Source organism: Chitinophaga barathri (assembly GCF_003807585.1).
Classification (GTDB): Bacteria; Bacteroidota; Bacteroidia; order Chitinophagales; family Chitinophagaceae; genus Chitinophaga; species Chitinophaga barathri.
Genome location: NZ_RMBX01000001.1, coordinates 57,672 through 173,014 on the forward strand (window position 1 = coordinate 57,672; position 115,343 = coordinate 173,014).

The 115,343-nt window shown below is 52.0% G+C and carries 74 protein-coding genes and 1 tRNA gene (2 of these 75 cut by a window edge); 34 read left to right on the forward strand and 41 right to left on the reverse strand.

Going from position 1 to position 115,343, the window contains the following annotated elements; genetic code table 11:
* From nagA to EG028_RS00255, 4 genes are all read right to left on the reverse strand, one after another.
* Positions 1–984, reverse strand: partial view of an N-acetylglucosamine-6-phosphate deacetylase gene (nagA, locus tag EG028_RS00240; protein WP_120514046.1) — the 5' portion only. It extends 234 nt beyond the left edge of the window; the window shows 984 of its 1,218 coding nt (coding positions 1–984); it begins with the start codon at positions 982–984; its stop codon lies beyond the left edge, outside the window.
* Complete coding sequence (locus EG028_RS00245) at positions 956–2,353, reverse strand: sugar MFS transporter (protein WP_120514047.1); 1,398 nt, start codon at positions 2,351–2,353, stop codon at positions 956–958. The genes nagA and EG028_RS00245 overlap by 29 nt, the downstream gene beginning before the upstream one ends.
* 19 nt (positions 2,354–2,372) lie before the next feature.
* Entirely contained in the window at positions 2,373–3,713 is a 1,341-nt protein-coding gene (locus tag EG028_RS00250) for a Gfo/Idh/MocA family protein (RefSeq protein ID WP_120514048.1), read from the reverse strand.
* Between the two features lie 92 nt (positions 3,714–3,805).
* Positions 3,806–4,834, reverse strand: coding sequence for a Gfo/Idh/MocA family protein (locus tag EG028_RS00255; RefSeq protein ID WP_120514049.1), 1,029 nt, complete (start codon positions 4,832–4,834; stop codon positions 3,806–3,808).
* Positions 4,835–5,321: 487 nt separating this feature from the next.
* On the opposite strand from EG028_RS00255, the gene EG028_RS00260 reads away from it, so the two are divergent.
* The 4 genes from EG028_RS00260 (at position 5,322) to EG028_RS00275 (ending at position 9,982) form a co-directional block, all read left to right on the forward strand.
* A complete protein-coding gene (locus tag EG028_RS00260) occupies positions 5,322–6,572 on the forward strand; it encodes an Nramp family divalent metal transporter (RefSeq protein ID WP_241559028.1) in 1,251 nt (416 codons plus the stop codon).
* 14 nt (positions 6,573–6,586) lie between these two features.
* The gene (locus EG028_RS00265; protein ID WP_120514051.1) at positions 6,587–7,603 is read left to right on the forward strand and encodes an NAD-dependent epimerase/dehydratase family protein; all 1,017 of its coding nucleotides are present in this window, start codon (positions 6,587–6,589) and stop codon (positions 7,601–7,603) included.
* Between the two features lie 154 nt (positions 7,604–7,757).
* Positions 7,758–8,792: a dihydrodipicolinate synthase family protein gene (locus tag EG028_RS00270; RefSeq protein ID WP_120514052.1), complete on the forward strand. Its 1,035-nt coding sequence runs from the start codon at positions 7,758–7,760 to the stop codon at positions 8,790–8,792.
* Positions 8,793–8,800: 8 nt separating this feature from the next.
* The gene (locus tag EG028_RS00275; RefSeq protein ID WP_120514053.1) at positions 8,801–9,982 is read left to right on the forward strand and encodes a M20 metallopeptidase family protein; all 1,182 of its coding nucleotides are present in this window, start codon (positions 8,801–8,803) and stop codon (positions 9,980–9,982) included.
* Positions 9,983–10,078: 96 nt separating this feature from the next.
* Here EG028_RS00275 and EG028_RS00280 read toward each other — a convergent pair whose 3' ends face one another.
* From EG028_RS00280 to EG028_RS00310, 7 genes are all read right to left on the reverse strand, one after another.
* On the reverse strand, positions 10,079–11,362 hold the full coding sequence (locus EG028_RS00280; protein ID WP_120514054.1) for an acetylxylan esterase: 1,284 nt from the start codon (positions 11,360–11,362) through the stop codon (positions 10,079–10,081).
* A gap of 4 nt (positions 11,363–11,366) precedes the next feature.
* Positions 11,367–11,510 (reverse strand): hypothetical protein, encoded by a 144-nt coding sequence (locus tag EG028_RS00285; RefSeq protein WP_206614321.1) that lies wholly within the window; start codon positions 11,508–11,510, stop codon positions 11,367–11,369.
* On the reverse strand, positions 11,501–11,734 hold the full coding sequence (locus EG028_RS00290; RefSeq protein WP_123864479.1) for a hypothetical protein: 234 nt from the start codon (positions 11,732–11,734) through the stop codon (positions 11,501–11,503). Before EG028_RS00290 ends, EG028_RS00285 begins: the two co-directional genes overlap by 10 nt.
* Before the next feature lie 787 nt (positions 11,735–12,521).
* Complete coding sequence (locus tag EG028_RS00295; protein WP_120514055.1) at positions 12,522–13,163, reverse strand: response regulator transcription factor; 642 nt, start codon at positions 13,161–13,163, stop codon at positions 12,522–12,524.
* Positions 13,160–13,954: a sensor histidine kinase gene (locus EG028_RS00300; RefSeq protein WP_120514056.1), complete on the reverse strand. Its 795-nt coding sequence runs from the start codon at positions 13,952–13,954 to the stop codon at positions 13,160–13,162. Before EG028_RS00300 ends, EG028_RS00295 begins: the two co-directional genes overlap by 4 nt.
* Positions 13,933–14,547, reverse strand: a complete 615-nt coding sequence (locus EG028_RS00305; protein ID WP_120514057.1) for a hypothetical protein — start codon at positions 14,545–14,547, stop codon at positions 13,933–13,935. Before EG028_RS00305 ends, EG028_RS00300 begins: the two co-directional genes overlap by 22 nt.
* Positions 14,548–14,614: 67 nt before the next feature.
* Complete coding sequence (locus EG028_RS00310) at positions 14,615–15,037, reverse strand: hypothetical protein (protein WP_120514058.1); 423 nt, start codon at positions 15,035–15,037, stop codon at positions 14,615–14,617.
* A 194-nt stretch (positions 15,038–15,231) separates the two neighbouring features.
* Here EG028_RS00310 and EG028_RS00315 point away from each other — a divergent pair, with 194 nt between their 5' ends.
* The 5 genes from EG028_RS00315 to EG028_RS00335 all read left to right on the forward strand — a co-directional run bounded on the left by EG028_RS00315 (position 15,232) and on the right by EG028_RS00335 (position 22,162).
* Complete coding sequence (locus EG028_RS00315; protein WP_120514059.1) at positions 15,232–16,722, forward strand: hypothetical protein; 1,491 nt, start codon at positions 15,232–15,234, stop codon at positions 16,720–16,722.
* A 48-nt stretch (positions 16,723–16,770) separates the two neighbouring features.
* The gene (locus tag EG028_RS00320; protein ID WP_120514060.1) at positions 16,771–17,184 is read left to right on the forward strand and encodes a hypothetical protein; all 414 of its coding nucleotides are present in this window, start codon (positions 16,771–16,773) and stop codon (positions 17,182–17,184) included.
* A gap of 11 nt (positions 17,185–17,195) precedes the next feature.
* A complete protein-coding gene (locus tag EG028_RS00325; RefSeq protein ID WP_123864480.1) occupies positions 17,196–18,305 on the forward strand; it encodes a hypothetical protein in 1,110 nt (369 codons plus the stop codon).
* Positions 18,306–18,405: 100 nt separating this feature from the next.
* Complete coding sequence (locus EG028_RS00330; protein WP_120514062.1) at positions 18,406–20,751, forward strand: GAF domain-containing protein; 2,346 nt, start codon at positions 18,406–18,408, stop codon at positions 20,749–20,751.
* Between the two features lie 46 nt (positions 20,752–20,797).
* A complete protein-coding gene (locus EG028_RS00335) occupies positions 20,798–22,162 on the forward strand; it encodes a hypothetical protein (RefSeq protein ID WP_120514063.1) in 1,365 nt (454 codons plus the stop codon).
* Here the strand turns inward: EG028_RS00335 and EG028_RS27575 are convergent.
* Positions 22,128–22,283, reverse strand: coding sequence for a hypothetical protein (locus EG028_RS27575; protein WP_162946172.1), 156 nt, complete (start codon positions 22,281–22,283; stop codon positions 22,128–22,130). The two genes, EG028_RS00335 and EG028_RS27575, sit on opposite strands and share 35 nt — an antisense overlap.
* 196 nt (positions 22,284–22,479) lie before the next feature.
* Between EG028_RS27575 and EG028_RS00340 the strand changes: the two genes are divergently transcribed.
* The 6 genes from EG028_RS00340 to EG028_RS00365 all read left to right on the forward strand — a co-directional run bounded on the left by EG028_RS00340 (position 22,480) and on the right by EG028_RS00365 (position 39,325).
* The gene (locus EG028_RS00340; protein ID WP_120514065.1) at positions 22,480–22,908 is read left to right on the forward strand and encodes a hypothetical protein; all 429 of its coding nucleotides are present in this window, start codon (positions 22,480–22,482) and stop codon (positions 22,906–22,908) included.
* Between the two features lie 219 nt (positions 22,909–23,127).
* Positions 23,128–24,243 (forward strand): hypothetical protein, encoded by a 1,116-nt coding sequence (locus EG028_RS00345; protein WP_120514066.1) that lies wholly within the window; start codon positions 23,128–23,130, stop codon positions 24,241–24,243.
* Between the two features lie 5 nt (positions 24,244–24,248).
* Complete coding sequence (locus EG028_RS00350) at positions 24,249–28,547, forward strand: DUF6603 domain-containing protein (protein ID WP_120514067.1); 4,299 nt, start codon at positions 24,249–24,251, stop codon at positions 28,545–28,547.
* Between the two features lie 3 nt (positions 28,548–28,550).
* Complete coding sequence (locus tag EG028_RS00355) at positions 28,551–30,713, forward strand: hypothetical protein (RefSeq protein ID WP_120514068.1); 2,163 nt, start codon at positions 28,551–28,553, stop codon at positions 30,711–30,713.
* Positions 30,710–34,756, forward strand: coding sequence for a hypothetical protein (locus EG028_RS00360; RefSeq protein ID WP_120514069.1), 4,047 nt, complete (start codon positions 30,710–30,712; stop codon positions 34,754–34,756). The genes EG028_RS00355 and EG028_RS00360 overlap by 4 nt, the downstream gene beginning before the upstream one ends.
* 30 nt (positions 34,757–34,786) lie before the next feature.
* Complete coding sequence (locus tag EG028_RS00365) at positions 34,787–39,325, forward strand: YncE family protein (protein WP_120514070.1); 4,539 nt, start codon at positions 34,787–34,789, stop codon at positions 39,323–39,325.
* Positions 39,326–39,743: 418 nt separating this feature from the next.
* On the opposite strand, the gene EG028_RS00370 is transcribed toward EG028_RS00365, so the two are convergent.
* Entirely contained in the window at positions 39,744–40,931 is a 1,188-nt protein-coding gene (locus EG028_RS00370) for a PepSY-associated TM helix domain-containing protein (protein WP_120514071.1), read from the reverse strand.
* Between the two features lie 132 nt (positions 40,932–41,063).
* Between EG028_RS00370 and EG028_RS27580 the strand changes: the two genes are divergently transcribed.
* From EG028_RS27580 to EG028_RS00385, 4 genes are all read left to right on the forward strand, one after another.
* Positions 41,064–41,237 carry a hypothetical protein gene (locus EG028_RS27580; RefSeq protein ID WP_162946173.1) on the forward strand — a complete coding sequence of 58 codons (174 nt, stop codon included), beginning with the start codon at positions 41,064–41,066 and terminating at the stop codon, positions 41,235–41,237.
* A 163-nt stretch (positions 41,238–41,400) separates the two neighbouring features.
* Positions 41,401–42,297 carry an arginase family protein gene (locus EG028_RS00375; RefSeq protein ID WP_120514073.1) on the forward strand — a complete coding sequence of 299 codons (897 nt, stop codon included), beginning with the start codon at positions 41,401–41,403 and terminating at the stop codon, positions 42,295–42,297.
* A gap of 68 nt (positions 42,298–42,365) precedes the next feature.
* On the forward strand, positions 42,366–42,821 hold the full coding sequence (locus EG028_RS00380) for a VOC family protein (protein WP_206614322.1): 456 nt from the start codon (positions 42,366–42,368) through the stop codon (positions 42,819–42,821).
* An 87-nt stretch (positions 42,822–42,908) separates the two neighbouring features.
* Positions 42,909–43,316: a RidA family protein gene (locus tag EG028_RS00385; RefSeq protein WP_120514074.1), complete on the forward strand. Its 408-nt coding sequence runs from the start codon at positions 42,909–42,911 to the stop codon at positions 43,314–43,316.
* Here EG028_RS00385 and EG028_RS00390 read toward each other — a convergent pair whose 3' ends face one another.
* The 4 genes from EG028_RS00390 to EG028_RS00405 form a co-directional block, all read right to left on the reverse strand.
* Positions 43,317–44,063, reverse strand: coding sequence for a M15 family metallopeptidase domain-containing protein (locus EG028_RS00390; protein ID WP_120514075.1), 747 nt, complete (start codon positions 44,061–44,063; stop codon positions 43,317–43,319).
* Positions 44,064–44,094: 31 nt separating this feature from the next.
* Entirely contained in the window at positions 44,095–45,270 is a 1,176-nt protein-coding gene (locus tag EG028_RS00395; RefSeq protein WP_120514076.1) for a hypothetical protein, read from the reverse strand.
* A gap of 211 nt (positions 45,271–45,481) precedes the next feature.
* Positions 45,482–49,105, reverse strand: coding sequence for a TraB/GumN family protein (locus EG028_RS00400; RefSeq protein ID WP_120514077.1), 3,624 nt, complete (start codon positions 49,103–49,105; stop codon positions 45,482–45,484).
* A gap of 158 nt (positions 49,106–49,263) precedes the next feature.
* Positions 49,264–49,809: a hypothetical protein gene (locus EG028_RS00405; protein ID WP_123864481.1), complete on the reverse strand. Its 546-nt coding sequence runs from the start codon at positions 49,807–49,809 to the stop codon at positions 49,264–49,266.
* A 53-nt stretch (positions 49,810–49,862) separates the two neighbouring features.
* On the opposite strand from EG028_RS00405, the gene EG028_RS00410 reads away from it, so the two are divergent.
* The 5 genes from EG028_RS00410 (at position 49,863) to EG028_RS00430 (ending at position 60,115) form a co-directional block, all read left to right on the forward strand.
* Positions 49,863–52,415 carry an ABC-2 transporter permease gene (locus tag EG028_RS00410; RefSeq protein ID WP_120514079.1) on the forward strand — a complete coding sequence of 851 codons (2,553 nt, stop codon included), beginning with the start codon at positions 49,863–49,865 and terminating at the stop codon, positions 52,413–52,415.
* Between the two features lie 223 nt (positions 52,416–52,638).
* The gene (locus tag EG028_RS00415; RefSeq protein WP_120514080.1) at positions 52,639–54,306 is read left to right on the forward strand and encodes an RluA family pseudouridine synthase; all 1,668 of its coding nucleotides are present in this window, start codon (positions 52,639–52,641) and stop codon (positions 54,304–54,306) included.
* A 226-nt stretch (positions 54,307–54,532) separates the two neighbouring features.
* Positions 54,533–57,415, forward strand: coding sequence for a TonB-dependent receptor (locus EG028_RS00420; RefSeq protein ID WP_120514081.1), 2,883 nt, complete (start codon positions 54,533–54,535; stop codon positions 57,413–57,415).
* 247 nt (positions 57,416–57,662) lie between these two features.
* Entirely contained in the window at positions 57,663–58,817 is a 1,155-nt protein-coding gene (locus EG028_RS00425; RefSeq protein WP_120514082.1) for a lipid A-modifier LpxR family protein, read from the forward strand.
* A gap of 11 nt (positions 58,818–58,828) precedes the next feature.
* The gene (locus EG028_RS00430) at positions 58,829–60,115 is read left to right on the forward strand and encodes a S8 family serine peptidase (RefSeq protein WP_120514083.1); all 1,287 of its coding nucleotides are present in this window, start codon (positions 58,829–58,831) and stop codon (positions 60,113–60,115) included.
* Between the two features lie 134 nt (positions 60,116–60,249).
* Here the strand turns inward: EG028_RS00430 and EG028_RS00435 are convergent, their stop codons facing one another.
* The 3 genes from EG028_RS00435 to EG028_RS00445 all read right to left on the reverse strand — a co-directional run bounded on the left by EG028_RS00435 (position 60,250) and on the right by EG028_RS00445 (position 61,559).
* Positions 60,250–60,852, reverse strand: a complete 603-nt coding sequence (locus tag EG028_RS00435; protein ID WP_123864482.1) for a hypothetical protein — start codon at positions 60,850–60,852, stop codon at positions 60,250–60,252.
* A gap of 274 nt (positions 60,853–61,126) precedes the next feature.
* Positions 61,127–61,210 (reverse strand) — tRNA-Leu (locus EG028_RS00440).
* A gap of 13 nt (positions 61,211–61,223) precedes the next feature.
* Complete coding sequence (locus EG028_RS00445; protein WP_120514085.1) at positions 61,224–61,559, reverse strand: hypothetical protein; 336 nt, start codon at positions 61,557–61,559, stop codon at positions 61,224–61,226.
* Positions 61,560–61,626: 67 nt separating this feature from the next.
* Here EG028_RS00445 and EG028_RS00450 point away from each other — a divergent pair, with 67 nt between their 5' ends.
* Both EG028_RS00450 and EG028_RS00455 read left to right on the forward strand, forming a co-directional pair.
* Positions 61,627–62,856 carry an NAD(P)-dependent oxidoreductase gene (locus EG028_RS00450; protein WP_120514086.1) on the forward strand — a complete coding sequence of 410 codons (1,230 nt, stop codon included), beginning with the start codon at positions 61,627–61,629 and terminating at the stop codon, positions 62,854–62,856.
* Positions 62,857–62,963: 107 nt separating this feature from the next.
* Complete coding sequence (locus tag EG028_RS00455; RefSeq protein ID WP_120514087.1) at positions 62,964–64,106, forward strand: 6-bladed beta-propeller; 1,143 nt, start codon at positions 62,964–62,966, stop codon at positions 64,104–64,106.
* A gap of 4 nt (positions 64,107–64,110) precedes the next feature.
* On the opposite strand, the gene EG028_RS00460 is transcribed toward EG028_RS00455, so the two are convergent.
* From EG028_RS00460 to EG028_RS00470, 3 genes are read right to left on the reverse strand one after another with little or no spacing between them, the layout of a single operon-like run.
* Positions 64,111–64,818 (reverse strand): tRNA1(Val) (adenine(37)-N6)-methyltransferase, encoded by a 708-nt coding sequence (locus EG028_RS00460; protein WP_120514088.1) that lies wholly within the window; start codon positions 64,816–64,818, stop codon positions 64,111–64,113.
* 6 nt (positions 64,819–64,824) lie between these two features.
* A complete protein-coding gene (tsaD, locus tag EG028_RS00465; protein WP_120514089.1) occupies positions 64,825–65,838 on the reverse strand; it encodes a tRNA (adenosine(37)-N6)-threonylcarbamoyltransferase complex transferase subunit TsaD in 1,014 nt (337 codons plus the stop codon).
* A gap of 17 nt (positions 65,839–65,855) precedes the next feature.
* Entirely contained in the window at positions 65,856–67,106 is a 1,251-nt protein-coding gene (locus EG028_RS00470; RefSeq protein ID WP_120514090.1) for an ABC transporter permease, read from the reverse strand.
* A 199-nt stretch (positions 67,107–67,305) separates the two neighbouring features.
* Here EG028_RS00470 and EG028_RS00475 point away from each other — a divergent pair, with 199 nt between their 5' ends.
* A complete protein-coding gene (locus tag EG028_RS00475; protein WP_120514091.1) occupies positions 67,306–68,892 on the forward strand; it encodes a peptide chain release factor 3 in 1,587 nt (528 codons plus the stop codon).
* Positions 68,893–69,067: 175 nt separating this feature from the next.
* Here EG028_RS00475 and EG028_RS00480 read toward each other — a convergent pair whose 3' ends face one another.
* The 6 genes from EG028_RS00480 to porG all read right to left on the reverse strand — a co-directional run bounded on the left by EG028_RS00480 (position 69,068) and on the right by porG (position 74,284).
* Entirely contained in the window at positions 69,068–69,427 is a 360-nt protein-coding gene (locus EG028_RS00480; protein WP_120514092.1) for a hypothetical protein, read from the reverse strand.
* 192 nt (positions 69,428–69,619) lie between these two features.
* On the reverse strand, positions 69,620–69,799 hold the full coding sequence (locus EG028_RS00485; RefSeq protein ID WP_120514093.1) for a hypothetical protein: 180 nt from the start codon (positions 69,797–69,799) through the stop codon (positions 69,620–69,622).
* Positions 69,800–69,834: 35 nt separating this feature from the next.
* A complete protein-coding gene (locus tag EG028_RS00490) occupies positions 69,835–70,293 on the reverse strand; it encodes a DUF6934 family protein (protein ID WP_120514094.1) in 459 nt (152 codons plus the stop codon).
* 339 nt (positions 70,294–70,632) lie between these two features.
* The gene (locus EG028_RS00495; RefSeq protein WP_120514095.1) at positions 70,633–72,558 is read right to left on the reverse strand and encodes a menaquinone biosynthesis decarboxylase; all 1,926 of its coding nucleotides are present in this window, start codon (positions 72,556–72,558) and stop codon (positions 70,633–70,635) included.
* A 105-nt stretch (positions 72,559–72,663) separates the two neighbouring features.
* Complete coding sequence (locus EG028_RS00500) at positions 72,664–72,987, reverse strand: hypothetical protein (RefSeq protein WP_123864483.1); 324 nt, start codon at positions 72,985–72,987, stop codon at positions 72,664–72,666.
* 439 nt (positions 72,988–73,426) lie between these two features.
* Entirely contained in the window at positions 73,427–74,284 is an 858-nt protein-coding gene (gene porG / locus EG028_RS00505) for a type IX secretion system protein PorG (RefSeq protein WP_120514096.1), read from the reverse strand.
* A 239-nt stretch (positions 74,285–74,523) separates the two neighbouring features.
* Here porG and EG028_RS00510 point away from each other — a divergent pair, with 239 nt between their 5' ends.
* From EG028_RS00510 to EG028_RS00525, 4 genes are all read left to right on the forward strand, one after another.
* Positions 74,524–79,548 carry a translocation/assembly module TamB domain-containing protein gene (locus EG028_RS00510; RefSeq protein ID WP_123864484.1) on the forward strand — a complete coding sequence of 1,675 codons (5,025 nt, stop codon included), beginning with the start codon at positions 74,524–74,526 and terminating at the stop codon, positions 79,546–79,548.
* Position 79,549: 1 nt separating this feature from the next.
* A complete protein-coding gene (gene tamL, locus EG028_RS00515; protein ID WP_120514098.1) occupies positions 79,550–81,856 on the forward strand; it encodes a translocation and assembly module lipoprotein TamL in 2,307 nt (768 codons plus the stop codon).
* 486 nt (positions 81,857–82,342) lie between these two features.
* The gene (locus tag EG028_RS00520) at positions 82,343–83,077 is read left to right on the forward strand and encodes a gliding motility-associated C-terminal domain-containing protein (RefSeq protein WP_120514099.1); all 735 of its coding nucleotides are present in this window, start codon (positions 82,343–82,345) and stop codon (positions 83,075–83,077) included.
* 30 nt (positions 83,078–83,107) lie between these two features.
* On the forward strand, positions 83,108–84,028 hold the full coding sequence (locus EG028_RS00525) for a PorP/SprF family type IX secretion system membrane protein (protein ID WP_120514100.1): 921 nt from the start codon (positions 83,108–83,110) through the stop codon (positions 84,026–84,028).
* Between the two features lie 44 nt (positions 84,029–84,072).
* Here EG028_RS00525 and EG028_RS00530 read toward each other — a convergent pair whose 3' ends face one another.
* From EG028_RS00530 to EG028_RS00580, 11 genes are all read right to left on the reverse strand, one after another.
* A complete protein-coding gene (locus EG028_RS00530) occupies positions 84,073–85,242 on the reverse strand; it encodes a molybdopterin molybdotransferase MoeA (RefSeq protein WP_120514101.1) in 1,170 nt (389 codons plus the stop codon).
* A gap of 394 nt (positions 85,243–85,636) precedes the next feature.
* Positions 85,637–86,545 (reverse strand): PorP/SprF family type IX secretion system membrane protein, encoded by a 909-nt coding sequence (locus tag EG028_RS00535; RefSeq protein WP_162946174.1) that lies wholly within the window; start codon positions 86,543–86,545, stop codon positions 85,637–85,639.
* A gap of 12 nt (positions 86,546–86,557) precedes the next feature.
* Positions 86,558–95,299, reverse strand: coding sequence for a T9SS type B sorting domain-containing protein (locus EG028_RS00540; RefSeq protein ID WP_162946175.1), 8,742 nt, complete (start codon positions 95,297–95,299; stop codon positions 86,558–86,560).
* 29 nt (positions 95,300–95,328) lie between these two features.
* Complete coding sequence (locus EG028_RS00545) at positions 95,329–96,423, reverse strand: ABC transporter substrate-binding protein (RefSeq protein ID WP_120514104.1); 1,095 nt, start codon at positions 96,421–96,423, stop codon at positions 95,329–95,331.
* A gap of 17 nt (positions 96,424–96,440) precedes the next feature.
* Positions 96,441–97,016 (reverse strand): phage tail protein, encoded by a 576-nt coding sequence (locus EG028_RS00550; protein WP_120514105.1) that lies wholly within the window; start codon positions 97,014–97,016, stop codon positions 96,441–96,443.
* A gap of 336 nt (positions 97,017–97,352) precedes the next feature.
* Entirely contained in the window at positions 97,353–97,865 is a 513-nt protein-coding gene (locus tag EG028_RS00555; RefSeq protein WP_123864485.1) for a hypothetical protein, read from the reverse strand.
* 118 nt (positions 97,866–97,983) lie between these two features.
* Positions 97,984–98,613, reverse strand: coding sequence for a DUF3592 domain-containing protein (locus tag EG028_RS00560; protein WP_120514107.1), 630 nt, complete (start codon positions 98,611–98,613; stop codon positions 97,984–97,986).
* Complete coding sequence (locus EG028_RS00565) at positions 98,603–103,798, reverse strand: DUF6443 domain-containing protein (protein WP_120514108.1); 5,196 nt, start codon at positions 103,796–103,798, stop codon at positions 98,603–98,605. The genes EG028_RS00560 and EG028_RS00565 overlap by 11 nt, the downstream gene beginning before the upstream one ends.
* A gap of 11 nt (positions 103,799–103,809) precedes the next feature.
* Entirely contained in the window at positions 103,810–107,298 is a 3,489-nt protein-coding gene (locus tag EG028_RS00570) for an RHS repeat domain-containing protein (protein WP_123864486.1), read from the reverse strand.
* Between the two features lie 184 nt (positions 107,299–107,482).
* The gene (locus EG028_RS00575; RefSeq protein WP_241559029.1) at positions 107,483–108,883 is read right to left on the reverse strand and encodes a hypothetical protein; all 1,401 of its coding nucleotides are present in this window, start codon (positions 108,881–108,883) and stop codon (positions 107,483–107,485) included.
* A 67-nt stretch (positions 108,884–108,950) separates the two neighbouring features.
* On the reverse strand, positions 108,951–109,424 hold the full coding sequence (locus EG028_RS00580; RefSeq protein WP_120514111.1) for a hypothetical protein: 474 nt from the start codon (positions 109,422–109,424) through the stop codon (positions 108,951–108,953).
* Positions 109,425–109,761: 337 nt separating this feature from the next.
* Between EG028_RS00580 and EG028_RS00585 the strand changes: the two genes are divergently transcribed.
* The 3 genes from EG028_RS00585 (at position 109,762) to EG028_RS00595 (ending at position 113,560) form a co-directional block, all read left to right on the forward strand.
* Complete coding sequence (locus EG028_RS00585; RefSeq protein ID WP_120514112.1) at positions 109,762–110,907, forward strand: hypothetical protein; 1,146 nt, start codon at positions 109,762–109,764, stop codon at positions 110,905–110,907.
* 145 nt (positions 110,908–111,052) lie between these two features.
* A complete protein-coding gene (locus EG028_RS00590) occupies positions 111,053–111,841 on the forward strand; it encodes a hypothetical protein (protein WP_123864487.1) in 789 nt (262 codons plus the stop codon).
* A 594-nt stretch (positions 111,842–112,435) separates the two neighbouring features.
* The gene (locus EG028_RS00595; RefSeq protein ID WP_123864488.1) at positions 112,436–113,560 is read left to right on the forward strand and encodes a hypothetical protein; all 1,125 of its coding nucleotides are present in this window, start codon (positions 112,436–112,438) and stop codon (positions 113,558–113,560) included.
* Positions 113,561–113,564: 4 nt separating this feature from the next.
* Here EG028_RS00595 and EG028_RS00600 read toward each other — a convergent pair whose 3' ends face one another.
* Positions 113,565–115,343, reverse strand: partial view of a TonB-dependent receptor domain-containing protein gene (locus EG028_RS00600; protein ID WP_162946176.1) — the 3' portion only. Its footprint extends 624 nt past the window's final position; only the last 1,779 of its 2,403 coding nucleotides appear in the window; its start codon lies off the right edge, out of view — the gene reads right to left on this strand; the stop codon is at positions 113,565–113,567.

A 115,343-nucleotide genomic window follows, 5' to 3' on the forward strand; every position in this document is an offset into this window, starting at 1 on the left:
CTGGTCCGTGGTGGCTACGCTGCCGGCAAACGAACTGCGGTCCGGCAGTTTGGCTACGTTGTCTTCCACAATCACGCGGAGACCGTTGTTTTTGGCGCCCAGGATGCTGTCTCCTTCGGGCATACCGGCTGCACGCATGGCATCCGTGATCAGGGCCGTTTTGTCCGCTCCTTTGATCTTGTATACCAGCTTCAGCAAGGGCGGGGGAAGGTGAATACCGTCCGCTATAATCTCCACCGTCATTTCGTCCATCAGGAACGCGCTTTCCACCGCTCCCGCATAACGGAAGGCATTGCGGCGCGTTACGCCGGACATGGCGGAATACAGGTGGGTGGCATGGGTGTAACCGCATTCAAAAGCCTCGAGCATTTCCTCGTAAATGGCGTCGGTATGCGCTACGGCCGCGAGTATCCCACGGCTGGTCAGATAACGCCCGAATTCAAGCGAGCCGGGCAATTCCGGGGCCGCGCTCCAGCGTACCACGGAACTGGTGGAAGCCAGTACGGCTTTGTATTCTTCAGGATCCGGGTTGCGGATATAACGCGGGTCCTGCGCCCCGCGCTGGTTCATGGCGAAATACGGGCCTTCCAGGTGAATACCCAGGAACGCCGCGCCTTTTGTATTACGTAAGTGCGCCTGTTCATATAACTCCACCGCATTCAGCAGGCTGGCCGTATCGCTGCTGAGCGTGGTGGGCACCATGGAAGTGGTGCCGTATTGCATATGCGTTTCGGCAACGGCCAGGAAGGAAGCAACGTCTCCGTCCATAAAGTCGCTGTCGCCGCCGCCATGCACATGAATGTCTATAAAACCCGGTGAAATATACTGGCCGCGGGCATCAATTTCGATCGCATCCCGCACGGGAATATCATCCTCGGCGACAGCCAGTATCCTGTTCCCTTCTATCAGTACCGTACCGCCGCGAATGATGCGGTAAGGGGTAATGATCCTGCCGTTAAATATCTTGATCCTGCGAGATTCCATAATGCTGTACTTCCTTTTTTAATTGGATACCGGGTGATGAGGAAAGGTTAAATGTCCACCTCCTGATGAGATGACCGTAAAAAGCGTAAAAGATGAGATAGATATAACAGGGGAATAGTACCCAATATGCCAGGCGCTCGCCGGAAACATCCGCGAAATGGCCATATACAAGCGGTAATATCGCGTTGCCGCAAAGGCCCATGATCATTACGGAGGCGCCCAGCTTGGTGAAACGGCCAAGCCCTTCCAGCGCCAGCGGCCAGAGGCCCGCCCATACCAGTGAATTGGCCAGCCCCAGCAGTACTACAAACCAGATGCTGATGTCCGCCGTATGGCCCAGCAGTGTCACCTGCCCGTTCATAAAAATAATACCCAGGGTAAAACATGCGCCCAGCACCGTACACACACGCAGGGCGTTCACCTGGCTGATGTATTTCGGGATGAGCGTAATGCCCGTGCAATAGCCGATGATGGTGGCTGCCAGTGTATACGAAGGGAATGTTTTGGCTTCCAGCAGCGAGATGTTCATGGTCTGCGCGTAAGGAATGATCGTATCGATCGCTACCACCTGCGTGCCTACATGCAGGAAGATGGCCAGCGCGCCGAGGATCAGGTGAGGGAACTCAAAAATGCTCTTTTTGCCTGCATTCGCTGCCGCAACGGTACTGGTTTCGCTTTCGGTATTGATCTCCGGAAGTGGTGAAAAACGCACCAACAGGCCCAGCAGGAACAATACAACACCCACCACGGAATACGGTACGATCACACGGCGGATGAATTCATCCAGCGCCGCGCTTTTTGCGATGGCATCCATACCGGGCAGCTGTTTGAAGAGGTCGCTGTCCGTTGCGCGCAGTATCACCGCGGCAAAGATCAGCGGGGCAATAATGCCCGCCCCTTTGTTGCAGATCCCCATGATACTGATACGCTGTGCGGCGCTTTCTTTAGGCCCCAGGATAGTGATGTAGGGATTAGCGGCCGTCTGCAGCACGGCCAGCCCCGCCCCGATACTGAACAGGCCCATCAGGAACAGGCTGTAAGTACGGGTAAGCGCGGCGGGCACAAAAATGAAGGCGCCCGCGGCCATGATCCAGAAACCGACCATCATCCCCTGTTTGAAGCCGGTCCTTTTCAGGAGGTACGACGATGGCACGGATATGAGCAGATAGGAAATGTAAAATGCAAAAGCCACCAGGTAAGACTGGCTGCTGCTCAGCTCACAGGCTATTTTGAAATACGGTATCAGGATGGCGTTCACCCAGGTTACAAACCCGAATATAAAAAACATCATCCCGATGATAAGAATGGAGATACGCACGTCCCGTTTGGACATTGCGCCTACTTCCACCGTCTTTGGTTTATGCTGCATCAGTGCTTTTTTATGATGATTAGATGGTAGGCGCCCAACCCGGCTGGTATTCACGTTTCCAGAATTTCTCGGCGGACGCGTCGTTGCGGATATGCCCGTTCGTCGGGTCTATGTGCAGTGTATTGCCGGAGCGCAGCGCGATATTGCCCAGCTGGCAAAGCAGTGTGCTCTGGTGACCGCTCAGGATGTCCGCATTCAGCGGCTTGCCCTCGCGGATGCCCGCAAAGAAGTTCTGGAAGTGGAAAGCATCCAGTGTTTCCGCAGGATTGGTCAGGTTACGCGGATCTATCCTGACTTCATTCTTCACTTCTTTTACCACCTTATTCTTCAGGTCGTAAATGGTATAGGCATTGCCGTCGATGGTGAGGGAGCCTTTTTCGCCATAGAATACCACACCCACGGTGGCGCCTTCCACTGGCTTGCCGTTGCAGCTGCGGCCTTCCCAGATCATGCTGGTATTGTTGTCGAACTCAAGGGTGATCACCTGTGTGTCCGGCGTCTGCCAGTCATCCTGGTAGCGGTAGCGGCCACCGGAGGAAGAAACTCTAACAGGGTATTCCACACCCATGCCCCAGCGCAGCAGGTCCACCATATGTGTACCATTGTTCAGCGCTTCGCCGGTGCCCCAGTTCCAGAACCAATGCCAGTTATAGTGAAGGATATTGTCCTTATAGGGAGTACGCGGTGCGGGGCCTTGCCAGAGGTCGTAATTGAGCCATTCCGGCACGGGCACTTCTTTACCGATGCCGATGGATTCTCTATTGTTGGTATACCAGCCTTTCCCGAAATAGGCACGGCCGATGGCGCCGCTTTTCAGTTCGTTGATGGCGGCGATCACGTTTGGCCAGGAGCGGCGCTGGTTACCCATCTGGATGGTCACGCCATATTTTTTTTGCGCGGCCACCAGCAGTTCGCCTTCGGCAGGATTGTGGCTGGCGGGTTTTTCGAGGTATACGTGTTTACCGGCTTTGGCGGCCAGTATAGCGGCGGGTGCGTGCCAGTGGTCCGGCGCGGCGATCACCAGCGCGTCCACGTCTTTATTTTCAAGGGCTTTCCTGAAGTCAGGAACATCCTTTGGAGCTGTTTTTTGTATCTCGGTCACTTTCACCATACATTTGGCGGTGGCGCGGGTGTCCACATCCGAAACCGATATCACTTCGCAGTTGGGCTGTTTGGCAAAATTGCCCGCCAGCGCAAACCCGCGGGCGTTCACTCCCATCATGCCCACTTTGATGCGTTCGTTCGCGCCGATGATGCTGGCGTAACTTTTGGCGCTGAAACCGGGCAGTATCCCCCCGATGGCCACAGCGGCCGATCCTTTGATGGTATTTTTCAAAAATGTTCTGCGGGACTTTTCCATATTTGGTTGTAATTTATTTCAAGGTTTCGGGTACGTACCCGAAAATACTACTAATAATCAGAAAACAAAAGGCGGCGGGATTATTTTTCCTGCTATTTGCGGTGTTTTTTCGCCCTGCTTATCATTGATTCCAGCGTCACGGAAGCGCCGTTTTTCTTTTTGCTTTCATCCGCGGCTTCCATAAACGCCAGTATTTCCAGGGTTTCCGATTCCTGTACAGGCGCCTTGCCTGTTCTGAAAAATTCCGCTATCTGCACGACCAGTGGCACATACCCTTTGAAAGGCCCGAGCGTTGCTACGCCCTTTTCACCGTATACCGTGCCGCCATAATCCGCTTTGCCATACCGTGTGCCGCGGAAAGTGCCTACGCGCCCGTCCTCCCACACGCCAACGATCACCTCGGCATTTTCGGTCTGCGTACGGGTGACAGATTTACAACCCGGCCCCATCACGGTGAAAAGGGTTTCCACGCCGTGAATACCGTACCAGAAGATGTCCGGGTGTGTTTTTTCAAGGTGGCAGGGACTGAAGGTATCCGCTCCCAATACTTTGCCCACGGAGCCGCCAACTACAGCTTGTGCCGACTCCATGTAACGCAGAGAAGAAGCGGAGAATACCGGCGCATTGTATTTGCGGGACGCGTCAAAGATGGCCATGCCTTCTGCCAGGGAGGCTGCCAGCGGTTTGTCGATGAATACTTTTTTGCCTGCTTTAAGGGCGGGCAGCGCCTGCCGGAGATGCGGGCGGCCGTCGTTGGATTCCACCATTATCACATCCACTTTTGTTATGAGGTCATCTATGGACCCGGTCATTTCAACGCCGAGTTTTTTTAGCTCTTCCACGAAACCCGGCAAACGTTTCAGGTTATTTTCGATGTCGGGGCTGGCTTCCGCGAATGCGGCCATTACTTTAAACCCTTCCAGGCCGGCTACAGGCGTGGGACTGTTAAAGCTTTTGGCGAAAGCTACGGCATGGGAACTATCGCAGCCGATGATACCGATGCGTACGGGATCGGCCGAAGATGCGAATGCTTTAAAAGGTAAAGCGGCGGCCAGGCCGGCGCCTGCGGCGGCTGTTGAAAATGCCTGGAGGAACTTACGGCGGTCATACAATTGCGTCATGAGGAACAGTCTGATTAATTATACTGAATGATTCGGTTGACTACTTTAATATAGGTTAAATGGTTGAAACCGGGAAAGGAAAGGATATTTTCGTATACGTACCCGATATTTCATCAAAAATAAAGCTGACTGGCAGCTTATCTGATGTATATACCCGTATTTCGGGTACGCACCCGGAAATTAGAAAATATTTCCTGAAACTGCAAAGTATTTTAATCGGACTGGTGGATATTTCTCATTAAATAAAGGGAAATACGATATAATCGGAAGATTTACAATCAAGGAACATTCGGGTATTTCTGCAACTCCATCCCTCTCCTTTTTTCTGTATAAAATATTTGCATTTATGATCTCAGGCGTGTACTTTCGTGTACGTACCCGGAAATCCCGTTAGTTCCGGTCGTTTTTATACTGCTTTGCCGGCGAGATACCCTCCGGCATCTACCCGTTTTTTCGTTCTTCAGGAAACCAAAATTTAATGCGCAACATGAACAACACCACTGTTATGCAGGAGCCTCAGGCTGCGGTTACACCCGCCTCAAGGTACCGGACATGGCTGCAGGCCATCGGGCCTGGGCTCATCACCGCGGCGCTGGTATTCGGACCCAGCAAGATCACCATCACCTCCATGATGGGCGCCCGTTATGGTTACGATCTGCTCTGGCTCGTAGCCGTCGCTATCTTTTTTATGATCGTTTTTGCCACCATGGCCGCAAGAGTGGGCATTGCCACCAGCGAATCCCTTCTCACCACCATCGGCCGCAAATGGGGCAATGCGGCGCGTATCGGCATCGGTGTGGGCGTGTTTTTTGTCTGTGCATCGTTCCAGGCAGGCAACTCCATCGGCACCGGCATTGCTGTTGCCGAGGCTACCAACACCAGCCCGGTGATATGGATTGTGGTGTTTAACATCCTGGCCATCGGTATGTTGTTTTTCAGGACCTTTTATAACATGCTGCAAAAAGTGATGATCGCCCTCATCGCATTGATGCTGGTGGCTTTTATGGCCACGTTCGTACTGTCCAAACCTTCCCTCTCCGGAATGGCGGGCGGTTTTGTGCCTTCAATTCCCGCCGGCTCGGAACAGCTGCTGATCGCGTTTATGGCTTCCTGTTTTTCTATCGTGGGCGCCATTTATCAATCGTACCTGGTACAGGAAAGAAAACGCATCAGCCCCGAAGCAAAACAGACCGGCCGTGAAACCTACCCCGGCATGATCATCCTTGGCCTGCTGAGTGCTATTGTAATGGTATGCTCCGCCGCGGTACTGAACACCAAAGGCATCCCCGTGAACACCGCCACAGACATGGCGCGCGCACTGGAGCCCATTTTTGGCAACTATGCCTCAGCCCTTTTCCTCTCCGGTCTTTTCGGCGCCTCTTTTTCTTCCCTCATCGGCAACGCTTCCCTTGGCGGTACATTGCTGGGTGATGCGCTGGGATATGGCGGCCAGCTGCAATCTTCCATGGTGCGCGTATTTATCGGCGTTATTATGCTGGTAGGCGCCGTCATCGCCGTGATCTTCGGCAAGCTGCCCCTGGAAGTGATTGTACTGGCGCAGGCAGTGACCATTTTTATCGTACCGTTCATCGGCATCGCATTGTACCTGACGGCGAACGACGGAAAGATCATGGGCCCTTATAAAAATACCCTGTTCATCAAAATCGCGGGCGCCGCGGGGCTCATCATCATGCTGCTGCTGGCAGCCAGTAACGTAAAAACTTTATTCTTCTCCTGATAACTCAATTTTTCATGAAAAATATTCAAACAACCGTAGACAGACTGCTGCAGCCCTCCCCCGCCCTCGTAGCGGATATCGCCAAACTGGAAGGAGACATCCTCATCCTGGGCGTTGGCGGAAAGATCGGGCCGAGCCTGGCCAGGCTCGCAAGACAGGCGGTGAACCTTTCCGGCGTAGCCCGCAGGGTCATCGGCGTATCCCGCCTGACGGAGCCGGGGCTGAAAGAAGAGCTGGAATCCTATGGCGTGGAAGCCATCGCCGCGGACCTGATGAATGAAAATGATCTCGCCGGGCTTCCCGATGCAAGGAATGTGCTTTACCTCGCCGGCACCAAGTTTGGCACCACCGGCAAAGAAGCCTTTACATGGGCTATGAACGCCTACCTGCCGGGCCGTGTGGCGGAGAAATATAAAAATTCGAAGATCGTGGTATACAGCACGGGCAATGTGTATCCTTTCACCCCGGTGTTTTCCGGCGGCGCGGATGAAAACACCGCTCCCGCTCCCGTGGGCGAATACGGTCAATCATGCCTCGGCCGTGAACGTGTGTTCGAACATTTCTCCAACCAATACAATACCCCCATTCTCGTGTACCGCCTCAACTATGCCAATGACCTGCGTTATGGCGTATTGCTGGAGATCGCCAAAAATGTGCTGGCGGAAAAACCCATCGATCTGCGCATGGGCCATGTGAACGTGATCTGGCAGGGCGATGCGAACGAAATGGCGCTTCGCAGCTTCCACCAATGCAGCGCACCGGCCAAATTCCTGAACATCACCGGCCCTGAAACGGCGCCCGTGCGCTGGATCGCGGAGCAGTTCGGGAAGATCATGAACAAAACGCCGCAGTTCATCAATGAGGAACAGCCTACTGCCCTGCTGAGCAACGCAGCGGAAAGTTTCCGTTTATTCGGCTACCCGAGGGTAGGCCTGCTGCAAATGATCGGGCTGACGGCCGAATGGCTCCAGCAGGGCGGCGCCACGATCCAAAAACCCACGCACTTCCAGGAAAGGGCCGGGAAATTCTGATGCCGGAAAATGATGTGATGTTCGCGGGAGCCTTGCAGGTAGCGGGCTGACGTTCAGCCGCCCTGTATTTCACACAACTCCCGATTATTTTACCCTGAACGTAAAATGTTACGGAAATCCGCCGGCTGACAACCGGCACTATCAACTTAATATCATGCAACCATCTATAGAACAATTGCTTTATTCGGGCACGGTCATCCCCGCCCATCCGCTGGCGCTTACCGCGGAGTGTAAACTGGACGAAGCCCGGCAGCGCAGGCTTACACGTTATTACATCGCCGCCGGCGCGGGCGGCGTGGCTGTGGGCGTACACACCACCCAATTCGCCATCCGCCATCCTTCCATCAATCTATACGAAACCGTGCTGCGGCTGGCGGCGGAAGAAATAGAAAAGGCGGAACTGACCCGTCCTTTCATCAAAGTGGCCGGCGTTTGCGGGCCTACGGAGCAGGCCATAAAAGAAGCCCGCCTGGCGGCCGGCCTTGGCTACCACCTGGGCCTTGTAAGCCTGGGCGGGTTGCAGCAGCTGAGCGAGGAGCAATTGATCCAACATATTACAGCCGTTGCACAGGAGATCCCCGTTTTCGGATTTTATCTGCAACCTTCCGTAGGAGGGCGTATATTGAGTTACCATTTCTGGGAACAGCTGGCGGCCATCCCGAACGTAAAGGCCATCAAAACGGCCCCGTTCAACCGCTACCAGACCCTGGACGTGGTGCGTGCCGTATGCAGCTCTCCCCGCCGGGACCAGATCGCGCTCTACACAGGGAACGATGACAATATCCTGGCAGACCTTCTCACCACCTACCGTTTCACCGTGAACGGGCAAACGGTGGAAAAAGGATTTGCCGGCGGGCTACTCGGGCACTGGTCCGTATGGACCAGCAATGTGGCTTCCCTTTTTGCGGACATCCGCCACATGAGCCCGCAGGAAGTATTGCGTACAGGCATCGCCGTTACAGACATGAATGCCGCGCTCTTTGATCCCTCCCATGCCTTTGCGGGCTCTATTGCCGGGATACACGAAGTACTCCGCAGGCAGGGCTTCCTGGAAGGCATCTGGTGCCTGGACCCGGAAGAGACCCTTTCCCCCGGCCAGCTGGAAGAGATCGACCGCGTTACGGCCGCATATCCCGAACTCACGGATGATGCGTTCGTCAGGGCATTCCTTGCGAAGGATAAAATTTGATCTCGGATATGTTAAAAGAAAGGATCAGGGAAGAAGCCCACCGTTTGCACGAAGAAACCATCCATACAAGGCGGCACCTGCATGCTCACCCGGAGCTTTCGTTCTCAGAAGAAAACACTGCGGCCTATGTCGCATCCCGGCTGGACGCCATCGGCCTGGCATATGAAAAAATGGCCAATACCGGCCTCGTGGCCCTGCTGCATGGCAAAAAAGGGCCTTCGGACAAAGTGGTGGCGCTGCGCGCCGATATGGACGCGTTGCCCATCCTGGAGCTGAACGATGTGGTTTACAAATCCACCGTGCCCGGCGTTATGCATGCCTGCGGGCACGACGGGCATACCGCGTCCCTGCTGGGTACAGCCGCCATCCTGAAATCACTGGAACATGAATTTGCCGGCACCGTGAAGTTTATCTTCCAGCCGGGCGAGGAATGCACCCCGGGCGGCGCCAGCATCATGATCCGCGAAGGCGTGTTACAAAACCCCGCCCCGCAAAACATCCTCGGCCAGCACGTAATGCCCGAACTGGAAACCGGCAGGATCGGGTTCCGGGCGGGAAGATACATGGCCAGCGCGGATGAGATCTACATCACCGTGGAGGGCAAGGGCGGCCACGGCGCCATGCCGCACACCACGATAGACCCGGTGCTGATCACCAGCCATATGATCGTTGCGCTGCAGCAGATCGTAAGCCGAAACGCCAATCCCACCGTGCCTTCCGTATTATCGTTCGGCAAAGTGATCGCCAACGGCGCGCACAACGTGATACCGGACAAGGTAACGATAGACGGCACCTTCCGTACCATGGACGAAACCTGGCGATTTGAGGCGCACCGCAGGATCAAAGAAATGGCCCGCAGCATCGTGGAAAGCATGGGCGGCAGATGCGAAGTGAATATCACCGTGGGTTATCCCGTGCTGATCAACGAAGAAAAACTGACAGCGCGCACGCGTTCGCTCACGGAGGATTATGTTGGTAAAGAAAACGTAGTGGACCTCCCCATCTGGATGGCAGCGGAAGACTTTGCTTCTTATTCGCAGCTTACAGACGCCTGTTTTTACCGGCTTGGCGTAAGGAATGAAAAAAAAGGCATCACCTCCGGCCTGCATACCGCCACTTTCGACCTGGATGAAAAAAGCCTGGAGATCGGGTCAGGGTTGATGGCGTGGCTGGCGCTGAATAATTTGTAAACATTTACTCTCCATTCCAAATAAGGGGCTGATAAAGCCTGAAAAGGGGCAATAAATCGTTATTGCCCCTTTGTTATTCGTTGATGATGCTCTTTCTTATTTCCCCTTCAGTTTGTCCATCAGCCAGTTGTTCATTTCCTCATGCTGATCCGGATACGCCCAGTGGCCTGTCTCCAGGTACAGCGAAAGGTCTTTCGGCGCGGTGATCACGTTGTAGGACGAATACATGGACGTCGGCGGGCAGGTTTCATCATTGAAGCCCCAGGTGTAACGGCCGGGGGCTTTCAGGCGGCGGGCAAAGTTCACCACGTCGTAATAACCCGCGGTCACTACAAAATCCTTCCGGTCTTCGTTCCTGTGATAAAACACATGCGGCCATCCGCCTGCGCGGTTGTGCAGGTAACCGGTCACATCGCTGAGGGCGGGATACATGGCGGCAAGACATTTCACACGCGGGTCCAGAGCCGCCGTCACAATGGAAAGCGCACCGCCCTGGCTGCCGCCCTGTACGCCGAGGTTCTTACCATCATATTGCGGGAGGCTGGCGATAAAATCGTTTGCACGCACACAGTTGAGATAAACGCGTTTGTAATAAAAACGGTCCTTGTCATCCATGTTGAACATCGGGTAACCGCTGAGCGCGCCGCTGGAAAGGCTGGTGTACACCGAAGGATCCAGGTTCACCGGGATGCCGTGGATGCCTATCTCGAAAGTGATCACGCCGGCCTCGGCTTTGGCAATATCTCCCGCGTAAGGCCTGATACCGGCGCCTGGTACACGCAGTACCGCCGGGTATTTCCCTTCTTTTTTCGGCAGGCACAAAATGCCGTACAGCCGGGACTGGCCGTAGCCCTGCAGATTCACCTGGTACACGTCCGCCTTTTCCGTACAACGTTCGGGCAGCAGGGTCATCCTCGCATCCAGGGGAACCCTGGAGAGCTCGGCTTTCCCTTTTTCCCAGAAACTGTCAAAGTCCGCGGGATTATCCACCGTAGGTTTGATCTTTTCAGGATCGTATCCCGCGGTGGCGAGGCGTTTGTAGGATTTACCATTCACTTCGGCGGTAACGGCGCAGCGGAGGAAGCCGGGCGTGGTCATGGTGCCGCCTTCTATCACGATACTGCCGTTCGCAAGCGTTGCGGTTTGTTTGACAGCGGGTTTCATCTTTTCCGGGCCTACTTCGTAATCCAGTTTTACGTCTTTTACCGGGTTGCCGTTTTGGAATACGGTGACGGTGAACTTCGCCTTTTCACCGGTATGGTACAACCAGTTGGAATGATCGGGCGCCACCACCACTTTCACCACCTGTTCCACAGGCTGGGCCGCGGCTACCCCGGCAATGAACAATAAGCCGGAGAGGATTTTTGAAAATTTGTACATGCTTTTATTTTTTCAGAAAATAAATGAGGAATTGAAAGGCCTGTTCGTTGGAATGCGGATTGGGCGCATGTTCCGCGCGGTTCGTCATCGCTACGCGGTGGCTGTAACCCAGCAGTTTATTCACGGCAACGGTATGGTTCAGCGCCACCCACCGCACGGGTGTATCTTCCGCCCCGCCGGACACCAGGAGAGTCGGCGGCGCTGCCAGTCTGCGGCGGTCTTTACGGGTGTGCCGTCATAAAACTTCAGCGGGCTGCGGTAAGTGCCGTATTGTGATTGGTAAACGTCCGGAACGGTAAAAAAACTATCTGCCTGCAAAACCTGGCTTTGGGCCGGGAAAGCCAGCAACAATAATGCGTGGAATAATTTCATGCGGGGGTACGGTTAAAGTTTCCGGGGTAAAAAGTAATAAAACAAAACCGGCCCTCAAAGCGCCGGAGGGAAAATTCACGAAGGGAACAGGCAAAGACTAAACGAACGGTCATCCACGGGCCTGAAGCGAAATGACGTAACATAGCAGGAAATATGGATGAATGGAGCGAAAAAGAATAAAGATGGCCAGCGGTAACCGCGAAGCGTACCGGAAAGAAATATGCAGGGACGATGAAGATCATCTAAAGCGGTCGCATGGGGTGAAGAAGGGAGTATGACGCAGGTTAGAATAAAGTATGAGGGAAGTATAAGGCTTGCATCATACTGGTATAGTACTGGCATACCTGGACTTTACCTGGACTTTACTTGGACTTTACCTGGACTTACCTTGGACTTAGAAAGGAGTATTTTGAGGTTTTTTTTGGTTTTTTCAGCGCTTTTTGATGAAGCAGGACATTATTTACTTTAATAAACGGCAGTTTACCTGTTTTGCTAATCTATCCAAACCCAACCGTTTTTGTTTAGAAAATAACAGCAAAAACCGTTCTCAAATTCCGCTTTTACACATTGCTGTCAGTCCGCAGTGAAGGCCGTTACCTTGCAGCACACGTACTGACAGACGCGGTAAAGGCCGGCGCTGTCTTTTATCTATGCCAGCATTATACACCTGCCCAGGCGTTTGAGGATGCCTACGGCAGGGGTTTAAACGGAACTTAAAAAATGGATAATGTAACGGACCCGGGTATTCCTGCCCGGTCATTCCCCTGCATCAGCCTGTCCGCCGTCCCTATAACCTGACCAATTCCTTCCGCAGCGCCTCAAGGCAAAGGCCTACCCGGCTTTGCACATGGAGTTTTTCAAATAACGCCTCCCGGTAACCGTCGATCGTGCGCTCGCTGAGGTACATTTTCGCAGCGATCTGTTTGTAAGTAAGATCACTGCACGCATACTCCAGGAATTGCAGTTCCCTGGCAGTAATTGGGACCTCCTGCTTTTCATCCGCCTTACGGAGAAGCCGCCTGAAATTGATATTCCCCGTGTCCGCATTGTAATACCCTTTTATTCTTACTTCCTGCAACGCCTTTTCAAGTTCGGTGGGATGAGTGTCTTTTAACAGGTAGGCACAGCATCCTGCGCGGAACATACGGATAATGGCATCGTCTTTATCATTCATCGACAGCGCAATGAGTAAAATGGCGGGATGATTTTCCGTGATCCAGCCGGCGGTGGCGATGCCGTCCATAACGGGCATATTTACATCTACCAGTATCATATCAGGCGGTGTTTCGAGCAGTTTCATTTTTTCCTGCAGATCGCGGCCGTTCAGGGCTTCTATCACTACTTCATAATCCTGGAAGGTATCCAGCATCAGGCTTAGTGATTTGAGGAATAACTGGTGATCGTCTACCAGCCCGATCCTTGTTTTCATATGGGAGGTGTTTGGTGGGGTAAATGAATGGAAACAATGGTGCCCGAGCCGGTGCCCGGATGCCAGGAGATACGGCCGCCAAGCGTTGCGGTGCGGAGTTTCATATTGGTAATGCCCATACCGGCACCGGGATAAGCGGCATCTGGCGGAACGGTGGAGGAACCGGCGCCGTCATCGGTGACGGTAATAAGATGCCCGGCTTCCGTGACGCGGGATTGAATGCTGATACTGGCGGGCCGGCCATGTTTGAGGGCATTTTGTATAGCCTCCTGTACAATTCGGAACAGGATGATCTGCTCCCCGGAAGCCAGTAGCGGAATGCCTTGCAGGGAACAGTCCGCCTTTACAAGGCCGCCCGCGTTGATGCGGGTGATCTCCGTTTGCAGGTTATCCGCAAAACTGAATTGTTCCAGCCAGTCTTTGTCCATAGACCGTGACAGCGAGCGTAACTCGCTGATAGCCTGCCCGAGCGTGGCATTGGCGGAAAGCAGGGTATCCGGCGGGTTCACCAGGCTGCGTTCCGTAAGGCCCAGGAGCATCCTGGATGTGCTGAGCAGCTGGCTGACATTATCGTGCAGTTCTTTTCCTATCTGCCCGAAGGTCTGCTCCTGCACTTCGATCCGGGATTGTTTCAGTTGTTCTGCAAATTCCTTTTCCATGGAACGTTTCTGCCTGATATCCTGGTTGCGTTTAAAACGGATATAAACAATGACGGTCACAAACGCTACAATGAGCGTAAAGGCGATCACCGCCACCTGGAAAAATATACTTATGACTTTCTCTTTTTCCATATAATGACAAAAGCTACGGCCAATAACAGGTATAGGGATACATTGGCTATATCGCTGGTTTTCCTGAACAGGCTCCTGTATTCCACGTCAGGGATCTGCATATAGGCAAAATACCGGTGAAGGGTATAAAGAATGGCGGTGATGGCGCCATAGATAAAATACCCTGTTACGATAAAAAAATCGGGCTCTTCCCACACCGGTGTTATCACCTCCTGCTGGATGAACTCGATGTAATAAATAGTACAGGCAATCGCCAGCAGCGTATAACCAATGATGAACGAATAGGAATTAAAGGCGGTAAGGCCCTGAAAAAATGAAAGGTTGACAATGTACACGGCCACAAACAGTCCCAGCAATAGCAGGACGGCCCTGCGACGGCGTACATCCGCCAGGAAACTCCTCACGGTGTACAGGTAAAAACAGGTGAATACAAAACAGGCAAAAGTGAACAGCCGGTGATTCGGTATTTTAGCTTCCGCCATCCACCTGCCGGTAAATTCAATGATGATCACGAAAAGGGTGTAGAGAAAAAATAACCGGTATCCATTCCCTACCCCTTTCGCAAACAGTAGAATACTGCATAGGAATGCCATCCATTCTGCAATTGAGTATAATGCTAACATCTCTTTGTTTGATCTGGTCTTTATTGGGTCTGCGGGATTACGGCCACAGGCTGCCGGCGTCGTAGGCTACGTCCGCATCGGGGTCTCCTCCTTTAATTCCTTCCGGCGGCTGCCCGGGCCAGCCAGCATGAATGATCGGGTTGCTGATCGACAAAACTTTTCCTTTGTCCCCGGGAGCCTCTACCCATCTGGTGGCCACCAGCATAAGGGTAACCTTGTTTCCAATATGGCCGCCTGTTGCTACGCTTGTGCCCAACATCACCCCGACACCCCGTTCTGCCTCCGGAATATTTTTTCTGTCAAACATTTGAATTGCTTCATAAATAAAAGAATGCAACTCGTCAATTCTGTAACAAACGGCAACAGGAAATTCCGACAGGGTATATTTACTAAAGTCCTTCACAAATTTCCCATACTGTTTAAGAGCATCACCCGGGGGAAGTATTTTTCCTCTTAACATAAAAGATGATTTTAAGGTTATAAAATATAGACACTGTAAAGCTCCTGATTCCCTGGCTTGCACTCAACAGCGTATTCCCCGTTTCCCGGCCGGGAAATTTCCCGTATGAAACCCGGCATAATCCCCCTGTTCCGGACTACATCCTGTTCTCATCTTTGCCCTGACAGTTCATCTCTGACCCTAAAAATCTCTATATGACACTTCCTACCACCAGCCCTTCAGGCCCCGGGTACCAGATCACCTGGCTGTCCGCCACAGGCATCGCCGGTTTTATCACAGGGTGTTTTATTCTCTTCCTCGGGAACTTCAGTTGCAGCAAACCACGTCAACCGGTATTTCATGACATTACCTGGTCAATCAAGGGGCAAAGTTTCAATGAGGTAAATGCGCATATCGACAGTTTAAAAAGGGACCGGGATCATGCATGGGGAGCGTATGCAAAACTCACAGGCAACAATAACGATACGGCTAAAATTATTAAACAGGAACGGCTTGAAGCCGCAAACAGGGATGCGGGGCTCATCAATAAGCTGACCCAATATAAGGAGATATTTCGAGATAGTGGTAATACGGACATGCTTTCGTTTAAAGCCCTGAACAGTCCGTTGAACTTGAAGATCAGCCAGGATAGCCTGCGCCGTTGGGACAGCGCGTTCGTAAAGGATGGGCGCCTATGGGAAAGCCCTCCCGTGGAGTATACCCTGCAAGATCCGGCGATACCACTGAAACCGGCGGGCCATGTGATCTTTTCCGTACAGACTTTCCCTTTCAACATCGCTTATATCGCGCAGCATCCTGAAGTTGGTATCTGGCTGCTACTGGTGCTCATCTATTCCAGTTTTTGTTTCCTGGCCTTCACCATGTGCTGTTTCCTGAGCGGGAAGGTCAAAACCCTGGCAGACCCTGATCCGTCAGACAAAGGCCGTTATGCCCTCATCTGCGTGATCATGGCCGTGGTCCTGTTTATCATCGCATGGATATGGAAACACAGTTTTTATGACGCCAGCGTTGTCAAAGACCTGTACTTCATGGGACACCTTGAAATTGTGGAGCTCTCCATGCTGGTGCTAGGCAGCATTTCCGGCGCCCTCTGCCTGTCCGGTTTTATTTATACCGCCCCGAAACTAAGCGCCCTGAGAAACCAACTGGTGACGGAGGTGAAAAATGCAGCCGCTTTAAGCGCGGCCCTGCAAACCACTTTGAGCCAAAATGCGGCAGCGGCTCCCGCGGTTCAGGCCCAGCTGGACCAGGCGGAAATCCGGGCAAGAGACCTAAAAGCCAGGCAGGAAGAACTTTCCGGTGTCTTCAACACCTACTTCATACTGGCTGCCATTATCCTTTCAACGATGGTATTGTGCTCCGGCGCTTTGTATAACACTGCAAACTCACTGGAGTTTGTAAAACTGCTCACGCAGAACTGGGGGTTCAGCCCTGTGAGGACGGACTTTATCTACCTCTATGGCGGACTGTACACGGTGATCCTTTTACTGGTATATATCCCAGTGAGGATGCATGTAAGCGAAGCCGGGCCTGGCACTCCCGCCGCAGCCGCCGCAACAGCGACAAACGGCAAATGGTATGAGTGGGTGAAAGACCCCTTTGCCCAACTGAAGACCGTGCTGGCAGCAGCCTCTCCACTGCTGGTCAGTCTCCTGCAGACTTTGTTCGACTTGTTGTTCAAATAAACCCGCGTAGCCGAAAACGGGAATCAGAGTAGGCACAAAATTCATTTTATGGAAAGAACTTATCAGATCGATCCTTCTGGCGGAGATATTACGATCGAGGTGATCGTCTCCACCAGGGGCATTGCCGCCACCGAAGTAAGCCGCAGGTTAAAAGGCGGATCATACGTATCCATCATCAAGTCTACGGAACCGCCCAATGCAAATGCGGCCGGTATGGTGACGGAAAGAGGGATTGGCCATTCCCCCATACTGAAAGAAGGCAAACTGGATATCTACACCATTGCCCGGCTGGTAAGCGTTCCAGACAGCGATCTGGAGCAGGCCTTTGAAGAATTTACCATTACCTGCATCCTGCGCGGCGGCCCTCAGGGAGCACAACCTTTTACGCTGGAGGCCGCGGAGAAAGAACGCAGTTCATCCAAAAAGCTGCTCGCCGGTAATATCCGCATCGTGTTATTCTAAAAACCAAACCCATGAAATGTTTACCAGTTTTGGCTGTTGTTTTGTTCAGCATGACCACTGCATACGCGCAGAACAAAGACATAAAGCTGACAGACCTCAAAACCCCGAACTCACCCGGGTTCCAGATATTGGACATCTCGCCTTCCAGTGTGGAAAGGCCCACCAACCCACAGGGATTTTCCGTCAAAGTGCTGAACCTCTTCAGCAGCGGCAATGGCATCCCCAAAAACTTCTCGTTTGAGTTCTCCCCCTTTTGGAGCTTTAAACCTAAAGACGAAACAGTCTACAATTATCTTGGCATTCCCAAAGAAGGCGAAAAACTGCCGCCGGCACAAATCCTGAAAGCCCCGCTGCGTAAATTCTCCATCTCCCTCGCGTCCGCATTTTCCGATTCCACCAGCGGCAGCAGTCTGAAAAACACCAATTACATCGCGGTGGGCGCACGTACGAACCTCCTGACGCTCAGAACACGCGGACAGGTGGAAAATATCCATGCCGATCTGCACAATGCGACGCAGATCATGCTCAAAAAAGCCGCCGCCCTTCACGGGCCTGGCGGAGAAATCATACGGCGTCCCGTGGATGAGGTTGATAAGTTGCTTGAAGAAGACGAAGAATACCAGGCAGCCTTAGCGGGCGTTCAGCGGCAACCTTTATTGCTGCTGGATGTTGCCTATGCTTATTCCAACGCCTTTGCGGATAATAAATACGCCAACAGACGGTTCCATAAATCAGGTTTCTGGGCCACGCTCACGGCGAATGCGCAGTTCAAAGCCACCGATCATTTCCTCAGCTTCATTGTCCTGGGCAGGATCACGAATGACAATGTCCTGAAAGATACCGCCAAACTGGTGTTTGAAGAGGACAGGGCGATCGATTACGGCGGCAAACTGGAATATAACCTGAAAAGGTTCAGCCTTTCCGTGGAATATGTAAAACGCAGTTACAACGACATCTCCGCCATCGATACGGAAAGAACGGTAGGCATCCTGCAATACAAGATCAGCAACCAGCTCTATGTAATGGGCACCTACGGCAAAAACTTCGGCAATATCAACAACGTATTTGCACTGCTGGGCCTCAACTGGGGCTTCGGTAGTTCACCCCTTAAAAATGAATAAGAGACGGAAGGCCGTGTATACGGCCTTTCCTTTCCCATTCTTCCATGGAATTCCTTAATTTCACAAAGCATTTAACCTGGCTTCAGGAAATCAGCTTTCCATGAAAAAAACCATTATTGATATATCCGGCAACCGGGCCTTTGCATTTCCGGCGGATGCTGCCATATCTTTCAGGCCGTTTATGGCCCATCTCGAAAAACGCGCTTCGGAGGAACAAGGCCTGAAAGGAAATTTTTACCGCACCGTGCTCGAACGTTTCCACGAAAAACCCAATGTGGAAGCGGATATAGACCTTGAGCACATTTATCAGTACGAAGACCTGCTGGAATACCTCTATGCCATACTTTCCCCTACCCTCGCAGCTGAAAGCGAACTGGCATGGGGCCTTGCTTTTCCTTTGCAGCCCGTACTATTCTACGGTACCGCTTCCATCTACGAAATGCTGACCCACAACCTCCAGGCGCCGGACGATTATACCATCGCCAAAACCCCGCAGGAATATCACCGCGACCGCCTGAAACTGGTCTACTCACTGATCCTTCAAAGACTGTACAACTTCCAGCCCCCGGTAAAGACCGGCCAGTATCACGCCTGGTCCAAAGGCGGCGAAGGCCTGCTGCGCTACTATTATACCGCCGTAAACATGGATTTCCTGGAAGTGACCGTAAAAGGCGAACTGCCATCACTGGATACACGCGAGCTATTGGCCCTGCTTTCAGGCCCTGACGGTTTTGCCGCGCTCGAAAAGATGCTGCCGCTGGAACAGTTCCGGTTCCGGGGCATCGCCATCGTAACGGCTACGGACGTTACGGCGCAACAAGCGGTGGAGAATATCCGGAAAATACGGCTGATGGCCCGGCCCGGGGAAGAAAGAAAAGGGTACGAAGATGTGATCCGTTCGCTGAAAACACTCGTACAAAACGACCGTATCGAATTTGACCTGTTCCCTTTTGTACGGGTGAACAACCGGGCGGTGTACGGCTATGAAAAAAGCGGTACAGGCGTATTGTTCTCCGTATGGGGTGAAGACAATTTTACACCGGAAGAGTTTGCCAAAAACGCCGAAGCCTATTCCGCTCGCCCTGATTCCTTTTATTCACCGGACGTGAGCGACGAAGGGTTAAAAAAGATGTCGTTCGTACAGATGTTCCGCAAGCTGGGCGTCCGTTCCCTGGCGCTGACGCCGGTATTCCACCAGGGCAATGCCGTGGGCGTACTGGGCATGCATACCTGGGGCGACGATCAGTTCGATGAAAAAACGCTGGCCCTGCTGGAGCCTGTCATTGCTCCCATCGGGCAGTTGTTGCAGATCTATATCGATGAATTTAACCTGGAGCTGGAAAACATCATCAAGGAAAAATTCACGTCGATACAACCGGCCGTGCAATGGAAATTCAACGAAGTAGCCTGGCATATCCTTCATCATAAAAAGAAAAACCTCAGCGTGGAAACGGAGCCGATCCGTTTTGAACAGGTGTACCCGCTGTATGGCGCCATTGACATCCGGAACTCCACGATGGAGCGGAACAAGGCGGCCATGGCGGACCTTGACGCGCATCTTCTTTTGCTTACCACCACACTTGCCGCTTTACAGCCGCATCACCAGTCCGTGATACTGGACGAAATGATCTTCCATAGCCGCAAATGGCAGCAGGTGCTGGATCAGGGCCCCCTGCCCACTACGGACGAAGCGAACCTCAACCATTTCCTGAATGAAGAGACCGCCGCGTACCTCCGGCACATCTCCCAGCAGGCGCCCACCACCCGCGATGGTATCGCCGCTTACCTGGACATTGTAAAAAAACCGGACGGGCAGGCGCAGCGCAACCGTCATTCGCTGGAAACCTCCATGCAAAAGCTCAACACGGCGATCAATCAATATTTTGAGCTGGAAAAAGATAAACTACAACAATCCTATCCCTGTTATTTTGAAAAATTCAGGACGGATGGCATTGAATACGATATCTATATCGGGCAGTCCATTGCACCCAAACAGCCTTTTGATCATTTCCACCTGAAACACCTGCGCCTCTGGCAGCTGTCTTCCATGGCCGCCATTGCCAGGCTCACGCGCTCGCTGCTGCCCGAAATGCCCGTGGCGCTTGAAACCACGCAGCTCATTTTTGTACACAACCACCCCATCGATATCAGTTTCAGAACAGACGAAAGGAAGTTTGACGTGGAAGGCGCATACAACATCCGTTACCAGATGATCAAAAAACGTATCGACAAAGTACATATCCGCCATACCGGCGAAAGGCTTACCCAGCCCGGTAAGATCGCGCTGATCTATTTCAACAAAAGGGATGTGGAAGACTACCTGCCCTACATCGGTTACCTGCAGGAGACCGGCGTCATTGAGCCGGGTACGGAAGAACTGGAGCTGGAAGACCTCCAGGGGCTGAGCGGCCTGCGGGCTTTGAGGATAGGCATTCGGTACGAATAACCGGGGAAAAGTGGTATATTAGGTATATCCGCAAGCAACAACCCCAATGGCCGAAAATTTCAAAATATATCTCCTGGACATATTGTCCGTGCTGCTGCCCGGCGGCCTGCTGGTAGCCCTGCTCGCCCGTTTTGAAGGCCTTGCGGGGAAATACGCCAGCCTGTTCCTTACAGACAGCGACAACTGGATGGCCATTGTGGTATACATCGGCATCGCCTATATGCTGGGGCATTTTATCTTTTTCCTCGGCTCTTACCTGGATGATATTTTGTTTGAGCCATACCAGAAAGTGTTCTGGAAAGACCCGTTGCTGAAGGCGATTGTCATCAACTTCAAAGAAGAAAAAACCGGCATTGCGGACCGCGCCGCGCTGAACGCGTTTAAATGGAGCTGCGCCTGGCTGCTGAAACATGAACCGGCGATGTATTCCGTGGTGGAGCGGCATATTGCGGAATCAAAGTTCTTCAGAAGCCTGGTGGTAGTACTGCTGGCCGGGGTGATCATATCCTGCATTAAAAATGAATGGTGGATGGCCGTGACGGCGTTTGTCCTCGTTTTCTTTTCCATCATACGGTATCTCACACAAAGAAGCAAAGCTATAGAAACGGCTTACCAGTATGTGATCACCGCCTCAGGCATCCGGTTTCAGCCCGCGGAGTCCGCCATGATGTACAGCCGCCTGATGGAACAACGCGTTTGGGTGCGTGAAACCGGGAAGAGCGGAGCGGGTGACTTTTTCAGGAAAGTGCGCGTACTGTTGATGCTGATCTTTAACAAAACAGCTGCTGCTTCCGGCAGTGCAAAGTCGGGGGAGCTCCGCTGGTTCTTTACACAACCGGATGAAACGATCGAAACGTTTTTCCAGTCACATGGCAAATCCCTTTCCGCCGCCGCTTCCCGTACAGACCAGTATCTATCCATTCCCGGCAGGGACGATATGAGCATCAAGATCCGCGAAGGGAAAATGGAGATCAAAAAACGGACGGGCATCCCCGTGCCTGTACACCCCGGCGCTCATGCCAGCGGCTTCCTGGAAGACTGGGAGAAGTACATGTTCAGGCTGCAGGACGACAAGATACCCGTAAACGGCAGCGGATACTGGCTGGCTGTAAAAAAGGACCGCATCGGGCTTAAATTCAGCCCAAACGGGCAGGGAGAATGGGCCGTGCTCGACATCAAAGAAAAAACAACCACAGGCTGCCAGGCGGAATACACCCGGCTCATCATCAACGGCAGGGAAAGTTATACGTTTGCGCTGGAGTGGTTTGGCATGAAAGGGAAACAGCCTATGCCGCCTGCACTGAATATGCTTTTTCAAAATTTATTCCTGGACATTCAACATTCATGCGGATACAATGCTTACCTGAACAAAGTGGCTATGCCAGGTAATCCCCTACCGGAAAACAGTTGATACCCTCTACATACCTGAAAGAATCCGTTGTATAGATATCGTCGACCCCTTCAATGGAATTGCCTTTGCTGAAAATGCCATGGCTCACTATGAGGTTTACTTTCACGTCTGTTTCTTTCATACATTCCACTACATTTTTAATGCCGGGGGATTGCACGGGATAATGCATCTACCTCAACACGCCAGGAGATGCAATAATAGTTTTGACATATACAAATTTTAATTTCTTCGATTATTTAATTTGCTTCATTGAAAATTTATCAATAGCTTTATTTGCCTGTTGACCGTCCATTGAATTAACCTAAACCCAGCATCCAATGCTTAAGGATCCACCCCCCTTACCCCCGTCTGCCTGGAACAGCCTGTTTACCCAGCTATCGGCGCAAGGCAGCACATTCAACACACCTTTATCGGCCAGTGACTGGTATTTTGCCTTCCTGTCTTCCGTGGACCAGGATGAAAAAAACGGTCTTTATTACGTCATGTTCGAAGTTGTGCCCAAAGAGTGGGTGGACAACGTGATCATGAGTGGAGACGCCGACATCAGCACGCTTGCGCCCGTTTCGCCTGCCAGTTGCTACTGGATAAACGGCGTGACGGAAAACGTCATCCTGAATGCGCTCGGCCTCAAATCCCCTGATGAACTGGCTGTAGGTTCCTGGTATGTCATGCAGCTGAAAAAAGGCACCTCCGGCATCAGCGGCGACCTGTACGACCCGGACCTGGATATGGAATTTGATACCTGAGCCCGTACATAAAGTGAGCGTGATGGCTTATTACGGGTATATGAAACCCGAACTTCTTCCTGGAAACAAGACTGATCAATGAACCCCCGGGCGGCTGAATGCCTGGCTGTAAGACTGATCCTGACAACTCAGAACGGATAAAAATTAATACTGAAAACCCGCGCCTCTCTTATCTGACCCGTTTACAAGCACTTTCGACAATTGTTAATCTACCCGGCTATGAACACCAATCCCAGGTTATACCACGGACAGTATTCAATGTCCAACGTACAGCTGATTTCTTTGCCCACAATTGGCAATCCTGACAACCCCGCGACCGAGGCCGTGAAACCACCTACAGGCAAATGGGACGGGCGATTGCGCCGGCGTTACAATCCATATGGAAGACCCGCGCCAGTGGTGGCGCCAGGGCCGGTTGCGCCCCCGGTACTGCCACCCATCAGCAGCATAGGTATCATGGACGTTGGCATAGCGAACTGCAATATGCTGATTGATCAGAACAACGAACCGATCCTGTATTACGACCTGGGTTACCCGCTCTGGTTTTATCTTTCCACGCTGCCCAACACCATGCGCGCCGGCAATGCCGCTTACCTCGGCCCTATCGCGCAGAACCAGGCCGGCACGCTGGAAGTCGTGCTTTCGCATTGGGACTGGGACCATTGGCGCCTGGGGCGTGTGGCAGGGCTGAACAACATCCGCTGGACCTATCCGAACCAGAACATCGGGCCGTCCGGCACCAATTTTATCAATTCCCTCGCAGTAGCAAACAGGAACAGGTTCGCTGCGCCGTTCCAGGTATTACCCAATTATACGATCTATCAATGCACGGTGCCGCCGGGCACCCCCGCAGCCATGATCCAGAATAATACCGGCCTGGCCCTTTCCGTCTTTATCAACCTGCCTACCGCCGATCTGACCTGGAACGCGGTGCTGCTCACGGCTGATGCGAACGTTATGTATACAGGCGCGGCGGCGGGCATATTGCCGCTTACCGGCATACTGGCTGTGCATCATGGTTCCAATGCCAATGGCGCCACCGCCAATCTTCCGGCACAGGCCGCTAATTATAATAACGCGGGCAGGATATTTTTCTCTTACGGCGTGAATTCCAATAACGGTAATCATCCCTACGGTTTCCCTGTGCCCGCGGCCATTGTAGCCTGGCAGAACGCGGGATGGACGCTGGCGATATCCACCGCGGAAGGCGCCAATATGAATGCAAACCCGCCGAACCTTGCCGGCCGCGGAAACATCCGCGTAGCCGCAAACGTAGCGCTGAACGCATTTTACAACGGCACCGCATTCGTCAATTTCCCGAACCTGATCAATTAATTCACATGCAGCTGATAACTCCCATGACTTCCCTGGCGGAAGTTAAAACCTGGCTGAATGCGCAAACACCCGGCACTACGGTGAACGTCTCGAACGATATGTTCCGCGCCGCGCTGGTCAATAAACTGTTCGGGTTCCTGCCTGAAACCGTCATTGCGGTAAACAACGCAACCATTGATGTACAGACCGCCACCGCCACACTTTCCGGCACCGGCACCATCATCGGCCAGGCGAACACAGCGATCACTTTTGTGTTTACTCAACCCGCCACTGCCCTGCTGGCCGGCCTCCGGCTGGACCTGGACGCATCGGTGCAGTGGACCCTCATCCAAAGCTTTTCGCTGGCATTCACGAACCTCAAAGCCACCTTCACACCGGATGAATCTTTGCAGGTCATCGCCATGTCTTTCACCAGCGACATCCAATCGGGCAGCAATACCAACATCAACATACCCGTGAACATCAGCGTGGCTTCCTTTGAAGGTGACTGGACCTTATCCGGCAGCTTCACCAGCATCGGCAACCTTACGGCTGAACTGATAGATGACATTGCCGGGAACACAGCCATCACCAGCATTCTGCCTTCAGAACTGGCGATCATCAGCAACTTCAGGCTGAATGGTTTCCAGATGGCATTTAACCCCGTAGCGCAATCCTGCTCCTTTATACGCGTGGTGATAGAGTATGCGGCGGACTGGAAATTCTTCAACGACAAATTCATCGTAGACGGCATCTTCCTTGATTTCGAGATCACCGAGCCGCTGTCCGTCAATAAATCCTTTCACGCGCTGCTGTATGCGAACATGACATTGGGCGGCACGAAATTCCAGGTGGGCGGCCAGTTCCCGGACAAGTCCGTGTATGCGAACCTGTTGCCCGACAGCTCACTGAACGTGAACAGCGTATTCCAGTTCTTTCATATACCGCTCCCTGAAAACTTCCCGCAGGTGGACATCAGCCTGCTCGGGTTTGTTTTTTATACGTCCAGCAATGCATTCAACTTTAAGCTGGGCATCACCAAACCCATCCCCATTGCGGCAAACGTATCCTTCGACAGTTTTTATTTCGAAATAGGCGCCGCCAACAATCCCAATACCGGCGCGCTGAGCCCCTTCGGCAGTGTGAAGGGCCAGTTCACGATACAAACCACTACCCTGCTCATGTCCGCCGCTTACAATTCGGCTACCGGGCTGGATATCCGCGGGGAAGTGGACAACCTGCCCATCGGTGCCATTCTTGCAGACCTGGCCTCGAAGTTCGGCGTGACGGAGATACCCGCGTTTATCGCGAAAATAATGCTGGACAAACTCGTACTTACCTACAACACGAGCTCCGGCAACTTTACTTTTTATTGCAAGGGCAGCCTGCCCATGGCGGAAAATACACTCACTATCGAAGTGAGCCTTACCGCGATCAAAACCGGCGCTACCTTCAGGAAAGACATTGAAGCGAAAGGCATTGTTACCTACAATGACCAGGTGTTCACCCTCATCTTTGACAGTACCTCCACAGATGTTACCTTCTCCGCTGAATGGGAAGACAAAGGCAAACCGATCGGCTTCGGCGATATCGCGGGGCTGCTGGGGCTGGGCAACGACATCCCAGCTATTCCCGAAGGGCTTGACCTGGGCTTAAAATCACTGAAGTTCACCTACAACTATACCAAAAACGAGTTCGTGATGAACTCCGCGTCGAACCTGTTTGGTAACACGGTATTTGTAGCGACGAAAAATATATTGCAAACCAAGTGGCTGTTTTTCTTCGGCCTGTCCACCGGCGCGAAGATAGACCTGTCCAACCTCCCGGTGATAGACAGCATTCTGCCCGCCAGCGCAACGCTGGCCATAGAAGGCATCCAGGTGGACATTGCTTCGCAGGCGCTGGATAAAGCCGCCGGGGACGCCATCAACAAACTCATCGATGCATATTCACCGCCGGGCATCACTTATCCCAAAGTGCCGGAAGGCGGCATGCAGCAGGCCGTGGATTTTTCCATGGTGCTGAACATCGGCGGCACGAGGATACCGCTGGGACTGGGCGCCGCATCCAACACGCCGCCCCGGGCGCTTGCCACCACACCCGGCGGCACCACGCTCTGGTATAATCTGCAAAAGAGCTTCGGCCCGCTGTACTTCGACAAGATCGGGCTTTCCTACATGGACTCCCACATTTACGTGGTGGCGAATATATCCGCTACCGCGGGCGGTCTCACGATCGCTTTGAATGGCATCGGCATCAGCCTGCCCATCACGGACTTTGCGGTGAAGTTTACCCTGAGCGGCGTCGGCATCACCTATTCCGGCGGCCCGGTAACGATCAGCGGGGCATTACAGGGAACTTTCAAACCGGTGAACCTCACCGGCCTCGTGCTGATAAAAGTACAGGTGCTCACCATCAGCGGCATCGGGGGATATACGACGGTGAACGACAAACCCTCCATGTTTCTGTACGCGGTGATCAACTATCCTATCGGCGGGCCGGCATTTTTCTTTATCACCGGTCTTTCCGCGGGTTTTGGATACAACCGCAGCCTGGTGATACCGGATATCAACGGCGTGGCCACTTTCCCCTTCGTACAGTTCGCCATGGGCACCGGCAACGTGCAGGTGCCGAACCCGCAGGGGAACATAGCGGAGCAGGTGAACAGCGTTTTACAGACACTCATCGATAAAGGCACCGTAGCGCCCGCTGTGGGCACGAACTGGCTCGCGGCGGGCATACGCTTTACTTCCTTCGAGATCATCGATTCTTTCGCCTTATTGAACGTAATTATCGGCACCACCGTGGAGATAGACCTGCTGGGCCTCTCCCGCCTGATCATTCCGCCCGGGGCGGGCATACCCGGCTCACCGGTGCCTATCGTGGCGCGCGCGGAGCTGGCGCTGAAAGCGTCCTACACCTCGGGTACAGGACTGGTGGCTATACAGGGGCAGCTTACCACCAACTCTTACGTACTTTCTCCCAGCTGTCATCTCACCGGCGGCTTCGCATTTTATTTCTGGTTCGCGGGTGATCATGCGGGCGACTTTGTGATCACGCTTGGCGGTTACAACAATGCGTTTACCAAACCGAACTACTACCCCACCGTGCCCAGGCTGGGCATCAACTGGCAGGTGGACAGCAACCTGTCCGTCAAAGGCGGGGAATATTTCGCGCTCACGTCCAACGCGGTGATGGCCGGCGGCTACCTGGAAGCCATGTGGCAAAGCGGCAGCATCAGCGCATGGTTCAGCCTCCAGGCGGATTTCCTGATCATGTGGAAACCCTTCTATTACGACATCAGCGCCAGTGTAGACATTGGCGCGTCGTTCACCATCAAGGTATGGTTCATCCATAAAAAGATCACCATCCACGTAGGCGTAAGCCTTCACATCTGGGGGCCGGACTTTTCAGGCACCGCGAAGATCCACGTGGCCATTATATCCTTTACTATTTCCTTTGGCGCCAAAGGCAGGACCGTGCCGCCCGCGCTTACCTGGGGCCAGTTCACACAGGAAATGCTGCCGCAGGAAAAAGGCGCCGCGCCGCGTGTGTACACCAGCAAAGGCATGGCCACAACTCCCGCGCCGGATGTGTGTAAACTCATGATCAGCAACGGGCTCGTGACCACGCTCAGCGACAAGGACGGCGAGCTGAACTGGATCGTGAACCCCGAGAAGTTCGAGCTGACGGCCACCGCGCTCATCCCTTCCAAAACATGGGCCTTCAGCGGAAACATCACGCTCGGCCCGGCGCAGCCGCCAGAACAGCAGAATACAGACTTCGGGGTACGGCCGGTGAATGTAAAAAGCGCGGACTTTACCTCCGAGCAGACCATTACGATCACCTCCATCGAAACCAGCGTATTCCACGCCACCAAGGTGCTGCAGAATGTATCCAAAGCCATGTGGGACCAGATCAATTTCAATGGCCCGGGCGGCAAACCGGCGATAGGCGATCCTTTGAACGGAACTACTTTAAAAAATGTGCTCACCGGCTTTGTGATATCGCCTTTTGTAAAAACGCCGCACGATACCCTCCCCATCCTGCTGAAATGGCTGCAATACGGCGTGGACCCTGAGAAGCCGCGCTGGGACTGGAGCCGTCCGTATATCGCTACAAAAAGCGACTTCAAAGACGATACGGTGCCCGGCACCATCATGGACAAAACAGCAAAAGCCAACCGCACAGCCTTGCTGAAAGCCGTGAACCGCAACCACCTGAACGTAAAAGAAACCGTGGACGTGGACGGGCTGGCGGAAGCTGCCACCGATTACCTGCTGGCCGATCCTTTAATGCAATTACTCGGAGAAGAAAAAATATAACGCATGATCACAGACAACGAAAAACAGGTCACCTTCATCCAGTTCGACGAACCGCCGCTTCAGGCCGGGGAGTACACCATCACGCTGAAACAAAAGGTGAACCTGCAAGCCGAGCCTTATACCGTCACCCGGAAGTTTGCCGTATCCGGCGAACGTTTTGTACTGGCTGATGAAGACATCAACTCGGTGTTCCCGCCGAACCTGGCCAACGGGGAATTCTCCGGCGCCATGGCCCACGTGGTGTTCAACCGCAGAACACTGCCCTGGGAACGTACCGCGGTGGCCGGTCAGGCGGATACACCCTGGCTGGCGGTGCTGCTGCTGAACAAAGACACTGAGCTGCCCGTGCAGCGGAAAACAGCCAGGGACCTGGTACCGAAAGGAACAGCCATCACCGTGCAGGGCTCCACCCTCACCGGCACCGGCGAAATGCCGGCCGGGTATATCAGTTATCCCGGTTTCCAGACGCTGGAATATGGCGAAACGCCCGATACGCCCTGCAATGTGATAGATATACCGGTAGCCCTGTTCAACCAGATCGCGCCGGCAAAAGAAGACCTGCCTTTCCTCGCACACCTGCGCAAAACAGACACCATTGCAAAAGCCGGCGTGGATGCTTCACTGGAAGACAGCGACTATGCCGTGACATTGTGCAACCGCATCCCGCTGGGCGGTGCGGACAGTTACGCCTATCTCGTATCGCTGGAGAACTTCGGAGCATACCTGCCAGGAACTGATGGCACGAACAACATTCCCGCCGGCACACAATACGTGCGGCTGCTTTGTTACCGAGCATGGAATTTTTTTCTCAACAACATGGACCAGAATTTCCGGGACCTCCTGGAAAACCTGAATAAAGACCAGAACGGGCTTACCACGCTGCAATTCCCTTTCCCCGGCCTAACGCCCACAGTCGAGGAGGTACAGGCCGCCCTCGCCGGCCAGGCGGCCGGCACGCTCAGCTCCGCGCAGGCGGATGTACTGGTAAAAAACGCCATGATGATGGGTTACATCCCCGCGGATCATCACCTGCGGCATGGCGGGCATACCGTATCATTTTACCGCGGGCCGCTGGCCCCATTTGCCGTGAGAGAAACGGTGAAGGTACCCGTATCCACACCGGATGCGCTGAACCGGTACAATCCGCAAACGGGCATGTTCGACGTGTCTTACAGCGCGGCCTGGCAACTGGGGCAGCTGCTGGCCCTGCAGAATAAAAACTACGCAACGGCGCTGTACAACTGGAAACGCCAGGAAACCGCCGCTGAAGTGGTGGCGGAAGAAGAGATCATCCTGCGGGAGAAATACAAAAATATTAAAGCATTCAGCAAGATCTTCAACGCCCGCAAGGCAGCCCTGAGCACTAAAGCGGAAGATGACGAACTGCTGAAAGCAGTTACGGAATGGCTGGGCAAACTCAGCACGCTGAACGGCGTGCCGTTCAACTACCTCCTGCCGGACACCAGTATGCTACCGCCTGAATCCCTCCGGTTTTTCGAACTCAACAACAGCTGGATAGACGCCATGATGGATGGCGCTTTCAGCGTAGGCCGCTCTACCGAAAGAGAGCGGATGCGCGACCAGAAACATATCACATCCATCTTTCCGAAAGCCAGGGCCGCATCCTGCCGGCAACGCGCCAGGCGGCCACATTTGCTCAACGCGGGCAGCGACGCAAAAGTGGTAACCGGTTTCCTGATGCGCTCCATGCTGGTAGGCGGCTGGCCCGGGCTGGAAATAAACGCATACAAAGACCTGGACGCCAAAGAAGAAATACCGCTGATCAGGATGGAACGGCTTTCATCAGAAGTGATGATCGCACTGTTTGACGGCAGACTAAAATGCCTGGCCGTACACGAACCACCGGAAACCCTTCACCAGGGCGTGAACGGAACGGCTGCCACCGGCTTCAATACTTTGCTGCGCGTGATCAAAGGCGACAACCCCGGGCAGCAGATCGGCACCAGCACCGCGCCCATCCCCATGCGGACGGACAATCAGACCATCCAGGTCAAAACTGCCGCAAAGAACATTCTCGATACGCTCAACGCGCCGCCCATCAGCGAAGGCATCACCACTTTCACTTCCGCGGAATTTGCGCTGGAGATGATCAGGAGCGCCGTCAAGGTGGAATTTATCTATGACCCGATAAAATCAACAACATGAGCAACGACCTGACAACAGGCCTGACGGTGCCCGTGGATATCGCTGCGCTGTGCGTAGGCATCAAAGACGAGCAGGACAAACTACACGGCACATCCACCTTTGCCGGCGCCACTACTTTTTTTACGGACCAGACGGGGGACAACCAGGCCTTCCTTGGCTCCAACGTGGCGCTCTCCTTCCAGCAGGCGCCGTGGCAGCAGTTGCAGACCGGCATACATGTGCACTGGGCCTTACCCCAGGCGCTCACACACGGGCAACATACAGAAGAAGGCGATCTTGAGTTCTCCGCGGCGCCCAACCGCTGGCTGGTGAGCCGCATTATCACAGACGGCGCCACGCTTACGCGCACGAGTTGGGTAGTGGAAAGCGATTTCCTCTACGAGAAGCTGCCCGCCAGGCAGCTGGCCATCACGCTGCCGGTGATCACCGCTACCGAAGCGGAACAGAACTACCGTTACTCCGGCCGGAATGTGCCATTTGACGCACAATGGAAAGAACCGGATAATGCACCGGACTTCGTAGGGCTGACCGGCGGCGAACTGACCGCCGTATCCAACGGTGAGCCTTCGTTCGCGGCGTATTACCCGGACAGCAACAGCGTATTCGGGTTTTACGACAATATGAGCGGCGTGAAGGTGCCGGACGGCGGCACGGTGAATATCATGTACCAGGTGACAGGCTGGTACACCAACCCCGTCAACGATCCTTTGAACGGCGGCAAAACCGCCGCACAGATACAGGAACTGTACGACTGGACCTTCACCAGCGACGTGGCTGATCAGCAGGCCCACTGGTCATTGTACAGCGGTCTTATACAAAACATAACATGGAGCCCGGATAAAGATTACATCGTGGGCCAGGCCCTGCAGGAGCCGATAAAAGCCGTGGTGACCGTGGGTAATACGCCGCCGCAGACCTTTTCGGCTTATTTTAAAGATCAGTATTACAAGGACCAGCCTTTCTTCGAACAATTATTCGATGCCTTCCAGATGGGCCTGCTGGAGGACTTCCGGCAACCGACGCCGGACCAGATGGCATTGCTGGAAGAGGCGCTGCACCAGGATGAATTTGCCAACCAGCAAAGCGGCATCATTTACCTGATCGTTGTCAAAAATGACCGGAACGAAGAAATCCCTGTTGAAAACCTGCCGGTGGCACTGGGCGACGCGCTCAACCTGTTGAATTTCTACCGGCAGCAGCTGGATGAATACCGCTTTTTTGTGAGCAGCTTCCAATGGGAATTATTCTCCGACTGGTACCGCCTGATGAAAACAACGGATACCGATACACGTAATACCCTGTACAGACAGCTGAGGCAGATGGTGACGACGGAATGGAAAACCATCCAGCAGCAGTATGAAACATACGAGGCGCTGGAAGCCAACCAAAAAACTTCCGTAACCACCCAGATCAATGCGCTGGATGCGGCTTATCTTTTAAAGACAACCGAAGCGCCGCGATACTGGCAGCCTTCGGAACCCGTAGTGCTTATTACCACAGAGCACCAGCCACGGCAAAGCGTACGGTATGGCAATGTGATCTATTCCGCGGAGAACGGTTATCTGCAATGCCGTTTGTCCAACCAATTACTTTCAGCCATAAAGGTGAACAAAACAGACATCCCCGCATCCGGCTTTTCTTCCATCAGTTTTCCCACTCCCAATCACCTGCCCCAGCCGGATACGATCAACAACCTCCTGCTGGAATCCGTATTGCTCAATACAAGTGTAGTGGCGAACCTCTCCGGCCTGCCGGAACCTCAACTGCAAGCCGCTCTCAAAACGGCCCTGGAAGGCGGCGCACAAACAGATTATACTTTTACCGGCCTGCCACCCGCCGAAGTAGCTGTACACTGGTGGAACGGTAATAACTGGAGCCCGGTGTTCCTGGAATGGTCCGCCTTTTTTTATCCCCTGCACACCACGGAACAAGACGGCAAACTCCAGGACTACAAGCCCGGCTTCTTCACCGATCATTATACCATAGGCACTTCAGAGGGAGGGCTGGTGAGTTATACCGGTACACTGGACCCCGCAACCATCGATTTTGATGTGGCCCCGAAATATGTGGGCGGCGCCATCATGGGCACCAGTGCGGCGCAAAGCCTGGTGAAACAACTCGGCGAATACCTCGCGGACCATACGGATGAAGAACTGCAAAAGATACTCGACGCGCTCGGGCAGAACCTTTTCTTCTCGCAATCGCTGAACGGATTTACCAGCCAGCTCACCATGCAGGAGCAACAGGTACAGCTGAACATCAAAGCGGCCGAAACTAATCCTTATGTAGTTCTCACCGCCGCCGTGGCGGACATTGCGGGGGATTTTGAAAAGGTATCGCCGCTGCCCAACGGGCACTACAACCCCGTGCGCGCGGGTTTTATGAAACTGAAATTCAAGGCCATTGACGTATACGGCCAGAAGCGGGAAGTGAAGATAGAAGAGCTGCGTACCGCGGCTTCCATGAGCACCTGGTTCGACAAAAAACCGGTGAAAGATATCGTGTATATGCCCGCAAGGCTGGCGCAGCCCTCCCGGCTGCTGTTCCGCTGGCTGGCTTCGCTGGGCTCGGACTTCATACAGGAAATGGACGCATTGCCTTCCGTAACGCCTGTGATCGGCTGGCTCATGCCCAATCACCTGGACGGCAGCCTCTTTTTTTACGACCAGGAAGGCAGGCCGCTCGGCAATCTCGGGCTGAATGGCAACAATACCGCCATCGTATGGCAATCCGCTCCCGGAAACGATGCCACCATCGACGAGGACGTAACACAGGTGTTTAACCTCCAACCCGCCCCCTACAAGGACATGGCGATAGCGCTCAGCACCGCCTCCGTGGATTTCTTTACAGGTTTTTACAAAGCGATCGACGAGATGCACAACTTCATCAACCCGCAAAGTTATGCCCAGAACACAGACCTCGCCGTGCTCATAGGCCGCCCGGTGGCTGTGGCGCAGGTAATGCTGCAACTGGAGCTTTGCGGAGGCCCCGTGTATAACCAGAGCTATATCGCGGTGAACAAACAGGAATTTGAATACGACAATAACTTCACCGGTGTGGACTTCCCCGTCATCCTCGGCGATCTCGAAAAAATAAATGACGGGCTGATCGGGTACTTCAAACAGGAATCATCCGTGTACGATTATGCATCTTTTTTCACGCAGGGTACAGACAATACCAGCGGTACCGGTGTTACGAAGCCAGATGAAAAAACGCTCCGGCTCACCGCCCGCAGGGGCTCCTCTGTTACCGAAAGCAAACGCGTGCTGCTGCTGCTCGATCCACGCGCGGCCGTACATGCCACCATGGGCATCCTTCCCACCAAGGCGATAGACATCCCCGCGTCCATGTACCTGGACACGCTGAGCATCCTTGAAATGACATTCCTGGTAGCCCCTGTATTCCGCGGCGCCAGCGGCTTCCAGCTGCCATTGCCCAAAGAGGAAGGTTACCAATGGTCATGGATAGAAGAAGAAATGATCCCCGGCGGGAATACCTGGGTAACGGACCCTGAAATCGCCACCACCACCGGGCAGGCGGTGGCCGCTTACACCCCGCAGCGGATCACGGAAGGATGGCTGCGGCTGAACCCCATGCTGCTGCAATTCAAACTGCTGAACAACCTGGGCCAGCCTGTTGTCAAGACCTCCTCCACTGTGGACCTGGACCTGCACGTGACCAACAAAAAACCCTCGAAGCTGCAATTTAAACCGGGGCAGCTGATCGGCGAAGAACAGCCCAATACCGGCTCTATGATCTATATCCACTTCGGCGATCTTGTAAGCCAGGCGGACGTGGAGAATGTACAGATCGACGCGCCCGGCTGGTCATTTAAGAACCTGCAAAACCCTTACTACGGGAGTTATTGGGGAGGCACACCCGGCGCAGCCGTGATACTGGAGGCAGGGCAGTCGCTCGCCTTCCACCTGCGAAATGTAAAAACCACCGCACAGGTTGGCCAGGTGCAGGTGTTCTTCGACTACTACAACATCACCGGCATCAATGACGGAACAGACGCATCCATTATCAATACTGAAAAATAATTCTTTAACCCTGACAAAATCTGAAATGTTATGCTAATTCAAAACACCTCTCCGGACGCCGCATTTGCCGTCAGCAATGGCAATGCCAGGCGGATGAACCTGCCGGATTACCTGTTGCTGCAGGCAGGTCCCGATCAGCTGTCCTTTGCCGTGAACAACGCGGATGTTGAAAATACTATTTACATCACCACCGATCCGGCTTTGAACAAGCTGACTTTTGTGATCACCACAAATGTTGACAATACCACTTTTACACCGGGCACACTGGTGCCCATCTCACAAGCGCCCACCGGCACCGGTTCCCTATTATACCTGAACCTGGCGAACCTGAAACTCTCAGCGGCCGAATTTGAGGCACTGGAAGTGTCCGCCACCGGCTGGGCTTTTGAGAAATACGCACCCGCCACACTGGCCATGACGCCCACGGAAGAAGTCGTAATCAACAACTCCACCTCGTCATCCATTACCATCTCTATCAACAAACTGACGCTGGCCACACCGCCTTCCGTCCCCAATACGGACCTGAACGTGACCGCCTTCAGAACACCGCCCGTAACCCTGGACGATAAAATGCCGGAAGTAGTTTTCTTCAAAGTATTATTGCAGGCGGCGCCGGACGGCAATAAAAATCTTTATGAAAGCATAGACGTGGCGCTTACCGGCGAGCCGTTTGTTGTGAACAGCATTCCTGACTACCAGGTTGCCAATAATCTTTCTTTTGTGCTGAAGCCCGGGCCTACTCCCGCCACGGTACCGGCAGGGCCTGATACAAGGTTCTTCGTATCGTTTGTATACGCATCCGGCAAACCCGGCTATGGCGCCATCACCACGCCGAAAAGAGCCGCGGACATCCTGTTGAAACAAGGGCAGAACGCATCCGACTGGTCCGTAATCCTGGACCCCGGACAGCAGAACCCTACCTGGCAGCTGGTGCCGCCAGATGGCGCGCCGATCATCGGCACGGGTGTAAAATCGATCGTGGAGTTTAATATCAGCAATATCATTACGGAATTTGAACCAGGCCCTACGCTGATGTTCGTACAATACGAAAATATACCCGGATACAACGACGGCTCCTATTACATCCTGCTGAATAAGGTGCCACATGTGGCCATTCATTCATTCGACGCTTCGCCCAACCCCGCTTACCTGGACGAAAACGGCAAAGCCCGCATCCGGCTTACCTGGGACGCGGAGCACGTAGGTACCCTGATGCTTTATCCATCGCTGGTGAACCTGACAGGACTGAATTACTACGACGTGGACATAGACACCACGTCATCGTTTACACTTGCCGCCACCGGGCAGGAACTGAGTAATAAAGGGAACACGGCCTCCCGGCCGCTGCAGGTGACCGTGCTGCCCAGGGTGAATTCATTTGTAGCCAGCCCGCAGAATGTGTATTACAAAAGTTTCCCCGACGAAGTAGCGCTTTCATGGAACGTGAGCACTGGTGGGAAAATAAGGCTGATCAGCAGCATCACGGGGGAAAGTCCTTTTTCATTTAATCCTGTCGCCATGGTGGACCAGATGATCAAAGAACCGCAGATGGTAACGCTGGTGCCGGACGGGGAGAAAAACCCGATCTTCCACCGCAGCGTGGTATTGTCCGCATTTAAGGTGACCAGCACGAAACAGGACATCAATGTACCCAATACACTCATAGACCTGTTGCCCACCGGCGAAGTATTCTTTACGATCAATTTTGACTCGGAGGAACTGAATGCGGTGAACACGATCGATCTTAAAAAAGCCTGCAACGGCCTGCAACTCGGCAAAGGACTCAAGGCACTGGCCGTATCGCCGGATGGTAAACTGGTATATGTAGTAAGCTCGGCAGACAAAAAGATCTATGTCGTAAAAGTGGACAACAAACCTGGCGCTTTCTCCATGAGCGTGGTGACCACGATAGAAGACGCAGGCGCACAGCCGGTTGACATTGCCGTATCACCGCTCGGCACCCAGATCTACGTGGTGGACAGGGGCAGCGGCATCACCGGCTCGCTGATCGTATTCAACAAAGACGGCAGTAACTATAATAATGCCGCTACCGTAGAGTTGCAGGGCGCGCCGCAGTTCCTTGCAGTGAGCCCTTCAGGCGAATACATTTTCGCCACCAACTCCGGCAGCAACTCAATGACGGTGGTGGCCCGCACTTCCGCGGATTCATTCGAAGTAGCCAAAACCATCACCACCGGCGCCATGCCGATGGACCTCTGCACCAGCCCTGACGGCAAATGGATATTCGTATGTAACGCGGCGGCAAACAATGTGATGGTGATCAACGCCTCCACTTTGTCCGCCACCAGTACCCTGCTTTCTACCGGTAAAGAACCCACTTACATTTCCGTTACGCCTTCATCGGATTACCTGTTTGTTTCCAACAGGATCGACAAAACCGTTACGCTGATCGGGATGGATATCGGCATCGGTAAATACAAAGTGCTGGACCGCGCTATTTCAAGCGGAGCGGGTATTATGGGCACGGCCATTTCGCCGAACGGGCACCAGGTGTTTGCCGCAAGCGGAAGCGCCAGCGCATTTTCCGTGCTCAGCCTGGATACTTACGAAACCCTCAGCCCGGCGCTCACATCGAAAATAACGACGCCTACCTCCACCGCCGCCAGCGCGGACTACCGGAAAGTAGCCATATGGGCCCGCCCCAGCGTGAACACCAAACGCGGCCAGGGCGCCAGCCTCATCGATGTAAAAACGCAAACGGCCGCACAGGTAATGGTGGGCCTGGATGTGTACGACATTGTATATTCCCCCGATAAAAAACTGGCGTTTGTGATCCAGGGCAAAGACGATACGCTGAGCCTGCATGCCCGATCCGTGACCGGTTTCACGGACTTTCATACCATCGATGGGTTCACCGGCGTACCCAACAGGCTGGCCGTGACCACAGACGGCGGCAGGCTGATCGTTTCCGTATCAGGAGCGAATGCAAACAAAGACACGGCAGTGGTGATCGTGGATACCGCCGATTTTAAAGTGCTGCAAACCATCCTGCTGCCCAAAGTGGAAGACCGCACTTCCCTGCCGCTGGCCGTAACCCCGGACGATTCGAAGATATTCATCGTGCAGAACGATACCGTGTCTATCCTGAAAAAAGAAGGCAACGAATATGTGCTGGATTCCCACCAACTTACGGTGGGCAAGGAGAGCAACGTGGCGGGCATATTGCCCGACGGCAGCAAAGCCATTGTGGTGGCCAGCGAAAGCCACAGCATCGCGGTGATCGATACAAAACATTACGAAATCCAGACCTACCTGATACCGGACAGCTACAGCAACTATGTATCCGGCCTGGCCATTTCGCCGGACGGTTCAAACATCGTGGTGTCCGATACCCAGGGCGGCAATGTACTGATGCTGGACACACTTACCTATACGGTATTCGCTAAGTTGCCCGTTGGCAAGTTCCCCCAGTATCTTTGTTATCTCCGCGACGCGTCCGCGCTGTACGTGCCAAACCTGCTGTCCAACAGCATCAGCGTGGTAAGACAGATCCAGCCGGTGAGCGCCACCGAACACATCGCACACCCCGGCGATGACGTAGCAGCCTACGAAGGCATGTATATCCGGAAATACCTCGGCCAGACCGGCCCCATACCCGTCCAGAGCGGCGTGACCATCAGCCCGGACATCATTCCCTACGGCACACTGCCCACCCAGGACCCGAAGGAGTTCATCACCCCGGAAAACTGGAATAAAGACATGGCCAAAGATGTGTTATCCGCCCAATACAACAACCTTTATGTACGCGGGGACAACAATGCCACCGAACAGAAAACAATGACCCTGGAATTGAACTGGTCGCCTTCCAACCTCGTAATGTGGCCCAGCAACTGGGCGGACAACCTGATGCCCATCAGCGGCAAACCCGGCGAATTCAGTCAGAAAGTGACCGCGGAAGCCAGTTCCAAATGGGTGTCCATGGTGCCATTCCTCTGGAATACACCCCAGCTGCCGCCCGAAGCCGATCACTTCTGCCTGGTAGCCCGGCTGGATGAGCCGGTGCCCACGGTGAACTTCTCCTGGGACGAGCTGCTCACCTGGATCAGGAAGCCGAATGTAGGCTGGCGGAACGTGTACCCGGTGAACAAAGACAAACCCGAATGGAGCCGCCAGTTCCTGCTGAACCTGCCGGCAGACGACAGCATCCCGGAGAATTCCAAGATCTACGTATTCCTGGACTTTACGGACATGCCGGCCGGTGTGGACGTGCAGTTCAGCTGCCCGGACCAGCAGGCGGACCCGCTCATCATCAAACCGAGGGTGCGGCTGAATGAGCCCAACGAAGTGATCGGGCTGTGGACGAAGCTGCCGAGGGGATTCAGCAGCTATGTGGTCGTATCGTTCTGGCGGAACGACATTACGATCCCCATAGGCGCTTCCGTGACCTTAAACTCTTATTACCTGCCCTCCGCGATGACGGACGATGAATTCAGGGAACTTTGCGAAAAGTTCCACAGCGGGGAAAAGATCACCCATGATTTTATAAAGGCGAACGCTCCAACGCCCTGGTATTATGTAGGAGCCTGTCACAACGTGGTGATGGAATAATCGATGTTCAAACTGCTATCATGAAAAGGGCCGCAGCAATGCGGCCTTTTTATTGGGTTACTACTCTTTTACTACTTGTCTGCTACTTCGGTACTGCTTAGGAACAGCTTCAGTGCTACTCTATTACTACTCTATTACTACTATTAGACTGCACTATTACTACTGTATTACTACTCTATTACTACTATTAGACTACTCTTACACTACACTACCACTACTATTAGAAACAATAAGTGATGCTATATTCTCCTATAGCCAAAGTATACTGTAAGTATAGGATACGTATAGGAGAGGTATAGGAGAGCACAACGGGAAGAATGCTAAAATAGTACCAGTAGGCTACTCATTTTATCAGGTATCTAAAACAAAACGGGCTGACAGCCTTTGGCCATCAACCCGTTTTAACTATACAAACCGCTTAAACCGCAGGTACCTGCGGAGCGACCGGTACTTTATCTTTCAGGATGCGCGTAGTGCCTTTTTTGTGCTGGCCCGCCGCTTTCCCTCCTTTTTTCTTCTTTTTGCCCCACCATATCAGGAAGCCGGTAACCGGCAGCGATGCGGTGATAAGCGCCGCGAAAAACATCAGCAGCCTGCCGGGGATCCCGAATATGCTGCCCAGGTGGATATCGTAATTCATCCGCGCGGCCTTTTCCGCCAGGCTGGCGTCTTTGTATTTGCCCATGTATTTCACGGGAATTTCCGCCCCGGTATGCTGGTCGAAATAATGATAGTCCGCATTATAATACTGGCTCCCGCTGGGATAGGCGCGGCAGGTGATCACGGCGGAATCGTTTGCCGGCACGGTAATGCTGTAACCCTGCGCATCCGGGTACATGGCGGTCACCTTTTCAAAAACGGCGTTAAAAGTGCTGCCGTCCTTTATCATCGCCAGCCTGTCCGACTTCAGCACGTTCTCAGGGCGTTTTTTACCGCCGCTGAACACCCAGAACTCTGCATTGCTCACCCATTTAAAGCTCCATACCAGCCCCGTCAGCACTGCGAACAGGATGATCCAGCTGGCATAAAAACCAAAGACGTTATGCAGGTCGTAATTCAGGCGTTTCGGCGATGCGCTCCATTTTACCTTAAAACTGCTTTTCAGCCTGGCTTTGTTCTTCGGCCACCACAGGATGATACCGGAGATGATGATCACCAGGAACATGACGGTGCCCCAGCTCACCACCTGGTGCCCTATCTTCTGGGGCAGCCAGAGGTACATATGCCCGTCCAGGATGAACTTAAAGAATTCCTTCTGCCGGTCCAGCACTTTGATCACTTTGCCGGAATATGGATTTACGTATACGTTGTAGTAGAAATAGGGCTCCCTGCGGAAGAACTGGACGATGGGGACCTCTCCTTTTTCACCATAAATGATGCGGAACGATTTCATGCCGCCCATGCTTTTTTCCGCCGCGTCGCGCAGTACGGCTACCGGCTGAAAGGGTTTATCTTCTACCTGCACAAAGCGGTACGGCTCGGAAACCGCTGATATTTCAGGCTGAAGGGCGTAAATAGCCCCCGTGAGCGCCACGATCAGCACGATAATGCCTGCTGCCAGTCCCAGCCAGAGGTGAAGCCATCCGAATATCTTTTTCCAGTTCATAGTGATTTGCTGACGCGAAGCTAGGCATCAGATATTCAGCGGGTTTATCAATTCGGGAAATTATTTTGCTCATTTGGGAAAAACAGCCGTGGTCTGGCACCGGATTTGGGCCTCTACCGGAAACTAACTCCCATGGGCATTCCTGATATGATGTTATTGTTGCTGGTAGTGCTGGCTGCCATCTCCCTGGTCGTATTCCTGATAAGGCGGAACCGTAAGGATCGGAAAGAATTACTCCCGCCCGGGCCGTCGGACCCCGTGGAGGTGAACAAAACCATCCAGCAGGAAAGGGAAGACCAACTGTAAGGCCGGGAAAAGCATATCTCTATTGTCAGCTGCAACAAACTGACAACAATGATTGCCGCCCTGCTTACTTTATTCCCCAAAACGTTCCTCCGGGGCAACTTCCTGATGGCCGTGGGCATCCTGCTGGTTCGTTTTTTGTGGAATATCCCGCAAATTGACCATTATGCTCCGCGGATTACCCGAAATATTGCTGGCTCCGTCCATCCTCGGCCTTTCCCCCGCCGGCACGCAGCTGCTGGGTGAGACACTCCTCAAAGCCGGGCTGGCCGAACGCCTGGGTATTACCCTGCCCGTCGTGGAAGTACCGACGCTTAACCACCTGTATTCCCGTGAAAGGGACCCCGCCACCCATTGCCTCAATGTGCTGGCTTTACAGGACTTTTCAGCCACTTTACGCCAGGCGGTGACACGATGCCTCGATCAACAACATTTCCCGCTTGTATTGGGCGGAGATTGCAGCATCCTGCTGGGCATTATGTCCTCACTCAAAAAACGCGGCCGCTACGGTCTCGTATTCATGGATGCGCACGCCGATTTTTATGAGCCGGAAAAATCCACCACCGGTGAGGAAGCCGATATGGACCTTGCCCTTGTAACAGGCCGCGGCCCGGAAGAACTGACCGATATGGAGCAGCTGGGGCCCTACGTGCAGGACGAGCTGGTGATACACCTCGGCCAGCGGGACCAGGAGGAAACCATCCGATACGGCTCGCAGGAGATCAGGGATACCGCCATCACCTGCATCAGCTTTAATGAAATACAACAACGCGGAATAGAAGATGTGACCGCGGGAGTGCTTGAGCAACTGAACGGAACAGACGCGGCCGGTTACTGGCTGCATTATGATGCGGATGTATTGTCAGACGACATTAACCCCGCCGTGGACTACCGTCTTCCCGGCGGCCTCAGTTTTGCCGAAGCGGAACATATCATCAGCCGGCTGCTTCCCTCCGGCAGGATCGCGGGCATCAGCATCACCGTGTTCAATCCCGCGCTGGATAAGGACAGGCACATCGGCCGGGATATTACGGACAGCCTTGCCCGTGCCTTCCGGCTATAAACTTTGTCCGATTTTTACAATACCGGCTGCCGCCATCGTTTCATCTTTGTACTGTTAAACCAACACATATGAAACGACTAACTATTATGCTGGCAGCCTTGCTGTTCACTGCCAATCTGTACGCCCAGAAAGACCTGAAAATGAAAATGAATGCCGGGATTGTGACCACCAGGCTTGCCGAAAGCAAAACATTCTACACGGGCATTCTCGGTTTTGAAGTGACGTTCGAAAACGAATTTTATCTCTTACTGCACACGCCGGACAAATCATCCGCCATCAGTTTCCTGCTGCCGGACCATCCTTCCCAGCAGCCCATTTTCCATAAAGCCTTTAAAGGCCAGGGCATGTACCTGACCATTGAAGTGGAAGATGTGGACAAACTGTACAGTGAGATCAAAAAGAAAGGTGTGGATATCAGGATTGCCATCCGCAATGAGCCCTGGGGGGACAGGCACTTTGCCATCGAAGATCCGAACGGGATCGGGATCGATATTGTGCAGTTTACTCCTCCGGAAAAGAAATAACGTGATGTGTACCGGCCATCACAGCTGAAAGGACTGGCGTAAAGTTTGCATGAACACTCCGTACTCTTAACTATAAACGGCTGTAACATGACAAACGCTATCCAGCACATTAATCCCGGCGGGATGCTTCAGAGCCCCGCCTTTTCCCAGGTGATCGTTACCGAAGGCAGCGGGAAAACCATCTATATCGGCGGGCAAAATGCGGTGAATGCAAAAGGTGAAACCGTGGGTAAAGGCGATATCAAAACACAAACGGAACAGGTGATGAAAAACATCCTCACGGCGCTGGCGGCGGCGGACGTTACGCTGGACCAGGTGGTGAAGCTCACTATCTGTCTTGTGCAGGGCAATGACCCCGCTGAGGCATTCGCCGCGGCACAGCCGTTTATGAGCAAAGCGGCCGCACCGCCTGTCATCACCGTTATACTCGTGGCCGCACTCGGGCATCCCGACCATCTCCTGGAGATCGATGCGATCGCTTTTGCCGCGGGCTGATCAGGCGGGCGGTAAGATAAATTCCGCCGGGAACTTCTGCTGCACCAGGTTTTCCACTTCTATCAGCATACGCTCAGGGTTCTGCGGATCAAAAGTGATGCTCAGTTCCTCGAGCGCTTTTTGCGTACGCTGCCCGATCTGGCCGTCTATGCTGCCGATGACTTTGCCGAGGCGTATCAGGCCGGACTGTAAAGTTGCCGCAACCTGGTTGTCGCCAAAGTCGTCCACCTGCACGCCTACCGACAGTATACTGCTGACGGCCGCTGCTTTGTAGGGGCTGAAATTCGTACCCTTTTTCGCGTGATAATAATCGTATACCAGCTGGTGGCTGCCCCTGCATTCAAAATGCCAGGCTTCGGATTTGGTAGGTTTGGGCTCGCTGATGATCGGCACGATACCAAACTTTGCCGCGATGCTCCAGAAGTCCGCCAGCTTTATCTTCATCGCTTTAAGATCCATATCGAACCCACGGCCGGATTCATGAAAACTGCCCCCGGGAGGTGGGCTGAAAGCTTTCTTTTTGCCGGAGATAAAATCCTGGTGCGATTGCGCCTGCATGTCGTAACTACGGAAAAGATCGCTAAGGATCAGTCTTCCCCCTTTTTTCGCCAATGCGGCGGCCGTGTTAAAAATAGCGGTATGCGTATCGGGCGTACATTTTGCCATTCTTACGGGCAAGGGCAACAGGTCTCCCAGTTTGTTTTTGTAAATGGAAATGATGTTGATGGGAATGAGCGGTGATTTCATACGTATATTTTTTCAGGGTAAAAACGGGGTGTTATTGTTTCATCTTTGCTTTGAACAAAGTGTATTCAAAAAGTTTTTCGGGGTGGTCGTATTTGCTGTATTCCACCATGCGGTCGTAGATGCCCATCCGTTCCACGTTGTACACCACGGCGGCTTCTTCAATTTCATTGGGGATCAGGATCATCCTGGAATGGACCATCCAGTTTTCCGCCTGGGGTTTGTCCGCCGAAGGGCTGTCAAATGGCTGCTGCCGCAGGATATCGATATAATCCTTTGAAGCGGGGTTCACCAGGGACATAAAATGAAACTGTACGGGGAAAGCCGCGGTATTGTTTTTATTCCCCATGCTGGCGCGTTCCAGCGACTTCATATCATACTTCCAGGTAAATACAAAACCGGTCTTGTTCTCCTGTATTCCCGCATAAAAGCCATAGTTCAGCTTTTGATGAAGATATCCCGCCAGACCGCCTTCCACCTCTTCATCCAGCGCCCAGGCCGGATCATCTTCCGTTTTCCCAAGACCCAGCGCGGACGTATACTGAACATTCAGGGGAAATACAGTATGGAAACGGGAACCGTCATATGATACCTGGAACCAGTTGTCATCGGGATTGCCGGAAGGCACGCCTCCTGAAAAGGCGGCTATCGCTTTGGCTACATCACCGGAGAACAGTTTATTGAGATCAGTATTACCGGTTGACAAGATCCCCATCATAGGCTCCAGCACATTTTCAATGTACCAGGCCTGGCGCAGGCGGGAAAGCGTGGTTTCATCCAGCCGGTCGATCTCATCGTCTGACAGGCGGCCGGCATGCTCCATGGCATCGCCGATGGAAAAAATGTCCAGCACATGGCCGGGAACGGAATCAAACTCCCACCTGATCTCCAGCGTACTAAGCGCGGTGCCTGTAAGGGCCAGTCTCAGCTGTTGCAGCAGGGTCTCCGCGCGTTGTTTCTGCGCTGCGCTTTCGTTGCTGAGGCCTTTCAGTCTTTCGTTGAGTACTTCCTGGTGGGCCGTTGCTTTTGCCGCCGCATCTTTTTTCCTGCCGGATTCTATAACGGCCATCGTACTGCCCGCCACCAGGCCAAATGAAGTAATGACCGTAGCCGTCCACGCTACTTTTTTATTGATCCCGTCTTTGGACCAGATGCCAAAAATAGCGGAGGCCCATGCGATAACAAGAATAAGGAGCTGCAGTATGAGCATACATGAAGGATTGAGGTTAGAGGGATAAAACCTGCCGGAAAAATCTTTGCGCCGATGTGGGGTATTTGACGAAGTTTGAATGCTGGGGCTTAAAACTATTGCTGTTACTAAAATAAAGAAAATATGGATATCAGTACCCGAAAAGATTAAAAGATATCCGCATAAAAAAGGGGCCGCCTGCTAAGACAGCCCCTTCTTTTTCTAAAAAAGTTTACTCCTCCCCTTCTTCCTGGTATTCTTCCCAGGCTTTCACTGCTTCCGCTGCCAGTTTCTGTTTATCCTTCACCACATCCGCATCTTCTTCGGCGATCCAATACAGCAGGTCCGGTTCCATGTTGAGTTTAGCCGCGTCCTTTTCGAAAGGGCCGTTCAGCACATATTGCCATTCCCCGCCGTCATCTGTTTTGTAGCGGTACAATATCAGCCATACGGAAGGCGATTTCCCCTGGGGCACTTCCACGCGGGTTACCTGCTCAATGGCATTTACTTCATAGTCATCAGACAGGTAATAACCGACCGTGAGGCGCCCCATCACCTCCTGCGTAAGCAGGTGCCGGACATTGGAAAGTTTATTATTCTTGTCCAGCGTTTCCACGAAATAATACCCCGAACTGTGATCGGCAAGGATGCTGCCGAGCATCTTATCATTCAGACGGATGCCATGGTTGATCAGCCCCGCCGCAGCAACGGCACGCACCGCGATAACAGTGTCCGCCAGCATTTCACGCAAGTCGGTTTCGGCAGTTGCCGGCATACCGGGCAAACCAAGCACACGGGCGGTATACACCAGGCTGTTTTGCCACATCCAGGCGCTGTCTGAATCTGCCTTCCTGTTTTTCCAGGTCAGCAATTGTTGTTTGAACATCCGCTCAATTCCCGGGAGCAGGCGCTTCAGCTCATATTGCTCAAACTGTGGGGCCAGCCAGATGGAATCATAACCGGTAAACGCCACGAATGCCTGCAGGAAAGCAGGGTGTTTTTCGGCAGTGGCAACCATGGCTGGCAGGTATTGACGGTAAATGCTGTCGTGGTCGCTTTTGAGTGTATAATTAAAAATAGCCCAGCCGGGAGCGCTGTTATCCGGCAGTTCTTTCACCAGGCGCAGGAAGGTACGGATAGATGAATCGGTGGCAAGGCCATTCAGGTAACGCAGGATGCTCGTCCGCTGATCAAAATCCGCCGTGGCCGCAAACAACTTTTCAGCGGCATTCACCGAAGCATCGCCGCCCGTTTGGCGCAGGCTCAACAGCAGCCGCAGTTTCACCTGGCTTTCACCGGTATCCGAAGGGAATGGTTTGCCCAGTGCGCTGATGATCGATTTAACATCGGAACTGTCCGGCGAGAAGTTCTCGAGGTATTCGCCGGCCCTGTTAAAGACAGCCGTATCGGCGCTTTGCAGGTCTTTCAGCAGCAGGTGGAGTTTCTTCTGCTCCAGCCTGAGCGTGTCTGCCTTTTCCCTGCTACCGGGGCGGAAAGACGCAAAGAATTGTTTCGCATAACCGGCGGAGGCTATCTCATCCGGCAGAATGGCGGTGAGGCGGTAAACGGTATGCCCGGCGATTATCGCCTTCCGGTGCCAGCGCAGGCCATTATGCCGCCCTTTCATTTCTGTTTCATATACCTGCAGCCCGTTTTCTTTAAGCTGTTTTACCGCACCCACTGAGAAAGCCGAGTCCGTCTCACGCACAAACGGGTCCAGGATGCTGTCCGGCTCGTTGTGATAATAACGGGAGTATTTTTCCTGCTGCACAAGGTACATGGCAAAAGAAGCGCTGTCCATAGCCACATAGAAATAGCCGTCAAAGACCCCTTCCGAACTGAGAGCCTCATTCTGCCCGCCGGTAAAAAGTTCCGGCCCGCTGATCGTGAAGCTGCTGTCTGCCGGTGTAAAAGACACTGCCGGGGCCTTTGCCTGCAAAGGAAGTACACGGAATGCATGCAGATAACGCCGCCAGTAACTGCTGTCTGTCCGGGCTGCATCGTAGCTGCAGAACAGGGTGTAGGCAAGATTGCCTCTTGGTATAAAATGCAACCGGGAAAGGAACCCGTTCGTGTGCCGGTAGGTATACTGGTGACACGGTAAACCATCCTTCACGGTCACCGCGGAATCGATCGCCTGTGCCAAACTGTCCTGTTCCAGTACCAATGCACGGATACCATCCAGCAGGTCTTTGTCGTTCGAATTGTAATATCCCCTTTTCATTTTATCCACCCTTACCGCATAAGAGATATTATTGGCATTGTCCAGCGCGGAATACACTTCTTCCGGGCGTTCCACATCTTTCTCCAGCCGCACATGGTTGGCGTCTGCGGGAAGGATCACGGAGAAGCCCAGCTGCGGGATCTTCAGCGTATCGTACACGGTGGTGGCCCGTACGATATCGTAAAACCGAACGGATTCAAAAAAATCATGGCGGGAGCTGCTGTCTTTGGTCCCGGTCCCGGCGCTATGCATGAACATAAAAGCCCTGTTGTTGCGGATAAATACGCGTACATAAAAGGGTATGTCTTTTTGCAGCATCACGGCTTCGGTACCGGGCATATCGCGGTAAACAATGGGATATGTCCGTTGCAATTCGGAATTGCCCTGCCTGGCCATGTTGGCGATCATCGATTTGACGAGTTCGTCCTTATCGGTTGCCAGCTGCGCAATATCCAGCGAAAACACGAATCCCGCTTCACTGTTCGAGGCGCCGATGTACATTTTGCGGTTGATATTGGGGATCGGGTATGTAATGGGCGGGCCAGGCAAAGACACGCTGTATCCCTCCGCGATCCTGTTCAGCGGGTAACCTTTCATACTGTCCAGCCGCTGGCGCTCACGCCCGGCCATACCGGTAAAGGTAGCGGGCACCGGCGTTACGGTGAATCCTTTTTCACGAAGCAGGGCCAGCATACCCGTTTTACCCGGCAGGTGGGCTACCCCCACCGCCGCAAACACACTGCCTTTGCCCATGAGCGTGGCCAGGTTGCCGCTCATTTCCCGGTTGCGCGGCGTGAGATGCAGGGCGTCATCGTCCCCGCTTTCTTCCCAGTCCCGCAGGATGTGGGTGATCTCGTCCAGGTCGCCCTGGTAATAGAGGTTCACCAGCTTATCCAGGTAGGCCACCCGTTGATCCAGCCGCTCTTCGCGGCCTTTTTTTGCGCTGCCGGCGCCGGTGGTGTTATAACCAATTCCCCAGAGGAATATTTCTTTCTGAACGTCTGTTACATTCCCGCTCATCATGCCCAGCTGGTTTTCCAGCCTTTCCAGGCTGTGCACCGGCTTACTGAGCCCGATCGCTTTCTGGTGCAGCCAGCCGTCCAGGAATATGCTGCCTGGTTTCCGGGTGGCGTCCGCTGTTTTGCTAAGCTCCTCCACTTCATTGATCAGCAGTTTTTCGATGAACCAGAGGCGTTTCAGCTTCAGTTGATCCAGCGGCCCGCCGGTCTTTTCTTTTACCAGGCTGTCCACATACCGGTATTCATCCGGGCTCAGGATGCGGCGCATATGGTTCACCGTGTCCCCCAGGGGGCCTGTGGGCGAAAACAAATATGCCATCACGGAATCCATATCCACTTCCATGGCGAAAGCGTTGGCATTGCGCAGGGCGGCCAGTACGGAGTCGCTGAACTCGAATACCCGGCTGTCCGTAAGGTGCATGGTGCCGAAAAGATAGGACGGGGACTGCATGCCAGGGCCTTCCACCCGCCAGAGCAGCTGGTATTTGGCCCTGTTTTGAAGCTGGGCATGGGACACGGAAGTTTGCATCAGCAGGGCCAGCAGCAGGAATATCGATATCCGGTTAAGTCCGCGGAGGCACTTGGCCCGGCGGCAGGTATGGGAATAAAACATCCGGCAAAATTAATAAGCCCGCGGGATGTATGGAATGGGATAATAGTTGTATTTGGGGATGTTATTAAACCCGTTTATGCTCCCCGATCCTCTTGGATAATATCAATACTAATCGTAAATTACAACCAGGGATAATTAAGACAAAATGCCCCGGGCATTTATTTTTTTAGCCGGTTTACCCCAGCTACCCCAAATGAAATCGCAGCGGCAAACATCCCCAAACAGAACAATACCGATTTTAATGTGGTGAAAACAGCAACGAACTGATGCATATTCCCTTCCTGATGAAAAAGAAAATACGCAAAAGCCGTGTTTTCAGCCAGGTCGAGCAGCACAACAGCCACCATCGCCCAACGCAGCACAGAGTAAAATGTAGATCCTTTCCAGTAGCCAGCTAAAGCCAGAAAAAAACAGTAATATATAAAGGGGAATAAAAGATCCAATATGAAATAGCTATGCATGTATTTATTCGGATTATAATGCCTGGCAGCCTGCCGTACATAAGCACTATCGAAGAAACGTTTACTGTAATCCTGAAAGGATCTGTCCGGCGGGCCGGGCATCAAATGAGCATCGATAATATGTGGTGCCTCCGTTGTTCGTTCAAAATACCCGTATGAGGATATCAACCGGAAAGTGAAAGCAGCCAATGCAAATAAAATTGCGAAAACAATGAGCCGGGGCGTAATAAGGGGTTGTTTCATGGCAAGGGTCTGAGTACTAAAGATATATTCCTTACCTCTATAATACAAATATTATGAGTACCTACGAAAACAACAATCTCCGCTCCTATTGGCGGCTTTTGAGCAAAACCACCGCTTTTGGCAACGGAACCTGGTTATCCCGCCTGCTAAGATGGTTCCAGACCGCCGCGAAACTGATAACCCTGGTATTAAAAGACGCAGGGATAGAACTGATCTTCCTCCTGATCTTCTGGTATATCATTACCGTTATGGGCCAGGGCCGCGACCTTATTGTAAGCCTCTTTGAGCCCGACAGCATCTATTCCATCGACCGCATTTACTGGACCATACTCAGCGCTATCAGCTTTTCCGTTTCCATGTGGATCATACCGGCCTTTTTGTTCCAGCAGCGGGACAGGGCCAATGCCGGGAGGCGCTTTTATAAATCCATATTCAAACGCCACCTCTTTTTTATTCACCGTGTATTACCGTTGATCCCTTTCTGGCTCCTGGCATTCGTGTTGTTCAACGAAAAATATATCGGCTTTCTTTTCATCGGCCTGTCGGTGATCCAGCTGATGCTGATGTTCCTGTTCCATGAAAAGGTAAAAGAGGAAAACCGGCGATGGTATGCAGTTGCTGTATTGATTTTGTTGGCGGCGGCTATTACCTGGTTCACCCTCATTTATAAAATTCAATACAGCGAAGCGAAGATAGCGCTGGCGGTGATCTTTTACCTGCTTGCGTTTCTCATGCATTATGTTTATTTGTTGGTAGACAGCCGGCTGCAGCGGGAACATCAAAGGGGGGACCATCCCCAGGTGAGTGCCTTCCGCAGGTATAGCATTAACAGCTGGGTGTATGTTTCCCTGCTGGTACTGCATGTGTTTATCGTTTTAATGATATTCAATGCCCACAGCTGGTTCGAGATCGCACCGGAATCGATGCTGTTGTATCTTTTTTCGCTGGATATATTTATTATCGACCTGGTGGTCTATTTTTTTAATGTCAGCGCCCGGAGGCGTTTTGTAGGGGCGGTATTGTTTGTGCTGGTCGTGGCAGTCTATGGCTTCAGCACATCCTTTAATCTCAACCTGCGCCACTATACGCTGGACGGGATCAAAGACACCTCCATCCTTAACCGGGCACAGCGCCTGACTTTTGAAGATAAATACAACGACCTGAAAAAAGAAATCATCGCGAATACCTCCGCAACACCCTATCCCATCATACTGGTCAGCGGAGAAGGCGGCGGCTCAAGGGCCGGCATGTGGTTCAGCGAAAACCTGATCAATTTTGATTATTATACCCGGGGTTCTTTCCGGAAGCACATCTTTTCCGTCTCCACCGTTTCAGGCAGCTCCGTGGGAGCCAGCACCGTCTATGCATTCTGGGACCTCACAGACGGCGGCGGCGTGGATGAGAAATGGCTGAGCCTGCCTTCAAAAGTCTATAACAACAACTTCGTTGGAAGCTCTATCAGCGGCCTGCTGCTGACCGATCTTTTGAAATTATTGCTTCCTTTCAGTACAAGTTTAACGGACCGCAACAACATCCTGCAGCAGGAAGAAGCGTTTTATACCCAGCGTGCATGCCTGGAAATTATGAAAGACACAGGCCTTGCCAGGAAAGTAAATATCCCCGACAGTGCAAGGATACTGAACAGGGACTTTATGAGTTTTTTCTATACAAGGGATAGCAGCGGGCTCGTCTTCAAAAAAGGCAGGCCGCTGGCATTTATTAATACCTGCCGCAGCAACGACGGCCGCAGGGGAATATTTTCTCCCGTAAAACTCGGCAATGATTACTTTAACGACGCCATCGACATAGCGGGTTACCTCTATGAAGATTCTGTGTGCGATTACACCGGCACCAGGTTGTGCTTCAGCATCAAAAAAACGATATCACTGGGCCAGGTATGCAATAGCAGTGAACTGTTCCCCTTGTTCAGCGCCCCCGCTTACATAGACAGCCTGGGCAGCTTCGTGGACGGCGGCTATCATGAAAACACCGGCCTGAAAACAACGCTCGACATATACCAGAAGTTAAAAGAAATGCTGCAAAAAGACAGCCTGCAAGGGAAATACAAGATCTATATCGTTTATCTTAAGAACGGCTCTTCAGAAAAGGAACTGTATAAACCACTTTCCTCAGAGATACCGATCGTACTTCCACTGAAAGCCTTTTCCAGCCAACCATTCCAGGGAAGCGCCTCGTATTTCGAGGAGAGGGCCAGGTATATTGACAGCAGGGATTCAACCGCCTTAAACTATATAGTGGTAAAACTGGACAATCAAATGGTGATAGACAATACAGAGCCGGCCTTTGCTGATGCGGATAGTATCAAGATCGAAAGGGAGATACTAAACGACCTGAGCACTGGTATGGACACTTCAAAAAGAGAAGCCACGCTTAGATTTCCGCTGGCCAGATGGCTTTCAAACTCCGTTATCCGCAGAATGAGAATGAATGCTTCATTGTTCCGGCCAGGCAACGAAAAATTGATGTCGTTACTGAATACGGTTAACGCGGTCAACAGGAATACTGAGCCTTCGCTGGATGTATTCAGGAACCTGAAGCCAAGTGCGGCGAGAACGCCGCGCAAAAGACCGGTGGCCAAAGAATGAGTATCCAAAGATCATGACTTCGGAATAGTGTTACCGGGGACGGTCGTCCCGGGGATAGATGACTGGTTTACAAGGACATCGCCTATGTTCACCGGGATCCCCGGGAGGGTCCGATATTGCCTGTCAGGAGGGCATTGGGTTATTTTTTAGCCTGTTAAAAGCAGAAATCCTAATTTTGCCGCTTAAATAAACAAAAGAGCACTCCGGTGGCAGCAGTGAAAGTATGATTTCTTATTTTTTGGATAAATCGGTCAATGAAATTGTATTACCTGAAAGGTTTACTTTCCCTTTCTATTACGAGCCTCATCCGCTGGCAAAGATTGCCGCGGCTGAGCTACAGCATTACCTGGAAACTCAAACCGAACTTGATCATAATTTCGGACTAAATGCCGGTGAGGAAGGAGCTGCCATCGGGAAAATGTTTGGCGTCCTGGTTGTACAGGATACCGGGAAGAGACTGGGATACCTATCCGCTTTTTCAGGAAAACTGGCAGGCTCCAATGATCATCCGAAATTTGTTCCGCCGGTTTTTGATATGCTGGCAGAGGACGGTTTTTTTCTCAAAGAGCTGGAAGTTATCAGCAGTATTAACGCCAGGGTAAAGGAAATAACCTCGGACGAATATTATCAACGCCTGAACCTTGACATCGAACGGCTATCAGCCGAATCCCTGCGGGAGATCTCAGCTTTAAAGGAACAATTAAAAAGTAATAAGGAAAACCGCAAGAAACTCCGGGAGAAGTTAAAGAACAGCCTGAGCCGGGAGGAATATGATATTGCCGAAGGGCAGCTGGTCAAACAGAGTTTGTGTGACAAACACCAGCTCAGGACGATTACAAACAAGTGGGAAAGCCTCCTGGGAGACATACGAACAAGATTGGCTCAATTTGAGGTTAATATCGAAGCATTAAAAAATGAACGAAAGGAAAGATCGGCTGCTTTGCAACAACAACTTTTCGATCAATATGTGTTTTTGAACAAAGATGGTAAAAACAAAAGCTTACAAGAGATCTTCAGCCTGACGCCTTTTGGTAAGCCGCCTTCGGCCGCAGGTGAATGTGCGATGCCCAAGTTGTTGCAATATGCGTTTAAGAGTGGCTACAAACCAATTGCGATGGCGGAGTTCTGGTGGGGGGCCGCACCAAAATCCGAGGTTAGAAAACATAAACACTTTTATCCCGCCTGCACAGGTAAGTGCAAGCCTATTTTGGCGCATATGCTTGAAGGCATGCCCGTTGATGAAAACCCGCTTTTACATGCCCCGAAAGAAACCGGCAAGCTGGAAATAGTGTATGAAGATGAAAGTTTTGTTGTAGTCAATAAGCCGGCCGGCTTACGCTCTGTACCGGGTGTTAATATACAGGATTCGGTCTATGCCAGGTTAAAACATATATTGGGAGATACTGAGCCCCTTATCATTCACCGGCTGGATATGGATACATCGGGACTTTTAGTGGTGGCTAAAACCAGGGAAGCCCACAAACAGATCCAACGGCAATTTTTGCAACGTACAGTAAGTAAACGTTATACCGCGCTGCTTTCAAAAGTGATCGACCAGTCAGAGGGTGAGATCGATCTTCCCCTGATTACAGATTTTTTAAACCGGCCAAGACAGCTGGTCTGCTTTGAATCCGGCAAAAAAAGCGTGACGAAGTGGAAAGTGATCCAGCGGTACGAATCCATGACCAGGGTTGATTTTTGGCCGCTTACGGGAAGAAGCCATCAATTGCGTATGCATTCCGCTCATGAGCTGGGGCTGAATGCGCCGATCGTCGGTGATGATCTATATGGTACAGCGTCTGAAAGAATGTACCTGCATGCGGCTTACCTCGAATTTACGCATCCCGGGAATAAGGAGAAGGTGAGCTTTGAAGCAGAATGTGGTTTTTAATCATAGAACAAATAATATTATCTGATTTTTTGTGCCTCTTAATTAACTATTAATCAACTCAGTAATAGAAAACTTTTCATTTATCCAAAAACCCCTTAACTTCTCCATAGAAAATCCAACGACGATTTAGCCCGGTGTTATATCCCTTTAATTTTCATTATATTTAATTATACAGGTAGAAAAACTTTATTAAGGTCCGCCAATACTCTCATTAAATTCGACGCTTATGAATTGCTATCTATCCAGGCAAGCATGGCTCATTGTTTTGTTTATTTTTCTGTGCCAGTCCGCCTTCTCCCAAAACTCCCGTACCATTACCGGAACTGTTGTTGACGCCACCACCGGCAAAGGATTGCAAGGCGTTTCCGTTTCCGTGAAAGGAGCCACTGCGGGCGCTATTACAGATGCCGGGGGTGCTTTCAAATTCACCACGGGGCACTCCTTACCACTTACACTGCAGTTCTCTTCCGTTGGCTACAAACCGGAAGAAGCCTCTGTTACGGATGCTTCCGTAAGTGTGAACATACAGCTCTCTTCCACGGAGATCCTGGGAAAAGAGGTGGTAGTATCTGCCAGCAGGGTGGCGGAAAGTATCCTGCAATCGCCCGTATCAATTGAAAAGCTGGACATCAGGGCCATTAAAGCAACGCCCGCTCCTTCTTTTTACGATGCCCTGGCCAACATGAAAGGGGTGGAAATGAGCACACAGAGCCTCACCTTCAAATCCGTTAACACCCGCGGTTTCAACAGCAACGGCAATACCCGCATGCTGCAGCTGATAGACGGTATGGATAACCAGGCCCCCGGCCTCAACTTCTCCGTAGGTAACATCGTGGGGATCACGGAACTGGATATGGATAATGTGGAAGTACTGCCCGGCGCAGCCTCTGCCCTATACGGGCCCAATGCCCTCAACGGTATTGTACTGCTGAACAGCAAAAGCCCCTTCCAGTACCAGGGCCTCAGCGCCAATATCAAAACCGGCCTGCTCAATGAATCAGGCAGAAGCAAAAGCAGTACGGGTTATTATGATGTATCTGTTCGTTATGCCAAAGCCTTCAACGATAAGTTTGCCTTTAAGGTCAACTTCAGTTATATAAAAGCCGATGACTGGCAGGCGTATGACAACCGTGACCAGAGCCTCCTGAACGGCAGCAGCCTTAAAAACACCGGCCATACCGCTAACCCCGGTTACAATGGCGTGAACACCTACGGAGATGAAACGAATGTGAACATGAAAGGGTCCCTGCGCTCTACGGCTATGACCACCGGTAATCCGCTCGGCAATGGTATTGCAGCGCTTTCTGCTGCCACCGGCGGGCTTATCAGCCGTGAGCAGATCTACAATGCCATCATGCCGGATTCCAACAATGCTTATGTATCCCGTACCGGCTACGACGAACGCAATCTCGCGGACTATGATACCAAGAACCTGAAAGCGAATGTGGCCCTCCACTATAAGTTCAACAGCAACCTGGAGTTATTAGGCCAGGGAAGTTACGGTACCGGCACCACCGTGTATACAGGCGCAGACCGTTACTCCATCAAGAATTTCAGGATGGGGCAATATAAGATAGAACTGCGTGCGGATAATTTCTACGTACGTGCCTATACCACACAGGAACGTTCCGGCGACTCCTATGCCATCGGTACTTTGGGCGCAGGGATCAACGAAGCATGGAAACCCAGCACTACCTGGTTCCAGCAATATTTCGGCACTTATGCAGGTGGCTCCTTACAAACCTTCAGTACAGCCTTCCAGCAGGCGTTGGGAGGCGGTCAGACTCCCGCACAAGCCTTTGCCACCGCTACAGCCGCCGCCCAGGGCGGCTCCTCCAACTTCCACAATGCCGCAAGGAACACAGCGGACCAGGGCCGTTTACTACCCGGTACTCCTGAGTTTGAAACAGCAGCACAAAAAGTAAAAGACAAACCTATTCCTGGTGACGCAACCGGCGTAGGCGCTAAGTTCAATGATAAGACCAACCTTTACCAGGGAGAGTTCATGTACAATTTCAAAAACCAGGTCTCCTTCATGGAACTGATGGTAGGTGGAAACATCAGGCAATATGATCTCAACTCTGATGGTACCATCTTCGCCAAAGATGATAACGGGGAAGAATTCAATATCCTGGAATACGGCGGTTACCTTCAGATCGGTAAAAGACTGCTGAACGATCAGCTGAAGCTCACCGGCGCATTGCGGTACGACAAGAATGAAAACTTCGAAGGCCAGTTCAGCCCCCGCCTTTCCGCAGTATTCACATTCCTGCAAACACATAATATCCGTGCATCTTATCAAACCGGTTTCCGCATCCCGACCACCCAGGATCAATACATAGATCTGCTCACACCACAGGCAAGGCTGATCGGCGGTTTGCCCTTCCTCCGCGAAAGGTACGGCCTCAACACAGGCCCGGTGTACACGCTGGAATCCGTACAGGCAGGCGCTCCGCAGCAATATACTTTCAAAGAGTTCAAGCCTGAAAAAATAGTAGCGTTTGAACTGGGATACAAAGCCCTCATCGCCAATAAACTGGTGATAGATGCTTACGTGTATACCAATACCTTTAAAAACTTCAACGGTGTGCAGATACTGGTACAACCGACCAGCCCCACCACACGGAATATATACTCCGTACCGGTGAATTTCGAAAAAGATATAAAATCCTGGGGATGGGCGCTGGGCCTGGATTACAACCTGCCGCTACAATTTGTTGCAGGGGGGAACGTATCTTATAACGAACTCAGTAATGAAGAAGACCTGGGTAGTTTCCAGGCCATGTATAACACTCCCAAAGTGCGCTACAATATCTATGTGGGCAACCGGAACATTGCACGGTCCTTCTTCAGCTTTAATGTTACATGGAGATGGCAGGATAAATTCACCTGGTCTTCTTCCTTCGTAGGGCCGGCTGTAAGAGCTGCGAACCTGGGAGAGATCCCTGCTTTCGGTACGCTGGATGCACAGATCAGCAAACTGTTCCCCAAACCTAAGGTGACTGTGAAAATAGGTGCTGCGAATCTTACGCAGAACACCTATATCCAGTCATGGGGTAACCCAACCGTGGGCGCGCAGTACTATGCTTCCATCGGTTACAATCTCTAGCTTTAATGGCGCTGCCGGTAAATTTGATAAAATGACAAAAGGCCGGCAAATGCGGCCTTTTTATTGAGTAACATAATCCTTCTTTGGTAAGGATTTCAACCGTGCCCAGAACAGGAATCGAACCTGCACTCCGTTGCCGAAACAAGATTTTGAGACGCAGTTTTTCCCTTCCCTGACTGAACCAGCAAATACATTAAAACTATTAATTTAGATTCATCAACCCCACAATAAAGTAAATCTATACCCCATGAAACAATTGTTGTTACTATTATTTATATCCTTCCCTTTCCCAATAATGGCACAAAGGACACCGACGAAAGATACAACTGCACGGATGCCTTCTGACACTACTCTCCAAAAGGCGCCTGATGCTCCACCGACCAAATATAAATCCACAAAAGACCCAACGAAGTCTTTTGGCATAGTCGTAGATCAAGACTTCTTCACTCCCCAGAATGAAGATAGAAACTATACGATGGGACTAAGTTTTAATTTCACAGCACCAATTACCGATAAGTGGTATTTTGGACTTCCGTGGCTTCGTAATCAAGTAGACTGGCTATTCGGACTGCGGGAATGGCACAAATATGATGGTATTTCCGTTTCTGGTTTGCAGTTATTTAATGGATCCTTTACTCCCCGGAATATTGAGTCCGAAGTACCCGTACGCGACGACCGGCCTTATGCAAGTATTACAGCTTTGTCAAGCAGCCGCCTGACATATTTTGGCGATAATCGTGATTTGACAAAACAGTATGCCATATCAAGCCGATTGGCTATTGGTATATTAGGAACAAGGATATCGGAGGTCTTTCAATCCTGGGTTCACCGGCAATTTTTCCCAAAAACACGTGCTGAACCTGTGGGATGGCCGACACAAATCTCCGACGGAGGTGAGCCAACTATATTGTATCAAATTCAATTCATTAAACCGATATTTAATGTGAGGCCTTACGACAGCAATTTAAAAGCAATCGAGGCCTCCTGGTTGTTAGAGGCAAACCTTGGATACTATACGAACATGGCCACGGGGATTAGTTTCCGCCTTGGTCGCTTCAGTATTCCGTATTGGCGAATGAACCACTCAAGCATGACTGTATCAAACCAAGCGGCAAAAGACCCCAAAACAGACAGAAAGTTCGAATTTAACTTCTTTACCCAGTTTAGGGGACGTGCAGTACTATATAACGCCTTGCTAACAGGTCAATTTAGAAAAAATGAGTATGAGTTATCTAGGGAACAGGTAAATCGCTTCATTGTGGAAGCTGAAGCAGGTTTGCTAGTAGGTTTTCAAAAATTCACTCTTGTATTTGAACCCTATATTCTACGAACATCAGAAATAGCTCTGCCGCTAGCCCGCAATCATTCCTGGGGGAGTGCGGCCATCACTTATTCCTGGTAAAATATTTCTCCATGAGTTATCAAATCTACATACAGGGCCAGAAATATTCTATACATGGCAAGAGTAAGCCTGTTAGAAACGACATGCCATCAACTTTAATCGTAAAATTTCGCGGTGGGTTATCGGATAGTGTCAAAGCATTTAACTTGATTAACGGAATATCAAAAATACGGCGTATATGGGGAAATGATCTTATATATCTATGCACATTTAAGCAGATGCCTTTAAGACAACTCAGCGATTTAGCAAAAGCATATCATGATTCCGGCGTGGCATCTTTTGCTGAACCACATATGATGACAACAATCCGGCGCGAATCTCCTTTCAACGATCCATTATATGCGAAACAATGGTACTTTGAGAATAACGGTCAAATGGGAGGCGTGCCTGGTGTAGACATCGGCATTGTCAAAGCCTTGCAATTCATTAAAGAGCAAAATATAGATGTAAACTATAGTATAAAACTAGCCGTACTGGACGAAGGGGTTGATATTAAGCATCCAGAATTCTCAGACAAAGGAATGTTCTATGGCAACTTCAGCATGTACGGTGACAGGAAAAACCCGCTCCCCTTGCTGGAGGATCATCATGGTACAAATGTGGCGGGCGTAATTGCGGCAGTACAGAAAAATCAACGCGGTATTGCCGGTATCAATCCTTTTGTCCAGATTATGATAGGACGGATATACTATACAGAAGGAGGGCCACATGTAGATCCACTACGGATAGCCGATGGCATTCGCATAGCTGTCGACAGAGGAGCGCAGGTTATCAATCTTAGCTGGAGGTTAAAAAATTTCTCTCCTGTAGTGGCTGATGCCATCCGTTATGGCTACGATAAAGGCATACTATTTTGCGCGGCTGCGGGAAACTACATGAGCAGGAATGGACTGAAAGAAGTAGCCTTTCCAGGAATGATGGACGAAGTAATTACTGTAGGTGCGTGCAATCACCGGGGGGAATGGACCAATTTATCGAATACGCCGGCGGATGCCCGCTTCGGCTCCTGCTATGGGCGCGAAATGGATATTCTTGCTCCGGGACTTTACATTCCAACTACTATGAATGACGGAGGCTACACATACAATTTTTTTGGAACAAGTGCCGCTACGGCAATTGTATCGGCGGTGGCCGCTTTGGTCTTGGCCGTGCGTCCGAGCCTGACAGCTATACAAGTGCGCGAAATACTGTTATCAACTTGTGATGAGGTATACGGCGATTCAACCATTCCATATTTTCACAGGGCAGGTTATGGACGCATCAATGCATTCAAAGCAGTCAAAAAAGCGTTATCATAATTTATAGCATCTGGTCTGTCTCTTGGATTTCAACAATTAGACAGCATTTACTATCCTATTGAAGAGAGATAGCAAAGCCAACCTGCTATACTTTTACAAATAATAGGAACCACGCTTTGCGCGATACCTTATTCTTAAAAGAGATTCCCTTGAACTTTTGTGCCTGCGTGTTTGGGGGACTTTGGATTAGTCAAAACCAACCCACCCCAATTTGTTAGTTTGCTTATTGGTATGGAGTAAGCTATTGTAACAAAAGCGCGACGGTATTCGGGGCTCAATGTCCCAAGTTCCAAGCCTAATCCAAGTTGGAAATCTAATACCTGCACACCAATAGTCGGTGCAAAGATACTTCTGGTAATGCCATCATTATTATTCTGAGAAAAAAGAACACCCAATGAAAAGCCTATATAATTTGTAAACCGAGTTTCCAAGTCTCCTTCATTTTCATCTTCTTCTTTAGTGGCGAAGGGTTTAATCGATGTCACTTTAATTTTACCGAAATTAAAAGAAATACCAGCGCCGGCTGAATTAAAATATTCTATACTTCCTACAGATTTATTGTCTGCAGGTTCTTCTTTGAACATATTAAACCGTATGGCTGGTAATGCAACATTCGAATTTAGCACCCACCCTCTATATTCAATGATGTGATCAGTTTCCTTTATTATTTTACCTTGGGAAAGAGAATTAAATACAAAAGTGACCATTGACAATATGGTCAGAAAAATGCATTTCATAGTGTTGGGATTTTTGTTGAGGTTATATAAGTGATTTACTGTCTTAGATATTATGAAGTTAATTATAAATAATCGAACAGTTGTGAGTGGTAGCCCAAATAACACGAGAATCAACGGGGCGTTTCCCTCTGCCGGAATATCAACCTTCACCAAAATAATTTAACTTCACTAAATTAAGTTCTTTAACACCTTTGCATCCGGATTTTTGTGCAAACTTTGTGCAAATACAAAAGGCCCGCTTTCGCGAGCCTTCATAAGAAATTGAAAATCACCGTGCCCAGAACAGGAATCGAACCTGCACTCCGTTGCCGAAACAAGATTTTGAGTCTAGCGCGTCTACCAATTCCGCCATCTGGGCAATCGCTTTCAGGCTAGGAAACCTGATCGCGGGATGCAAATGTAGATAATCTCTCCATAATCCGCAAACAATATTTTTGTTTCACATAGTACTCCTTCAGCAGCGTTACCTGCCCCAGGGAGGCCTTACCACGGGCATAAGCCTGGATGTCTTCGGACACCTCCAGGAACTGGCGCCCCATCAGCTCATGTACTTGTTTTTCAAACTGCGCCCGCTCTTCCGCCGAAGCCGCCATTTCCAGCTCCAGCAACCGCTCGGTCAGCGCCAGCATTTCCATTTTGAATAACTCGGGCAGCGGGAAATTCTCCCCGGGCTCCAGTATTCCTTTCAATTGATCCAGGTACTCCATCTTATTTTGCTAAAATGCAAATTTACAGTAATGTTGCAGCATTCAGTTGACATACCCAAAAACAATCATGGCATCACTACACATAGGGCTCATCAGGGAAGAGAAAATACCGCTGGACAACCGCGTTGCATTCACACCGCTGCAATGCCAATGGATCATGAACAATTACCCGGACGTGCAGATCACCGTGCAGCCCTCACCCCACCGCTGTTACAAAGACGCTGAGTATCTTGCCGCAGGCATCCCTCTCGCGGAGGACCTCTCCCATTGCAACATCCTGCTGGGCATCAAGGAAGTACCGGTGGACAAGCTCATCCCCCATAAAACATACCTCTTTTTCTCCCATACCAAAAAGCTCCAGCCGCAAAACCAGGCCATGCTGAAAGCTATCGTAGACAAAGGTATCACCCTCATAGACTACGAATGCCTCGTGCATACGGACGGCCAGCGTATCCTCGGCTTCGGCTTCTTCGCCGGAGTAGTGGGCGCGCACAACGGCCTGTTGGAATACGGCCGGCGCACCGGCTTGTTTGACTTCAAGCGCGTACACGAATGCCACGATTTCCAGGAGCTGATCACCCATTACTTTGGCGTAAAACTGCCGCCCGTAAAGATCGTCACCACCGGCTCCGGAAGGGTCACTGCCGGTATCCTCGAAGTAATGGGCCTGCTCGGCATCAAATACATCCCGCCGGAAGAATTCCTGATCAACAGCTACGAATACCCGGTATATACCCAGCTCAAAGCCGGCGAACTGTACCTCCGCCGGTCGGACAAGACTTACAGCCGCGAAGACTTTCACGCTCATCCCGAGCTGTACGACTGCAAGTTCCTCCCTTACGTCACCTGCAGCGACATCCTCATGAACGGTATTTACTGGGATAAAAAGATAGAACCGCTCTTCACCTGGGAAGACCTTGCCAAAGAGAACTTCCGCATCAAAGTGATAGCCGATATCACAGATGACCAGAACGGCTCCATCCCCTGCAACCTGGGCGACGCCACCATCGAGAACCCGGCATACGGCGTAAACCGCAGCACAAGGAAGCGCACAGCCCCCTACGAAGACGGCTCCGTGACCATGATGGCTGTAGGCAACCTCCCCAACGAACTACCCCGCGACGCATCACAGTTCTTCGGGGATCACCTCATGAAATATATCTTCGACGACCTGCTGAAAGGCAACAGCGAAATGATAGACAAAGCCACCATCACCCTGGGCGGGCAGCTTACAAAAAGATATGCCTATATGGAAGAGTATGCCAGGGGTGTGGTGAAAGAAACCGCCGTGAAATAAACCGGCACGGCTATATTAATTCCCACAAATAACTATCTTGTGCGCAGCCCCCATAGCGTATCGTGCTGCCGGGCTGTGTTCAACATATAAACTCTTTATTGTCCCGTATGAGATCCACCTGCTTCCAGGCCCTGCTGCTGCTTTGCTGCATCGCCTGCCATCGCCCGCAACCCCTGAATGTGATGTATCCCGCTCCCGGTGTGGACATTACCGATGAAGGAAACCACCTCCGTTTAGATGAAAAAGGAAAACATTTCACTTATGACGACCTCTTTGCAGGCGCCCGTTTCATCTGGCTCAAATCCATGGACCAGGACAGTATCGGGCTGATCAACGATATCCAGGTATACCAGCACAATTATTACCTCCTGGACTACGGGCAGCAAAAACTCCTGTCATTCGACCCGGAAGGGAATCCACGCTTCACTTTGTCCGCTTCGGATACCGCCGGGGCAACACTGAAAAAGATCATGGGGTTCAGCATCAACACCAAAACCCGGACGTTGGAGGTATTTGACGGCGTAGCCAAAAAGGTCCTGAAATACAGTTTTGATGGCAAACCTGCCGGGGAACTGGCTTTTCCGTATAACTACCGGGAGGTGGCCTGTAATGCGCAGGGGGAGTATATCGTATATGCGCCCGGCCTGCAAAATGAGCTGAATGGTAAAAGATCCGGCGCGGCCGTTTTCAGCGTGAAGGAAGACGGGACATTCGGCCGGGAGATGATGGACTTGCAAACGGACTTCCCCATCGAATATTTCCCTTCAAACTGCCTCAGCGGCTTTGGCGACAGCATCACGCTGGTATCCAACTATGCTACCGCCGCATTTCGCTTCCACGGCGATAAGATAACCCGCGCCTTTGATATTGATCACGGCGAATACTGGTTCCGCTCACTGCACACAACGGGCGCCAGCGGGAGCAGCCTGGTACTGGACTATTCAAAAGAGGGAAAGGAAGGCCCCGTCTCCGCGCAGTGCCTGGTTTTGGAAGATGGGAAAAGGCTTTACACCGACAGTGTGATCAATAACTTTTTCCCTTTAGCAGTCGGGATCCCGGTCCATTTTTCATCCTCCTCCGCAATGACGGGCCTGCTGCCTGCAAAGGCCTTTGCCAGGATCGGTGACCCGGCCGGCGGCTGGACTGCCCGGTCCCCGCAGTACAATGATATACTGGCCCGGGTGACTGATCTGCAACAACGGATCACAGACAACTCCGATGCGGTTATTATAGAGCTTCCGCTAAAATGACCGCCTACAGGTATAAATAATAATCTTTCAGCAAAGCCGTAAACTCCGGTGTGTATTGCCTGTGCGCATCGTACACCGCCATTTCGCGCACGTGTATCTCCCCTCCTTTCCCGAATATACCCACAGCGCGAAAGAAGCCATGACCGGTCGTTTGCCGTACTTCCAGCAGTTCCTGTAAAGTATAACCCGCCGCTTCCGCCATCTCCCTGAAACGCTGAAACCCTTCATAGGGCAGCAATACGGAGAAACGGCCGCCGGGCGTCAGCAGGCGCCGGATGGCATGTAACAAAGCGGCGTAGTCCAGCGTGGTAGTGTGCATCGCTGTGTTCCTGCGGCTGTCAGGGCTTTTGAGATCGTTTTCGTAAAAGGGCGGGTTGGTGATGATAAAAGGATATTGTTCTCCGGGTTGGTAAGTTTGTACGTCCTGCTGAAGGGCCTTAAGACGGGTGGGCCAGGGTGAGGCCTCGAAGTTGCCTGCGGCTTGGCGGTACGCTGCTTCATCCAGTTCCAGTGCATCGATGGCCGCGGGACTTTGCTGCGCCAGCATGAGGCTCAGCAGGCCGGTGCCCGTGCCGATATCGAGGATGCGGGTTTCTTCTTTTACAAAAGCCGCCGTGAAAGCCCCCTGTATACAGGCGTCCGTGCATACTTTCATGGCGCTCCCCGCCTGCTGTACCGTGAATTGTTTGAACCGGAAGTAACTGTTGCCCATGTGAAATTATATCGCGGAAAACGCTGCCCGTGCGGTAGGCACTGTGTCCAGCGGGCTGAATTCGCCCGCCAGGTATTTGTAATGCGCCGTCATGGCTATCATCGCCGCATTGTCCGTACAGTATTCGAATTTGGGAATGTATACGTTCCAGTTATGCTGTGCGCCGTAGGTTTCCAGCGCTTTGCGCAGCCCGGAGTTCGCGCTCACGCCGCCCGCGATGCAGATCTCGCTGATGCCGGTTTCTTTGGATGCTTTCACCAGTTTGTTCATCAGGATGGTCACGATGCGGAGCTGGATGGATGCGCAGATGTCCGCGATGTTCGCCTCCACAAAATCCGCCTGTTTGGCCCTGTTTTCCTGGAGGAAATACAGGATGGCCGTTTTAAGCCCGGAAAAGCTGAAGTTCAGCCCCGGTATCTGCGGCTCCGGGAAACGGAAACGGTCCGGATTCCCATCCCTGGCGTGTTTGTCCACCAAAGGCCCACCGGGATAGGGCAGCCCCAGCAGTTTGGCGCTTTTGTCAAAAGCCTCTCCCGCCGCGTCATCCATCGTTTCGCCGATCACGGTCATCTTCAGCGGGCTTTCGCACAATACGATCTGGGTATGCCCGCCGGACACCGTCAGGCAGAGGCAGGGAAACTGCGGTTGGGGATCATCAATAAAGTTAGCCAGCACATGCGCCTGCATATGGTGCACGCCTATCAGCGGCACGTCCAGCGCCAGGGCCATGGATTTGGCAAAACAGCTGCCTACCAGCAAAGAGCCTATCAGGCCCGGGCTTTGTGTAAAAGCTACGGCGCTGAGGTCCGCAAGCTGCATATTGGCTTTTTTCAGGGCAAGGTCCACCACGGGTACAATGTTCTCCTGGTGCGCCCGGGAAGCAAGCTCCGGCACCACGCCGCCGTACTGTTCGTGTACGGCCTGGCCTGCTATGACGTTCGACAATACCTTCCCGTCCGCGATCACCGCGGCGCTGGTATCGTCACATGAAGATTCGATGGCTAAAATATTGACCGGCATAAGGCCGCAAAGTTACACTAATTGCTGCGTATCGCAACCACCGGATCCAGCCGGCTGGCGGAGAAGGCGGGTATAAACCCTGCAATTACGCCCACCACGCCTGATATAGAGAATCCGAGGATGATATTCCAGGGAGACATGGCTATCTGAAAACTGGCAAACATGTTTTGGGCAATCAGCGTGCCGATGAATACAAACAGCAGCCCAAGCCCGCCGCCGATCATACTCAGCAAAACGGATTCCATCAGGAATTCCAGCAGGATAATGCCCGGCCTGGCGCCAATGGCCTTTTTCAGACCAATGATGTTCGTCCTTTCTTTTACGGTCACAAACATGATGTTCGCAATGCCAAAACACCCTACCAGCAAAGAAAAGAAGGCTATTATAAAGCCGCCGAGATTGATAGCGCCGAAGACGCTTTCCAACTCTTTCTGGGCCGTGGTGATCTCGTTCAGTGCAAAATCGTTTTCCTGCGTGGGTTTCAGCCGGTGAATGGCCCGCATGGCGCCGGTCAGTTCGTCTTTCAGCTGGCCAATGGCAATTCCCGGTTTGGCCTTGACCATGATCCAGGGATCGGCAAAACGCCGCTCGTCGATGATGGTCCTGGCGAATGTATACGGCAGTATAAATGTATTGTCGTTGATAACGCCCCCCATCAGGCTTTCTCCTTTCCGCTTCAGCACGCCTATCACCCGCGTGTTCCGCCCGCCGATCCGCACTACTTTGCCAACGGAGGCCTCGGGGGTGTAAAACAGGCCTTCCCAAATGTTCGCACCCAGTATCACCGTATTGGAGCCGTTCGTCAGCTCCGTGGGGCTGAAATACCGGCCAGCCGCCAGGTCCACCGGCTGCAGTTTTTCAAGATCCGCCGTGGTGGCCAGCATCTCCACATTCTCCATATAGTCGGAGCCATATTCCACTTTCCTGCCGCCGGAACTGAAAAGGAACGTGACCGCATCGGCGGACTGTACTTTTTCTTTAACGGCTTTGAGCTCTGAATATTTAGGCTCAGGGCGGTTCATATATCGCCACCATTCCCCATCTCCGTCCCATGGCCATTTCTGGAGAAATATCACGTTGTTGCCCAGTGTGTTCAGATCTTTCCTGATATTGGATTCCATACTGCCCGTAACGGTCAGCACGGCGATAATGCAGAATATACCGATAGTAATGCCCAGTAAGGACAGGAAAGTACGGAGCTTGTTCACCCGCAGCTCCTGCAGGGCCATTTTGAAGCTGCTCCAAAGAATTTTAAGGGTAGATAGCATGATCCAAATTTAGCATATTATACAATGCGGCCAATGGCATTATTACCGGTGGCCACATTCCCGGTTTTCCGGGAAAAAAGGGATTTGGGCTAAGAATCATGGCCGCCATCCGGGTTTAAGGAAAAAAGGGGGCATGCCCGTGAAGTAGCATTCCAACTATCCGGGGTTTTCGGAGAAAAATGTACCTTTGCAGCCATTTATGACAAAATATCTTAACGAGATCAGCAAAAGGAAATCCTTTGCGATCATTGCCCACCCTGATGCCGGTAAGACCACCCTTACGGAGAAATTCCTCCTGTTCGGCGGCGCTATCCAGACGGCCGGTGCGGTAAAGTCCAACAAGATCAAAAAACACACTACCTCCGACTTCATGGAGATCGAACGGCAGCGCGGTATCTCCGTAGCCACCTCCGTGATGACCTTCGAATACAGGGACATCCTCGTGAACCTCCTCGATACCCCCGGTCACAAGGACTTTGCCGAAGATACCTACCGTACCCTCACCGCCGTGGACAGCGTTGTGCTGGTGATCGACTGTGTGAAAGGGGTGGAAGAACAAACCAAAAAACTGATGGAGGTGTGCCGTATGCGTGATACGCCGGTGATCATTTTCGTGAATAAACTGGACCGTGACGGCAAAAATCCGTTCGACCTGCTGGACGAGCTGGAGGAACTGCTCAACATCCGCGTACGCCCCCTCAGCTGGCCTATCAACGGCGGCAAGGACTTCAAGGGCGTATACAACCTGTACGATAAAAGTTTCGTGTCTTTCGCGGCCAACCGCAAAGCCACCGATGAAGATATCCTGCCGATGGCGGACCTCAGCAGCCCCGAGGTGGACGAACTGTTCAACGCACAGGACGCCGCCCAGCTGCGCAACGACGTGGAACTGATCGAAGGCGTGTACGACGAGTTCGACAAACAGCCCTACCTGGAAGGCAAGCTGGCGCCCGTGTTCTTCGGCAGCGCCGTGAACAACTTCGGGGTAAAAGACCTGCTGGATACCTTCGTGGAGATCGCCCCCATCCCGCGCGACCGCGAATCCAGTACCCGCCTGGTGCAGGTGGAGGAAGATAAATTCTCCGGGTTTGTGTTCAAGATCCATGCAAACCTCGATCCCCGCCACCGTGACCGTATCGCGTTCCTGCGCGTATGCTCCGGGAAGTTCGAGCGTAATAAATTTTACCATCACGTACGCCTGGACAAAGACGTGCGTTTTGCCAACCCATACAGCTTCCTCGCACGGGAAAAGAACATCGTGGACGATGCGTACCCAGGCGATGTGGTAGGCCTGTTCGACACAGGGAACTTCAAGATCGGCGATACCCTCACCGAAGGCGAAAATTTCTTTTTCACCGGCATCCCCAGCTTCTCTCCCGAACTGTTCAAGGAACTGGTGAACAAAGACCCGATGAAGACCAAACAGCTTGAAAAAGGCATCTCCCAGCTCACGGACGAAGGCGTTGCCCAGCTGTTCACCCAGCACAATGGGAACCGCAAGATCATCGGCTGCGTGGGCGACCTCCAGTTTGAGGTGATCCAGTACCGCCTGCTCCAGGAATACGGCGCCTCCTGCCAGTTCAACACCCTGCCGTTCTACAAAGCCTGCTGGATCACCGGCAGCAAACAGAAACTGGAAGAGTTCATCCGCTTCAAAGGCGCGAACGTGGTGCAGGACAAGGACGGCCACCTGGTATACCTCGCCCAGTCCGAATGGTACCTGAACACCGAAAGGGCAAACAACCCGGAGATCGAGTTCCATTTTACTTCCGAGATACATAAATAAGCAGCCCTCTGCTCAAAATACAGAACGGCGCCTTGAAAAAGGCGCCGTTTTCATGTACGACCAACTCAATTATTGTAAAGCTCGGCTATTGCGCGAGTCACAAAAGTAGGCCAGCCGCACGCCAATCATTTATGAATTTGGTAAATGTATTTACGCAATGCGGAAAAGATTATTCCTAATATTCCATGAAATCATAGTAGGAAACGGTCTCGGCGCCCCCGCCGCTTGGCCATACCTGTACATAGGTATTGGCATTATTCACGGCATTTACATACACCGGGGTGGATGGGGTAAGGAATCCATACCCGTCCGCGGAATATACCGTATAGCTGCCCGAAGAAATATACAGGTAATCGCCGGACCAGCTCAAACCCGATACCGGGCCGGCACCGAAGGCATAGATGAAGTTCCAGGCAAAAGCGGGCGCATGCAAACCGGGTGCGGGATCAGGATTTCTCAACGCGGAAGTGGCTTTCATGCTAAAGCCGCAGCTAAGGATGAGGGCAGCCACAAAAAGGGAAGTTTTTTTGATCATAAGATAAATTTTTAGAGGGTTAATTGGGTTGAACACTCTAAAAATAACACACCTCCATTTAATCGTCTCGCCGATTCGTATCATCCTGTAGCCGATTTGTATCATTTTAGGGGGACACTCCGGTATCCATATAAAAAAATGATCCCCCGTTACCGGGGGATCATTCATGATCGGTGGATCATATAAAATAAGTTATTTGCGAGTAACCCAATCTTCGGGCAGGCCATATTTAGTCAATACTTCTTTTGCTTTTTCGACCTTTTTCATGACAAACTCATCTTTGCTGTAATCCCTCATGGAGGGATCAATTGTCATTTTCCCGGTTGTAACGGTTTTTACTTCTTGTTCTTTTTTTAGTTTCTTTAAAGGCATGTTCACCTCCTGTTTTTTACATTACAAATATACTATTATTTCCGTATTGCCAGAAACGCCTCAAAGTTAACTCCCGGTACAAAGGCAAGCCACCTCCTATTCAATAGCCCCCTGATCTCAAACAATTTCTGTATTTCAGCCAGGTTTGCATTAATTCCCATCTGGTAAAGCCTTGTTCTCGCAGCTGTACTTCCCTGAAAATAGATCGGAAGCTGTCCATGCCGGCTTGTATAAGCAACCACCGTTGCCGCAACTGTTGCCAGTATTTTATCCCGGTCGTTATTATTGGATGTTGTTAAATCATCTATTTCATTTTTCTCCCGGTCCAGATCTCCAAACGCAAGGTTGGTAACCTGCTTTCCGTCAAGAATTACAAAACCATCAATTGGCGTATACGTAACGATCTTTTCAATTATTCCTTTAGGGCCAACACTTTGGAAAGTAAAACTCGCGCAGGTTGAATCCGTGTTATAGTCATATTTCGTCAGGTTCATTCATCCAAAACTTTAAGGTTTCGCGCAATTTATCCGCACCTCACACGCAACCCAAACTTTAGAGGAAATCCCAGTTTTTTGCATCCCCAAAAACGAAACGGGGTGATTGAAAATACTATTGCTAATATTCAATCACCCCGTTGAGGGATATTTTCTATAATTACTTGATTTTCAGATCACTTATCACCCATCCTTCGATCATCCTTCGATGATCCTTCGGTCATCCTTCGGTGAAACACCCTCAAACCCGCGCCACGACCGAACGCAACCGAAGGATTACCGAAGGATTGCAATACGATGTTCGTAGGTTTAAAGGCCTGACTGATAGAATTTTCCCATTTACAATGCCACCACGGCGCCCTGGCCGTAGATCTGCTGTTTGTATTTGAGGGAAGGCGAAGGCAGGAAATCACCCAGCCCCAGCTTTTGCCACTTCTCATCGATGATTTTGATGGTGGCATCGTCCGCCACGATAATATTCGGCCAGTCCCGCTGGAAATCGTCCAGCTCTTTGGTTTTGATGGTGCCGTCCAGGCCCATGCAGGCGGTTACTTTATGCGCGTTGCGGCTGGAAGGGCGTTCCGCCAGGAAATTATCGCGTTTCGGATCCAGGTTGTTGCAGAAGCGCCAGAGAGCGGAAGGAAGGTCCATCGGGTCCACGGTATGCTCCACGTACAGGACCATTTTAATGCCCTCCATGCCGGGCTGTGCATACACCTGCGGGTGCAGCTCACGGAGATGGTTGCGGCGGTCCTTTTCCACGGCTATCACGATGCAGGGAATGTCCAGCTTCAGCAGCGTGGCGTTCACAGCTTTGATCTCCGGGAAAGCGGCCCGCAGCGCGGCGATGTTCACCTCCGGTGAAAAAGAGGCGGTATCAAACCGGTCGTCTGTTTCTTCGGGGAGGCGCGCGGTACCGTCAATGCACATTTTGCCGCCAAAACCCATGCGGGAGCAGGAGTGATCCAGCACATCCATCGGCCCCTGGCTGAAATAGATGTCTGTAGCCGGGTTCAGGTGTTTAAATGCGTATTGCGCCAGCGCTTTGTAATCGTTGATGCGGGTGCCCGTATCGGTTACGGCCAGTATTTTGTTGAACATCATCTGGCCGGCGCCCCACATAGCGTTCATCACTTTCTGCGCCTGGCCGGGATAGTCTTTTTGTATCTGCGCGATCACGAGATTGTGAAACACGCCTTCCACCGGCATTTCCATATCCACGATCTCCGGCACCAGCGTCATTTTGATCGGCGCGAGGAATATCCTTTCGGTAGCCTTCCCGATCCAGGCATCTTCCTGCGGGGGAATGCCCACGATGGTGGAGGGATACACGGCATCTTTGCGGTGCGTGATGGCGGTAACATGAAACCGGGGGTACCAGTCCGCCAGGGAATAATAACCGGTATGATCGCCAAAGGGCCCTTCCCAGATCAGCTCTTCATCCGCCTCCACGTACCCTTCGATCACGAAATCCGCGTCGGCGGGCACTTCCAGTTCGGGCTGGGAAATACATCTTACCAGCTCCACTTTCTTTTTGCGAAGAAAACCGGCCAGCATGTATTCATCCACGTTTTCGGGGAGCGGTGCGGTGGCGGAATAGGTGTATACGGGGTCGCCACCGAGGATGACGGCCACAGGCATGCGCTTGTTGAGCTTTTTGTATTCGGAGAAATGTTTGGCGGATACTTTGTGTTTGTGCCAGTGCATGCCGGTCATGTCTTTTTCAAACACCTGCATACGGTACATGCCTACGTTGCGGCTTTGGGTATGCGGGTCTTTGGTGTGGATCACGGGCAGGGTGATAAAAGGTCCGCCATCCTGCGGCCAGCAGGTCATTACGGGCAGTTTGCCAAGGTCCGGGCTGGTCATTACCACTTCCTGGCAGGCGCCGCGGCCTGATATCACTTTCGGCATCCAGGAGGCGAACTGGCTGAGCTTTGGCAGCATGGCGAGTTTGTCCAGGATACTTTCTTTGGGTTTGGAGAGCATTTTGAAGAGCCCTTCTATTTCGGAGGCTACATCGTCCAGCTCCTGCACGCCCAGCGCCATGCACATGCGGCGGTAACTTCCCATGGAGTTGATGAGCACGGGGAAGTCGTACCCGGTATTTTCAAACAGCAGGGCTTTGCCGCCGTCCGGTGATTTGCTGATGCGGTCCGTGATCTCCGCGATTTCCAGGTGGGGGTTCACATATTCTTTGATCCTCACCAGCTCCCCCGCTTTTTCCAGCGTATCGATAAAATGCCTTAAATGCTTAAATGCCATTGGTTCCAGCTTTCGTTCAATGGGTAAAAGTACGTTGGATATAGGGAATAAAAAAAGGCTCCGTTTAAAACGGAGCCTTAAGGCTATTGTCGTCACCCAGGTACGTTACCTGTTGCCAAAAACAATCACGCCTGAAACCCTTGGCCTGCGCGGTATAGGCAGCGGGGGCGGCGGAGGAGAATAATGATAGCGCGGGCGCACCACCACTACTCTTTCCCTGCAATCATCCCTGCGGTAATCCCGATGGCGTCTGTCCACATACACTACTTTTTTGTAGTGCCCGCGTCCTCTGCGGTCATCATCACAATCGTCATAACGTTCATGCCTGTCGCGGTCACGGTCTCGGTCGTGGCCGCGGCCCCTGTGCTGTGCCTGTGTAGTTGCATAGGTTGCCCCGAGGAGGAGCATCACGAGAATCAGCTTTTTCATAGCCTGCTGTTTTAATTGTTCTCTCTGTCCGTTCATCCCCTTATTTGCCTAAGGCGGACGGACTTGTTATCATAATTTCAAGAAGTATGCCAATAACGTTGTTCCAACGCGCATCCGCTGCCACAGCGGGTTTGGTAGCGTAACCGGAGCGGATGAACGGAAATGCAATCCATCGTTCCGGAGCGAAAAAATGATAAACGGAAAATGTAAACATGCAGGAGAAATCATTTCATGCAAAGAAGAAAATGCGTGCATGTTTTGCGAAGAAAAAACGTTGCGGAGATGATCTTATGATGCGTATACTTTTTTGTGAGAAACGCAGGTGGTATAAAATAAAAAAGGCTGTCTTTAAAGACAACCTTTTACTTTTCTATTTGGACTTGATTGGGGGTGTACAATCACCTTTATGCAACCATCGTGCCAAAGTTATTTTATGCGATTACATTTTGAAGCACTTCGAGAAGTTCGTGCTCCGGCCGCCGCTGCTGCTGCCGCCAATGCGGTACATTACGGTGATGCCTGAAAATGTATACCAGTCTTTATATTTTGCGGAACCGCGCTGCGTACCATCCGTAGGGTAGTTGCCCGTCACCCCGGTTTTATTTACTTCATCGCCGCGCCATGCCCAATCCACCGCGGTCTGCCCTCTTTCCGCCAGCAGGGTGTTCTGGTCCACGTAAGTGGTGCTTACGTCGTCCAGGTAATCGGTGAAGGTGGGCCTGAGGCCTACCTCGATGCCGAGCATGATACGGTCTGTAAAGATATATTTAAAGCCCACGCCGAAGGGGATGGATATCTGGTGCAGGGAATACTGGTTGCCCCTTTCCGGATACTGCGGCAGCCCCTGCCCTTCCGTGCTCAGGCGGCGAAGCGGCACACGGGCGCCGGAAGAATCTTTTGCCGTGGGATAAAAACTGAACAAAGCCACTCCTCCGAATACATACGGGGTAAAACCTTTATCATCTATATCAAGGATATTAAGCTCCGCGCCCAGGTGACCTTCCCAGAGATGGGAACTGAAGCTGAGGTTGCGCGCCTGGAGGGCAACGCTTTCGTTGGACTTATCGTCCGCGGCGGCCATACCCCAGGTGAATCCTGCCCTTAACGTCAGGAAGCGGTTGATATCCCTTTTTACCAAAAGGCCCAGCATAGGACGCGTATAACTGAAGTTCACACGTTTTTCTGAAAGGTCTCCACTGTAATTGCTGATACCGGCGATTCCGCCAACGTGCCAGTCCTGGGATTTACTAACAAAGGGGGCAGCGAGCAGTAAAACGAACCCGATGATCTTTTTCAAGGTTGTAAGGTTTTAACAGGTTACTGATTACTACAACGCTTCAGAATAACAAAAAAGTATCCGGGGCATGTGTAACCGGGAACTAAATTATACAATTTTCCACTTTATTACAATTCTAAAGATATGATTATAAAAGCCTTTTATACCACCATAGGGCCTAAAGCACTATTTTTGCGGCAGGTATGATATTTGAGAGAGCCTTGCTTTAACCTTTTACCATCATAAACTGTAATTAATACGTGAGTACCCCCCGCCGGAAAAAAATCATTCGCTGGATCATAGGTAGTGTTTTAACCTTGCTGCTGCTGCCCGTTCTGCTGCTGCTGCTGCTGCTGCAATTGCCGGTAGTGCAGAATTTCATGCGGAGCAAGGCGGAATCTTACCTGCAGAAACAATTAAAAACAGATGTGCGAATCGGCGGCCTGCGTTTTTCCTGGTGGAACTCCATGACCCTTTCCCAGGTATTTGTGGGCGATACCCGGAAAGACACCCTGCTGTCCAGCGGTGAGCTCTCGGTAAAATACAACCTCCTGGCGCTTCTCAATAACGACCTGAAGATCAGATCCGTCCGCTGGGAAGACGCCGTGGTAAACGTATACCGCCCTGCCGGCGACTCCTCTTTTAATTTCCAGTTCGTCATAGACGCCTTCAGCTCCCCTGCGGCAAAACAGGATACGATCATCGAAGAATCCGGCACCACCCTCCAGTATCAAATAGGCGAAGTACAACTGCAACGCATATACGTGCGGTACAACGACAGCCTGGGCGGCATGCTGGCCAGCGTGCGCCTGGATAAACTGGACATGCTGCCGGACGATCTCCAGCCCGGGGATGGCAAATATCACCTGAAAAACTTCCGGCTGGACGGCCTCCAGGCCGCTATCCTGCAGCAATACCGCCCCGCCGTGCCCGAGCCGCCCTCCGCCGATACCGCCTCCACTCCTTTCGACTTTACCGTACGCGACCTTGCCATCCGCAATACCACGTGGACCTACACGGACGAAGCCGGCGGCATGGACACCAAAGGCCGCATCGGTACGTTATCGTTGCGCAAAGCCCGCTTCGATCTCGTACAGACACTTATTGAAGCGGACGAACTGAAGCTGGAGAAAACCACCGCTTCGCTGGGCTTCCTAAAACCCATGGACACCGCCACCGCCGTAGTAGCAGATTCCCCCGCTGCCCCCATGACCTGGAGAGTGGCGGCCAAAAGCGTGCAGACCCGCGAAGTGGATTTCAGCATGGACAATCACCTGGCGCCTCCCTTAAAATATAAAGACGCCGTGGATTACAACCACCTCGGCATCACCGGCCTCTTCCTGGATGTAAACGATCTCACCTACAGCGCGGACAGCACCCTGCTCACCATCCGCAACGGCTCGCTAAAAGAACAAAGCGGCATGCACCTGAAAGCCCTCCGGGGCAAAGTGCGCTACACACCTAAAGAAGCCCGGCTGGGCAACCTCCTGCTGCAAACCAACGAAAGCCGCATAGACGCGGACGTGCTGCTGCAAACAGAATCCTGGGAAACCGTGTCCGACCAGCTGGGGCTGCTGGCCATTCAGGCCACCGTGCGCCCTTCGGATATCGCGATGAAAGAAGCCCTGTTTTTTGTGCCCGAAATGCGGACCACCCCTTCCCTCCAACCCCTCTGGAAAAAACGCCTCGCCATCAAAGGCAATATGAGCGGCAACCTCGCCAAACTCATCATTCCCGGCTTCGAGGTAAAAGATAATGACCGCAATTACCTTTTTGTAAAAGGCACCGCCTTCCAGGTGACGGACCCGGACCGCATGGGCGCGGACCTTACCACCGTCACCCTGCGGAGCAGCAAAAAAGGCATTGAGTCATGGCTGCCACCCAATACCCTGCCCGCATCCATGACCCTCCCCAACACGCTGAACGTGAACGGCAGCATCCGCGGCGGTATGCGGCTGCTGAAGCCGGACCTCGCCGTCAATACCGATCTTGGCAATGCCGATATCAAAGGGGAAGTGGCCGACTTTATGGACATGGACAAGATCCGTTACGACCTTGGGCTGGGCACACGGAACCTGCAACTGGGGAAAATACTGGGAGATACTTCCATGGGCAATATGAACGGCCGTTTTGCGGTGCACGGCAAAGGCACCGATCCGCAAAAGGCCGATATCAAAGCTGATGTGAACATCACTTCGTTTACCTACAACCGTTACACCTACACCGGCATCAATATGGATGCCGCGCTCAGCAAAGGCGCTTATTCCGCCAGGGGCAGCATCACAGATTCCAGCGTCAGGGCGCGCTTTGACGTGAAAGGCAAACTGGACACGCTGAACCCCGCCATCACCGCCAAAGCAGACCTGGACAAACTGGACCTCTACGCCACGAACTTCACCACTTCGCCCCTCACGATCAAGTCCTGCCTGGATGCGGAGCTGGACAATCTCAGCCCGCGCAGGCTCAGCGGCTTTGCAGCCATACATAAGATACAGCTGGCGGACGACCGGGACATTTATACGCTGGACAGCATCCTGCTGAAGGCCGACGCGGCAGACGGCGTGCAGAAGATCAGCCTTACCGGGCCGTTCGGGTTCCTGACCGCCTCCGGGGACTTTAATTACCAAACCTTCGCCACCGAGGCCGGCAACCTCGTTACCCGCCACCTGGAAGCCGAAGGCGAAAAACCGCCGCCGCCTTCCGAATCGCAGTGGGTGAACTTCAACGGCAGCATCAGCATTCCCAAAACCTTACAGAAATTACTGCCCGATATCAGCCTGCCCAAACCGGTAGTGCTCAACGGGCGGCTGGATACGGACAGCAGTTTCCTTGTGGCACAGCTTTCCGTGCCCACTATGCGGTATGACTCATTCAGGGTGGATACCCTGCTGGTGGACATAGCGGCGGATAGTACGCAAATGGAAGCCCATGTGTTACTTGGGCGCCTGCGGCACCCGCAGATCCCCCTGCAAAGGACCACGGCGGATGTAACCGCCAAAAACGGCCTGCTGGACTGGGACCTCGTGATGGGCCGGCGGCAGAACAACCCGAAATACAAACTGGGAGGACTCGTGCGGTTTGCCCAGGGAGACAGCCTGCTGATATCCCTCAAAAAAGACCTGCTGCTCAACCGGCAACAGTGGAACGTGGCCGGGGACAACCAGGTGGTGATATATAACGGAGGCGTGGCCTTTGCGGACATCGGCCTGGAACGCTCCGGCCAGCAATTGCTCATAGAATCCTCCCTCGCCGCGCAGGGCGCCAGCCTGCCGGACCTGACGGTGACGCTCAAAGACTTCAGGCTCAGCACCGTTACCAGCCTGATCGAAAAAGACACCGCCCTGGCGGAAGGCATCAGCAATGGCGTGATAAAGATCAGCGGGCTGGACCAGACGCCGCTGATAGACGGAAAACTGACGGTGGACAGCCTGAACGTTATGGGCTCCGCCATCGGAACGCTGGCGCTGGACGCCAATACCAATGCGGACCAGCAGGTGCAGCTCACCGCCACCATCCAGGGGAACGAAAACGATGTACGCCTCGCGGGCACCTATGCCGAACAAATGAACTTCCAGCTGGACATCAACAGCCTGAATATGAAAAGCGTAGAGGCGTTCACGTTTGGCAACGTGACCAACATGAGCGGTAAACTCACCGGCAAGGCCAGCCTCCAGGGCACTACGGACAAACCGGTGATACGCGGTAATATGCACTTCGACAATGTGGCCGGCCGCGTGACCATGATCAACAACTACCTGCGCCTGCCCTCCGAGGACCTGGCGCTCACCGAAACAGGCATACGGTTCAACCAGTTCGTGATCGCGGACAGCACCGGGAACGAAGCGGTGATCAACGGGGACATCCTGACAAAGGACCTCAGCGCGTTCCAGCTGAACTTTGACGTAAAAGCCAGCAATTTCATGGCACTAGGCCCGCAGGATGTAAAAAATAAAGACCAGTTCTACTACGGCCCGGCATACGTGGACGTGACCGCCCAGGTGCGCGGCACGCTGGACCTCCCACGCGTGCAGATGAAACTGAAGCTGCGCGAAAAATCGCAGGTGACCGTAATGATACCAGAAGAAGAACCGGGCATTGCGGACCGGCAGGGCGTGGTACAGTTCATTGACCCCGCCATGTGGACAGACACCACGCTGCGCCTGAAAAAAGATACTACGGCCACCACCAGCGGCCTGAAAGGATTTGTGATATCGGCGGACCTTGAAGTAACCCCGGAATCGACCCTGAAACTGGTGATAGACCAGGTCAACGGAGACTTCCTGGAAGTAAAAGGTAACGCCACGCTGAACTTCTCCATGGACCCGAGCAGTAAAATGAGCCTCACGGGCCGTTACGAGATCAACGAAGGGAAATACAACATGAGCCTGAACCAGCTCATCAAACGGGAGTTCCAGATAGAAAAAGGCAGTACCATCATCTGGAACGGCGACCCGATGCTGGCGGACGTGAACATCACCGCGCGGTACGATGTGAACGCCGTGGCGGCGGACCTGATACAGGACCAGATCAGGTCTGATGACCCCGCGCGCAACCGTTACAAACAGAAAGTACCCGTGGAAGTATACCTCAAGATCACCGGCGAGCTGCTGAAACCGAACATCGCCTTTGAGCTGGACATGCCCGAAAAAGACCAGGGCGTGCTGGACGGGCAGGTGTACACGCGTATCAAACAGATCAACCAGGTGGAGTCCGAGCTGAACAAACAGGTAATGGGCCTGCTGGTGCTCAACCGGTTTATTTCAGACAATCCGTTTGACGGGCTGGACAGCCAGGGCGGCAGTGCGGCGGAAGATATTGCGCGGAACAGTGTGAGCAAGATCCTCTCCCAACAGCTGAACAACCTGGCGGGCAGCCTCATCAAAGGCTTCGATGTCAATTTTGACCTGCAAAGCGAAAACGCCTACAACGACGCCGGTTCGCGCGAGGAAAGCACGAACCTGAAAGTGGACGTATCCAAACGCCTGTTCAGCGACCGCCTCACCGTAAGCGTGGGTTCTAACATCGGCATATCCGGCGCACAGACCCAGGGACAGGACGCAAGCTCCATCATCGGGGATATGAGCGCGGAATACATGCTCACCGCGGACGGACGCTACCGTATACGCGCCTACCAGCGGAACATCACCGAAGCCGTGATACAGGGCCAGGTAGTGGAAACGGGACTGACATTTATGCTCATCATGGACTATAACCAGTTCAGGGAAATATTCAGTAAAACAAAAAAAGAAAAAGAACAGGAACGCCTGCGCAAGGAAAACAAGTAACATGACCCGTAACCTGAGATACATAAGCCTGACCGCACTCACGGCCCTGCTTGCCGCCTGCTCCACCACCCGCACGGTGCCGGAGGGAGACCGCCTGTATACAGGCCATGAGATCAAATGGACAGAAAAGAAAAAACCAAAAGACTGGAGCACCCTCAAAGCCGGTATGGACGAGCGCGTGCGCCCTTCCCCCAACCGCAAGTTCCTGGGCATGCCCTTCAAACTCTGGCTGTACAACCTCGGGAATGAACCCAAAGGCAAAGGCCTGAACCACCTGCTGCGCAACAAATGGGGCGAAGCCCCCGTGCTCCTCAGCCAGTTGAAACCCAACAGGACAGAGCGGATACTGAACAGTTACCTTGAAGACAACGGGTATTTCCAGAGCGAATTAGAAAGCGAGATAAAAAACAAGGGCAGCAAAAAAGCCAGCATCGTATTCACCGCCGAGCCCAATCACCGTTATACCATCCACCGCGTGCGGTTCGATACGGATACCGGCGTACTGAGCAAACAGATCATGCTCAACGCCAAACATACCCTGCTGAAACCCAATGATAACTACAGCCTGGACCTGATCAAGGCCGAACGGGAGCGTATACACGCCCACCTGAAAGAAGAAGGCTTTTATTATTTCACGCCGGATTATATGCTGATACAGGTGGACAGTACGCTCAAAGGGCAGGTGGACCTGTACATCAAACTAAAAAACACCGCGCCGGCCACCGCCCTCCGCCAGTACTGGATGCGGAGCGTGGAAGTATACCCTAACTATGACCTCACCCGGGACAGTGCGCTCAAAACAATTCCCGGCCAGCAATACCAGAATTTCACCATCGTGGATCCCGACAGCCTGTTTAAACCGATTGTATTCGACCGGTCCGTATTCCTTCAAAAAGACAGCCTGTACCGCCTCAGCTCGCACAATATCACCCTGCAAAGGCTGGTGAACCTGGGTACGTTTAAGTTCGTGCGCGGCAACTTCAGGCCATTGAGGGACAGTTCGCTGCTCGCCGCCCGTTTTTACCTGACGCCGTACCCCAAACGGTCTTTACAGTTCGAAGTATCCGGCACCTCCAAAAGCACCGGCTTTGTAGGCAGCCAGGTGAAGATATCCGCCCGCAACCGTAATTTCCAGCGGAAGGCGAATGTATTGGAGATCAACCTCGGCGGCGGTTTTGAAACACAGGTAGGCGGCAGGACCACCAATATATCCACCAACGCATACAGCTTCAACGCGGAAGTGGCCCTGACCATCCCGAGGTTCTACACCCCTGTTATCCGGTTCAACCCCCGCACGCCTTACGTGCCCAGGACCAGGTTCAGTATCGGGTACGAATTGCTGAACAGGCCCTCCCTGTATAACCTGAATGCGTTCACCCTGCAATACGGCTACATCTGGAAACAGACGAAATTCCTGGACCACGCCCTTTTCCCGGTGGCCATCACCTATGCGCTGCCCGGCAATGTATCCGCGGAATTCCAGCAGCAAATGGACCAGGACCCGGCGCTGAAACAGTCCGTATCCAAACAATTCATTTTAGGAAGTAACTACACGCTGACATTTAATAACCAGGCTCCTTTCCGGTATCACAGCTTCTTCGCCAGCTTCAATGTGGACGTTGCGGGGAACGTGGCCGGGCTGCTGGCCCAAAGCGAAGCGGACGGCACCAAGACGATCGCCAACCAGGCCTTTTCGCAATACCTGCGCGGCAGCGTGGACGGGCGGCATTACTGGAAACTAAGCGATAACCTGCGCTGGGTGAACCGTTTGTACATGGGGTATGGATATGCCTATGGCAAGAACCTCCAGGATCCGAACACCCCGGTAACCCTTCCGTTTATCAAACAGTTCTTCAGCGGCGGTAGCAACAGCATCAGGGCTTTCAGGGCGCGTACGCTCGGGCCGGGCTCCTACCACGAGGACCCCGACAATACGACCAACCTGCTGCTGGCCAATGCCGCGGGGGATATCAAGCTGGAATTCAACTCGGAACTGCGTTTCAAACCCCAGAAACTGATCGAGCTGGCGGCTTTTGTGGATGCGGGTAATATCTGGTTGGGCAAATCAGACTCGACTAAAAAGGTATTCGCCTTTGACCGGTTCTATAAAGAGATAGCCGTGGGCACTGGTATTGGTTTAAGGATAGACGCTTCCATCCTGCTGGTGCGTTTTGATATTTCCTTCCCGTTGCGGAAACCCTGGTTGCCCGAAGGGGAACGATGGGTATTTAACCAGATCAGTTTGGGTGACAAGGCCTGGCGGAAGGAGAACCTGATCCTGAACATCGCCATCGGGTATCCGTTCTGACAGCGCTCCCTGGGGTAACGGCCCGCTTTTCATCATGGACTTATCCGCTTTCAAACGATCCGAACCTGATATCCGACCTTTCCATAACCAGCTTTTATGCCTGGCCCGGCCGTCCTTATATTATTACTTTAAGTAAGATACCGGGAACGGCCGGGTTCTTTTTTCCGCTCAACTGCGCTTCCGGCGTATGTTCCACACTATCTTTTTTTACCATTTACTTCAAGTAACTTCCCACTACAGGTAAATGTAACCAAATTACTGATTATCAATAGTCAGTATATATTCACTTACAATAACCATCAATTCACCATTCGCCCGAAACCCACGCCTGCCGGGCATCTCATGGACTTTATTTCATATTTATATTTTTGTTTAATTAAACATTTAAAATATATTTGCAGTCTACGTGAGCACCAGTATCCGGAATACACCCCATTCAACCAAACGGGCATGAGATACTGGATAAATACGTAACCCATTAAACCCATGAACGCTGCCGTACCCTATACGACCATCAGAAGAAGTTCCCTCCGGGGAGCGATGATGCTGTGGGGCACATTGGGATTATGTCCGGGCATGGTTTCAGCGGGCAACATTACACCAGGGCAACAGGCGGGCTTCAGCATTCCAGGCTCTTTAACCGCCCCTTACTCCCTGAACCTCAGCAGTACCCTTGTACATGAGAACAACGCCATTGGCACGCTTATAGGCACCTTTTCCACCGATCCTGAAGCCGGCGTGTGTACATACTCGCTGGTGGAGGGAGATAATTGCGCAGACAACAATCTCTTCACCATTGCCGGCAACACGCTCAAGACACTCACCATCCTCGACTTCGAAAGCAAAGTAAACCGCTATATCCGTGTACGTTGTACAGACGCAAACGGCGATTTCATTGAAAAGGCATTCCAGATTGAAGTAATAGACGTATACGAAGTGAACAACACCCTGGAAGCCACGAACATCGTGACGCCAAACGGGGACGGCATCAACGACACCTGGGTGATCCGCAACCTGCCGCCGCACAGTATGAACGAAGTCCGCATCATGGACCGGAGCGGCAGAGTGGTATATCACCGGCGCAATTATTCAAATGACTGGAATGGCCAGCTCACCAATGGCGGGCAGCTTTCCGAAGGCGTATACTTTTATATCATAGATTTCGGAGCAGGGCTGAACCTTTTTAAGGGCTCGATTACCCTGATCAGAAGCAATCGTTAAACATATTTCCTGTACCTAATTGATTTGTAAATGAAGAAAATCTTTACACAACTTTCCACGCTCCTGCTGATCGCCATGCTTCCGGCCGCTGTAAAAGCACAAAGCGTTGGCAACCCGATCCAGCAACAGGACCCGCTCATTGCGCAGTACTTCGAAAACCGCTTCCTCGGCAACCCGGCCATGGCCGGTGCGGACACCGGGCTGAATGTGAACATCGGCTACCGTAAACAATGGAAAGACCTGCCCGATGCTCCCGTTACTTTCGCGCTCACCGGCGATTACCAGATAGCCAAAAAGATCGGCGTGGGCCTTACCGTTTTTAACGACCAGGCAGGCATCCTGAAACAGACCCGCGTGGCACTCTCTTACTCCTATCACATGGCGCTGGATGAAAACAACACCGAGTTCCTTCACATCGGTATGACTGCAGCCCTTGACAATAAACGCGTTGAAAGGAAAAAGATAATAGGCAACCCGGCCGATCCCGCAGTGGATGAGTTCAACCGCCGGGACAATTTCTTTGAAACAGACCTGGGCGTAGCCTATACAAACCAGCACCTCACCATCCAGGCGACGCTGCCGAACCTGGTGAGCACTTTCCAGAACAAGGATAAAGTGGAGCCCCGCAACACTTCCACCTTTATGGTATCTGCATCTTACAAGTTCGGCACCAAAAGTTTCCAGGTATCCTCCATTGAGCCTTTGGTGGCGTTCCGTGGCGTAAAAGGCTACAAGGGAATCCTGGACGTAGGTACAAAAGTGAGCCTCGCCAAAAACTTCGTGAACCTCTTCGCGTTGTATCATACCAGCAACGCGGTGACCGCGGGCGTAGGTTTCCAGTTCAAAAACTCTATTGAAGTGCAGGCAAGTTATACCTCGCAGACAGCGGGTGTTAAAAATAATATAGATGGCAATTTCGGATTGGGCATCAAGATCCGTTTGTTCAGGTAAGTCACCAGGCCGGGGCCGTCCAGGCGCCCGGCCCATTACTTTACTCACGCCGTTTCTATCCAGGGATAAAAAGTGACCAGCGCCGACGGCTCAAGGCTTCCCGCCTCCGCATTGTGACAGATCATACCATCCGCACGCGCCGTGGCCGTGAGGTCCGCCCGGCCGGAAAATGACAACGCCTTCACTTTCAGCCCGTTTTTACTGACCAGCGCGGCAGGTACAAACTCATCCTGCGCGTGAACAGGCGTACGATGCTCCATATACGGTATCAGCCAGGGTTTGATAACAGGGATGCCCCAACAGGCACGGATGTACGATTCCACGAACAGTTTACACCCCGCCTGCACGGCGAACGGTTGCCCCGGTATCAGCATCACCCTTGTACGCGTGGGGCTGTAACCAAACCAGAATGGATTACAGGGATGCGCTTTCACTTTGTTAAACACCTGCTCCACCCCGCATTCAATGATCGTTTTAGGCTGCACATTCCCGCAGATCACCAGCAGGTCCGCCTCCAGGCAGGGCATGATGGCAGACTGGATGGCCGCCGGATGATCCGGCACGATATAACTTGCTTCCAGCGTAATTCCATATTGCAGGAGCAGGCCGGTGAGCGTAAAACCATTGGCATCACGCAGTTGTGTATCATTTACCGGCGCACCGGGTATGCGCAGCTCGCTGCCCACGGCAATAAACATCACGCGGGGCGGGCGCTCCACCTTTACATTCATGACGCCCAGTGAGGCCAGGAGCCCAAGGTGCTGAAAATTGAGCCGGAGGCCCGGCTCCAGCAATACCTTGCCGGCGGTAGCCTGCTCCCCGCGCGGGCGGACGTGCTGGTACACACGGATGTTATGATCCAGGAAAACGACATGACCGTTCTTTTCCTCCGCTTCTTCCATACCGATCACCACATCCACATCAGGCGGCAACAGGCTGCCGGAAGCCACTTTCATGGCATGCCCAGGCTGGAGGTCTTCTCCCGGGTAACGGGCATGACTCAACGGGAATTGCTGTTTTCGGGTGGTCTGTACGTCTGAACTGCGGATGGCAAAACCGTCCCGGGCGGCACGGTGAAAGGGCGGGTAATCCCGGTCTGCGGTAATGGCTTCGGCCAAAACCCTGCCTGCGGATTTTTCCAGCGGCACTGATTCGGTTCCCCAACTGGTACGGCAGGCCGCGATTTGCTGGATGGCGGCGGTTACACTAATCATGGATCGTTCGGTCTTTTAAGATAAGCATAAGGATGAACCGGTACTTCACCCGAGGCGGAGATCACCCGCGCGGCTTTCACATTCATGCATAAATACTGGACCGCCGGGCTACTCTCCGCTTCTGGCAAAGAGGCATAGGATAGATATATTACATGTTTACATATACATTGTTATACAGCTAAAAGTACAAGTAAATTCATATTAATTATAGCTATATGATATATTTTTAATTGAATAACATATTATTCCGCCAATATAGCCGCGCAATAATAATATTATAAATTTTACAATGTGTCATATTGAGTATCACTTATCTTCTAACGCTATCACGTGGCCCAAAAAAGAAAGGCCGCACCAAATGGCGCAGCCCTCCGCATAGTCTGAGTAAAAAAATTTATTTCCCGTCAAACAGGTTCACCGTCAGACCCAGCGTAAAATTATCCCCAAGGTAATTTTTCAGCCCGGCCGTCTGCGTCGAATAGATCAGTTGCAGCCCAAACCGTGTCCGGTAACTGAACCCCGCCCCCACGGTAAAGTTCTGCGAGGTGTGATACATCCCGAACACATTCACCCAGTTATTCAGCAAGGCAATATTGGCCCCGAAGTCGAAGATATTGTCAAAGCCACGCACCGCCCGGAAACAGACCTTCGGCTCAATGGACGTAAAGCCCTCTCCCACATCCACCCGGTAACTCACCGCGGTGAACCAGGTAGAACTATTGGCAATATCCTTGTTGTCCGACTGAAAATACCCTACCACATTCGGCAACGCGGCCTGAATGTTCAGATGTCCGTCCGTATAAGCCACCCCGAAATCCACATCGAAATAGTTATCGCGGCGGTTGAACAGGTTTAGTGAAGGATCGGTTGCGTCACCATTGAGTTTGGAAAGATCCAGACGATCGTTCCGGAGCCCTGCGGACAACCCAAAGTGCAGCTTCTGCCGGCCCGACAGGCTCAACGGCAGATGATAGGCATACGTAACGGAGACACGGGTGCGGGTAATGAGCCCTGCCTCATCCCGGAAGATGTTCAGGCCCGCCCCCACTCTTTTGCCCACCAGGTAGTCCGCCGTAAAAGCCATAGCAACGGGCGCGCCCGGCACATCGTTCCATTGGCGGCGGTAGGCGCCGTTCAGGTGAAGGCCCGTGTCCACGCCCGCAAAGGACGGGTTGCCCAGGTACTGGTTCTGAAAATACTGTGTGCCCAACGGCGCCACCTGCGTACTGGTGTTGCCCCAGGTTTGTGCACCGGCCTGCTGCGCCAGCAGGCACAGCATAAAACCCCAGATATATCTTTTCATGTGCTGCATGTTTTAACGTTTGTCGCGGATGATGGTAATATAACCTTTCACTTTCGGCAGGCCCGGCCCGAAGTCCAGCAGGAAATAAACAGTGCCTTCTTCCAGCGGCTTGCCGTTCACCCTGCCATCCCATTCGTTCTGGTACCCTTTCTTCGTATATATCAGCCTGCCGGACTGATCGAATATCTTCAGTTCGTTGTTCGGATAACTGTCGATATTCTGGATGATAAAGCGGTCGTTTTTACCATCGCCGTTCGGTGTAAGAATATTCGCACTGTTCACCTTATAATCTTCCTTCACTTCAATGCTCACCTGGGCGCTGGCGGAGCAGCCTGCCGCATTGGAAGCGGTTACCCTGTACACAGCGTTCTGCTGCGGGCGGATAGTGAGCGTCGCGGAATTCTGACCGGATATGATGCCCGGCGCATTATCCCATACATAGGTCACGCCGCCGCTTGCCGTCAGCATCACCACATCGCCTTTCGATACATTGAGGCCTTTATCGCTTACGATCGTTGGCGCCGCAATGGAGGTGACGTTGATCCTGAATGTGCGCGTAGCCTGGTCTGTGCCGCCGTTTGCCGTGCCACCATTGTCTTTTACGGTAACGGTCACATTCGCCGAACCGTTTGCCCCGGGCGCAAAGCGCACGCGCAGGTCGCTGTTGTCCACGGCCAGTACTGCAAAAAGCGCATTATTGTCCGACGCAACCGTCACTGTCAGCGTCTGCCCGCTTTCAGGCCCGGCGGTGATACCCGTGAGGCCTATCAGCTGGTCCGCATTGGTGGCGCAGAACTGGCGGTCCGTGATGGCGCCGAGGGTGGGCGCTTCGTTCACATCCGTAACCGTGATGGTGAAATCTTTTTCCAGGAATTCACCGGCCTGCGTGGTGGATCTTATTTTGATACTGTAAGTGGCTTTTGTTTCCGCATCCAGCACCGGTATGGCCTGCAATACATTGCCTGTTATGGCGAACGCCGCATTGTCCGCCCCGCCTGCCGCCATACTGTAGGTAAAGGTCGCCCCAGGTTCTGTGGAAGTGGAGGAAAGTATGCCCACCTGTGCGTTCGGCGCGTTGTTCTCCAGGATGGAAGCACTGCTTAGTGTAATATCCAGTGGCGGTTCCGGCCGGTCCGTCACATTGACCGTAACGGTCTGCACAGCGCTGGTATTCACGCCGTCGCTGACGGTCACGGAGATGATGAGTGTTGGCTGATCTTCAAAGTTCATATCCCCCGCATCATTCACCGTCAATACGCCGGTTGCGGCATTGATACTGAATGCCTGGTTCGCATCGCCGTCAGGATTGATATTTGTGGTGATGGCCCATTGTTGCAGGGTGCCTGTGGAGCCTGGATCTGTACCGGCTATAGTCCCCACAGCGGTGCCTGCCGCACTGTTTTCAGCAACAGTAAATACCTGGCCCGCCGTTACTACCGGCGGCACAGCATCTACCCGGATGTTGCTGAGGTCGCCGGCGTTGTTCACAGCCAGTAGCGCGTCGTTGCCTGCAGCATCCCGCAGGGTGGCGCCATTGAGTGCCAATGCCGCCGCAAGTGTTACGCCGTTCCGGTCAAGATCGCCCGCGGCAACAGTATAACGGAATGTAAGCGAATTGGTGCCTGTACCGCTTATGTTTGACAGTTGTTTCACCGTGGCGCCCACCGTAAGCCCTACGGCCGGGTTGGGCGCACCGGCTTTTGTTACCGGTTCGCTGAACAGGATGATAAAGTCCAGCACTTCCCCTTCTTTCCATATTTTATCCTGCGGCAATGTAACGCCTGTGATCACCGGCACTACAGCATCCACGAGGATAGCGGAAGCAGAAGGCATGTTTTGCAACTGCAGTACAGCATCGTTACCCGCCACATCCCTGACAGTGCCGCCATTTAAGGCAAGGCTTCCCGGTGCAATACCGTCATTGTCAAGATCGCCTGCCACGACCGTGTAGCGGAACACCAGGGTATTACTGCCGGAGCCGGAAATATAATTCGCCGGTACCGCGCCGCCCTGCAGGGTAACACCCAGCGATGGCGTGCCTGTAACTGCCACAACTTCGGAGAAGGTAACCATGAAATCCATCTGCTGCCCGGCCACATAGGTGCCGTTGGCAGGCAGATTCACCGCCGTTACCACAGGAGCGATGCCATCTATCACCAGGGCTTTGTTTGCACCCAGTGAATTGGCGGCGCCCGGCGCGGGAAGCGTAAGATCGGCATCCATCGCGCCGGTATTGCGGATCGTGCCGCCATTGAGCGTAAGTGCGGTGGCAGCGGTATAGTCCAGGTCAGGGGATACATTTCCGCTCTGCACCTGGTAATTAAATGTAAGCGTAGTGGTGCCGGAGCCGGATGTATAGTTTGCCAGCGCATCCGCAGTGCCTGTTTCGAGCAGTAATTGCGGTGTGCCGGTGACAGTCACCGGCTGTGTGAAGCTGATCGTCAGTGACAATACATCGCCGGTTTTATAGATGCCGTCCGCCGCGGTGGAGGTAACGCCGGTTATCGTTGGCGTTATGGGCTGCACCCCGACAATTATTGTTTTCGTATCGGTTTGTGCCGGAGCAGGCGTATTACCCTGATCATCCGCATGGATGGTGATCACGATATTGCCGGTATGGTTCGTAGGCGGCACAAGTGTGAGGCCGCTTAGTGCTGCGTTGATATTGGTCAGTGTGCCGGTAAAGGTCATGGTCGCATCACCCGTTCCATCGCCCACGCTAAATACAAGGCCCGTGATGCCGCTCAGTGTAAGCGTTCCCAGCGACGCGGTCAGCTCAACTTTAACCGGGTTCGTTCCTGCATCGGTATCACTGATGGAGATGAGATTGCCGTTCCCCGTGCTGAACACCTTACTGATGTTCATCAGGGTGGTCTGCGTACCAGGCACTGCAATTACAGGCGCATCGTTCACCGCAACGATCTGCAACGTAACGGTAGCCGTTGCCTGTTCACTGGTCGGAGTGCCGGTGGTACCCGGATCTGCGCCGGTATTGCCATCGTCGTTGATGAGGATGACCATCTGCACGTTCGCCGTGTTGTTGGCTTCGTTCTGGAATATAACGTTGCCAATGAAGCTGTTGATCGCGGTGACTGTACCGTCGAGCTGGACCGCCTGCGGATTGATCTGTGTTACCGTCACTCCGCTTCCGCTGGCAGCGCTCACTGTACCCGTACTTACGGCAAATATTACCGATACCGGTGAAGTACCCGCATCTGTATCACTGAAAGAAATACCGCTGAGCGCGGTGGCCTGATCTTCTGTTATATTGATCGAAGCAGGCGCCGAAATAGCCGGCCCGTCGTTCACCGCGGTAACATTGATATTAACAGGCCCTTCAGAAGCGGTTTGTGGTCCGCCCGTACCTGTATCGCCCGCATCATCGAATGAGACGTTCAATGTCGCTGTACCGGTGAAATCTGCTGCCGGTACATATGCCACACTGCCTGCGGCAATAAAATTATTGATATTCACCATCGTTCCCTGCAATTCAACTGTTGCCGTGCCATTGCCGGTAACGGTCACGCCCGCGCCGCTGGTGGCATTCAGTACACCCTGCGTTACAACAAGGGTTGCTTTGGTAAGGGCGGACGTACCCGCATCAGGATCTGAGAAGATGATGCCGGTAAGCGCAAGTGTTACATCTTCCGCGGTGGTATAATCGAATGGAGTGGTTATGGCCGGGGCGTCATTCGCGGGGGCAACGATGATAGTCACAGTTGCTGAAGCCTCTTCACTGGTCGCATCGCCGGATGTGCCCGGGTCTGCTCCGGTATTGCCGCCATCGTTGACCGTGATGCTCAGCGCCACGTTCGCCGTGTTGTCCGGTAAATTAAGGAATACGACGTTGTTCATGGAACTATTGATCGCGACAACGGAACCTGTGAGCCTTACGGATTGCGGCGTAAGCTGCGTTACTGCGACACCGCCTCCGGATGCTGCGGTCAATGCACCTGAAGCAACGCTGAACGTTACCGTCACCTGCGAAGTACCGGCATCTGCATCAGCGAAAGAAATACCAGTGAGGGCTGTGATCTGATCTTCAACTGCGGCGATCGAAGCGGGTGTTGTAATGACAGGTCCATCGTTCACTGCGGTCACAGTGATGTTGATCGGACCGGCAGTGCCTATTTTTGCGCCACCGGAGCCTGTATCGCCCGCATCATCGAATGTGATGTTCAGCGTTCCGGTACCCGCAAAGTTCGCAGCGGGAACAAATGAAACACCGCTTGCGGCAATGAAAGCGTTGATATTCACCATCGTGCCCTGCAGTTCAAGTGTGGCCGTACCGCTTCCGGTAACCGTCACTCCCGCGCCGCTGGTGGCATTCAGTATACCCTGCGTTACAACAAGGGTTGCTTTGGTAAGAACGGATGTGCCTGCATCAGAATCTGAGAAGATGATACCGGTAAGCGCAAGCGTTACATCTTCCGCTGTAGTGAAACTTGCAGGTGTTGCCACAGTTGGTGCATCGTTGGCTGCGGTGATGGTAATCGTCACGGCAGTCGTTGCTTCTTCACTGGTCGCATCGCCAGAGGTGCCTGGATCTACGCCGGTATTGCCATTGTCGTTGATAGTAATATTTAGTGTCACATTCGCCGTGCTGTTGAGGGCATTCTGGAATGAAACATTGCCGATAAAGCTGTTGATAGCAGTGATAGAACCAACAAGCTGTACGGATTGCGGCGTAGGCTGAGTAACGGTTACACCGCCGCCGCTCGCAGCGCTGAGCGTGCCGGAAGTAACGCTGAATGTTGCTTCCACAGCCGAAGTTCCCGCATCCACATCAGCTAACGTGATACCGCTGAGCGTGGTAGACTGGTCTTCCGCAGCGGCGATTGAAGCAGGCGCTGCAATCGCCGGACCATCGTTTACCGCGGTCACAGTGATGTTGACCGGACCGGCAGTGCCTGTTTGCGCGCCACCGGAGCCTGTATCGCCAGCATCATTGAATGTAATGTTCAATGTTCCGATACCGGAAAAATTCGCGGCAGGAACAAATGAAACACCGCTTGCGGCAATGAAAGCATTGATATTCGCCATCGTGCCCTGCAGTTCAAGTGTGGCCGTACCGCTTCCGGTAACCGTCACTCCCGCGCCGCTGGTGGCATTCAGCATACCCTGCGTTACAACAAGGGTTGCTTTGGTAAGAACGGATGTGCCTGCATCAGAATCTGAGAAGATGATACCGGTAAGCGCAAGCGTTACATCTTCCGCTGTAGTGAAACTTGCAGGTGTTGCCACAGTTGGTGCATCATTGGCCGCTGTGATAGTAATAGTAACAGCAGTCGTTGCTTCTTCACTGGTCGCATCGCCTGATGTGCCAGGATCTGCGCCGGTATTGCCATTGTCGTTGATAGTAATATTTAGTGTCACATTCGCCGTGCTGTTGGGGGCATTCTGGAATGAAACATTGCCGACAAAGCTATTGATAGCAGTGATGGAACCATCAAGCTGTACCGATTGGGGCGTGAGTTGTGTAACGATTACCCCCCCGCCGCTGGTAGCGTTGAGCGTACCGGAAGTAACACTGAAGGTCGCTCTCACAGTTGAAGTTCCCGCATCCGTGTCGCTGAATGAGATGCCACTTAGGGCCGTGGACTGATCTTCCGTTGAAGTGATAGAAGCAGGCGCAGTGATCGCCGGTGCATCGTTCACCGCTGTAATGTTGATGTTTATAGGCCCTGCATTCGCCACGAGCGGCCCGCCGCCTACATCTCCCGCATCATCGAACTCAATGATGACAGACGCCGCGCCGAGATATCCGGCCGGGAATGCAGCTGTTATGCTGTTTGCAGCGACGAATGCATTGATGTCTGCCCTTGTTCCCTGCAACGCCAGGGTATTCGTACCGGAACCTGTTACTGTTACCTGTGGAGTTCCGGTAGCGCTGAGCGTACCGCCTGTTAATGTGAAAGTTGCTTTATTGAGATTGGACGTACCATTATCCACATCTGAGAATATGATGCCGTTTATCGTTAACGGGTTGTCTTCCGCAACTGTGTAAGACGCAGGCGCAGCGATCGTCGGCAGGTCATTCGCCGGTGCTACCACGATCGGTGCGGTAACAGTAGCTTCCTCGCTGGTGGGCGTGCCCGTCAACCCGGGATCTTCTCCCGTATTGCCGCCGTCATTGATCGTGATGGTAATTGGAACATTTGTCGTAACGTTTGGCGCTGGCGTAAACAGCACGTTGTTCGCAGCTACAAAAGCGTTGATATCCGCAACTGTGCCGTTCAATTGAATATTCTGCTGATCAATAACCGTAACTATTACACCGCCCGAGCTGGTTGCAGCCAGGATGGTGCTCACGAAGGGCAGAGACAAACTAACTGTTACCGGGGAAGCTCCTGCATCTATGTCTGCAAAAGAAAATCCGGTGATAGCGGATTGCACGTCTTCCGCAGCGCCAAACGAAGCCGGAGCAGTGATCGATGGCCCATCGTTCACCGCCTGGCCAATGATGCCGATAGTCCCCGTTATCGTTTGCGCCCCGGGAGTTCCCGTATTGCCGAGATCACTAACAGTAACGGTTATATTTTGATTAAATGACTGATTAGCTGGAAATGCAAAAGTTATACTGCCCGCGGTTGCAAGGTATGTATTCAGCACCGTGCTGGTGCCGTTCAGAACTAGCGTGCCGGTATTGTTGCCGGTAATAACGACGCCCGCGAAAACCGCAGCAGCAAAGGTGCCGCTGGGGACTGTAAGGGTCACGCCTGCAGGAAGCCCCCCGCCGTCAGCATCCGTAAAGGAAATATTGTTGATGGCCGTCGGCACATCTTCCTTTACGGTCACCGTAGCGGGTATTGTAAGGCCCGGTATGTCGTTCACCCGTATCAGTGCGGCAGTGACCGCAGCAGTGGCGGTGGCCCCGTCGCTGTCTGTGAGCGTTAAAGTCAGCGTACGTGTGTTCCCGTTAGCGTTGTTGCTGTTGTTGGAATACTGCAAGGCCCTTATCAATGCGGTAACCGCGGCGGGCGTAGCAGTGGCACTGTTGAAGGAAATGAGCATCGCATTGGGCGCAGTGCCTCCGGTGACCGTCCCGATCACAACGTTTTCATACAATACGTTCCCGGCAGAAACGGCGATCTGCCCTGGTCCTGACCCCTGGTTCTCAATAGCCAACAGGTCCTGACCGTTTACTGCATTTGTTGTAAATGCAATGTTCAGCGAACCGCCGTTAAAACTGGCCTGGTCATCATTGGCAGTGGCGTTCAGGCCAACGTCCAGCTTAACGGGCGCAGTAGCTTCTGTATATGAAACCGCATCACCATTGAGATTGGTGATCGTTGGCGGCACCGGCGTGAGCGTGGTGAAATTGTACGTAGTGTTATTGCTTACAGCCGGGGTGACCATATCATCCACATCCTTAAATACGCCCATATCCATGCGAATGGCATAGGTAGTGGACACCGCCAGGTCCGCAGGCGGATTGATACGCCACACCGTAGTCGAAACCGATGTTACGGCGGCACTGTTCACATCAATGGTCATCACCGTCACGTTGGTGGCGGTGTTGACGATATAGATGTTGCCGGTATTTTTAGTGACGGCTTCGCTGAAGGTGAGATCGATATTGGTATTTTTGGCTACGCCCGTAGCATTGTCCGCCGGGGAGGTAGCTGTAATGCGCGGTGGCGTGCCAGCCTGCCGCCAGACGCCCAATGAACTGCCGGTAGGATCACGGTCCACAATGTCCACATCACCGTCTGTATCATAGTCGAATACAAACAGTGCGGACATCTGTTCGTTCGTAAAATCAAAACCGTTAAAAGGTTCTCCCGGTGAGGCGTTGGCTGTAGCAAAATGAGTATATGCCCCTGCCCCGTCGTTGCGCGCGTAGCCGAAACCCGCGCCCGCCACGCTACCGTTCTGGTACAGCATATCCGGGTCACCATCCACGTCAAAGTCCCCGAATACCAGGCGGTTCAGGCCGAGGGTCATGGGAAGGAAAGTAAAAGGCCCTGTTTCAAACACAAAGCTGCCCGCATTATTCCTCCATACGCCCATGGAGGTGGTGAGGTCACGGTCGATGATATCCACATCGCCATCCATATCATAATCCAGCACGGTGAGCGCCGACACCTGCTGGCCTGTAAAGTCAAACGAACTAAAAGGCGTACCGGCGCTGCTGGCCGGGCTTACATTCGTAAAAGCGCCGCTGCCGTTGTTCCGGAGAAAACCAATTCCCGTACCGGCCGTACCGCCGACCTGGTAAAGAATATCTTTATCGCCGTCGTTGTCAAAATCCCCCACGATCATCCTGCCCAGCGCGAGTGTCCAGCCGGGCACGGTGAAGGGGGTGGCAAGTTTGGTAAAAGAGGCGCCATTTTCATTTCGCCACAGGCTTGCGCCCACCCCGTCAATATCCCGGTCCAGGATGTCCATGTCGCCATCGTTATCATAATCGAACACAAAATGTCCCGCCGGCGCGAGGTTTTCATTCGAAAAGTCGAACCCGTTAAATGGCGTACCTGCCGCAGCGGCAGTGGGAAAGTCCTGCCATGAGCCGCCCCCGTTGTTCCTCACATAACCAAAACCCGCCCCGATCGCATTTCCGTTCTGATACAGGATGTCCACATCACCGTCGTTATCAAAATCTCCCGTGATCATGCGCCCCTGCCCGGGTGTGGCCATGGTCATGGTGAAAGGATTGACAGGCGCGTGCTCCATCTGGTTCTGGGAAAACGCGGGAACGTACAGGCATATAAGGAGTGCAAGACTTGCCAGCTTAGCGTATAGTTCTTTCATAAATAAATTTGATGCCGGATAAACCCGGGTTAAACACATAAATAAGGGTTCTGCCACCCGGACAATTCCTGAGCCGCACCGATGGCCAGCGAGGGGTCCGACCAGTGTACGCCCTGCCCGGTATGGACGGTTTCGTGGACTGCTGCATTTTCTCTCATTACAGACTTCCGGATATAAACCGCCGGAAGCGCGGATAAGGGCCCGGTGGAAAGGTCCACCGGCCCTCTGGGTCCATTTATTTTGGTATCGTCCATGTCATTGAAGATCATCCTCCCCGATTCATAACCCAGCATGGCAAACACCGCGGGCCTTTCCCCGAAACGTTCTTCATAGGCCGCTGTGAATTCGCGGTTTGCCTCGCCGTTCATGTCCGCGCTCCAGGTGGTGGCGTGATACATACCTTCTGTGAGGAACTGGTCCTCCATCAGCGAAGCGTCCGCCATAAAGGGGCTGATGCTGAGGCTTGTGTTGCAGCCGGTGTGCCGGTATTGCTCCAGGAAATGCTGCGCTTCTTTGCCGGAGAGCAGTACATGCGCATGGGCGGACTGCTGTGTTTGCAGGTAATCGATCAGCGGGGTGGTATCCACCACCTGGTCCGGCCGGTGCCGGAGCACGTTGAGGATCACCTTGTCCGCGCCGGAGGCCGCTGCGCCGAGCTTAAAACATTCATGAAGGCTGTAGCCGCTTTCGTAGAAGGCCATACTGATACTGGGCAGACCACCGAATTGCTGCTGCGCCCAGCGGCCCATCTCCCACTGGCTCTTCCATAGGTGGAGGCTGTTGTAGCGGAGGTAGGGGTTGCTGAAAGACGCGGTGGGCGTACGTGCGCCGAGGTTATGTACGAACACCGGCACGCGGGATGGCGCGAAGGTGTCCGTACACTGGCCTATCACATTGGTATTCACGATACCGGCAATGAGGTCCACCCGGTGAAAGCGGATCAGTTTCTGTATGGCTTCCTGCACATGTTTGAGGTCGCCCATATGGATGTATTCATACAGGAAAGAGACGCGGTCTTCGTGCCCTGGTGGCATAGCCAGCATGAGGCCCTGCGAGAGGTCTTCTTTCAGCGCGGGGAATACACCGGAGTACGGGATCAGTAGCCCGATCTTCAGTTTTTTCATAAGCGGATACCTGCTTCTTAGTTGCGGGAGGGAAAAATCCCTGACGTGGCAATGATGTAGTTGATAGCCAGGTATGGCTGTAATAACGGGAAAGGCTGATTGCCGCCCGCTGGCAGTATCTGGCCGGTAACTGTACCACCGCCTACGTTCAGGGGTATGGTAGGTGCGGTGGCATTGTACCCTACAATGGCGTCGCCTGTAGTAGGGTCCGCCAGGCCAGCCAATGAGTTTGTGGCGGCGGAAGCTACAGAAGCACTGCCTGTGTCTGCCGCGGCGGAGATGGTCACGGAGAGTGCAAATCCGTGGGTGTGACCAGGCATCTGGTTGATCGTCATGGTGAAATTTTCATTGCCGCCTGTCTGGCCGAGGACATATGAACTTAAGCCCGGGCCCTGACCGGCGCCTACAGGCACGCGGCTGCTAAAATTGGGCAAAGCGAAAGTGGTCTGGCCATTGCCGCCGAAGGTGGTGCCGAGAAGGGAAAACAGGGCGGTGTTCTGGGCAATTGACAGGATCTGGCCCATGCAAAAAGCCCAGCCTCTGGGCGCAAAATTGCAGGGCCACAACATAATCATGCTGAGTAATGGTTCCATGTGGATGGAAGTTTTAGGGTCCTTAAATTGATTCGAATTGCTTAGGGTTACGGTACTTATAGGAGGATCATCGGGGATAACGGGCTAATTGACTCTTTGTTCGTATTTGCTCTGCTAAGTTAGGGATTGTCCCCATGATCGGGAATGAAGATAGGGATTTATTTGGATTTTGGATGTGGGAAATGGAATAGCTGGAAAAATTTCTGCCAGGGGAACGTTTTTAGCGTTAACCCTGTCGCGCATATGATACACCTGTTTCAATAAAAAGAGGCTTCTGATTCAGAAGCCTCTCGAACATTATTTTAGGGTATTTTACGCAGCCTCAAACATGATCAATCACTTTGATCGTTTTACCGGTGTGCCCGGCTTTACCAAAAAGTCTTCGGCTTTTAACCGCATCGACTCTATACCTACGGCAACACTTACCATTGTAAACTGGTTATTGTCGACAACAGTCATCAATGGCAATGCACCAGATTTGCTCAGGAAATAATACCAGCCGCCATAATGATGTTTCGTATACAGCGATGCGTTTAATTTGTATTTAGCGCTGTAATAATAGGTGGTGACCGATTTTGCTGATTTTACAATCAATGCATCGCACATATTTCCGAGTATATTTTTTTTGTTTTTGATAATCTCAAAACTCACAGCTGGGGAGCCATCCATGGAAGGATCGAACCAATACAGGGTATCGGACATCGGGGTCTTGTTATACAGCCTGTTTAGCTTGTTGTCGTACAACTGGCCGGAAACGCTCAGTCCATTGGTCAGGGTTTTGTAGTTCCCGTCTTTGATGTAATACTCCTGGCGCGTGCCGATCATTTTTCCCATTTGCTCTCCTGTCACATTAGGCACTTTACTTTTGAATGTATTCGCATATACAACCTTTCCTTCAAAATAAGATTGTGCATAGGTGATTTGAAAGATACATATAAAAAATGCAAGCAGAATTGTGTTTCTCATATTATTGATCAATTCGAATTATTGATATCTTGGGCTTCCCTGCCAGGTATTCGACGGTATATGTTTTGTCTTTATCTATATTTATGCCCTCTTTATATCGTTGGAATTGTTCATACCTTTCACCTTTGACAGTATAAGCGAAGCCGATTTTTTTGCTGTCTTTTCTAATTATTTCGCCTTCAGTAGCCTCTACCTGTTCATCCGGCAGAAAAAGAGGGGAAGTATAGTCAACCCAACACTCCCGGGGATCGCCTTTGTCATACAGTACCATGTAATGTGCTCCGGGCTGAACATGATCGGAAGGGCTGCCTTGTTTTTTTGTATATGTCTTACCGTCCACTACATATTCCAAAACCGCATAACTGCCTTTCATGTTGCCGGTACTAATCACAGTACCGGTTGTGGAAGTATTGCTTTCTTCTATCTTTTTTATTTCCTCATTTTTCCTGGCAAGGGCCCCCATTGCTATGAAGTAGATCACCAGGAACAAACCGGCAAGTATACACAGGAAGTAAAAAATGTTCTTCAACTTCTCCCGGAATGTCATTTTGGACAAATCCAATACATTTTCCTCAACAGGTTTTTTTTCGCCCTGCTTCTTTCTTGTCCCGGACTTTTTTTTATTGCTCATCAGTTCTGTATGCCTTTTTAAGAAATTCCCCTGTTACGTTTTCAAGCGCCTCGCCTCCGGTCCTGAATGTATTCGGCATGGTCTGGCTCCATATCAGCCTAACCGCCCGCTGCATATAAGCCTGCTGATTAGTAGCCAGCGCACTTTCCAGCTTTACTTTTGCTACAGTGGCTCCCACGCCATAACCGCCTGTTTTATTAACAATCTTGTCCAGCTTCTTACTTGCCTGCTCAACAGCGGTTGCCGTAGTCGCGATCTTCTTCTCCGCTTTTTTTACCAAATTGGACGTTCCTTTAGCTACTCCGTCAGCGAGCGCGCCATTGAGTTTACCCATTCCGAGCCCCAACACCAAATCCACACTTGCTGAAGCAAGTGTTTTCTCTCCGGTGAAAGTCGTTTGCACACCGTCTTTAACACTTATATCAACAGTAGCCTTGGTCACTTCTCCCACTACTTCAACCACTCCTTTTCTCAGAAGCTTATTGACGATAGTACCGCTTTTTGCGAGAGCACCACCGCCCATCGCTCCTTCTAATGCACCTTTCCCCGTTTCCACGGCAACGTCCGCCCAATCCACTTCGTCAAGCGATTTGCCTGACATCAATTGTCCCGCCAGCTCAATACCGCCACCAAGGACACCTCCAATCACAGCCCCCCAGCACCACGGGCAATTACCATCCGGGTCATTGAAACGCACCGGATTGTTGCCTGCATATTGGTAAGGAGACATGCTTTCCTGACCGCCATCTTCGAGTTTGGGATCTATCTGTATGAACCTGCCGATCTGCTGACCATAGGTCCTGGCATTAAAATCATATAATTCCAGGCCGCTGCCATCTCCAAACTCTAGCGTTTGCAGCTCATTTCCATTAAACTTCTTCTGATTGGGGCATCCGCAATCAGGTTGAAGGCTGGTATTGCTGATGCCTGCCATCGTCAGGCCAAACGGGTAATAGTGCGTTTCTTCCAGGATAGGTCCGGAGGAGAACTCCACCACCACGTTATCAAAATAGACATCCTGCTGCGTTTCGTTACTGGTGTATACATACAGGAACCCATTTTTTTGCATCACCATTTTTCCCTGGGCAAGTACCTGCAGTTGGTCCGGCTCCGCCTTTACCTGTTTGGCCCCACTATTTTCATCTACTAAGTTAAACTGATCGTCGAACAACACAAAATTCAGGTAAGCCTTTGGCCGGTCGCTCAAACCACCACTTTCCGGATCTTTTTCCTTAAGCCTTTCATAATCTTCGTTCAGGAATTTCTGATTGAATGGCGTACTGTTCTCTGCATCTCCGGATACTTTGACGCCTGAACTCCTTCCCGAATTAGAAAACGCGTTCACCAGCGCCGTTGCCATATCGGTCAGCGGAAGCTGTTTTTTATTGACCGGCTGGCCAACCGATTTGTAGAATGCCTTCGCACCGATCGCCACGGTGTCTCCCGCCATTACCTTCAACACCAGCGAAGGGCCGATCTTCCGGTCTGCATTGGTGGCATTCAGGCGTGACACCTGGGTGCTGTTCCCCGCGGAATTATCCGCAGGATAACCCGATGGTTTTTCCGCCCGGGTATTGTCAATATTGGAAAACAACGCATTTTCAACGGGCGCGCGCTCCGTTTCCATGGTAGCTGCGTAGGTGGCGAAATTTACCTGCTCGGTAAGTACCACCCTGATGTTACCCAGGTGATCCTTCACAAAATAGTCATATTCGAAAGTTCTTGGCTGCCCTGTTCTGACCACCGGACGCAACCGTCCTTCTTCATGTCCAACAAACTTCAGCGTATCATTTTCAAACACCGCGTTTGAGAAATAGTCTGTCACGATCTTCTTTGCAGGGCTGTAAGTGCTATCCACAACTATCTTCCTGTATTTTACCCCGGTAGCGGTATAAAGATATGAAATCGTGCCCTTGCCCATAATATGGACACGCGAAGGCAGGTTCATATTATTGTAGCTGATACTCTGTATGCCTTTGTTATTATCGTATGTAAGATTGCCATTCCGGTCATAGAGATAATCCGTGGTATTTGAAACATCCAGATCCTTGAAGTCTCCCAGCTGAGACGCTGGATCGTTCGCCGCATCCGCTACTTTTTTAAGCTGGTTGCTATTGGTGTTATAGGTATACGTTAGCTGATCGATAGTGCTGCTGGTTCCATTTTTCATCCCTTTCTGCGTCATGGACGAAATGTTGCCGTTTGCATCATAAGCAAGCGAGGACACAGAAAAATCCACGTTCGGATTTTTCGCCCAGGAACCACCACTATTTTCTTTAAAATCCGCTCCTTTAAGCCGGCTTGAGGCATCGTAAGTAAAGTCATAGGACCTCCACGCAAGATCCCCCGCACTTCTCCATGTAATTGCGGAAATATCGCCGTTGTACTGAGGGGTGGTTAACCCATCATTATAATGAAGGCTGGTACCGAAATAATGACTACCGCCGGTTTGTGCAAAGCTTTTGTTGATCCCTTTTATCCAACCCCTGATATTGTACTCGTATTCAAGCGTTTCCAGGTTATTGCCCAATGTCTTTTTCTTCAGCTGTCCCAGTTCATTGTATTCATTTGTTGCGATCGTTCTGCGGTAACTGCCGTTGATTTCTTTATCCACGCTCACAAGCCGGTTCCCATAATCATATTTATTGACCGTGAGAGTTGTTATCACGGGGTCCTGGCTAAGCGGGTTCTGCTGCCTGATGTAGGTGGATAAGGCGTTCCCCTTAAAGTCGTACCGGTTCGTCAGCACATCAGCCCCTCCGGCCAGGTTATTAGATATTACCTGCAGCAGGCGTCCTTTGGCATCATAATAGTTGGTGGTGAATATCCAGTTGTCCGTGTCCAGTATACGCGTTTTGATGGACGTCACCAGGCTGCGTGTTTGTTTAGACGCAGCTGTTGGTAGTTCCGCCGTGGTGCTCGTTCCTGATTCCAGTGAATCCAGGTAAGCCGCAATAAAGGGTTGCGCAGCGGCATCATAGCGGTCATAATACGTATATGTCAACGGATATAACTGTGAAGGTGAAATCCCGGGCAGGGGATTATTGGCCTGTATACTTACGACAACCGGGGAGAGGGCCGGATCAATCTCAGCAACAAACTCATCATTAGCCCCGCTCTCAAATCCTGCTGTTAACACAATACTGCCCGTAGCCACATACCGTGTGATGCCTGCTGCCCTTTCCGGCACAATAAGCTCGTTAGGGCCGGGAATATTGGAAGTAACCGTGGTAGTCCCTGTTATGGCATTCATCTGAGCTTGTAAAGCACCTCTCGTGGCTGAAGAAGTATACAGCGCTGTCTGCACCGGACGGTTCTGATCATCAAAAAAGGTAACCAGCCATTTACCGCTGTTCCTCTGATTTCCATCCCGCATGAATACGAGCCTGTCCCTGATGTCATACACCATTTCAACTGCCTCGGCTCCGGGTACTTTTTTATAGACCATACGTTCCTTCCCGTCGTATTCGTAGCGGAAACAAAAGCCGTTAATAATTGTAGAATCGGTAAGGCTCCATCCATTGGTCTTGAGGATGTCGGTTGCCCTGGGTGGTAGTATATACCGCAACTGGCTCAGATCGTCATACACGTAATAGGTACAAAGCCAGCCGTCATATCCTGCGGAAGGACTGTCGTCCACCTGTACTTTTCGCAGGATCAACCGGCCTTCTTTATCCTTAAAGGTCTGGACCGCTTTGCCATTTTCGTTCACTGAAATTTCTTTTGCCAGTTCCCCGTCCCCATAGGAAGAGCTGCTTACCGGTACGCTGGCATACGACCCCGTTACTTTCCATATCCTGATCCCTTCAGCCAGCGTATTACCACCGGACCTGGCATCCACTCCCCTGTTGCTTCCTCCCCAGCTGGCGCCGGGAGCAAAGATTTTTTCTACCGGGCCTCCCGGAGATTCCTCAAACTGTGATCTTGAATGAAAGTGGCTTTCACCGGGGAATTGTGCCCCCATAAATGTATTAAAGGCCGCCACCTGCCCCGCTTTGTATTTTCCGTCGCTGACCGTAGCAGGATATGGGCTGTAGGACAAGGCTTGCCGCCCCGCATTATCATACACGTCGGGCGATACAACATCTTTCCCCGCAGCCGATAACCCTCTCTGCACCGTCTGAATCTTCCTTCCCAGGCCATCGAAGTATTGGGTTGTTTCAAATTTGTCCGTTGCGGATGCGCTCATTGCCTGCGCAAATGTAGCAAGCCCTCTTTTTTTAAGCTCAAATACACGGGTATAATTCTCGTTTACCGGGTTGCTGGATGCATACTCGGCGATATCCACTTTTGCGACATTGGAAAATACTGTATAAATGCCGCATGTCGTCCTTCTTCTGAAATATGTCTGGAATTTCATTTCCAGTGGTGTGTATGCAGTTGAAGTAGCGCCGGGAATATCAAAGAACTGAACATTGTCGAATGACTGCTGCCACTGATAGGCAACAGAGGTTCCGCAGGAACCGCCGCTGCCTGCTGTAGCGGCTATCGCAGCATTAGCATTAAGTTGTACTGTTTGCGTCGCCGGGCTCAATGTTCCACCTTGAACCGCCGGAAGCGAGGTAAACTGCACCGCGGCGGAATACACTGTTTCCGCGGGTACATTATGCGTTGTTACATAATCATAATTACAGGTATAGGCACGGCGGTATTGCACTGCACCTTCCATCAGCTGCGGCGGCAAATGGGGCATTCCATAGCCCATCGGCACCCACACACCAGCCGTCACGGATTTTTCCCAGGAAAAGGTGCCGCCGTCTACCCCGCCGGTTGGACCGGACAGTTCAATAGGCGGTGTCATAGCTTCCAGTGGCACCGCAACCGGTGCCGTGGGGGTCATAACCGTCCCGGGCGTTAAAACCGCCCTGACCAACGTTGTCCATTCGAGCGTGATCATTTCTCCCGTTCCCAGTTCCATATAGGTATATCTCGCCGTAAGGTCAAGCCCTCCTGTGGATTTAACAGTCACAGCCGTATAAGTACCTCCATTATAGGTATTTTGTATGGTACCATTGATTACTTCCCATGTGCCCATCGGAAGGCTGAGTGAGGGAATATCCCAGTTGCGGAATACCATTGTCTGCAAAGGCGTGCCTACTGTGAGGCCGGTTACCCGTGGGGTTATTTGCGCACATGCACAGATCACAGATATCAGTAATAATATAGTTGATAGAAAACGCTTCATAGGTCAAAAAATTAAAGGCCAGCCGCTGCTCCGGAAATATAATTGTACTCGTAAACTTTGATGATGCTCCTGTCCGCGTCCAGCTGAAATTGCAGCCTTCCCAGGGGATCATACCTGAAGTGGGTGATCCTGTTGTCCGGTGTGCATTGGCTGACTACGCCCACAAAAGGCTCAAAGGCCTGCGTAGACATCGCGCTATTCTCCGGGTACAATCTCAGTTCATCGACTGCTATATTGTTCCCTGTTAAACATACACTGGAAGAACCTGCCGCCAGTTCATGCTCATAATAGACCCAGCCGTTCCATCCTGCTTCTGAATTCTTTAAAGTTCCGGCTCCGGTAAGCGTCCCATTCCTGCTCCAGTAAGTAACCAGATATTTGTTGGTCGTCGGTAAGCCCGTTTTGCAAATGCTTCCGCCTGTAAGGAATTTGTAACTGCCGCTGCCTGTCTGGGCATTCGAAGGATCCATCTGCCCTCCTGTTATCACCCAGTTGCCATGATTAGAGGTTTCAAAACTGGTGTATGCAATGGACAGGCTATCTGCATTGACAACAATCGCAACCGGATAGGTATTATTGTAGTCCCATATATATGCATTGGCGCCAAAACCCGGTTTATATCCTTCAAGCAGGTTTCCAGCTGGCCCGTAACGCGTAGCCACTTCCTGTACCACGTAATCTTTATTCCTCACAAATTTGCCGGATACAACGGTGGCCTTATGAAAAGCAGTGGATGCTACGTCGTTTTCAATTTCAAACGTTGTATCAACCAGCGTTGCATTTTTCCTGTATGTATTCAGTTTAGATGAAACCAGTTTTGGTGTAGTAGTCCCTGCGGGAATCAGGAAGCTGGAGGTTTCAACCAATTGTGTCAGCGCATTTATCCTGTTCAATCTTTTAATGGCCTCTGAATTATTTTCCGTTCCCGTAATACCGGGATATGACGCCGCAAAACCGGATACAGTCATCAATGTATCTTTAACAGAGTTCAGGGTCTTTGTCCAGGTCGGGGAAGGAAGATAGGGAATATCATATCCCATCCAGCTGGAACTGGTCACAAGCGGGTTGCCGGCAATGTTGCCCTGCGTTTTGCTGATAACAGCGGTCGCGCGCACCCAATTATTGTCTATCGCATATATTGTGGAATCCGTGTTTACCAACGTATAGGTGCTGCCCATCTTTTTATAGGTGCGTTCACTGAGCCGCTGCCCTCTCTGCCAATGTTGACCACTGTTCGTAAATGTATATTCTTTTTTACCGTGGATGCCATCCTCTCCGAATTCTTCCGTCACGTTGCTATAACCGACATAGACAGGTATCTCCGCGCCACCGGGATAACCTGTAGCGGCGGACACGATGTCATAAGTCTGGTGAATAGGTATTACATAACTACGGTTATCAAAATAGATTACACCATTTCCTTCCTGTCGTCCTCCCACATATTCCGGATTGGAAGGCGTACCCACATTTGACATTACATACTGAGAGGTCGGTATCGGAGCTGTTACAGCAAAAGGACTTTCATCGTATACATACCTGGGGATCACCACGTCCAGTTCGTCGGTCGAATAAGGTTTTCCGGGAACACCTCCGTTCTCCGAGCTCAATCTACCGCTGGATCTTGCAGGATTGGTGAACTGATGATATTTGTAGCTCCTCACCATATCGTTCAGATGGTCTTTACCATCGTAGTCGGTGATCTTTTTTACACGGATGCCCGGACCACGGTAATTATACGGTGCCATCGTAATAGGATTCGCGAGAGACGCCGGCTCCCTGATTGTAAGCTGGCAAATTGCCCAATCCCAACTGGTCCCCTCGGCAGTGTTCGTCACGTAAAACTTGTAAATACCATTCGGTAAAAAGCTCGGCGTTCCATTGGGATTTGTCCCAAAAACCCCGCCGCCCGCGACAGCTGTTACCTCAATGGAAAAAGGGCCCGCATCTGTGGCCGGGGGTGTCCTGAAGATAAAACTTACATTTTTACCATACACTCCGTTCACTTTTACAAAGGAGCGGATGGAAAAGAAAAACGGACCGGACTTCCTGAAAAGCTGATCATCTCTTTCTGTTCCCACCATATCGATCGGAAGGCTGCGCGGTGTAATGGGGAAATCCATTTTGTTATCGCCAAAGGGTATCCCGTTATACGTCAGTTCGGCGTGATAGGGGTTGGTTTCCACCCTGTTTATTTCATATTCATAAGAAGTAGTGCCGCCTGTAGGATAAGTAATTTTTTTCAACACGGCGCTCAGCGGCGCAAGGCTGTCTGCCAATCTGTTCACAATAGGTGTGGAATAGGTCAGGCTCCTGCCCGCTGGCCCCACGCTCTCTGTTCTCTGAGGCATAAGCGCCAGGTTTGGCGCAGCATTGTAATACCCCCATATATCCTGTGAGAAAGACCCTTTTTCCGGAAGATCATTCTCGTTATATTCAAACTTGTATTTTTCAGGCTCGTATACCGCACCGCTGCCAATTTCCAATGAATCCAGCCGCAGCCTGTGAAAAACGGAGCCGGGGATATCGCCGGGCGTAACCTCACCTTGGTACTTGCAATCGAAATAACTCTGGTAAAACTTCACTGTTTTCAAAACAATCCTTTGACCATTTTTTATATGATATACCAGGATGCTTTTTAACATCATATCCGCCGGTACATCCTTCCTGAACTCCCCATAATTGAACTCTACGATAATACCGTTCGATGCCGCGATCTTCCTGATCCTGCTGGTTGCATAAGACGTGAACCTGCCCACATCATCGATCGGAAGAATGCCGCCATCCCTTTTCTGAATAAACGGGGACACTTGGTTTCTGGGGAAAAATATGGATTCATTGAATCCCCCCGTGTTGTACATGGAATATTCATCATGCTCAAACAGGATATTCTGCCCGTGCAGCGTAATAATCTCTTTAAGATAGGACGTTTTGTCCGGTGATGAATAACTCGGATTTTTCTCCGCAATCATATCATAAATGTTCAGGCTGGGATTTACCGGTTCATTGAACGGCAGCGGCGGCACATATTTATACTCATGAAATTCATCCGCCCTGAAACGGTACCGCACACCATGTTCATTCGTGATCCAAAGATCATTGCCCAGCAAGGTATCTCTCCGGGCCAGCGACATTGGCGGGTCCTGCACTATCGGCGTAGTGTCCCCCCAGAACCGGAATTCAAGACCGGGCGCATTTACATATCTTTTGGGCGACTGATTTCTACGCCTTACCGCCGTGCCATCCGTATTCCATGTCCATGAATTCCCATATCCGTCTGTTGCAGTAGAAGTCTCCGTCGGTTTATAGTTCAGCTTCATCACCTCATACTTCTGCGGAACACCCATATTATTGATCATTCCACCCGCATTCAATGCCCAGCCCAAACCCACATGGGAAGAGCCTTCATCTACCTTGAATCCGCCGGCATGATAGGCCACGCTGATCGGTATTTTCACGCCGTCCAGCTCGATTTCATAAATGGGAATATTGATTCCCGGCATACCGGTAAAAATATTCACAGGCATCTCCCCAAACTTGCCCAAAGTCGTGGCAGAGGGGCTCATAGGGATGATATCGCTTTTGATCTGTGAAAAAGCCCTGGGTATAACAAAGCCAAATACAACAACAAAGAGATACGCTAATTTCCGTTTGCTCATAAGTATAGATACTAAACAATAAATTTCACTAAAAACTATACCCCAGCCTGAATTTTACAGGATCCGTCTTCGGCGTCTGGGTATTCGCCAGAAAGTCATACAGCAGTACCATATTTCCTTTCAGCTTGTTATTAATCTTGTATTTCTTGGATATGCCCAGCAGCGCGCTCCGCGTCCACACCGTGGCGTTCATGAGCTGCGTGGTGCTGGAAAACGCGGAGTTGTAATTAAACTCAAAACCGCCGTTCACAAAAAAGGTCCCTTTCAATTTGTAATCCCCGAAGGAACGCAGCCCCATGCCCTGGTGGCTGAACCGGATATTGTTAAAACCGGTGCCCATGCCCAGCTTGTAAGATGCGCCAAGGCCCAGGATGCCGTTTTTGCTGAACTTATACCCTACCTGCCCGGCAAAGTCGCCGGTAGTGGGAAAATATTGGTTGGAACGCTGGAACTGTACATTGGTGCCAAATTCCAGTCGTTGCATAAAACTTTTTGTTTTGAGTTCCTTCGGTTTGAAGTCCGGCATTTCGGCCGCATTGTCCAGGTCGGGAAAGTTCTTTTTCAGTTCGTCGAACTGTGAGCGGGCCGCGTCCATCTGCTGGCTGAGCGCCTGGCGGGCATTGGGGCCTCCGCCACCGATGCGCTGCTGGATCAATTGCTCCACCTGGCTGCGGGTTTGCAGGCCTTCCAGCTGCTGCTCCAGGTTTGCAGCGCTACCGCTTCCGGCGGAGAGGTTAAACAGGCTGGCCAGCTGGCTGTTGCGCGCGAGGAAGTCCTTATAGGCCGGCACTTTCTGTAAAAGCTCCATGGCTTTGGCCTCCGCCTTTTTACGGTCGCTGAACACCTCTTTATATCCCTTGAGCTGCTGAGCATAATAATAAGCCTCCTTGTTGATCTTCTGGAGGTCTTTTGTCATGCTGGTATATTGGCTGAGCTGGCTTTTCAGCTGTTCCCGGCGCTCACGGATGTATTGTTTGATATTTTCCGCCTGCTGGAGCTTGCCTTGCAGGGCTTTTACCTGGTCCATGGAACCTTTGAGCTTGTCCTGCACGCCTTTGGCCTGGCCAAGGAGCTTGTCCGAATCTTTGAGGAACCCGAGGGAAGACGATAAGGTATCCAGGTACCCGAAATATTGCCCGTTGAGCACTTTCTGGTACTTGTCCGTTTTGCCTTTCAGAGAGGCTTTCAGGCTGCCGAGGGAATCGATGGAGCGGGTAAAGATGTTTCTGGCGGCCACAGAATCGATCTTCATCATTTTCTGCTGCAGGCGTTTTTCCTGGCGGATCATCAGTTCCAGGGCCTTTTCCGTGCGTTTGTCCACCTGGCTTTCCAGCTTGCGGCTTTTCTGCTTCACCTGGGACAAATATTTTTCAGGTACCGCACCGGCCTTATTCAGCAGGCTATCCTGTGCGGCAGCGGGTAAAGACAAAGCGATAAGAAGTAATATACGGGTAAACATTTCCAGGTATAAGAGTGAATCTGGCGGGCAAGATATATTATTCCTTCTTCTTTTTCTCTTTTCCTTTCAACTTTTTGATCACTTTCTCTTCGTTCATAATGTCCAGGTACATCAGGCCGTTCACGTGGTGCAGGGTGCAGGAAAGGTAATAAGTGAACTCTTCCCCGATGATATAATCCATGGTCACGGTGTCTTTTGCCAGTCGGAGCTTTTTATGCGGCTCGCCAAAAAGGGCCACGAGGTCGGACTCGGAGCAGGCCGATTTGATCGGCAGATGCAGTGCTTCCAGCACTTTCCCTATCATGCCGCCGTCGTCTTTGGTAAAATCCAGCGAAATGGCGCGGGTTTCCTCAGGTTCGTTTGTCAGGCGGAGAAATGTGTTGAAGCCGGACAGCTCTCCCACCCATTGCTCACCCATAAAATCATAATTCTCCACCTCCCTGTAGTCAGGACCGGCATAAAAGTCGCTGAGCCGGATGCTATGAAACTCCTGGTACGCGATAATATCCATACAAATACACATTTATAATCAGGTTAGAAGGGGCATACGAATCCTGAGTGCTACAATAGCCGCTGGAGTAACGATACGGGGGAAGTGGCCAATCAGGTTGCATAGGTTTTGCGGTCAATAAAGTAAACCGCAGTATAAATATATAGCTATTTCTCACATTTTAAAATCGGGTTTAAAAAAATGCATTGATATTAAGCATAATACGTGACTTATATTTGTCAACCGCAGTAAAAGACGGCCCGTCATGCCGGGAATAACGCGATCAAACCCCGATCGTGGAAATAATCTACTCTATTTCGTGGCTTTCATTACTTTAGCACCCTAAATTTTGTTACCTATGAAGTTTTTACGGATCGCCATTGTTGCGTTACTCATCCAGGCAAATGCTTTTGCACAGAAAGTCACTTACGATACCATCGGCATCGGAGTCACCGCTACCGCGGCCAGGCTGCAGATCCTGGACAACGGAAGATTTTACGTGGCAAACAAAGCCATAACCGGCCAAACGGAAGATGCACAGGGAGCCAATTACATCCTGCTCCACGAATCTTATAACGGTACACTATCTATCGACAGGCATGTATCCGGGAAAATCACTGCCGTCCGTGGGAACGCCGGTTCTTTCAACCGGAGGTTCGCAGTGGAAATAAACACGTCTACGGCCTACAACGCCAATATCGGTACGCTTACCTATTTCGGCGAAGCCAGCAGGCTCGTGACGCTGACGTACAACAGCAAAACCTACCTGGCGGTAGAGATACTGAACGGGTCTACCGTACATTCATTTTCGTTTACGGGTTACCTGAATAACGCCACGCTTCAGCTGGTGACAGATAACGTAGTGACCGGCGTAACGGCATTTATTGCCAGCCCGACTGGCATCCAGGGCAATCTCAGCGTTGGCATACAAAGCGAAGCCGCCAGGCTGGTTGTTTCCGGCGGGCCGAGCTGGACCACGAACAACTGGACTAAATCCATAAAACTATACAACGCCAGCGCCATTGAATTCACGGGTGCCACCAAGTCATTCGGCATTGGGGCTTCTGCCTCCAGCTTATATTTTTCCCGCGTAAATTCGGACGGCTCCGGCGCAGCTGATTATTCCATCACTGTAGACGGCACCAATGGCAACGTAGGCATCGGTACCGGCATCAACACGCCCTCCATGTACAAACTGGCCGTGGAAGGAGCCATCGGCGCAAGAAAAGTGAAAGTAATGCAGGGTACATGGGCGGACTTCGTATTCCATGACGATTACAAGCTCCCTTCCCTGCACGAAGTGGAATCCTTCGTAAAAACAAACAAACACCTGCCCGGCATCCCCTCCGAAGCCGAAGTGATCAAAGAAGGCGTGGACGTAGGCGAAATGAACAAACTCCTGCTGCAAAAAGTAGAAGAGCTCACCCTCTACATCATCGACCTGAAAAAAGAATCACTGAAGCAGCAGGAAAAGATCGCACAACTGGAAAAGAAAATACAATAAGCATAGCCGAAACCAGGACACGGCGCCGGTGGAAACTCCCTCCCACCGGCGTTTTTCATTTGCATATAAAATCCTTAACATACATCATATCCGCTATTCTTTTTCATTGCTGTTCTTTCCTTAAATTCCATAAAAAAAAGAGTTTATGGGCAAGCAACAAACACTATTACAATTTACCGGAAGGGTGGGCGACATGATCGGCTACCGGCGCGGCGGCAGATACTTTATGCGCACCGCGCCGGAAAAGGTGAACCAGTCCGAAGCCACCAAAGCCGCCGGCCGCCTGTTCGGCGCAGCCAGCGCCTGTGGCAAATATATCCGTGAAGCGGTCATGCCCGCACTGGATATATCTTATGATACCAGCGTGGTAAACAGGCTGAACAGCCTGCTGTACCGGGAAGCACTTACAAACCCCGACTGGAAAGACCTTTCCACGCTCACCGGTTTCAGTTTTTCCAGGTATACCCGGCTGGGCGACATCCTCCGCGGCACTCCTCGCATCCAACGGGATTATCACGGCAATATCCTCGTCCTGCTCGACCATCCCGGCAGCCTGAACAAAACACCGCCTAAGGCTACGCACATCGCCATAAAAGCCATCGCGATGAATCCCGCGCAACGTAAAGATGCCGTGGCCACGGAACCTGTGCTGATAGACCTCCGGAACCCGCCTCAAGAGCTGACGCTCACTATCCCCTATGCAGCGCAGGACGCAGCGGCCGTCATCCTGGAAGTGATATTTGTCACTAAAGAAAACGGCGTGCATTACCCCATCCGGAACCGCCGTTTTTATGCGGCGGAAGTTGTGTCCGTGATCGAAACCGTAGCGGCAAAACCCAAACGCAGCTATGGCAGGCCCGGCATCAAAAAATTGCATGGCCAGGCCCCAGCCCGCACAGGCCGCAAGAAAGGCGGCAGCCCTCCGCGGGAATAAATAATATCCACCGCTCCCGTTTATCCCCTGCCACCTGACAGTAAGCCCGCTTCTGAATAACTCCCCATATCCCTTATCCATCCCCCGCTTATTTTTCTCAACATTTTCCTGAAACCAGTCCTTCTTTTCGCTCAACTTTTCACGGCAACGGATATACGCTCTTTCATTTTTAGACAAAATATACCCCTCTCGCCTTCCCGGGACCAAATTTCCCTCACTCCGCATCCTTTCCGTATCCCCTTCACATCAAGTGCACCTTTTATGCGGGAATCTCTCTGATATCCTTGCCCAACTGATCGATAGTACGGTTATCATACGGTTATCTAACCGGCCTGTAACCCCTATCATACGGGCTATCAACCACCCTTCCCTTTTTACCGGTTAAGGCTGGCCTATTCTAATACCTCTACGGCCATCCGGCAAAAGCCACAGCCTGGCCTATTCCAAGGCCATCAGTCGACAGCAACACCGTCCCCTTCCTGACCTTTATGCCGCCATGGCTATACTAGCCACAGCCATTGTTAAAATCCCCCTATTTGTCTTATTTTGCACGAAATGCAGACCTATACTTATAGCAGGACTTCCAAAATACTCATGACGCTATTATTCGCCGCCCTCCTTTCCATTTCCCTGGGCTGGCTGATATACGGCACGGAAGAACACAGCACAAAAATATTCCTGGCTGTTCTCTCAACCAGCCTTGTTGGAATATATGTATTGATGTTCAATGAATTTCAATCGAGCATTACCATCGATCAATACAGCATTCGTTATCAATCCTCGTTTTATACACGCGAACTGCTGCTCACAGAGATCAAAGGTTACCAGGAGATCAAAGACGCAACTTACCTGATCCCCCTCATAAAAGGCAAACGTAGTATCAATGTTTCCGGCTACCGGGTAAATGGAGTCGAGCTCATAGAATGGGTAGAGGGCAACTTCAAAAACCTGGACCAGCATGAAGCCAGGCAGGTCCACCTTGAGACGCTCACAAAAGAAGAAGCACGTGAAAACCGATTAAAAGTTAAAAAAGCGAAAACCTTCATCCTGCGGTTCAACCTCGCCAGCTTTTTCATCGTATTCTTCAGCTACATTTCGCGTCATGATATGAGGCTGTTGCCCTTGGTCCTGCTAATCCTTCTCCTGTCACTGCTTTTCACGGTTTACCGCTACAAGGGCATTATCACGCTCAATGAACCCCAAAACCCCAAATACCCGGACGCCGGTCTTGCCACGATGATCTGCTCAATTGGCATTTTCGCGTGCAGTTTAGATGCTCACTACGTGACTACCGCAAAGGTCTGGCCCATGGTATTATTGTTAACTGCCCTACTCACCGGGCTGCTGTGGTACATTTGCCGGGATTTCAGCCTCAAAACGGGCACCAGGATATTTATCATGATAATATATCCGCTGTTTTTCCTGGCCGCATCCTGGGGATCGGTCGTGTTTTTAAACGGCGGGCTGGATAGCTCCAAGCCGCAGTCATATTCCGCGGATATCGTTGAAAAACACATAAGAAAAGGGAAACGTACTAACTACCTGCTGCGGCTCGCACCCTGGGGGCCCGTGAATGAAATAAAGGAGATAAGGGTGTCGCGTGAATTCTACGAATCCGTGGAAACAAACGATCACCTGGAAATCAATTTATACCAGGGAGCGCTGGGCATTCCCTGGTATAAAACGATGAATAAAATAAGATGGGATATGAAAAAATAAGATACTAAAATCCGTCCCCGCCCATGTCACCACCGCCTTCTCCGTCTTTTTTCTTCTTGAAAAGGTTGGTGTCCATTTTACCGAAACGCCAGCTCACATTCAGGCGCAGCTCACGGCTCACGCGTTTGCGGTAACGTTCTGAATCGGAGAAGGAAGTCGTGGTCCAGCTGAGATCACGGTCTGTATTGAAGATATCGTTCAGGCCAAGGGCTACGGAGAAGTTCTTTTTCTTGAAGAAGTCTTTTTTCACCGCCATGTCCAGCTGGTATTCCGGCGCCTCTTCGCCCTGCGGCTCAATGCGGCGGCCTTCATATTCGCCGGTCACCTGCAGCGTAAGGTTCCAGGGCAGTTTGGTGTTGCTGTTCACTTTGCCGAACCAGGTAAAACCTGAGTTGTTCACATCTTCCGCGCTGATCTTCGTCTGCTGCATGTTCACGTTCGTGGTTACGTCCCAGGTCTTGGTGATCTGCGTGCGCACAGTAAGCTCGGCGCCATAAGAGTTACGCACATCCGCGTTGATCGGGTAGCTCAATACTACTTTGCGCTCCTGGCCGTCCAGGTTCAGCGTGGTGTCTATGGAGTAATTGGTGATCGCATTGTTCGTATTCCGGAAATAGACAGACGCCAGTACGTTCACCTTGCGGTCAAAGTCTTTCAGGTAAGAAAGCTCGAAACTGTTGGTGAACTCGGGCTTCAGCGAAGGGTTGCCCCTGCGGCCGGAGTTGGCGTTGTATTCGATGTTCGGCAGCAGGTCGCGGAACCAGGGGCGTTGAATACGGCGGCTGTAATTCAGCTGCAGCTCATGATCGCCTTTGAGTTTCTGCGTCAGGAAAATGCTGGGGAACAGCCCGATCGGGTAATCGATCTCGTAGTTCGCGCCTTTTATATTTTTCATTTCACCGCTGTAAAAAGACTGCTCGGCACGCAGGCCCGTCTGAAAACCGAAGTTGCCAAAACCACCGGTATAACTTACATACGCCGCATTGATCTGCTCGGTATAATGGTAGTTGTTCGACAAAGAAGAGTCATACATGAACTCGCCCGTGGCAAAGTCTTTCCCATAAGTGTTCAGCACGTTGTTAAACGTGCGGCTGTTGGTACGCAGCCCTGCTTCTATCTTGGATTTCTCATTGATCGGCGTTACAAAATCCACCTGGCCGGTGAGATAAGTGGTGTTGCCCGTACTATTGCCATAACGCAGCTCAGGCTGGTTGGGCGAGTTGCTGGGTGTGCCGTCCAAATTGTAATACTGGAGGGAATAATCGTTGTTGCCGCTGTTGTTCGCACGGTTGTAGGTGAAATCAGCCGTCAGTTCGCGGCCCTCTTTGGCAAAAGTGCGTTTGTAACCCAGCTGGGTGGTATAGTTGCGGAACTTGTTTTTGCTGTCGTTGTCACCAATGCCGTAGCGGAGGCGGTTTTTCTGGGCGTCCAGGTCGTAAACAGTCTGGCTGTTCAGGTTGTTAAAATCGCCGCCGGTAAGGCCCTGGGACAGGGTGATGGTGTTGCGGTTGTCTATGAACCAGTCAAAACCCACGCGCCCGTTCTGGAACTTGCGGCCGAACTCGCCGTCCTGGTACTGATCCAGGTAGGTGGTATCGTTGTTTTCCCAGTTTTTGCGCAGCATATGCTGTGTCATGGGGGAGCGCCTGTCTCTCAGGTTATAGTTGAGGAACACATTGATCTTGCCCTGGCGTACGTTCAGGTCCACACCCAGGTTGGAGCTGTTCGTGGTGGAATAACCGCCCTGGATGAGGCCGTTGATGCCCGCGCGGCGGTTCTTTTT

Coding starts and splice junctions, on each gene's coding strand:
- EG028_RS00400 (WP_120514077.1), bottom strand. CDS start 49,105: ATGTTTTATTCCCATACCTGCCGCCGGGCCAAGTGCCTCCGCGGACTT.
- EG028_RS00525 (WP_120514100.1), top strand. CDS start 83,108: ATGAAGAAAATCTTTACACAACTTTCCACGCTCCTGCTGATCGCCATG.
- EG028_RS00265 (WP_120514051.1), top strand. CDS start 6,587: ATGAAAAATATTCAAACAACCGTAGACAGACTGCTGCAGCCCTCCCCC.
- EG028_RS00385 (WP_120514074.1), top strand. CDS start 42,909: ATGACAAACGCTATCCAGCACATTAATCCCGGCGGGATGCTTCAGAGC.
- EG028_RS00590 (WP_123864487.1), top strand. CDS start 111,053: ATGGGCAAGCAACAAACACTATTACAATTTACCGGAAGGGTGGGCGAC.
- EG028_RS00245 (WP_120514047.1), bottom strand. CDS start 2,353: ATGCAGCATAAACCAAAGACGGTGGAAGTAGGCGCAATGTCCAAACGG.
- EG028_RS00370 (WP_120514071.1), bottom strand. CDS start 40,931: ATGAACTGGAAAAAGATATTCGGATGGCTTCACCTCTGGCTGGGACTG.
- EG028_RS00330 (WP_120514062.1), top strand. CDS start 18,406: ATGAAAAAAACCATTATTGATATATCCGGCAACCGGGCCTTTGCATTT.
- EG028_RS00310 (WP_120514058.1), bottom strand. CDS start 15,037: ATGTTAAGAGGAAAAATACTTCCCCCGGGTGATGCTCTTAAACAGTAT.
- EG028_RS00415 (WP_120514080.1), top strand. CDS start 52,639: ATGATTTCTTATTTTTTGGATAAATCGGTCAATGAAATTGTATTACCT.
- EG028_RS00450 (WP_120514086.1), top strand. CDS start 61,627: ATGGCATCACTACACATAGGGCTCATCAGGGAAGAGAAAATACCGCTG.
- EG028_RS00345 (WP_120514066.1), top strand. CDS start 23,128: ATGAACACCAATCCCAGGTTATACCACGGACAGTATTCAATGTCCAAC.
- EG028_RS27580 (WP_162946173.1), top strand. CDS start 41,064: ATGGGCATTCCTGATATGATGTTATTGTTGCTGGTAGTGCTGGCTGCC.
- EG028_RS00335 (WP_120514063.1), top strand. CDS start 20,798: ATGGCCGAAAATTTCAAAATATATCTCCTGGACATATTGTCCGTGCTG.
- EG028_RS00395 (WP_120514076.1), bottom strand. CDS start 45,270: ATGCTCATACTGCAGCTCCTTATTCTTGTTATCGCATGGGCCTCCGCT.
- EG028_RS00290 (WP_123864479.1), bottom strand. CDS start 11,734: ATGAAATTATTCCACGCATTATTGTTGCTGGCTTTCCCGGCCCAAAGC.
- tsaD (WP_120514089.1), bottom strand. CDS start 65,838: ATGCCGGTCAATATTTTAGCCATCGAATCTTCATGTGACGATACCAGC.
- EG028_RS00535 (WP_162946174.1), bottom strand. CDS start 86,545: ATGAAAAGATATATCTGGGGTTTTATGCTGTGCCTGCTGGCGCAGCAG.
- EG028_RS00550 (WP_120514105.1), bottom strand. CDS start 97,016: ATGGAACCATTACTCAGCATGATTATGTTGTGGCCCTGCAATTTTGCG.
- EG028_RS00250 (WP_120514048.1), bottom strand. CDS start 3,713: ATGGAAAAGTCCCGCAGAACATTTTTGAAAAATACCATCAAAGGATCG.
- EG028_RS00540 (WP_162946175.1), bottom strand. CDS start 95,299: ATGAAAGAACTATACGCTAAGCTGGCAAGTCTTGCACTCCTTATATGC.
- EG028_RS00460 (WP_120514088.1), bottom strand. CDS start 64,818: ATGGGCAACAGTTACTTCCGGTTCAAACAATTCACGGTACAGCAGGCG.
- EG028_RS00430 (WP_120514083.1), top strand. CDS start 58,829: ATGAGTTATCAAATCTACATACAGGGCCAGAAATATTCTATACATGGC.
- EG028_RS00455 (WP_120514087.1), top strand. CDS start 62,964: ATGAGATCCACCTGCTTCCAGGCCCTGCTGCTGCTTTGCTGCATCGCC.
- EG028_RS00315 (WP_120514059.1), top strand. CDS start 15,232: ATGACACTTCCTACCACCAGCCCTTCAGGCCCCGGGTACCAGATCACC.
- tamL (WP_120514098.1), top strand. CDS start 79,550: ATGACCCGTAACCTGAGATACATAAGCCTGACCGCACTCACGGCCCTG.
- EG028_RS00560 (WP_120514107.1), bottom strand. CDS start 98,613: ATGAGCAATAAAAAAAAGTCCGGGACAAGAAAGAAGCAGGGCGAAAAA.
- EG028_RS00485 (WP_120514093.1), bottom strand. CDS start 69,799: ATGCCTTTAAAGAAACTAAAAAAAGAACAAGAAGTAAAAACCGTTACA.
- EG028_RS00490 (WP_120514094.1), bottom strand. CDS start 70,293: ATGAACCTGACGAAATATGACTATAACACGGATTCAACCTGCGCGAGT.
- EG028_RS00360 (WP_120514069.1), top strand. CDS start 30,710: ATGAGCAACGACCTGACAACAGGCCTGACGGTGCCCGTGGATATCGCT.
- EG028_RS00355 (WP_120514068.1), top strand. CDS start 28,551: ATGATCACAGACAACGAAAAACAGGTCACCTTCATCCAGTTCGACGAA.
- EG028_RS00255 (WP_120514049.1), bottom strand. CDS start 4,834: ATGACGCAATTGTATGACCGCCGTAAGTTCCTCCAGGCATTTTCAACA.
- EG028_RS00380 (WP_206614322.1), top strand. CDS start 42,366: ATGAAACGACTAACTATTATGCTGGCAGCCTTGCTGTTCACTGCCAAT.
- EG028_RS00390 (WP_120514075.1), bottom strand. CDS start 44,063: ATGAAATCACCGCTCATTCCCATCAACATCATTTCCATTTACAAAAAC.
- EG028_RS00470 (WP_120514090.1), bottom strand. CDS start 67,106: ATGCTATCTACCCTTAAAATTCTTTGGAGCAGCTTCAAAATGGCCCTG.
- EG028_RS00595 (WP_123864488.1), top strand. CDS start 112,436: ATGACGCTATTATTCGCCGCCCTCCTTTCCATTTCCCTGGGCTGGCTG.
- EG028_RS00570 (WP_123864486.1), bottom strand. CDS start 107,298: ATGCCGGGAATCAATATTCCCATTTATGAAATCGAGCTGGACGGCGTG.
- EG028_RS00305 (WP_120514057.1), bottom strand. CDS start 14,547: ATGGCATTCCTATGCAGTATTCTACTGTTTGCGAAAGGGGTAGGGAAT.
- EG028_RS00295 (WP_120514055.1), bottom strand. CDS start 13,163: ATGAAAACAAGGATCGGGCTGGTAGACGATCACCAGTTATTCCTCAAA.
- EG028_RS00275 (WP_120514053.1), top strand. CDS start 8,801: ATGTTAAAAGAAAGGATCAGGGAAGAAGCCCACCGTTTGCACGAAGAA.
- EG028_RS00580 (WP_120514111.1), bottom strand. CDS start 109,424: ATGGATATTATCGCGTACCAGGAGTTTCATAGCATCCGGCTCAGCGAC.
- EG028_RS27575 (WP_162946172.1), bottom strand. CDS start 22,283: ATGAAAGAAACAGACGTGAAAGTAAACCTCATAGTGAGCCATGGCATT.
- EG028_RS00445 (WP_120514085.1), bottom strand. CDS start 61,559: ATGGAGTACCTGGATCAATTGAAAGGAATACTGGAGCCCGGGGAGAAT.
- EG028_RS00475 (WP_120514091.1), top strand. CDS start 67,306: ATGACAAAATATCTTAACGAGATCAGCAAAAGGAAATCCTTTGCGATC.
- EG028_RS00350 (WP_120514067.1), top strand. CDS start 24,249: ATGCAGCTGATAACTCCCATGACTTCCCTGGCGGAAGTTAAAACCTGG.
- EG028_RS00300 (WP_120514056.1), bottom strand. CDS start 13,954: ATGGAAAAAGAGAAAGTCATAAGTATATTTTTCCAGGTGGCGGTGATC.
- EG028_RS00410 (WP_120514079.1), top strand. CDS start 49,863: ATGAGTACCTACGAAAACAACAATCTCCGCTCCTATTGGCGGCTTTTG.
- EG028_RS00480 (WP_120514092.1), bottom strand. CDS start 69,427: ATGATCAAAAAAACTTCCCTTTTTGTGGCTGCCCTCATCCTTAGCTGC.
- EG028_RS00405 (WP_123864481.1), bottom strand. CDS start 49,809: ATGAAACAACCCCTTATTACGCCCCGGCTCATTGTTTTCGCAATTTTA.
- EG028_RS00425 (WP_120514082.1), top strand. CDS start 57,663: ATGAAACAATTGTTGTTACTATTATTTATATCCTTCCCTTTCCCAATA.
- EG028_RS00435 (WP_123864482.1), bottom strand. CDS start 60,852: ATGAAATGCATTTTTCTGACCATATTGTCAATGGTCACTTTTGTATTT.
- EG028_RS00375 (WP_120514073.1), top strand. CDS start 41,401: ATGCTCCGCGGATTACCCGAAATATTGCTGGCTCCGTCCATCCTCGGC.
- EG028_RS00520 (WP_120514099.1), top strand. CDS start 82,343: ATGAACGCTGCCGTACCCTATACGACCATCAGAAGAAGTTCCCTCCGG.
- EG028_RS00260 (WP_241559028.1), top strand. CDS start 5,322: ATGAACAACACCACTGTTATGCAGGAGCCTCAGGCTGCGGTTACACCC.
- EG028_RS00365 (WP_120514070.1), top strand. CDS start 34,787: ATGCTAATTCAAAACACCTCTCCGGACGCCGCATTTGCCGTCAGCAAT.
- EG028_RS00280 (WP_120514054.1), bottom strand. CDS start 11,362: ATGTACAAATTTTCAAAAATCCTCTCCGGCTTATTGTTCATTGCCGGG.
- EG028_RS00500 (WP_123864483.1), bottom strand. CDS start 72,987: ATGAAAAAGCTGATTCTCGTGATGCTCCTCCTCGGGGCAACCTATGCA.
- EG028_RS00495 (WP_120514095.1), bottom strand. CDS start 72,558: ATGGCATTTAAGCATTTAAGGCATTTTATCGATACGCTGGAAAAAGCG.
- EG028_RS00545 (WP_120514104.1), bottom strand. CDS start 96,423: ATGAAAAAACTGAAGATCGGGCTACTGATCCCGTACTCCGGTGTATTC.
- EG028_RS00530 (WP_120514101.1), bottom strand. CDS start 85,242: ATGATTAGTGTAACCGCCGCCATCCAGCAAATCGCGGCCTGCCGTACC.
- EG028_RS00320 (WP_120514060.1), top strand. CDS start 16,771: ATGGAAAGAACTTATCAGATCGATCCTTCTGGCGGAGATATTACGATC.
- EG028_RS00270 (WP_120514052.1), top strand. CDS start 7,758: ATGCAACCATCTATAGAACAATTGCTTTATTCGGGCACGGTCATCCCC.
- EG028_RS00420 (WP_120514081.1), top strand. CDS start 54,533: ATGAATTGCTATCTATCCAGGCAAGCATGGCTCATTGTTTTGTTTATT.
- EG028_RS00585 (WP_120514112.1), top strand. CDS start 109,762: ATGAAGTTTTTACGGATCGCCATTGTTGCGTTACTCATCCAGGCAAAT.
- EG028_RS00325 (WP_123864480.1), top strand. CDS start 17,196: ATGAAATGTTTACCAGTTTTGGCTGTTGTTTTGTTCAGCATGACCACT.
- EG028_RS00340 (WP_120514065.1), top strand. CDS start 22,480: ATGCTTAAGGATCCACCCCCCTTACCCCCGTCTGCCTGGAACAGCCTG.
- EG028_RS00565 (WP_120514108.1), bottom strand. CDS start 103,798: ATGAAGCGTTTTCTATCAACTATATTATTACTGATATCTGTGATCTGT.